The organism is Ignavibacteria bacterium, assembly GCA_013177855.1.
Taxonomy (GTDB): domain Bacteria; phylum Bacteroidota; class Ignavibacteria; order Ch128b; family Ch128b; genus Ch128b.
The window spans coordinates 56,297-147,145 of the sequence record JABLYA010000007.1; the positions used below are offsets into that span (position 1 = coordinate 56,297).

The window sequence follows — 90,849 nt, forward strand, 5'->3', positions numbered from 1 at the left end:
ATTAAATTATGTAGATTTTGATGATATTATAAAATCAGAAATAATAACAAATGAAGAAGAATTTTTAAGATACATCCAAAAAGGATATAGTAATTTTTTTAATTATTATGGTATTGTAGATGATCAATATTGGGACAAAATCATATATATTTTAAGATATGAAAGTGTTGATAATAAAATTCCTATATACAGGTCTATGATGATTCCAAAAACTGTGCAAAGTTTAGAAAAAATGGAAGATTATAAAGGTGTTGGTATTTATTGGTCATATAGTGAAAATGGTGCTATTGCTCATTGTGGTCATTATGGATCAGATATGCAAGAACTTATTTTAAAAGCTTGGGTTGAAGTAAAAAATGTAGAATGGGATATAACTTTTGAAAGAAGTATTTATAGTTTAAGAGATGAACAAGAAGTGTATTTAATTCAAGGTTCAAGTGTAGAATTGTTTGAAATATATTTACCTGGTAAAAAAGGTAATATAATGAAAAATTTTAATCCAAAATACTTCGAAGAAACATATGGTTTTGATAGTGATACAATATATAAGATAAGAAAGTCATATGAGGTTGATGCTAAGGATAAATCAACAATAGTATTTGATCCACCAATTGATATTATAGTATAAATAAAAAATTGATAAAATATATTACAAATATTAAAAAAACCGTTTTAAAAAAATAATATATAATGTAAAAAAAATAATTTATAAACTATGAAAACATTAAAAAATTGGAAACAATTTAATGAAGAAAACATATACGGAGCTGGTTGGACAACTACAACAAGTAATGTATCAAAAAAACCAGAACAAGTTAATCAACCTGTTGAAACACAATCACAACCAAAAATTAAAAAGACTGATGATTTCTACATTACCTATTTCAGAGTACCAGTCGCAATTGAAAAAAACGTAGATGAAAGTATTTTCTATAAAAATGAAGATCCAAAAGAAATAGCCAAAATACTTGATAAAGAAGGTATTGACGGTTGGTGGTTTGTTGAAGATTATGAAAGATGGAAAAAATATGCACAACCACAAGAATTAGGTGAAAAACCAAAAAGAGAAGATTTTGATGACGAAGATGATTACTTAGAAGAATTGGAAGATTGGTATGATGAATATAATAATTGGCAACCTTCAATAGATGCTTATGTTAAAGATAATTTTTATGATTGGGAACAATTTATTAATCAATTTAAAATATATGGTAGTGTTGTAGAAAATACAACTCAACTTGAAAGAATTCAAATTTTTGATGTATTAAAAGATGATTTTAATGATTCTGATATAGTTCAATATTTTGATGAAGCAAAATCTCTTGGTATTGTTAGTATGGAAGTTATTGGTGTAGATTTTGATGATGAAAGCAGATTTACAATCGAGGTAAAATCTACAAAACCATTAACAGACGATGATAAAAATAAAGTTAAAGAATATATTGAAGGTCAATGTTCTGATGGTTGGGGAGAAAGTCTTGAACAACAAGAAATTGAAGGGTATTATGTTCATACCTGGTGGGATCACAAAACAATTAATGCACCAGATTATGAAATATTAGTAGATTAATCAATAAAAAAAAATAAAAAAAAAGTTAGTCAAAACGACTAACTTTTTTTATTTATACTCATCTGATTAAAATATATAAATCAAAAATAAATAAATATATATAATGAAGAAACAAAATACTATTCCAGGAAATTTTTTCATTACAAAAGGTTCAGGTTGTGATGAGTATGAGATTCATGCTGGTGCAATGCACATGGCTATGTGGGATGCAGGTATTGCAGACTACAATTTAATGACTTACACATCTGTTTTACCACCAACAAGCGAATTGGTTAAATTAGATGATATTGAGTTACCACCACCTGGATCAGAATTAAAAACTATTTCTGCTATAGCTACAGGTAGATATTCTGAATTTATATCGGCTGGGTTGGTATTTGCTTGGTTATATACTAATGATAGTATGGAAGAAAAATATATGGGTTTAGTTTGTGAAGTTGCTGGTCACTATAGATTAGAAGATTTAGAACAAAAACTAAGAGATGTGGTACAAAATTTATACGAAAAAACATATAAGACAAAAGGTTATGTATTAGGTGAGCCTGAAATATTTATGGAAGGTCTTAAAATAACTGATACTTACGGTTGTGCTATGGTTTGTCTTTGTTTCGTAGATTTTGATTAAAAGTGCAATATATTAAAAAAGTGCATTTTTAATGCACTTTTTTAATTGTCATTTATTATTTCTTCAATCTTTTCAAATTTATCGACATATTTTTTTAATATATCACTGTGATAAGATTTACTACTTTAAAAAATGTTTAAAAAATAATATATATTATAAAAATAATTTATAAACTATGAAAATATTGAAAAATTGGAAACGATTTAATAAAAATTCTATTAGATGGAAAAAAACACACTGGTAGGCTCACCAAAAATAGTTGAAGGCAATTTTGATTGTTCTGATAATAAATTAACATCATTAGAAGGTGCTCCAGAAATAGTTAAAGGTAATTTTGATTGTTCTTATAATCAATTAACTTCATTAGAAGGTGCACCAAAAAAGGTTAAAGGCAATTTTAATTGTTATTATAATAAATTAACTTCATTAGAAGGTGCTCCAGAAAAGGTTGAAGGTTATTTTAATTGTTTTTCTAATAAATTAACTTCATTAAAAGGTGCACCAAAAATAGTTGAAGGTTATTTTAATTGTTCTGATAATAAATTAATTTCGTTGGAAGGTGCTCCAAAAATGGTTGAAGGTGATTTTAATTGTTCTTTTAATCAATTAACTTCATTGGAAGGTGCACCAGAAATATTTAAAGGTAGTTTTTATTGTTCTTATAATAACTTAATTTCATTAAAAGGTGCACCAAAAAAAGTTGAAGGTAATTTTAATTGTTCTTATAATAAATTAATTTCATTAAAATATGCTCCAGAAATAGTTGAAGGTGATTTTATTTGTTATGATAATAATTTAACAGAAAAAGATATAGAATGGTTAAAACAAAATTCTAAAATAAAGGGAAAAATTATATGGAAATAAAATATGAAAAATTATAACAATTTCATATTAGAAAAAATCATTCGAAAAGAAAACATAGATCCATATACTTTTTGATTTTCATAATTGAAATCTTTAGTTCCGTGTCAAGTAACGATTCAAAAGAATCAGAAAAGATATAAATAAAAAACTTATTATTTAATCTTTTTTCTATTATTCTATTTAATCTGTTTTTGTTTTAATTTTGGTTATCTTTTTCTTTTAGTTCTTCATCAAGTAAATATCTATGATCCTTTGGTAGGATATCAAATCCTATTTGTTTACCTAAAATTATTAATAGTAATGTTAATGGAACAGTAAAAGGAATTCCTTGAATTGCTATAATTGGTAATACTTTTACGAGGTCTACTGATTGTTTTTTAAGAAAAAGTTTTTCATTATCAAAAACATTTTCACTACGAATAAGTTTGACTAATATTTGATAAGCAATCTTTGTTTCTTCTCCTTCTACTTTAACAACATTCCAAACATTTTTAGATAAAGTTTTACCTTTATTCAATAAATGTTTGACTTTCATAAGAGTAGATTCATTAATACCGCTTATATTTTCTTCATCTAACATTTCAATATTTTTTTTTTCATATTATATAAAAAAAATAATATCTATCCTATCAACTTTACTATATATGTTTATATTAAAAATTTTCATATTTGTTTTTTATTATATATTAAAACTAAAATTCTTTTTTAATCTATATAAAGAAATTAAAAATTAATTGATATGAATGAAAGTAAATTTAATTTTAGATTCCTCATACATTCTTTATAAAAATGTATTTATCCTTAAAAAACTACACAGAATCAAGCAAGACCTTGCTGATTTGCTAATGAATGATTTCAACAAACTTACAAAATCTTTTGCATTTGATAACATATATTTTGTTTCTGACTCCAAACAAGGTAATTGGAGAAAACTCATATATAAAGAATATAAAGGTAACAGAAAAAGAGATGATAGTATAGATTGGGATTTTGTATATCAAGTTTTTGAAGAATTTAAAGAAAAAATTCGCAATAAAAAGAATATAAAATCATTAGAACTAGTTGGATTAGAAGGAGATGATTTTATTGGATATATTGTAAGAAAAAGTAATGAGAAAGGTTATTCTAATGTAATACTTGGCTCTGATAGAGACCTTAATCAATTAATTAAATATGATTTAAATAAAAAATTTATAAACATTCAATGGAATTATAAATTTTCTGATGAAAGAATTTATTTACCAGAGAATTATCAATTGGTCATAGAAGAATTATCAAATTCTGTGAATGAAAATATATTTGAATTAGACAATAGTTCTGATTTTGTAAAATACATTGATAATTTAATTAATAAAACCAAAACAAAAACAGTTGTTGCTGAAGAAATAATGTTTTGTAAAATTCTTGAAGGTGATAATGCTGATAATATACCTTCTGTTATACAAATAAAAGATGGTAAGGTAGATGAAAATGGTAGGGGTATAGGTAGAGATGGTGCTGCAACAATTTATAAATTGTACAAAGAAATACATCCAAAACCAATAGATATAGATTCAGATGAATTTGTAGAAAATTTATCAGATATTATTATTTATCACAAAAAGATAAAAGACATTACTGCTAAGGATATAATAAAGAAAAACATTATATTTAATCGTAAATTGGTGATATTAGACCCAAAATATATGCCACAAGTAACATATGAAAATATGAAAAACTTTTTTAATGAAGTTGATAATCGTGTAATTAAATATGAACCTGAAGATTTGGAAGCAAAATTAGAAGAAGATAATTTCTTTGAAGAAAAAATACCAAAACAATTTAATTTAGAATCAGATGGTGAAGTATTTAATCCTGATTCTTTCTGGGAATTATAATTATGAAAGAAAAATCATTAGAAGATAGAAAAGTAAAAGAATATATCATTATATACTACAAAAAACTTCTTGATGCTGCGATAAAAAGAGAAGATTATGAGAGTGCCATTAAATATAAAAAATGGATTGAAAATCTCGAAAAAAGTGGTAAAAAGTGATACACCACTTTTTTATTGTCTGTAATTAATATATAAACTATAAATTGTTAAAAAATAAAAATTAGAAGTAATGAAAGGATTATTTAAGCCTAAGAATTTATACGTATTTAATGAAGACACACTAACTTATGAGAGTATTAAAAAAAAAAGAAAATTTGGATTATTTTTATTTATATTTTTATTCTTTGTCTTTGGTATGATTATCGGACATTTTGTTGAAATGAAATATAAATATTTAAAAAACGACATAGACTATAAGACAAAATATGACCTTATAATAGGTACGACAGAATGGAAAGATTCTGTTTTCACAGAATATGAAAAACAAGCAAATCTTTATTTATCACAAAAAGAATTTAAAAATACACCTATAAAAGGATCTATGCTGGCACTTGCTGCAAGAAACGCATATGATTCAACAAGTATAATAGTACCACTTGAGTTAGCATTAGCACAAGCACAATGGGAATCAGATATGGGTCGTAAAGGTCGTTCACCAATAAACAACCCATTTAATGTTGGTGAATGGGAAACAGGAACAGTATTATTTTTTGAATCTACATTTGAAGGAATACAAGCATATTATTACCTAATGTGTAAAAATTATCTGAAATGTAAATCACTTAAAGAATTATTTAAAAATTTTACAAATTGTTCTGGTAATAGATATGCCACAAGTAATTATGAAAGTATTATTAGTACTGAATATTATAAAATAAAAGGATGGTTGGAATCAAATTATAAAACTGAGAATTAGATTGATGAAAATGATTAAAAAATTTGAAAAATTTTTAAAAGAAAATTACGAAATAATATTTGAGAAAGGTGTATTGATTGCACCTGATTTAACTTACGAAATTTTGCCAGTAAGTGCAACGAAATTATCTTTAGAAAATTTTTTTAAAAATGTATTTTCAGGTAGTTTAACTACTGAAAAACCATTTATTAAAGATAAAGATGGTTATGTTGAAATGGTTGGAATAGGTATCAATAATCCTAATTTAAGAGGTATTGGGTTAGGAGAAAAAATGATTACTTTAATGTTAGAATATTTAAAAAAACAAGGTGTAGTAGGTATAAAATCGATCAATAATAGTAGTTATGCAGATATAAAAGGAAGAACGAAATCGGCAGAAAAAATGTGGGAAAGGTTGCGAAAAAATAAAAAATTTATTGTATCTAAAAAAAAATATGGATTATAAAATCAAACTTGCTAACGGCACCAAATTATAAAACTGATAATTAATATATAGTTTTATGATTACTAAATTCAAACTATATGAATCTATAAATGAATGGTTATCAAAAAAAGGTAAATTCATAGGTAAAGGTGGATTTGGCGAAGTTTTTGAGATCGTAGGACATCCTAATCTAGTGTTAAAAATCACAACAGACCAATCAGAATATGAAACTGCAAGAAGATTGATTGGTAAAAATACCGAATACATAGTTAATTATTATGAAGCTGAACCTTATCAGAAAGGTTCTTTTTTATTAATTATGGATAAAATCAATACAAAATTACCTCAGAATCTAAATAATATATTAGACGAATTGAATATTTATTGTTATGATTATGATGAAAATTTCTATTATAAAACATTATTTGATGCAGAAGAAATAGAATTTGTAATTGAAGATTATACTGAAGAGTATCCTGAAAAAGATGTAAAGTATGTTATTGAACAATTACAAGAGATTGTAAAAGAATGTAAAGAAAATGATATTGATACCAACGATTTTCATTCAAAAAATATAGGTCAAAGGAACGGACACCTCATATTTTTTGATGTTGGTGCACAAAAATTAAATATCAAACAATGATAACTAAATTTAACGAATTTAATGAGGGTCTTTTCTCAAAAAAACATTATGAAGATGATGATATAGGTTTAAAAATGCTTACATATTTAAACAAAAATGATTTTACATTATCAAATACTATCAAATCAGATGGATATTGTTATGAATTGATAAAAAAATTTGACTACAGAACTAAAAATGCCAAAACAACTCATTCTAAAATGAAAATCAATTTGATGTTTGATTATAAATTCTTATATTGCGAACATTTTCGCAATGAATATTTTCGCAATTACTATGGAGACAAATAACCCTTTTAAATTCGGTTCTGTTGTTGATGATGTTTATTTTACAGATAGGAAGAATGAGATTAATGAAATAAAACAAACACTTAATAGTAAAAATCATTTAATTCTGATTAGTCCCAGAAGATTCGGTAAAACCAGTCCATCCTAAAGTCTGTTAAAAATCTTCAAAAAAATTACATATACCTTGATTTGCAATTAACCAACTCTGTTGAAGAGTTTGTATCACAATATCTGAAAAAAATATATACGCTTTTTCCTGCCGAAAATAGGTGGTCAAGGAAATGTTAAAAAGTTCTTAAATTCTGATGGTAAATATGATTATGCTGATGCAAATGGTACTAAAATTTCAGAATATTTATCTAAATTTAGTGGATATAAAATAAATAATCTTATAAAATGAAAAAAGAATTGATAAAAGAAAAAGAAAGTTTGTTACAATGGTTGCAAAAAATAATGGAAAATAATCCAGAGGAAATTGAAAATTATCAAATGAAAGAATATATAGAAAAACAAATTGAAAAAATAGAAAAACAAATTGAAAATAATGACTAATTCCAAAAGTCATTATTTGAGAAAATTTGATCACTCATCTTCATATAAACAAGATGTTCTTCCAAAAGAATGTCTAATTTCTTTTTCTACATATTTTATTTTTTCTTCAAAAGTCATTTAAAATACTTTCTAGTTCTTTTTACCATCTATTCTATATTAAATTTAAAATCTTTATCGTCTTTATTATCAATAATCTTTTTAAGATTTATTCTCTTTCTTTTGTTTATTTCTTCTTTCTTTTTATTTTTCAAGTCTTCTATGCTTTTTGGTTCAATTGATATCAATTTTTCCTGAATACCTGGATTGTCATTTTTTGCTTGTAATTTACTCAATTTTTCTAAGAAATTAGAACCATTAAAATATGTGTCAATATAAAATATCTGTTCATCTTCAGATTTTATTTCACCTGTTATTTCTGGTTTATGTTTTATAAAATCCTCATAATACTTTTTATTAAATTCAAAATTTTTATCGAACTTTTTAAATACTTCCATTGTAAAAAAATTTGTATCAAAATATGGTGAAGATTCTATAAATTCAAATATCGTGTAATCTGTTGGAAATCCATTACTTATCATATGAAATGGCAATTCTAAAAAATCAAAAATATCTTTCATATTTTTTGTAATATCAATAAGTTTATCATTATATTGATATTTTAATCCAAATCTTGTATATCTTAAATTATAAGAACTGAAAGCTAATATATCTATCATAATTGGTAATATATTCCAACAATAATACCAAAAGGTATAATACCAATCATGCTGATTTGTTTTTACAAAATAAATTGTAAAATCATCTATAACACTTGTTATAATACCTTCTTTTTCATTAACTGTATCACAATTAAATATTTTACTTATATCATATGACGTAATATGGTCAGGAATAACTATATACATATGGTTGAAACTCACTTTATCAATATGACAAAATGGTAATTCGTATTGTATTTCCTCTTTTTCTAATGTATCAGATATTGTTTTAAGGAATAAAATAAATTCAGTTTTGTTCAAAGTTTTCATGAATTTTTATATTCATTTATTTAATATATATAGTCGTATGAAAACAAAGTTTAAAAATTTTAGCAAAAAGTTAAATATAGTTCTAATCCAAGGTTCACCAAGATACGTGAATAATTGTCCAGATGAAAATTCAAAAACGTCTAAAATAATTAAATATGTTAAGGATAATATAAAAAATGTTGATTTTACTATAATAGATTTAAAATTGAGTCCTGATAAACATATTATACAGCCTTGTAAAGGATGCGTTTCGACTGCTGGTGGGGCTCATTGCCAATATCCGTGTTCTTGTTACAATGAAGAAAATGATAAAATGTTTTCAGAAAAAATATATGAAAAATTAGAAAAGTGTGATGCTTTCATAGTTTTCACACCAATTCATTGGTCTGCAGCAACTTCACAAGTTAAAGCACTTTTTGATAGATTAGTTTGTATCAACCAAACTTTAACAAGAGAACAAGCTGAAGAAATTTACGATGGTGATATGAAAAATTCAACAAAGACTGCAAAATTTGAAAAGACTGATGTATATTGTGAATTAAAGAAAAATCATTGGGAAGGTAAAATTGCTGCATTTTATGCACATGGTGATGATGGTGCTGATGATTATAAATGTAGAGATTTTCCAGAAGTATTTAAAAAATATTGTTGTGAATTTAAACCAGAACAAATGATGATGCCATATGTTTGGCAATTAAGATATTCTGGTATAGATGTTCCTGATGAATTTGTAGAATCATTTTTTATAAAGGATAAAATTTCATATTCAGAAGAAAATGAAAAATTTGAAGAAGGTAAATATGATTTTATGTATGATAAAGCGATTAAACTTGTTAATAAGGTTATTAAAAAGTTAGAAAAATAATGAAATATTAAAAACGCCCAAACTTTACAATAATCTAGATAATTTTGCTTTCCTTAACTCAGTTTGAACCCATTCTTCAGCACTAGAGTTCTCATATTCAATATATTTTCTTTCATATTCTCTGGCACCTGGCATTAGTTCAGCGCCCAATTCTTGTATAGCTTCATCAAGAACTTCAAAATCAGAAGAATTTTTACTAACAAAATGTTTTATTATATCTTCATTCGTTACATAGAATATACTTTTAATACCTTTGTGTATTATACAATTATTACCACGTTCTCTAATAGTTATTATAGACCAATTGTCGAGAACAACGTACCATCTACATGGTAACATTGGATTATCTAAAAATATTTTTCTAAATTTGTAGAGGACTCGGTAAAATTGAAGATGATGAGTATTTCTACCTCAAACATATAGAAGAAACTGAATCCGAAGAAAAAAAAAACAGAAGATTCTGATTGTAAAGATAATACAGCAGAAAATGACTAAAGAATATCTTATAATTAAGAATCCTACAAAAAAATGGTTGAAAGATACTGCTTTTGGAGATGAATATATCTCCAAGAGTGGTATTATTTTTCGAATTGGTGATAAGACGAAAATATAAATTTAATATGTTGGTGTGAAAAAAAAAAATTAAACAGACTTTTAAACTTAAAAATGAATTAAAAATATAAACTAAAAATAGAATTATGGATACAAAGTATTTTGAAAAACATCGAATTGTGTAATAAAGTTCTTTCTATGACTTTTATCAAAGAAACTGCCAAACAGTACAACATTGAACTGACATACACTGGTGACAAAAAAGATGTTATCAAAGTAAATAAAAATGAATTCTCTAGACTATATCACATTAAAATAATGATAAGATATATTACAGCACCAAATTTTGAAACAATCAGCGAGAATGATATTGTTATCTTTCTCGCTGGTCCTATTCAGGGATCAGAAGATTGGCACAAACAGTGTTATAATTTTCTTAAAAAAGAATACGAAAGACTTAGTACATCATATAAGGAATTACCATGGAAACCTTTATTTCCAAATCTTGTAGTGTGTTCACCAAGAAGACAATCTGGTATAAAAAAGAATGAATTTGAGTACAAAGACCAGGTACTATGGGAAACACATCATTTAAGACTTGCTGGAAAACAAGGCGTTGTTCTTTTCTGGTTTTCAAACGAAAAAGAACAAATTATTGAAAATGGTAAGATAAGACCATATGCAAAAACAAGTAGATTTGAATTTGGAGAATGGAAAACAAGACATGATTTAACAGGTGCGAATGTTGTACTTGGTTTAGATACAGACTGGTCAAAAGAAAAATATTTTTTAACAAGAATAGAACAAGATGGTTCTGACATTCCTGTGTGTTACACTCTTGAAGAAACCGCAAAAGAATCAATTAAACTTTGTTTTAATATTTAATATGAAAGAAAATTATGTAGAACATTTGTAATAACTTTTTAGAATATTCTTTCGATTGTACAAGTGTGATTGAATCTAAAAATCAGCAGAAAAAGAATTAAAAAAATTGTGCAAAACTTTACTGACTAATTTTTTTTATTTTGAACAATTATGTAATTTTGTAAAACTAAAAATTTATTAATTCACTTAAATTTAAAGAAGTATGAAACTATCAAAAGGTATTATTTTTGCACTGGTTGGTGCTGTAATTCTGGTTGTCGGACTCAGTTTGTTTTTCTACAATATGAGTATAGACAACAAAGAAATCTCTCTGCGTGAGAAGTTTAAGGCTCAACAGAAAGTGTGTATGACAGCTCACGATGAAATGTGGAAAATCATCACACAGAAAGCCGAAGTATCAAACGAATACAAGAAAGCGTTTGAAGAAATTATGCAAAAGGCGATGGTGCTCTTATGAAGTGGATTCAGGAACAGAATCCTAATTTTGATGTTAGTCTTTATAAGGATGTTATGAACGCTATTTCAGATGAACGTACTAAATTCAAGAGAGCACAAGATATTTGTACCGATGTAAGTCGTGAATACTCAACTTTTATTAAGAAATCTCCTGCTAACTGGTTTATTGATAATGAAATTCTTGATGCAACTGAATATATAAGGTATTCTAAAAATGAGATTAAAGATATGAATCTTGATCTTACAACCAGTGAAGTTGTTAATATTCTTACATACAAACCAGTAACATCAACACAAACAGAAGAAATATTTGAAAAAGGTGTTGATAACAATGTAAAAATATTCAATACAGAAAAGTAATATAAAAATATAAAACAAATCCAGCCAAGTTATTGACTGGATTTTTTATTTTATAAAATCTTAGTATATTTGTATAAATTTAAAAATATTAAATATGATAATATTTGGTACTATTATAATCGCTTTCGCTTGTGCAGGTATTCTTTTATGGAAATTCCATGAACGTATTGTTTGGTGGGAGATTGCTCTCGTAATTATTATTCCAATTCTTTTATCTTTAGGTGCAAAAGCACTTATTGAAACTTATTCTGTTTATTATACAGAATATTGGGGTGATGAAGTGGTATCTGTAATCGAAGAAGAACCTTATAACTATTGGCACAGCGAAATTTGTTCAAGAGAAGTTGCTTGTGGAACAGACGAAAATGGAAATATTGAATATTGCACAGAATATTACGACTGTTCACATCAAGATGATGTTGGTCCTAATTGGTATGCTAAAACAAGACTTGGTAATTCTATTGTTATATCAGAAGAACAATATGATAAATGGAACAAACAATTTGGTGGTAATCGCATTAAAACTAATACACATGAAAATTACGATCCAAATGATAAATGTGTAAATAGTAGTGGTACAAAGTTTTCTGGTAAAAATGTTGGCAAATATTCATATACGTGGGAAACAAGATGGGATGGTAATTATTTAACATCTGTTCCTTTAACAACAGAACATTCTTACATAAATAAAATAAAAGCTTCAGATTATACAGTATTTAATTATATTAAAATAAGCGAAGATGAAGCAGATTCTTTAAATCTTTATGACTATCCTGATATGATTAATAATTTCAGTTATCCGTCTGTTCTTGGTTATAATAGTAATAAAATAAATAATGAATTTCATAGAATTAATGGGCACCTTGGATATAAAAAACAAGTAAGAATTTGGGTATTAGTTCATAATACAACCGATTCTGAAATTGGATATAAGCAAGAATGTTACTGGGTTGGTGGTAATAAGAATGAACTTGTAATTAATATAGGTGTTCAAGGTAAAGATATTAAGTGGTGTCATGTATTTTCTTGGACTAATATATCTTCATTAAAAAATGATATTAAACAGTTTGTGCTTAATCAGAAAGTATTAAATGATAATACGTTTATGCAAATTGCAGATTATATTCACAATGAAACTGAAAAAAGATTTGAAAGACTTGAATTTTCTCAATTTGATTATCTAAGTATAGAACCACCAACATGGACAATCATCGTGTCATACATAATAACTATTATTGTTTGTATAATTATTGGTGCATTAATCATTAATAATAAATATTAAAACTACAACCTAAAAGTAAAAAAAAATACTCGTTGATTAAGATAAATGTTTTGTCTGATTCATAATATTTAATAAAAAAGTCACTGAATATGTGACTTTTTTGTTATATTATACTAATAATCAATCGAATATCATTTGGTGGAGGTGGAGGGAGTCGAACCCTCGTCCTAATACCAACTCCTATTGATTTCTACAAGCTTAGAATATTTTTATAAATATTCAAATCAAAGTTTTCTTGGATTTTACTTCTTATTTAAACTGAAAACAATAAAGCGTTTAAATTTGAAGTTTTTGTTGATTTTAGCGTTTTACCGCCAAGTAACCTTAAGCTACTTCAACTTCGTTTAGTGAATCAACAACACTTAGAACGAATGTTGGAATTGCGGTATTTAATAAACTTTCGTCATTTAAATTTGTTTATTAATAATTTATTAATCGCTTATTAACAATGCGATACTTGCTTACAATATTAGTTAAAGTACAGTCAAAACCATACACCCCCATTCAAAGAACATTATAGTATATTATATATTTTATTTTTATATTTATTTTTCTAAAATGTTTAATTTTTATTTTACACATTTTTATATTAATTTTATAACTATGATACTAAAAAGTGATAACAACTACATATTTTCTAGTTTAGTAACTAAAACAAATAGAAATTATTTGGTTTATCTAAATAAAAAAAGTAAATTATAAAGAAAGATAATAAATATATAGGGTATTGGATATAATTATATAGAAATTTAAAATATAAACTTATAGATTTTTTATAATATAAAATAAGAAAAATTATTATTATGTTATGTTACAAAAACGAACAGAATTAGAAAAGAAAGAATTAATATTATTACTTTCTTGGTTAAAAGGCGAAGTATTTATTCAAAATAAAAAATTTAATTATGATGAGCTATTACAAAGATGTATGATCGATGATGATGATGATGATATACCGATTAATGTGTCTGACTATTTTGATGATTTGATGCTTGACCTTTATTCATTATATGAAAAACTATCAAAAATAACAAAGGAACAAATAGAAGAAAAAATAGTTAATAACACAATGTTTAAAATTCTTCCAAAAAAATGGATAGAAGAATCTATGAGAAGTTACCAATCTTTTTTACATTTATATGAAGAATTGATGATGTCTTCAAAATTTGAATATCCACAAATCAGAAAAATTCAGAAAAATTTAATGAATGATTTTATTACCAGATATATAGCATCTGAAGAATACGAAAAATGTATTGATTTGAAAGAGAAGATAAAAGAAGTGTAATGAAAAACTACATATGTTTAGTAAAATGTTTAATTTATTAAAAATGATAACCTATTCATGGCAAAATCTACTAAGATGATTAAATGGTTTGAACAACCAGAAGATCATAATTATCCAGCAGCAGAATCTTATTTATCTTTAATTTTTGATAAAAATGAAGTAGATAGGATTATAAGAAAACTAAGAGATGAGAAAATAGTTACATTCAAAGCCAAAGATATTTTTAGAGCTTCAAGATTGTCTTTGCTTGGCATCTCAAACTCTCATGTAGAAAAGACACATGAAAAAATTGAAAAAGGCAAATCTTTATCTCCACTCTTACTTGTAAGAGATACAAAGAAAAGACAAGTAATCATAGCAGACGGATACCATAGGATGTGTGGAGTTTATCATTACGATGAAGACATTGATATACCTTGTAAAATTACTTCAATTTAAATAAAAATGTTAAGTCATAAAAACTTTACATTTTTAATAACATTAGGAGCCAAGCTTATGATAGGTTCTATTAAAATTGAATAAATGGATTTACAAATAATAAAATATCGTATGCCTTCTTTGCGTTTCCTTCCCGAAGCTCAAAACGTACTGTTAGATTATACATGGATTAACGATACAAACTAGAATATATTATGGCTCGCAGTGAAATACTAAGTCCTTTTATTTAAAGGATTCATTTGGTAGATATACCGTATATGATGTAGAGACAAAAACGATGCGAGTTGGTTTAACAGATGAAGAGTTTACTGATGATAGATCAAAATATAAAAAAGTATCAAAAATACCTGTTACTTTCTATGACTGGCGTTTTTGTTATGGTAATGTTGTCGAAATGAAGTATAAATTATTAAAAGATTGGTTGTTGAATAGTGGTATATTGAATAAAATTATCATTAAACATCGTATTTTTGATAGTGATGATAATTATAAAACGGAGTGGGTTACTGAAAAAATGAAACCTGTTATCATAAAAGGTTTAGAAAACGATACACCAGAAAATATAAATGAGTATATTACAAATTACTATACTGGCGATTTTACTTTTGAGGACGCTTTGTGTGAAGTTTTAAGAGATTATCTACCGTGGGATGATGAGTTTAGTTCAGACAATCAATACTTCGTTTATATTGAGTTTCACGAATGTAAAAGACACTATATTGATTGGACTAGGGAAAGAAAATTAAATAGGATTATTTAATAAAAAACCCACTCAAAAGAGGCAGCACACGAATTTACCTATAAATAAAGTTCAAACAAACAATCCAAACAAACACGGTAATGTTGATGCGAAATGGTTAAATGATGAATTTCTTTCTGGTAAAAGAATTGAACTTGAACCTTTCGTTGGTTATGAAAATAAAAGTTGTCATGTTGAATTGGATATAAAATTAAAATAAAAGATTTTACATCTGTTTATTTTAATTGTTTTCTCATAGGACGTACATATAGTGGTGTAACTTCCTTACCCAAATTATCTTGTATACTAAAGTCATTTGATTCTCCATAAACTCCCGTGCTTGTATTTTCTGTTGAAGACCAATGTAATCCATGCAACATAGATACTGCTCCACTACTAAACATAATATGTAGTTCATCTATAGCAGGCAAATACCAATCTGTAAAACCACCACCAGTATATCCAGTACATCTGCTGCAATCCAATAATATGTACCATCATCATGAAATACAATACCACCAGTAGTGCCACCACTAACAGTATAAAAACTTCTAATCTCACCAATATACATAGGATTTGGTTCACCAACTCCTAAACCCATGAATGCTTGATAGTAGTATTTTGTATCTGCTGATAATTATCCATATCAGGTTCTATTGTTGTTTCATCAGAATTATGATTCAACCAAAGAGTATATATGTTTTGATTTTTTAATAAATAATTAGTCAATCTTTCAGCATAATATTCTGCTTTAACACCAGTAATTCCACCCATATGAGGGCATCCTCTAGGATCCGGAATAATGTCAGATAATTTATTTGAGGTAAATAATGTTCGTCAAATGAAGAATATTGTTGAACAAATTTCAATAATAGAGCAAGAACGTGAGATTGATGCAAATACTTTGAAGAAATATTTACCAGATGCTTTTTTAAATAAACTTCCGGCAATTGTCAATCACGATTTTATCGATCAAAAAACCTTTAATACCGAACGTGAGATTTTGTTTCAAATACTTTTTGATATGCGTAAAGATATGGCTGAGTTAAAACAACGAGTTCATAATCTTATGCATGAAAGTTCAGCAGCACCTATTTCTCAGATACATAAAGAAAATATTATTACTAAACCTGATATAAATTTAGCTGATAACATTCAGGATACTTTTATTATAGAAGATGAAACATTTTCTTTACAAGAAAAAGAAAAAGAAATGATAAAAAAGGCGTTGGAAAAATATAACGGAAAAAGAAAATTGGCAGCTCAAGAATTAGGTATAAGTGAACGCACATTGTACCGAAAGATAAAAGAATATGAACTTTAAAATTAATTTATATAATAGTTGGATTTATTTCATCATGCTGAACCTGCATCAACTAAAATTGGTTTTTAAACATAGCGATATTCACGGGTTTGATATTTGATTGTTAATAGAATCAACAAATTTATACAATTTCTTTTGATATGATGCTCTATTATATTCTGGGTGTGTCATTAAATATGTTATATAAGCAAAGAATAATGTTTTTTCTACAATAATATCTTTATTTATAATTCCTCCAACATATCTAAATTCTACATAATTATTTTCTTCAATATGTAAAGTATTGAAAGCATAATGTTTATATCCTTTTTCTTGTAACAAAGTACGTAGTTTATTATTTAAGAAATTTTCTAAATTTGGATCTTTAATATCCAATTTTGTACCATTTGAAATCAAATCATCCTTCAATTCTTTTAAAATAGATTGACAATGACTTATTGGTATTCTGTATTCTATATTTTTAAATGCAAATGGTACTTTTGTGTCAGTAGCAATGTCATTAATATTTAACAATCCTTTAATTTGGTTCCATTTATGTTTACCTTTCATACCTAAATTAATGTGTAGACCAGTTCTTTCTGAAAATATCCAATACTTTTGATTATCAAAATCTTTAAAGAAATCATCCAGCATTTCAATCGCAGCATTAATACCATCGCAATATTTCTTTGGCGAAAACTCAATACCTCTTTTTAATGAAGTATCTAATTCAAATTTTAAATCTTTATTATATTTTTTGTAGAAATTTGGTAAGTATTTTTTAACATTATTGGTCAAATATGTTAAATTATCATTTGAATAAAGATTCCATTCATAAAATATTAAACCTATTATAATTTTTTGATCTGGTTTTTTATATCTGTTTTCATCCAATAACTTGTTTATTTTATCTAATTCTTCATCAATAGCCAAATCATATAATTTATCCAAAATATTATTTATAAAATCTAATTCTCTTTCATAAAATGGTTCTGTTCTGAGTCTACTTAGTAACCTTTGACTAACCAATTTGTGAACTTCTTCAAGATCATCATTATACATTTTCTTAGTATCGGTTGTTTCTAATTCAAATTCAAAGGCAACTGTAAACTGACTTGAAACCTCTGGTGATAAAATCATTAACCTATCTCTTCTGTGATACTCATAAATATAATCACTAAATCTAAAAATCATTTAACTTTTCCATATTTTACCATATATATTATTTTTAGTGGATACTTTTTTTATTTTGATATTTTTTAGTATCTTTGTAATTAAGGAAAATACTATTAAACGAATGAAAAGAACAATAACAGTAGATAATATAAAAATAAAAAATAATGGAAAAGAAATATAGAATAACATTGAATGAAAGGCAAATGTTACTAATATCTAAAGCATTGGAACAATACAGTCGAATGATTTGTGGTCAAATGTCTCATTGGTATATACCATCCATAGAACACGCATTACACAAAGAACATTATAATAAGTATAAAGAAGAAAATCCTGACGATGCAGACAATGCTATGACTCATATGTGTAAAGTAAGGGATAAGGTAGATTATCACCTTGAAGAAATTAAAAAACTTATCTGGACTGAATTGAAAGATAATTCAAGTGCACACTACGGTATAGGTTATGATAAAGAATCAGATTTAGCATATGAGATTTATAAATGTATATTACATCACATAGAAGTTGAAGAAATGAAAAGGTGTAAAGAAACAGGTGAGAAATATAATTATAATGTCCACTCTGGAACACCATTACACATTACTGATGTACCTCATATTAAAGTAGATACAATTGATACAAGAGAAATAAAACTTAAAAGAATTATCAAATAAGAAAAATAATTTGGTTGTTGCTAAGAATTGTGTCCCAATCATTGATATTAATGTATTCAAATACTATACATATCTTGGCGATGTTGTTTTATTCAATTTTCCAAGAAGATATGACAATGATAGTAAGACAATGGATAGAATTGAAGAATGTTTATCTGGTGATATAAAAAGAGAAATATCACATATTATTGGTAATAAAGTATTTCATTCTTTAATGATTAAAGATGGTAAAACTCCAACAAAAGAAAATGATACATTTCATACATACGACAGAATAACTAAAAAGTTAATATATGATACTTTCTCAAAGAGATTTGAGATTATGTTTAGATATACTAATGGTGGTGTATGGTGTTTAATGATTAAAAATAAAAATATGAAAATATTAAATGATTACAACGAAAAATTACAATCAATTTATGATTATTTTGGCTTTGCTGAACTATTAAAAAAATATCCAATAGATTCTAAATTTATATACAAAACAAGATACAGTGGTATTTTATTATTGAAAGTTTATTGTTTAGATGAATCATTTATTTATGTCAAGTCTTTTAATAACGACAATATTAAGAACTACTATTCTTATAACAATTGTAATACTTTAGATAGAGAACAAGAATTGATTTCATTATCTTCTTTCAACAAACCAATTTTATTAACTAATCTATCTATTGCAAAAACAAAGTTAAAACAATTTGAGAAAAAATTTATAAAATAAGGAATATGAAACCTGAAATAAAAACAGAATTAGAAAACTTCCTAAATTGGCTTGAAACCAAAGTGGATTTTATTGCTTGGTCTAAACATAAAGGTGTTGGTTTTGATATTCTACAAGAGTATGAAGTTTTTAGAAAAAAGAATGTCAAACTAAAACATTATGTTAATTGTTATTTTCCAGTTTGTTTTCTGAAACCTCAGAAAAAGAATTAACTGATGAGTTTGAATTACCAAAAGGTTGTTTCATGTATGAATTTTATGACAAAGACGGTGATTTTATTCTGAACAAATCAAATAGATATTATATCGGTGATGTATTAACTTATGAAGATATTGAAAAATTAAATGTAGATGGTACTTATAATATAACTTTATCTAATATGAAGTCAAACAATTATCATAAAGTTATTAAATCAATTTATGGTAATATTTATCCATATGAAGAAGGTTATATAGTTATACCTAGTGCTGTTTATTTTAGAGAACAAAAATTAAAACGTATATTAAATGGAGAATAAAATTCAAGAATTGATATATGAAGAAAACTATTATATTGAACAATTACGTTATGAGGAAGAAAATCAACAAAGATTGAATGACCTTTACACTTACGGAGATGATGGTTTTTGCGATGGTTTTACGAAATATTAACAATAAAAAATAAAATTATGAAAAAAGTTTTTTAATTACGGTTGGGCAATATGGGTAGGTTTTTGGATGTCTATCTTTGATGTAACAATATTTGGGATTGGCGTTGGTGGGTATTTTTTATACCTTTATCTATAATGATTTCAATTAAAGACCACTATAAAGAAAATGAAAAGAATGACAGATAAAAAGTTTTGGAAAATAGTCAAAAAACTTGGTTGGGGTACACTATCAACTGATAGTGATGTTGTCGGTTTAAAATTGGCACATCTCGTAGATAGCATTGATGATATTAAAGAAATGCATGATATATCACGTTTAAAAAGAGAAGAGTTATCAAATGTTATTGACAAGTTTATGGAAAATCCCAGAAATAAAAAATACCGATATTGGGGTGGTGATGATTCATACTGGGATTTCACGGCTCATATAGTTGGTCTTGGTGAAGAAATTTTTATGTCTGTTATAAAAAACCTTCTAATATGAAAATTGTGGAAAACTATGTTGAAAATTTTGAATATTCTTTTACAAAGGCAGAAAAATTTTTAGATACACCAGAAGGACATAAACTTCTAAATAAAAAGAAAAGACTTCCAAAATTAGAAAGGATATTAAAATGAGAAAATTTATAGTTAAATAAAACGAATGGTATAACAACCTAAAAGAACCAAAAGAAGTTTGATGTTTTTGGTTTTTGTGGTATTTACTCTTATAGTTGCACAATATATGAGAATGATTTACAGTAATTACTTAAATTTAGATGAAATTCGAAATGATATTGCAAAATATGAAAAAAGAAGCAATTGAAAAGAATTGTGACATATACATTGTAACCAAAGGTGGTTTATATTCAAAAAAATTTGAAATTTTAAATGTATTTTGTGATGTAGAGAATCTGATTAAATATCTTGATAGAAAAAATTACAAGACAAATAAAAATCAGTATTATTTATTTGATTATTTAGGTTTTTTAAAAGATTTTTGTAAAGATACTAATAAATATAGAACATTTGATAAGAAAAAAGTTTGGAAATTAAATAAAACTCTTGAATTGGGCAACAAAACTGAAGTTTTAGAAATTATGGAATTAAAGAAAAAACCAGAAATACAAGTTTATCTAAGAAAAAAGAAATTTGAAAGGATTTTGAAAAATGAATAGTTATATGACAAAGATTGAATTGTGAAATTATGGTATGCACGATAATAAATGTTATATGAAAATACCAGGTGTAATAAAAATATGGAATATAATGTTTTTGAATATAAATATTACAAATATATAAGAAATAAAAAATTATAACATTAATTAAAAATATGAGACAACCAATAATATTTCATGTTTGTTTAGGATATGGTGCAAGCCAATCGGATATTGATTCTATGTCTTATAATCTAAACGAAAACCACAGACATTTAATTGATGGTTATGAATTTGTATATTATGTTTCTTGTTCATTGGATAAAAATAATAAAAAATCAACTATTGAATGTGTTTATCCTATATACAAAGGTGATGATGAATTGATTAAATTACACAAAGAAAATTTAAAAATGTTAAATCAAATACTTAAGCAAAAGTTAAAAAATAAAGAAAAAAAGGATATCTCTATTTTAAGGAGAATATTAAGAGAATTCAAGTTGGAAAGGTTGAATAAAAATGTTTAAATGTTTATTAAGTTATAAATAAGTTTGGTAGCGCACAATCTTGGTGTTACAAATTTAAAAAAACATATGACGAAAACGTATAAAATATGAAAATAATAGAAATAGTTAATAATTATTATGTAATAACAACTACTGTATTATATAATAATAGAAATTATCGAAGACATTTTTATCCATTTGGTAATCAAGAACCATATTGGATTATTTTTGATGAAAAGATAAATAAATATAAATCAATACCATATAAAGAAGAATTGAGTTTAGAAATAAAATATCAGAAATATTTAAAAAAAGAAGAAAGACTTAAAAAACTAAAAAGATTGTTCAGATTGTGTTTATAATTACCAATCTTGGATTTATTCTCTTTATTCGTAGATAAAATTTTAAACAAACAAACGTTTTCTCATTTTAGAAAACTAATTAGTTAACATGGTCATAGGAAAATTAGTAAGTTTTTAAAGATTTGCAATCGTTAAGTTACTTTACTAATGTAATTTTTTTAGTTAAATTACCATTAGCCGTTGTAACAAGAATAGTATAAATACCTGTCGTTAAGCTTTGTTTATCAACTAAAATAGTAGAATAGTCTTCGCCTTCGTATTGTTTCGAAATAACACATCTGCCAATTTTATCAAATATTTGAACGTTTACTTTTCCTGAAATTGGAGAATTAAATAATAAAGAAATATAATTTTCAGAACTTCCAATTCTTAAAAAGTTTTCGTTTAGCGAATTACATTGAACGGCGATAATTTCCGATGTCGTTGTTTTTCCGTCAAAGTCAACTTGTTTTAATCGATAATAATTAATAGCCTGATTTTTAGCATTTTTATCAACAAAACGATACGATATTATTGTATTAGAATTTCCTGCACCATTTATTTTAGCAATTTCAGTAAATAAAACTGCATCATTACTTCTTTCCAAAATAAAATAATTATTGTTAAGTTCAGTAGCAGTTACCCAGTCAACGATAATATCAGAATTTTGACAACGAGCCGAAAAAGAAATTAAATTAACCGGTAAGGGTGTTGCTGAGCCTTTGTAAAAAATAAATTTACTAAAACCTATTACATCTGTAATTTCAAAATAACTATGCGAAACATCAGAAGTGGTGGAATATACACCATAATTATCCACCGGTGGAGTTGTTGGAGTGGGATATATGTATGGATTTTTAGCAATACTAATAGCTGTAATATCGTCAATCGTTCCAATATATTTATTATCATTATAAATTCTCAAATCGTACGTATATGTATTTATATCTCCTCCAATAGGTTCAATTTCTAAAACAAAATTTGAGTATTGAGCACCAACAAGTGTTGAATATGGATTACCCAATCCATCGTTTAAGTCAGGATATTTCTGAGTGTACCAATAAACATTGAGCGAAGTGGGCAAGTTGCTCCCATGCCATGTAATTTGGCCAAAGTTTACACCTCCAAAATTAAAAGTTGTTGTAGAACCATCAGAAATGGCTCCTGAAAGATTTGCTTCAATAGGTGTAGAGGTTAAGGTAATTTCGTCACAACCAATATCGGTTGTTCCATTAACAAACGATGTACTTCTTGTATCTCCATCAATATCGTTATTTATTGTCAATTGACCTCCTTTACCATTTATAAACCAAGCTTCAGGATTGTTGCTATTAATATGCAAATCTCCATTGGCGATATCAGCAAACAAATTATTAATATTAATCTGAGAATGATTAGTTGTTGCACTATTTTTAGCTACTAAACTAAAATTATCTCCGTTTGAAGTTGTTCTAAAAGAAGACATATTTAGTGAAGATAAATTCCACAATGCTACATTCTGAGTTGCTATATCAGGTGTTATGTAAAAATTATTATCTGATATATTTGACCAATTAGTTTCCGGACTGGTTCCTTGATTTCCAATACAATAATGCACACCTGTTCCCCCATTACGAATATTTGCAAATATATTATTATATAGATTCAATGAAACACTTTGTGTAGTAGAAAAATTATTGCCACGCAAAAGTGCAAATGAGCTTAAAGCCCCTCCGGAAGCTGTACCTGAAATAAGAATAGAATTAAAATATATATTAGCAGTATATGCATTGGTAGAAGATTGTAGCCAAATGCCATTAAATTCAGTATTTGTATTAGCTCCATTGCCTAACGTTATCATATTGTTTCTAATTTCCGCAATGGAAGATGCTGCCGGTGTGTAAATGGATATTCCGCTAACAGTAGGAGGTGCCGTAGGAGTTGTTTTGGTTGAAGCATTTGTTAAATTCCAAATTTTATTTTGATTGATAATTGGATTGCTGAGATTTGTAACAGAGATTCCGGCTATATTGGTTTGAACGGATGTGTTGTTCGTTAATGAAAGATTATATATTTGATTGTTTGTAACGTAGCAACCTCCTATAGATGCTCCGCTGACATATATACCTTGTAATGCCATTGCATCTATACTTGTTTTAGTGCTGACACTGGAAATGTTGGCTATGATATTATTTGCAATATTTCCTGCCCCTGTTCCTGCCTGCCAAATTCCTATAAATGTATTTGCAGTATTTGATGCGGAACAAGTTATTCCTCCAATAATATTATTCCATATACTAACGCTCGATGTTGAACTGTTTTTTATTCCTGAGCTTATTGTATTTCCTGCAAGAGTTATATTTCCTGCACTATTTGGATCCCCAATGTTATTTCCTGTAGTTGTTCCAATATTACACGATCCACTAATTACTTCGATTCCTATAAATGACGAACTTGCATTTGAAAGAGAAAAATTTTGAATTGTATTACCTTGAATTGAGCATGGAGTTCCAACACCTGAACTTAGAGAAATTCCTTTTATTGCAACAGCCCCGGAATTTGTCCATGCTGTACTTCCACAACCAACAGTGCTACCACCTATATAATTATTAAGTATCTGTTGATTTTGACCTGTAGCAATGCTAATTATGGTTTGAGCTGTGTTTCTACTTGCAGTTTGATAAAAATTATTATTACTGATAGTCCAGTTATCACCATTCCCGGTTGAAGTAATAATTATACCACTTGATGTAAAATTAAACAAATTACAGTTTGATATAGTATTTGACTTATTTAATTTTCCTGCTGTTCCACTGGAGTATATCAAATTTCTAGGAACAGAAGTAGCATCTGAACGATCTCTAATAGTACAATTTTGAATGCCATTAAAACTGTTTCCCAAAGAAGTTAAAGCAGTTGATGTACTGAATAAAATTACCCCACTTGTAGATGTGGTGTTCCCCGATTCTATAAGAATATTTTTTAATGTATCGTAAGTTGCTTCATTTATAAAAGTAAATACAGGATTAGAACTATTGGTATTTCTGAATAACAAATATTTTCCGCTTCCATTGTAACTACCATCAAACGTAACTTTGTCAGCTCCGTCTAACCGTATCATTCCATTTGAAACATTTCCTGAAATTGTTTTTGTAGTTCCATCAACTGGTTTAATAGTAATCGTATATCCACTTCCATTAATTTCTGCCCATGGTGTTAATGCAACTGCTCCATTTTCTGCCAGATCAGAGGTAATTAAAAGTGTAACATTTCCTTTTAACCCTCTGGAAGCAACCGTTTTAAAGAATCCAAAATTGGTATTTTCTGTAAGTGATAAAAATGGTTGTCCGCTTCCGCAATAGTATGTACCCGATAAAAATCCAGGGGCAGCGCTACAAAAATATCCTAAAGAAGTAACTGATGATGAGGTTAATGAATTCCCTGTTTGTGAAGCATGTATCGTTCCGTCATAAAACCCATCGATTGTATTAGATTTAGCAATAATCATATTGGTCGTTGGGTTCGATTCATAAATAATTACGATACTATTATTCAATGTCCCGGAAATAACCTGAGCATGCCAGTATCTGTTTGTATTTAATTCATAACCTGCAGGATTTATAATACTTCCTCCGCAATTATTGTCAAAAACCTCAGCTCTGATTAAAACAGTTCCACTGGTTGAAGGATTTTTTAGTTCCAGATAGGTATAGGTTGATTTGCCAATAGGAAACTTGTAAGTATTTGTAACAGTTGTGATTTTTCTTTCAAAAGGTCCGTTGATATAACTTGTAGCTGAACCTCCGGATAAATCAGAAGCTGTGGTTGAAAGCATTGTTAATATATTGGTTGAAGTGGTATTAATAATACCATTTGTTAACGTAAGCTTTAAGCAGGAGAATGGTGAATTAAGAGTTAAACCATTTGCATTGTTTATAGTAAATAATAAATTATTCGTTGCAGATAAACTACCGGAACCAGAAATGATCTGAGGTATTAATCCAACCATGCTGATTGCAGAACTTGCAGTGGAAACATCTATCATGCCATTATTGGTAATATTTCCATTAATATTAAATGAAATACCATTTAATTTCCAAGTTCCGGCAATTAAATTCATATTATTTATTATAATTGGATTTGAGCCAGAAGATCGAGTAAATTTGACAAATCTATTTGTTCCTGCTGGGTTATTAATTTCAATGTTACCTAAAGGAAAGCCATAAGAAGTAGGAATGGTAATAATAAATCCATTAGTAGAACCATTTGAACTACTTAAACCATCTCCTAATCGAATTGTTCCACCTGTCATTATTTTATTTTGCTCACCTGAAGATGGTATATAAAAATCTGAAGAAGTAGTAAAATTTTTTGGATCAACAAATGTGATATAACCTCCCGTAAATATAGCATAAGAAGTTGTATTAAAATTTAAAACATTGCCAGAAGCAAGGTTATTTCCAGCTTGTGGATCTAAACGAAAATCACCGTCTGTTATAGTAAGATGCGCATTAGCAGAAAAATCGGCTCGTCCATAAAACAACAAGGTTCCGCTTGCACCATCAATCTGTAACACTCCATTGTCATTGACAGAAAGTACATTGTTCCCACTGCCATAAGCAAACATACCGGCAGTTATTCTTAATAAACCATCAATTGTTGCATTACCTGCTCCTGTAGTAGTTCCTGCTCCCACACATTGAATAACAGCATTTGGATGATTGAGCCAGATTCCATTTGTTAAACTACAAATGGTTTGGGTTCCAAAATATGGAGAAATTGTAGATGCACTGGAAAGTTTGAAAGTGCCATTTATTATGTTTAACCTTCTATCTGAAGCAGTAGGAGTATCTATCGTTATGACTCTTTGAAAATCGATAACTTTTTCATTAGTGGTTCCCTTATTTACTGTAATTGAATAAAAATCGCAGTTAGGACCTGAGCCTGTTACAGTCCCATCTACAGAGCCTCTAAATTCAACATCGGCAAAAGCATTACCTCCACAATTCATATCAAAATTTCCGTCAACCTTTAGATTTCCTTGCGAATAATATCGTTGTCCAATTATTAATTTGCGAGTTCCACCTGAAGCACTAGTGTTCACATCGAACGTAGCACCAGACTTAACCCATATATCCCCATCACACGATAAGGTAGCATTAGTACTTCCCCCTATAAACTGAAGGTGTCCTGAATTCCCTTCACCAACTGTTAAGTTATTACAAACAGCTGTAGTTATATCAATAGTAACAGTTGCATTATCCCTTATGATTACATCATCGTTTGGCCCAGGAAGCACACCTTCTTCCCATGTTGAAGTTTGACTCCAAAGACCACCGGTACTGGTAGAATGAATAATTCCTGCAGGGAGTGTGGAACATACACCTTCTAAAGCATCGCTTTGTGCTCCTTCGTTTACCGCATAAACTTTCCAAAAATAAGTTCTATCAGGTAAACCGTTGATTGGACCAGAAGTAGTAGAATTTGCAGGTACAATTGAAACAAGTTCATAAGTTAACCCTCCATCATCACTTCTATATATATGATAATGAGTTTCATTTGTAGCGTTATCAGTCCAATTTAGTGTTACACTGGTTTGACTAATACCTGTAAAATATAACCCAGTTGGAGCTGCCGGTGCTACTGGTGGAACAAAACGATATACTCTTCTAGCTCCGTCTGTTGTAGAAGATAATCCGGCAACTTCTCCAGTAGTCGTTATTTTACTTTGACAAATTAAATAAACTGGAAGTGTGGTTCCATATGAATTATCAGAAAATGAAGTTGTTTTATAAAAAACGCCATTATTTGCATTGGAATTTCCGAAACCTATAGCTCCCAAATCACTATTATCCCTTCTTCTTTGCATATTCATATATCCATAAACATATTCAAAAATACCAGTTGTTTCATATAAACGTATTTGAAAAGTTAATTGTCCCAATACAGGCATAGTTGAAGGAAATGTTCCGTAACAATTGAGCCATTCAATAATACAAATTCTGTTAGGTGCCGTACCAATAACTTTATAATGAACTTTACCATTAGAACCTGTAGCCATATCGCAAGAAAATGGTACTAAACGTGGTTCATTTATATTTATTTCAGGTGTTCTGTTTATGGCAGATAGCGATGTGCCCAGACGTAATACGCCATCTTCTGTTACAACAAATTGATCGTAAGGTTGCGACATGAAATAAAAGGTAAAACCAATAGGATTTGTATTTGAAAATATACCTGTATTTAACCCGTCTGTGTTGGGAGCTATTAGTTGCGTTGTTTCGATTGACATATCCGTTAAAGAGCCGTTTGATAAAGACGAAAAACTATAATTACTACTATTTTGTGCTTTTATTGTAGAAAAATAAAAAAGCACTAAACCAGTAATTATAAAAATAAGTTTCATATATAACGTATTTTTATTTATCATTTTTACGTAATAATTTGTTAATGGTTTAAAAAGTTACCTATTTCACTATAAATAACAACTAAATAGTTTTAATCAAAATTGTTTTTTAACGAATAATACTAACTGCACCAACTTCTTCATGCGATTTATCAAAACTATCTCTAAACACTGCTCTCCATGTATAAGTACCGATTGGAACAATTTCGTGGTTTTTAGCACGACCATCCCATTTTTCACTACGTTCATATATCTTGCTATATTGTTTGGTGCTCCATATTATTTCGCCCCAACGATCATATACTTCAAGATAAAAACCATCTTCTTTTATACCATGAGCAACTATATAAAAAAAGTCGTTATTACGGTCACCATCTGGACTAAAAGCTGTTGGTGCATAAAACGTATATTGCTCTAAAATCTTAATAATCGCTTTTGTTGTATCGGTACAACCTTTGTTGCTAATGGACACCAATTGTGTTTCGTAATTACCTTTGCCAGGATAACGATGTTCTGGATTGACTACACTCGACGAATCACCATCGCCAAACATCCATTGATACCACGATGCACCGGTTGACATATTGGTAAAATTAAAAACAGGTTTAATTTCGGTTACTACCTCTGGGCTCCACACATAAGCAGCATTAGGCTTTGGCCATACCGTTATCATATCATTATATACCACCATTGTTTTACATCCATGATTTGAAGTTACAGTAATAGTTACATCAAAGGTTCCTGGTGTGTTATATGTATGAATAGGATTTTTCGACAACGACAAATTTGATTGGTCGCCAAAATTCCAAAGATAGGTTTGACCACTGTCTGGATTTACTTCAATAAAATGAACCATTAAAGGAACACAACCTTGCAATGTGTCGGCTAAAATACTGGCCGGAGGTAACGGCCATACATGAATAAACACATTCGAAGTATCCCACGAACCGCAAGCATCTTCTATGCGTACACTGTACCATCCACTTTGATTTGGATATACGTAAATAGGAGGAGTTACAATATCTCCGTCTTGGTTGTAAATAATATACGGAGGTCCTACACCACCCCAAATAACCGGAGTGAGCATTACTGGATCGCCTGGACATACATGGTCGGTATTGACTAATAAATTAACATGCAGCGGATGAGCTACATATACTGTTGTGCTTAATAAATTGCTGCTGCAACTATTTGCATCTACTACCGAAGCAGTATAGGTTGTCGTTACTTCTGGATAAACGGCAATGGAAGGGTTGGACGATTGACCGTTCCAGAAATATTGATACGATGGCGTACCACCGGTAGCAGTAATACTTAAGTATGCGGGTTGACCTATACAAATGTATTGTGTCGGAGTAACAGAAGCAACAAGCTGGGTAGGTTGATTTACAGTAATACCATCGGTCTTGGTACATCCGCTGGCATCGGTAACCGTAACAGTATAAATGCCGGACGGTATATTTAATAAATCTTCGGTTGGAGCACCGTTGTTCCATTGATAACTATAAGGTAAACGACCACCTGTTACGGTTAAATCTACTGTTCCGTTAGCATCGCTATGGCATAATATATCGGTTTTAGTAAGCGAAGTGCTCAATGGTGTTGGATTGTAAATTTGAACTATAGTTGGTGGTGATGCACATCCATTTGTCGATACAATTAAGCTAATGTTATGAATACCATTGCTGTTCCAGTTTACAATATGTGGTCCGACTCCAGTTCCGGGTATGGCATTCCCACCATCCCACGACCACGTGTAAACGGAATTTCCTTCGGCAAAACCGGTGAAAGTTATCATGGAATTGTTGCCGGCACAAGGAATGGTATCGGCTGTAAATTCACTCGTTGGATATCGTGTTAAGTTAATTAAAACAGTATCGGCATCTATGCAACCCTGATTGTTTTCAGTCCAAATAAGGATATATTGACCGGTTTGGTTAACGGTTAAAGTAGCATTGGGATTATTAACAGGATTAATGATTACATTTTGTGGCGATGACCATATTCCTTGTCCAATAGATGGGGTTGCCGATAAGTTATATGTCAAACCGCATTGAATAACATCTGCACCAGCATTAGCATTTGGTATTGGAATCACAGTAACTTGATATGTAGCAGTATTTGTACAACCATTAGCATCGGTACCAGTAACCTGATAAGTAGTTGTTGCTAATGGCGAAACATTAACACTTGCTAAGTTATTTCCTATATCCCAAACATAACTTGTAGCTCCACCGGCTGTGAGCATTGTACTTTGTCCCTGGCATATACTATTGTTTCCTGAAATAGAAATGGTGGGAGGAGTATAAACAACTACGGAAACAGTAGCAGTAGCAGTACATCCTGTAGCATCCGTTCCGGTAACATGGTAAGCGGTAGTATTTGCAGGACTTACCATTTGCGGATTGCCATTTCCTAATCCATTATCCCATGCATAAGTAACAGCTCCGTTGGCTGTAAGAGTAGAACTTGCTCCCGGACATATAGAACCGGGCGATGCTGAAGCGGTAATGGTAAACTGAGGAGGTTGAGTAATGGTAACAGATGCGGTTATCGAACAGTTATTAGCGTCTTTAATGGTTACAGTATAAGAATTTGCAGCTAAATTAGTAGCAGTAGAACTCGTTTGTGCATTACTCCATTGGTATGTATAAGTTCCAGTACCACCGCTAACATTAACCGTTGCAGAACCATCATTAAAACCATAACAAGAAACATTTGTCTGATTTGTAGATAACTGCATTTGGGGTGGTTGAGTAATGGTAACAGAAGCTGTATTATTACATCCACCAGGTTCAGTTACCGAAACAGTATAAGTGCCTGGTGGTAAATTATTTGCTGTAGCTGTAGTTTGAGGTGGTGTCGTACTCCACGTATAGCTATAGCTACCGCTTCCTGAGGCAGTTACAGTAGCTGAGCCATTTTGACCATAACATAAAGGATTTGTGGAGGAAACACTGATACTAAGACCAGAAACAGTAACATGGTGAGATATTGAATTTTGACAACCACCTGCAGTAATAGTTAAGGTAACATTATAATCTCCGGCCGTTGTGTAAGTATGTATCGGATTTTGCAAAGTAGAACTTTGTCCATCTCCGAAATCCCATGACCATCCCGAAATTGTAGTTCCGGTTACAGAAGATAAATCTGAAAAATTAACCGTAAGACAGTTGGTAGTTGTATTAAATTCCGGATTAAGTTGTACTACTTCTATTGGAAAAAGATAATAAAAACCACAAAGACCAATTGAAGTTGGTGATTGAATATAAACACTAACATTTGAGCCATCGTAGTTTTGTGGATTAATTGTAATAGATGGAGTTGTTTCACCGGTTGACCACTGAAAATTCATACCAGGGTCAATATCAGGAACTGTAAGAGTAGCAGAAGTAACATTATTGCAATAAACATTTGGTGTAGATGTAAATGAAGAAGGACAAATAAAATCAATGTATCCGTAACCAAAATGACCTCCTTGAGCACAATCAGCACTTGTAACTATAAGAGTAATAGTTTGGCCTATATATGGACCTAAATTTAAACCAACGGTTGTCCATGATTTACATTTAACACTTGAATTTGAAGGGCTATCAAAAAAACCAGGTATTGAACCACCTGATACATATTGTTGATAACTACAAGGAATAATTTGTCCATTACCATCATAAATTTTTAATTCAAAATATGGTTGTTCTACCCAAGTATGACCAGGATCTTCAAGAATTACGGCATATTTATATATGAAATTTGTATCTTGTGGATTGACAAAAAAAGTATATATTAATTGTTCGGCTTCATAGTTATAATCATTATTGCCAAGTTTAACCGAAAATGATCCACCATTTGGAGCTAACATTGGAAAGTTACCGTATGGATCATTGCCACTTGCAGCGTTTGTTATGACGTGGCGATTTGCAACAGGTGCAGTTCCAGCCCATGCCGTTTCTGGAGAAGGTGAAGCATCACCGGCTGGATAATTATAATTTGTAGCTGTTTGACATGTCCAATTTGAAAAATTACCATTTTCAAAATCTAGATTGGAACACCCACTTGCTTTAGTACCTTTTAAATAGATATTTTCAGTAACTTTGTTACGGCTTCGCTGTATATATTCTTTCAGCCATTTATCTGCTAATGTATCATTTCTATATCGTTGAATAATAATAGCTTCACCTGCATTATCATCTCGTAGAAATGTCTGAACTACTTTAATTGTTGTATCGTTTACAGATTTTACTTTATGATTATGTGTACATTTTTTCTGATTATGATGATCATGTTGTGCAAATAACAAACTGTTAATCAACATAAAAAATAAAAATAATATTGTTTTCATAACTTTTTTCTTTATTGATGTAATAAAAATTTTTTGGTTGCCTAAATTTAGATGTTTATTTTTAAAATTTAAACAAAATTCGTAAATTCTTTGTGGTCATAAAAACTTAGATTATTTTTTGTTAATAATCCAATTAATTCAAATCATATCCTAAACAAACATGAAACATTATTGGTTGTTTAATATTTTAAATAATGTTACAATTATACTTATTACAAAAATAATGACTATAACAGCACCTATTAATGCAAAACCAGCCCATAAAGGACAAGTAACCCACCACCAACTCCAATCAATTGTATTTGTTAATTTTAACACTAAAAATATAAAGAATAGTAACATTGAGGTACTAATTCCACTTTTTGTTGCACCGTTTTTACTCATTTTTTATCCTTACGATTAAATTTTGAAAAAAAATTAATTAATTTTTATATAACATTTTTCCTAATAAGTTTTAATAATTAAAATACTTTATGAGGTATAATTTCTATTAAATATAAATAACTAGATGCAAACCCTTTAATTTTGTAATTTTTTTTATTAAAATTAGTTTCAAAAAAACCATATTTCGTAATTACAATAAAAATATTTTTTTTTAATCCTGACAAAAAAAATCAATACAAAAATAATATTAGCTATAACGGTTATTTCTTAAATTGAAATATAAAACTTAAAGATAATAAAGTTTATTTGTTGTTATGTATAGGTTTGGTTAATTAAGGTTTAATCGAAGAAGTGAACAAAAATTTTTAAAGAAAAATAAGGACAGGAATTTTAATTTTTTATATTTATATATAAAGAAAAAACAAATATAAGATTTGAAACAATTTATTAAAACTACAATACGGGAATTTTTAACTGAAAGTCAATTGAATAATAATGATAAATTAATCTATGATTTAGTTTCTGATTGGGTCATTTCTTCTTTAGATGATGTGGAAAAGAGACAAATAATAGGAGAGAAACTATCACATTAAAAAGTTAGTTAGACTTAAATATAAAATTAAAGACGAATAGATAAAATTTAAAAAATGATATTAAAAAAAGTTACATTTACAGGTGTTGATGATTGGACAAATACAAATCATATGGTAGATATTTGGAAAAAGAATAAATGGGTTGAGTGGGGTTACCTATATTCTAAAAATCTTAATGGTGTGGAAAAAAGATATCCAAACGTAAAAAAATTAATTCAACACTTTAAAAGTGAAGGTTATTTTATGAACAGATCATTACATTTATGTGGTTCTGTTGTACAAGAAATTTTATCAAATGGTCTTATAAATTATGACATAACATATTTAATGACAGGTATTAACAGAGTTCAATTAAATTTTAATTTGAAACAATCACATATAAACATAATTAAATTTTTTTCTTTTATTAATAGATATCCTAATCCATTTATTTTACAAATTAATGATAATAACAAACCTTTTATTAATGCAATAATTCCTTATGTAAATGAAGATAGATTTCATTTTTTATTTGATATATCTAATGATATTAAAGAAATTCCTAAGCCAATAGAAGGTAGGATTTGTGGTTGGACAGGTGGTTTAAGTCCTGACAATTTGGAACAAAAACTAATTCAATTGGAAGAACAATTACCAAAAGATTTAGGAATTTGGATTGATATTGAAACAGGTGTGAGAACTGATGATTACTTTGACCTTTCAAAAGTAGAAAAATGTTGTGAAATTATTAATAAATTCAATTATATTAAAAGATGATTTAATAAAAAAGAAAATAATTAAAAAAAAATTAAATCTATACAACTTTAATATTAAATTTACGTATAACTTAAATAAGTGAAAATACTTATTATGACAAATATAAATTTACAATATATAAAAACTGTACTTTTAGCAGTGGTTTTAAGTGTATATGCTTTTACGCTGCAAGCTCAAGGTGTTATGTGGACCAAACAATTTAAAGGAACTGGTCAGGCAAATCCGACGGAAGTGATTCAAGATGAAAGTGGAAATTACTATGTTTATGGTAATTTTAATGGTGAGATAAAAATTGACACAGTTGTGGTTAATGCTGTGGCGTTACAAGATGTTTTTGTTGCAAAATTTAATGGTCTTGGTCAATTACAATGGTTTAAAACAATTGCAGGAATTGGTACAGAAAGTGCATATGGAATGAAATTTTCGAGAGATAAAAGTTTTATTTATTTATCAGGAGTTTTTAGTAATACTACATCGTTTTTTAATCAAGATAATTTATTAAATAATGGTGGAAACGATATTTATTTGTGTAAAATAAATTTAAACGGAAATTTAATTTGGACAAAAAATGTAGCTTATGGGTCAACGCATCAAATGGGTGGGTATTTTGATATCGACAATAATGGGAACATCATTATGGTTGGACAATTTACTTCATCCGTTATTTTTTATGATGATTTGTATGATATTACATTGACAGTGGATGATCCATATCAAAAACAAAGTTTTATTGTAAAATTTGATGCAAGTGGCTATCCGCAATGGTCTAAACTTTTTTATGGCACTTCTGATGTTAATTATGTAAGAAATGTGTCATTGATAGGCAATGAATATTTTTTGTCTGGACAAGCAACCGGGACCATTCAATATGATGAAAAACCAATAATTACTATTAATTCAAGTTATAAAAATGGTTTTATAATGAAAACAGATGCCAATGGAAATTTTGTTTGGATAAGAAAAATATTAACTACGAATAACGATTTATATGTCATTAAACATACTTCTGATATAAATGGTGATCAGTATATAGCAGGGAAATTTGCAGCATACCGTATTAAATTCGATTCTACACTTACCGATACATCCAAAAAAATTTATTATAACACATCAAATGGGACATACGATTTGTTTGTGGCTAAATATAGCAGGAGTGGTTCATTGCAATGGGTCAGACTTTATGGTAGTAATAAAGATGAAAATGTAATTAATATTACTCATTCAAACGGTCAAGTAATGTTTACAGGATCGTATGGTTCTAATATTAATTTTGGTACTATATCATTAGATTATAAAGCACAAAGCGACGGATTTTTAGCTATAATGGATTTAAACGGTACTATATTAAATGCACTAAATGTGAAGGGCAAATTAAATGAAATCGGCAATTCTGCATATTTTAGCAATACAGCTAGAAATTATGTTTGGTTAGGTGAATTTTTTTCAGATACAGCTACAATTAGTTCTACAAATATTATCAATGATTTACCTACTAAAAGAGATGGTTTTGTTTTTAGGTATGGATGTTTTGATAGTGTAAGTTTTGCCATTACCAAAGTAACTTGCACCGGTCTTAATAATGGAAGTATAACAGCTAATCCTTCGTTTGGTAGTGAACCTTATACATATTTGTGGAGTAATAATTCAACAAGTCAAACGATATCAAATTTAGCAGCTGGTAATTACACTGTAACAGTTGTTGGTGCAAATAACTGTGAATTGGTTGAAACGGTATCGTTGTCTCAAATACCTTTATTGACAGCTGAAATTATAAATATTCAACATATTGCATGTTTTGGAGGAACCACAGGTTCTGCTACAGCTAATCCAATAAATGGAAATCCGCCTTATACTTATAAATGGTCTAATGGTAAAACGACTCAAACAATTACTAATTTAGCCGCAGGAACATATAATGTTACGATAACCGACCAATGTGGAACAAAAGCAACAGCACAAGTTACTATTACTCAAGCATCAAAAGTTGATGCCTCTGTTACATCTACACCTTCTACATGTAGAGGGGGAAATGATGGTACTGCAACAGCAACTCCAATTGGAGGTATGATTCCTTATACATATAATTGGACTAATGGACAAACAACACAAACTGCTATTAATTTATTAGGAGGTAATACATATAAAGTAACTGTTAAAGATGGTTGTCAAAATTCAGTAGTAAAATCTATTACAATATCTCAACCTTTAGCTTTAAACGGAACTGTAATTACATATGCTTCTTCGCCATGTGTTCCTACCGGTATAGCTATTGCTACAGGTACTAATGGAACTCCACCATATACATATAAATGGAATACTGGAGATACAACAGCATCAATTTCAAATCTATCAGCGAATACTGCATATACCGTTACTATAAAAGATGCTTGTAATGCATCAAAATCAATAAGGAAAACAGTTGGTTCAAAAGTTATTAATATTTCAACTACTGTAACGTGTACTCCAACCGGTAGTTGTCAAGGTTCTATTAAAGCAAATGTTACTGGTGGAGATGCTCCTTATACCTATTTATGGAACAATGGTCAAACATCGCAAACAGCTGTAAATTTATGTAAAGGATATTATAGAGTTACTGTAACAGATGCTAATGGATGTACTAATAGAAAAACCGGAATTTATGTTGGAAATTGTGCAAAATCATTTATGATTGAAGATGATACAAATAGTGATAATGATTATGAAGAATTGACAAACATAATAAACGTTTATCCAAATCCGGCAAACGATGTATTAACAATTCAATTACCAGATGAAGAATTAGACTGTGATTTTGAATTTGAAATGTATGATATGATAGGAAATAAAATCTTTGAAAAGAAGTTGGAAAATGCTTTTGGACAAATAAATTTAGATATTCATCATCTATCAGAAGGGATATACATTGCTAAAATAAAATTTGGTGAAAATGTTTTAAGTCAAAAAATTATAATCAGCAGGTAAATTAATCCAATAACTTTTTATAAATCATTGCTAAACCCTGAATAGTTTCAAACTATTCAGGGTTTCTTTTTTATTAAAAATCCAACCTTGAATATAATTTCGAACTATTCAGGGTTTATTTTTTTTTATTAAAATCCATTTTCAATCATTAATATATAAAAGAAAAATAAGTTAATATTATGGCAAAAAGATGGAAATGGGTTAGATCAATCCTAGTAAATGCTGGTCATTACACTACTGTTAGTTCACTTGCTAATGTTACTATTTTAAGTATTATTGGTGATGAAGAAACAGGTTATTTGTACTGGAGAGATGGCTCAATTAATTATAGAGCACGTATTACTGACACTTCTGCTGAAGTAATCAGCTAATATTTTAACATTTAAGAAATTTAAACCTACTTGGAATAATATATAAAAATAAAATTATTCTAAGTAGGTTTTACATTATGATTACTTTTGATAAACAAATAAAAAATCTTTTTAAAGACTATAAAAAACGTGAAAAAGAATTAGAATTAATTGATAATAATATAAATCAATTAATCATAGATATGAAAGAACGTCATAAAATTTCTTTTATCATATCTGCTTACAAATCAGAGAATTTTATTGAAGAATGTTTAAATTCTATTGAAAAAGTAGAAGGTTTGTATTATTATGAAATATTAATTGGTATTGATAATTGTATAGAAACACTTAATAAAATTAAAGAAAAAAATTACAAAAATCTTAAAATATTTTGGTTTACTAAAAATGTTGGACCTTATGTGGTTAAAAATACACTCGTAAAACAAGCTAAATTTAACACCATTTGTTTTTTTGATTCAGATGATATTATGTTACCAAATTATCTTTATAACCTCATATATTTCACCAAAAACACGTATGTAAATGTAAAATGTACTAATTTTACACATCCAGATAAAACAAAAACTACAATGACATATAATCCTGCAGGAGTTATTATTGTTAATAAGAAAGATTTTATTTCAGTAAACGGTTATGCAGATTGGCGTTGTGGTGCAGACACAGATTTGATCAGAAGATTAGATATGAAAGGCATTCAAAGAATTGATGCAAAAAAAGTGACTTTTCTAAGAAGGATTCACGAAAATAATATTACAAATGATAGTTTATACGGAAATGATTCAATATATAGAAAAGAAAGACATCAAGAATCATTGAGTCGTAAAAAACCAAAATTAAAATCGTATATAACTTCTGATTATGAATTACTTGCTTAATGAAAATTTTGACAACTTACAAGGATGGAAATTATATAAAAGTGCTGTTAGTCCTGATTATAAGAACAGTTCCAATTATTCTTTGAAATTTATTACGAATGGTAGTTACGCTATTACTCCTTTATTGACTACACCACAAAACATACAATTACATTATAAACTTTCTACTCATCAAACTTGGGGCACAGATAAATGGGGCAATCCTTCATTTAATCCAGTTGATCAGTTATTTCTTTATTATTCAAAAGATTTGGTTGTTTGGACAAAAATTAATTGTGGTGGTCCCGATGGTGGAATTTTTCCGTCAAAAGATATACCAGAACACGAAATAAAATACTTTTATAAATCAAATAAAGTTAATATTTCACTATATGAAAACATTTATCTTAAATTAGAAAGAGTTAATAAAAATGGTGGTAAGGTTTCAGAAGATTTTTACATAGATGATATAATCATAGAAAATAAAATCAAATCATTTAAAACCAATGTTGTTATTTCTGCTTATGATGCCGCAGAATTTATAGAAGAATGTTTGGATTCAATTAAGAGTCAAACACACCCAGTAAATAAGATTTTACTAGGTATAGATGGTTGTCCTAAAACATTAGAAAAAGTAAAAAATATTTCTTGGAAGTATGATAATTTGGAAATATACAATGCAGAAAAAAAAAATAAAGGTAAATATGTAACAATAAATTCATTGATAGATTTGGTACCAAATGATGAATACTTTATCACATTTGATGCTGATGACGTAATGAATCCTGATATGGTTTCTAAAATGACAATTGACACACAACCAAAGGTTTGTGATGATGGTGTTATATTTATAAGTAAAGAAATATTTAACAAAGTTGGTGGTTATCAAGATTGGAAATGTGCTGCTGATTCAGATTTATTAAAAAGATTAAGCAATGTTACAAAAATAAACAGAATAGAAAGATTGTATTTTAGGAGAGAACACGAAAAACAATTAACAAAAATGCCAGAAACAAAGCATGGTTCCGAATTAAGAAGAACATATACAAAAATTATGAATGAAAATAAAAACATTAAAATCGAGGCTAAAAAGAACGAAATCAAGAAAATTGAAGAAATGGATGAATTAGATGTTAAGATTTTAGGAATGCTTGAAGATATGGAGAAGAGAGAACTTAAAGATAAAATTGAGAGACTCGAAGAAAGAATAAATATTATAGATAATCGTTTAAAATATATCGAAACAAATAAATCAACTGAAGACAAATTACCATTATCAATAATAATAACAGCATATCAGACAGAAAACTATATAGAAGAATGTTTGGATTCTATTGAAAATCAAACATATTTTAACAATAATAATAATTATGAAATTCTTATAGGTGTTGATAATTGTGCAAAAACTTTGAAAAAACTGGAAGAAATTAAATCAAAATATAGGAATATAAAGATATATATGATGGATTCAAATAAAGGTACATATATCACATCCAATACACTATTAAATTTGGTAAAATATGACAACATATTAAGATTTGATAGTGATGATATTATGGATTTAGATATGATCAAAGAAGTAATGTATTTTGCTAAATATTATGATGTTATAAGAATAAAGTGTGTTGATTTTTTTATAAAAGATAATAAAAAAATTTATACTTTATTCAAAAGATTTGCCGCTGGTGTTATTTTTTATAAAAAACCAATTATAGAATTAGTAGGTGCCTATGAGCCTTGGATATGTGCTGCTGATAGTGATTTAATAGAGAGAATTAATAAAATATCAACATCCTATTTTTTAGACAAAGTATTATTTTACAGAAGAGTTCATCAAAATAGTTTATCTACAAGAGATGAAACAAAGAATAATTCACAAATTAGAAATATGTATCATTCTAAAATGATTGAAAACAAAAATAATAATATTATTAATGTTGAAAGAATAACAAATTCATTTAAAGAAATTATAAAAATAAAACACTTGGTTGTAACAAGATTAGCAATTAAGTGGAGATTTAATGAAACAAATTTATCTTGGGATGATTGGTTAAAGAATAGTATTTACTTGATGAATAGATATTGCAGACCATCATTAAAAAATCAAAGTAATCAAGATTTTACACTATTATCAATAGTAGATAAAAGTGTAACATATTATGGTGATGTACTGGAAAATGAAATTATATTGAAAGTGCCAGAAATTAAAAAAGGAATCGATATTAAAAAAGTAATAATAAATTCAATAAATAAATATATTTATACTCTTAAAGGTTACGATTATGTTATAATAACAAGATTAGATCGAGATGATTGTCTTGCACACGATTTTGTTGATAATATAAGAAATAATTTTTCATATATCGAAGAATATATTGATATTAATTATTCTTATATTTATGATACTAAAACGGATATTTTTTATAAATCTGAAAAATATAAAAAAATGATTTCACCTTTTGTCTCAACTTATGAAAAAATCAATAATGGTAAAATAAATTGTTATCCTTTTTTAGTAGACCATACTAAAGTTGGAAAAATGTTAAATGGTAAAAAATGCGATAAACTACAATGTATTCAAGTAATACATGATTATAATTTAAAAAATAAAGTATATGGTATAATAACCGATATAAATAAAAAAGATTTTGGTATATAGAAATGGAAAATATAAATAAATTGAAAAAATGTGTATTTACAATAATTATCAATGATTATTACAATATTTATGACAATCATTTTAAGACAGAAGATTGGGATTATTTTTGCATAACTGATGACAAACAAATGAAATCATCGTTTTGGGAAATGATTTATGTAGAAAATGAAAGCAAAACAGCTATAGAACATGCAAAAATTTCCAAATTTTACAAAACTAATTATGACATCTTTTTTAAAGATTATGACTTGATATTGTATGTAGATGGACGAATTGCTATAAATTGTGATCTTAATGACTATGCAAAAAATATTGATAATAATGATATTTTTTTCATGAAACACAAAGCAAAGAGTATAAAAGAACATTATAATACTATTCTTAATAATAAATATGAAACTGAAGAAATGATTAATATAATAAAGAATATAAAATAAAAGAATTCTCCAACGAAAAATTTCAAGAATTTCTTTTACACCATCAAAAGAAAAAATTGAAATTGTTTTTGATTCTCCAACTGGTGAGCATAAAAGGTAATTTATTAACAATCATATACAAACTATAATCATATTTTTGCTGGTAATTAGAAATATTATTAAAACTACAATTTGTATTTTTTAAAATCTATCGAACTGTCAAAAACTTCGATAAAGTTTTCAAAATCTGTAATTACGCTTTCTTGATATTTTGCTTGTCTCCAAGCTAATGGATTTTTTGAATCCCATGCGGTTAAGTCGGAACCAAATCCTTTTCCAAAACCTTTCTTTTTAAGTTCTTGTTTATCTTTCTAATTTAACAAATGAGGATTTACTTCATCTTGCCAATGCTTTTTTGGACCGCCTTTATATTCTTTTAAAGGAATAAATTCAACTTTAGCATCTCTTCTCCACCAATAATCATCACGCATTTCTAATTCTTCATCTACTAAAACTTCTACTTTACATTCATCGTCATTCCATATGTCTTTGTTTAAATAAGTTTCAATAGCATTTACAACATCATGAAGTTCTTTATTATCTTTTGGAAATTTCCAAAATGTAATTAATTTATATTTTGGAAAATATCTACCAGCTAAATCTCCTCTACCTGCATGTTTTTCATACTCTACTATTTTTTCAATAGGAACATCTGGATATTGATCATGAAATTCTTTTAAACTTTCTTTATTATTTATATCTGGTATTGGTAGATTATACCATCCTTTTTCTTTTAACCAATCATATAAACAGTCTATATGTGTGTAATTAACACAAAAATCACCATTGTAAAAACCAAATGCAAAACCTTCATTAAAGTGAAAATCTACATAATTACCATCTTTTGTTTGAAAATTTTGAACATAATTTGGATTTTCAAATAATTTAAATGATTTCACATTGTTTAACTTTCTTAATATTTTATTTCCATATAATTTTCCCATTTATTTTACAATTTTGTTTTAACCATTCTATATCTTTTTCAGTTAAATTATTATTATAACAATAAAAATTACCTTCAACCATTTCTGGAGCACCTTTTAATGAAGTTAATTGATTATTATAACAATAAAAACCACCTTCAACTATTTCTGGAGCACCTTTTAATGAAATTAATTTATTATCAGAACAAATAAAATCACCTTCAACTATTTTTGGAGCACCTTCCAATGAAGTTAATTGATTATCAGAACAATCAAAATAACCTTCAACCTTTTCTGGAGCACCTTCCAATGAAGTTAATTTATTATTATCACAATAAAAATCACCTTCAACTATTTCTGGGGCACCTTCTAATGAAGTTAATTGATTATCATAACAATAAAAATCACCTTTAACTATTTCTGGTGCACCTTTTAATGAAGTTAATTGATTATAAGAACAAATAAAATCACCTTCAACCTTTTCTGGAGCACCTTCCAATGAAGTTAATTTATTATTATCACAATAAAAATCACCTTCAACTATTTCTGGGGCACCTTCTAATGAAGTTAATTGATTAAAAGAACAATTAAAATTACCTTCAACCTTTTCTGGTGCACCTTCTAATAAAATTAATTGATTATAAGAACAATCAAAATTGCCTTCAACCATTTCTGGTGCACCTTCTAATGAAGTTAATTGATTATAAGAACAATCAAAATAACCTTCAACTTTTTCTGGGGTACCTTCTAATGAAGTTAATTGATTAAAAGAACAATTAAAATAACCTTCAACCTTTTCTGGGGCACCTTCTAATGAAGTTAATTGATTATAAGAACAATCAAAATCGCCTTCAACTATTTTTGGTGAACCTAATAGTGTGTTTTTTCCCCATTTAATAGAATCATTAAAATATTTTTTATATTCTTTATTATAATTATTTAACAACCAATATTTTATATCTTCATTTTCATTTAAAAATGTTTTTAGATCAACTTTTTTATCGAATTTATCCATGAATTGTTTTGATCTTAAATGAAGTTGGTATTTTTCTTTTGAATCTGTTTTAGAAATGAATATAAGTAATTCTCTTCCAGGTTTATGATATTTTTTATACCATTTAGAGGTTTTTTCTGTGGCTGTACACCATTCAGTTCCTTTACCAAGAATGCATGAATCTTCATATGTTCTAGGAATATATAAATTAAAATTTTTAAACTCCTTTACAAAAATTTTATCTTTTATCTCACTTCTGCTTAAAATTTCTTCACTTTCTTTAAAAGGTTCTATAGTTTTTGCTAATTCACCCAGAGAATCATATAAATTTATATCTCTTTTATTGAGAGGTAATTTATTTCTAACAGATTGTCTATTAAATATATCCAAATAGTCTTTTACTTTATAAAGGTCTTCTAATTTTAATTTATTTGATTTATAAAGGTTTAAAAGCCACTTACAATATTTACCGAAATAAAGATTTCCATCTATCCAAGATGTTGGATCTGATGAAATAATTTCTTTAAATATTTTGTAATCAATGTTTTTATAATATTTATTATAAATTACATCTATGTTTTCTTTTCGAATGATTTTTTCTAAATGAAATTGTTATAATTTTTCATATTGTCTTTTTTGTTAAATTATTATAACAATAAATATTTTTTAATTAAATGTTAATAAATATTTTAATTTTTGTAATAATGCTATAACTTCATCTATTAATGCAGAGATTTCTCGATCATCTTTAAATATATTATCTTGGTAAACTTTAAATATCTCAATACATTGGTCAGCAAAACCATAAGAATCTAACTCTTGAAGATTTCTTAATGGTATATATGTGTCTATATTTATCATAATTCTACCATATTTACCTTGAATAACTTCCATTATATTGTCAGCTATTTCTTTAAATTCTTCATTAAATTCATCAAAAACATTATGATGACCCATTTTTGGTGTTTGCCAATGAAACATTTGAATTTGTGCCAATACGTGCAATATTTTTATTGCAATTTCTGATTTCTCAGTGTCAGCAAAAATTCCAAAGTTTTCATATATTTTAAATTTTGTTATCATAATTTTTTACATATTATTTTTTGTGCAAAAGCATAAGTATCATTATCCTTTTTAGTCAACGATGCGTTTGCAATATCGTTCCAATTTTTAGAAATTTCCATTTCATGATTTAAAGATTCTTTGTAAGAATTTTTTACTTCATTACAAGCTGGTGTTACTACTTTACAATTTTTATAAAAAAGATATTGCCCTATATATTTGTGAAGATTCAAGTTCATTCTTTATTTGTTCATTAAGCATTTTTAATATTTTATCTGATAGTCTTGCTTTGTTCTTTATATCAGAGAATGATTTGAACATTTTAATTCTTTTTATTGTTTTATTTATTTTTTATTGTATGTAAATTGTTCAAATGTTTTAATTTTTTGGTTTTTGCCAATTTGGCATTTTTCACAAACACCAGATTCTAATTCAAAGAAATACCTAAGTTGTCTGCCACATAATGCACATTTCTTTTCGTCTTTAAATAATGAAATATCCTTTTTCTTTTTCATAAATATTTTTTTTTTTATATTACTATATATAAAACTTTTATCTTCATTATTTTTATATTTTTACTTTATTTTTTTTTGGCAATGGACTTACCGATTGAAGTATTTTCCCAATGATAGATACAATTTTTATTGTTCTTAATAAGATGTAGAGAAAGTTTTAAAGACATAAAATATCATTTTGTAATAATTTTAATGATAAAAAATTATCTATAATTTAATTTTTTTTAATTCATATATTTTTTATAATTTTGTAATTAAATTTTAAGAACATTTGGTTGCAATTATTTTTAATAATTATAAACGTATTTATGAAAAATGACAAACTGGGCGATCGTATGAAGATGTACGAAAGCCAAACAACAAAATACAGACTAATTCCTCTTCTACCAGTAATGGCAAGACTTGATGGAAAAGGTTTTTCAAAATTTACAAAAGGTCTAAAAAGACCATATGATGAAAGATTATCAAAACTGATGGTTGAAACAACTAAGTATCTTGTTGCAGAAACAAATGCTAATTGTGGATACACTCAGTCTGATGAAATCACACTTTGTTGGTACAATAATGACATAAAATCTCAATCATATTTTAATGGTAAAGTCTTCAAAATTCTGACCGAATTATCATCAATGTGTTCAGTATTTTTCAATGAAAAACTATCTGAATATCTACCTGAAAAAGTCGGTAAGAGACCTCGTTTCGATTGTAGAGTTTGGAATGTACCAACTCTTGATGAAGCAGTAAACACATTCCTATGGAGAGAATTTGATGCAACTAAGAATTCTATTTCTATGGCTGCACAATCAGTTTACTCACACAATCAACTTGAAGGTAAGAACGGTTCTGAAAAACAGGAAATGCTTTTCCAGAAAGGCATCAAATGGAACGACTATCCTTCATTCTTCAAACGTGGAACTTATGTTCAACGTAAAGTAAGAACTGGAAAACTTACAATCGAAGAACTGGAAAAACTTCCACCAAAGCACAATGCTAGGAAGAATCCAGACCTTGTAATTGAAAGAAAATATGTGGAAACTCTTGACCTTCCACCTCTTTCAAAAGTAGTATACAGTACCAGCACTGATATGCTCAGTGATTTATGGTCTGATTATGTATTGGTTTGATATAACGACACCATTAACAGATGGTCTGTTCTTTTTTATTGGATATATGACAAGTTCATATTTCATTACAAAAATAAAGAGTAACCCAGACAAAAAGAAAGCAGATAAGAATATGATAGTTTATTCACTTTCAGTTTTGTCTGTATGCGTTCTTATATTAGTTTTAATATCAATTCTTTAATAAAAAAAAAAAATAATGAAAGCAACAAAAATTAAAATGTTTGATGGATCTTTTGGAATCATTATTGAAAATGAAAATTTTAAATCATTGATACATCCAAAATATAATTATAGATTTAGAAAGTCTGATGGTCTTTTTGTTCGTTGGGGTGCAACAAAAAAAGATGATGGTGATATGACACTTGGACTTCCTGAAATTTGTGATATGGAAATATCTACAATTTGTAATGGTGTAAAAGGTATTGGTCCGTGTAAATTCTGTTACAAAGGTAATACAGGAAAAGGTAAAAATATGTCTTTTGAGACATTCAAAAAAGTGTTTCATAATCTTCCACCAACTATTACTCAGATTGCTTTTGGTATCGGTGATATTGATAGTAATCCTGATATGTGGAAGATTTTTGATTATGCAAAATCTAATGGTGTAACACCTAACGTAACTATTAATGGTGGTCGTATGACACCAGAATTATTTGACAGACTTGCTTCTACTTGCGGTGCTGTTGCAGTTAGTCTTTATGATAAAGATTTAACCTATAATGCAATTCATGAACTTACTAACAGAGGTATGAAACAAGTCAATATTCATTTTATGATTTCAAACGAAACATATGATAGAGCTATTGAACTTATGAATGATAAAATGTCAGACCCAAGACTTTCAAAACTTAATGCTATTGTTTTTCTTTCCCTTAAACTTAAAGGTAGAGCAATAGGTCATTATACTCAACTTTCACAAGAAAAATTCAAAGAATTGACAGATTATGCACTTAATAATAATATCCCTATGGGATTTGATTCATGTTCAGCGCCCAAGTTTGTAAAATCTATCAAAAATAGAGAAAATGCAACTCAACTTGAAATGTTTGCAGAACCTTGTGAAAGTTCAATTTATAGTTGTTATATATCTTCCGATGCAAAATATTACCCATGCAGTTTTTCTGAAGGTGTTAATGGTTGGGAAGAAGGTATTGATGTATCTGTTGAAAATTTAGATTTTCTTCAGGATGTATGGTATTCAAATAAAGTTAAAGAGTTTTCTGATAGTGTTATTAATTGTAGAAAAAAATGCAAAGCTTGTCCAATTTATGATATTTAATTTTGATTGAACAAATAGATGAGATTAAAAAAAATAAATAAAAATGTATATAATTTCTCCAATAAGATAGACAAAAAAAAATAAATTTTGTAGAAGTAAATGAAAATTAAATTAACAGACTTTAGTAAAAGACATTTTGATAAAAATTTTGGTGGAACTAAAATTCTAAATATGACACCAGAAGAATTTGAAAAATCAATTGATGTATTAAATTATATTGATTTTAAAAATTGTGAAAAAGGAAAAAATATTTCAAATTTAGATAATACTCAAATATTTGTACATGATGGTTATGCATCATTTTGTAAACTTGTTGCTATTACAAATTTTACAGATGCAAAGGTTGGTTCACTTCCTATTACACTTGAAAATTATCAATATTTAAGAAGTGGTTATTCTGCACGTAGAGATAATGAATTACCAGTTTTTTCGAGATGGCTAGAATTACCACTTGGTAAACCTAAAGCAGAATGGTTGATTCTAATTCTTTATTCTTATGAACAACTTCACAAGGAACATTCAGAAAATCCTAATAATGATGGAATACCTTTCTTATTCGATGGAGAATGGGGTATTGTGGCTATTCTTGGTCAAAGTCATCCAAACGAAGAACCAATGAAACCTGAAACTATGATTAGAAATGCTCTTGGTATTTCTGAAGGTGGTTCTGGTGTGCCTCTCGATAGAGAAAAATATTTAAAAAGTGTAGATTTTTGGGATAAAAACGCAACAGTAAAGTAATGAAAGTATTTATTTATACGGACGGTGCTTGTTCTTGCAACCCAGGTGTTGGTGGTTATGGTACGATATTAGTTTGTGGTGATTTAAGAAAAGAATTATCACAAGGATATAAATTAACTACGAATAACAGAATGGAATTACTCGCAGTTATTGCAGGTCTTGAAGCACTCAAAAAAGATAATTTAGAATTGGAAATCATTTCCGACTCTAAATATGTTATCGATTCTGTTAATAAAGGTTGGGTATTCAATTGGGAGAAAAATAATTTTAAAAACCGAAAAAATTCAGACCTATGGAAAAGATTTCTAGTTCTTTATAGAAAACACAAAGTCAAAATGGTTTGGATAAAAGGACATAATTCACATCCTGAAAACGAAAAATGTGATAAATTAGCAGTAAACGCTTATAAACAAATAAATTTATTAAAAGACGAAGGTTATGAAATATATTTAAATGAAAAGTAAAGGAAAATATAGAATTCCTTAAGTGATAGTTACTACAAACAGAATAAAATATTATAATGAAATGATGGTTTTGAGAAAGATTGGAGAAAATGGAATTAAAAATTTAGGAATGAATTGGTAATAACCAATTTAAAAAATATAATTTTTTTATTTAATATTAATTCCATAATTTTGTATTATAAACAGAAAATTGTATGAAATATCAAGAACTAAAGAAATTTGACCTCAATTCAATTAAAAACCAAGAAGAAGCCATTAAATGGAAAGACGCTGTCATGTCTTCAGAAAAAGAAGACATATTAAAATATATTAATTTCCTTCGTTGGCAACAATTTAATCAATCAGATATTAAGTACATGAACAGAATTGTTAAATTTTTGTCATTTGATGAACTTATTGATTTTGAGAGAGAAAATTCAAATATAATCACAGGTGATACAGAAGATTTAATATTGCTTGTTGAAACTCCAAAAGAAGAAAAATTAGCAAATCCAGTATATATTGACGGTAAAGAATATTCTGTTAAGAGTGTTCTTGAAGATGATTTTGAATCAATTATGATAGTTTCTGATAGAGAAGGCAAACTATATAAATTTGGTTTCATTGTTCTTACAAAACTTCAAGGTTTGGAACTATATGCGTATGAACTTTTTGAAGAAAGTCAAGAATACTACAAGCAGATAATTGACGCTAAAGTAGGCACAAAAATCAACATATATTGTGATATTGTTGGTGAAAAACAAATTACTAAGACTTTTAAAAAGTCAGACCTTTTGATTGAAGAAAAGAATTTTATATTGGCTACAAAAACTAATAAAGGTATTATGTCGCCAGTTACAAAAGAAGGTACTTATTCAATTCTCAAAAAAGAAGAAGTAATTTCTGCTGACGGTATTTCAGAAGATAGAATTGCAAATGAAATTTCAAGATTCCAGCAAGAAATCGCTAATAAACTTGGTTTCAAACAAAGTGATATTCATATTGCAACTCAAAGTGCTATAAACACAAATAAACAAAAAGAAAAGACTGCAGAAGACTTTGCAGATGATTTTAAATTTTCAAAGAAATATTTCTTCTCTGTTCAATCTCCTATAGAAAATGAAGAATATAGTGGTGTAAATCCTTTAACACATTCTATTCTTAATTTCCACGGTGAAAATAAAGAGAAAAATGAAGAAGGTGAATATTTCAACGAATATGAATACGTACATGAAGTATATGAACTACTTGACAAAGTATTTGGTATTATAGAAGAAATGGAAGGTGTTTGGGCTATTGAAAATACTAAACTTGACAGAGTTGTAAGAAAACTTATAAGAGCTGGTGCAGATGTTGAATTTATTAACGAAACTGCAAATGATTTCTTAAAGAGATTTATCAATAAGAATGTTGGTAGGATTTTAAATCATGTTATGAATCTTCAGATTGTTAAGAAAATAAAAAGCAAGAAAGACGTTGCTGAATTTGCAAAAGATTCAGGTACAGAACTATATGTTCAAATTGGCCAGTTAATGACTGCTGTTCTTGAAGGTACTCAAAGATTATATGGTGAAAATCATATGGTATTTGGTTCAGACCATAAAATTATTATTTGTAAGTTTGATAAACTTGACCTTCGTGAAGCAAGTGAGTACGCTATTGAAAATGGTTACGATAACTTTTATGTTATTGAAAAAGATAAATTCCAGCAGTATGATGCTTGGTATAAAGAAACACTGAAAAACAAGGTTGATGAAGCAGAAGATACAACTATGCCTACACCTACAACCGTAGATAATTCGAATGTGAGTTCTAATTTTGTTCATCCAGAAGAAGTAAAAGACCAATCTACTGAAAAATTAATAGATGAAGATGATGAAGCAGAATAAAGATAATCATTTTTGCAGTTCAGGAAAATTTAACAGTCTTGAAAAAGCAATTTTAAAATAATATGAAAATTCAAAGTCTATCCATAGTAGTTCCCACGAATAAGTGTGTAAACAACTGTCCTTACTGTGTTTCAAAAACACATGACAATGACTACAAAGATGAATTTCAATGTGGTAAAAATCCCAGATTTGAAAGAGATTACATTGAAAGATTATCATTCGCTAAGGATAATGGTGTAAACATAATTATACTTACTGGTACTGGTGAAGCATTACAGAACAAGAAATTTTTAAATAAATTTGCAACTTGGAATACCTCACTCAAATCACCGTTTTATATTATTGAACTCCAGACTACTGGTGTGATGTTAGATGATGAAACACTTGAATTTCTCAGAGATCAGGTAAGAGTTAAAACTATTTCTTTATCTGTATCTGATTTATTTGATAATGAAAACAACTTGAATATTATTGGAGTTACTGAAAAACTTCGTTTTAATCTTGATGAACTTTGTAAGAAGATTAAAGAATATGATTTTAACCTTAGAATTTCTTTGAATGTACTTAATAATATTGAGAAATTACTGTTTATTGATAATGATACTGATTTTAAATATGATTTCAATAAACTGTTTTTAAGATTAAAAGAACTTGGTGTTGACCAAGTTACATTTAGAAAATTGTGGAAATCAAATAATAACAATAATATTGATAAGTGGATTGAAGAAAACTCTTCGGATACGAACTCATTCTTTACATTTCTGAAAGCATATATCAGAGAAAAAGGAAAATTACTAGGTAGACTAACTTTTGGCGCATTACAATATGAAATGTGTGGTGAGAATGGTATATCAACAGTTATTGATGAAGATTGTATGGCAGATGAAGTAAAAGATACTTTCAAGTATTTAATTTTGAGAGAAAATGGAAAACTTTATACTAAATGGGATTCAAAAGCATCATTAATATTCTAATAATTTAAACATCAAAAGATAATTTCTTATTTGGCTGGCAAATTTGATGTTAAAAGTTGTGAAGTTTACATAAACTCATAAAAAAATTAATTTTCAGACCTTTAAAATAGAGTAAGTACTTCATATGTTTTTACAAACCTGAGAATTTTAAATCTCAGGATTTTTTATTTCGATATTTTTTGCTTAATTTTGTATTCTAAAAATGGATATATGAAATATTTTTTACCTACATATGAACAGTCTAAAGAGATTGTAGCATCTAAGGGTATTATGGTTTTTTACGAAACTGTAAACTATATAGATGGTTACAAAGTTTCTGCATTTAACTACAGATTACCTAAGTATATGGACTTTTTAGTTCCTGTGGAAGGTAAGAATTACGATGCTCGTGAATTCAGAGGTTTAACCTATGTCTTCAACGAAGATGGTACTGTATTCAATAGATACTTGATGTTGAATAAATTCTGGAACGTAGACCAGGTTACTGAAACTTTATTCGATAAAGTAAAAAATAAAAAGATAAAGTCTGTCTACAACAAAGAAGACGGTTCTTTAATATCTTTCATTAGATTACCTAACGGTAAAGTTGTTGCAAAGACTAAAATGGGATTTGACAACGACCAGGCTGTTTCTGCAAACGAATTGCTTGCAAAGAATGAATCTATCTTTAAATTCGTAAACGAATGTTTAGATAACGATTTAGTTACTATGTGGGAATACGTTTCTTTCAAGAACAAGATTGTATTAGACTACAAAGATACTAACTTAATCTTGTTAAGAGTAAGAAACAACAAGACTGGAGAATATGTTGATGTTGAACAGTTTAGAGGTTTAGGTTTTGATGTTGTTAAAACTATGTCAATAGGTTCTGATTTAGAATCTATAATGAAGTGGTTAGAAACTGCGGTTGATATAGAAGGTGTTGTTATCACTTTTGAAGATGACATGATGGTTAAGGCGAAATCAAAATGGTACTGTGCTAGACATCACTTACTTACAGAAGAATCTAACAGAGAAGACTACATAATCGAAATGGTTTTGAAAGAAACTATAGACGATTTAAAGGCTCAGTTAAATCCTGTATCTGATGTTGAAAGAATAGCTTGGATTGAAAATATCGAAGTTATAGTTAGAAACTTTTTAGCTGAAAGAGTTGCAGAAGTTGAAGAATTAGTTTCTAAATATACTGGTGATTTGAAATACTTTGCTATTGCTTACAAGAAAGATAAGAACTTTTCACTTGCTATCAACGTAGTAAGAGGAAAATGTGACGCTTACACTGCTGTTAAAGAATGGTTATTAGTGCAAACTAAACATCTTGAACAAGCAAGATCATTTATAAATGAAAAAGGTTTCAAGAGAAAATAATCTTTTGAAACTTTTTTAATCTCTACACTTGAAAAACTCGGTGTAGAATTTGCAGGCTTCTATCATGCAGATATGCAGAAACTTATATATGCTATTGATAACTATTACAATAAATAATTTTTTTTATTCAAAATTTTGCTATATATTTGTATAAAATATGACAATTTTGGGAATATGGAGGTGATGTTCAAGGAACATTTGGCATTTGCGTAAAAGACATGGAACCGCCTTGTTCAGGTACTCCTCTTGCTGGAACAATTTCAGCTACTCCTAATTCAGTTTCATGTCCAAATACAAGTGTTACTTTAAATTCAACAGGTTATACGATAGGGTGTAACATAACTTATTTATGGCAAAGTTCACTTGATAATTCTACATGGTCAGACATCATTGGAGCCAACACAATACCGTATTCTTTAGTAGTTACATCTCAAAGCTATTATCGTTTGAAAATAGTATGTTTGAATAGCGGTATTGTATAGACATTAGCCGATGTTGTTATTGCACCCATGTTGTAATTCGGACTATTTACGTTAATATAATTGGTAGAGGTCGTACTTAGATTGCCCATTGCCGTTGGTGAAACAGCGTGTCCAATATTTTTAGTAAGAATTTTAATAATTGCATTTTCACCCGGATCCAAACGACCATTGTTGTTGCCGGCAGCATCATCAACTAAAACGGTAGTAGCATTTAAAACAGGTGCATTTAATGGAAGGGTAAAAGTCGTGGTCCATGAAGTGTTTTGATCATCGGTAGCAGTTATTGTAAAAGTAGCTGTTTCTTGGTCGCTTACAACCGTATCAACTGTAAAGGCAAAGGCATTATATTTAGTTGAAGTTGCAGAAGCAACTATAACTCCAAACGATTCTATGCTATCAGTTAAATGAATATGAGGATTATTGCAACTTAGCGTAGCTTCAACCTGATTTGCATCTTGAAGTCCAACATTTGAGAGGGTTACATCCAGATTAACATTTTCGCTGTATTCAACATTCCCATTAGCTGCAACTCCGGTATCATGAATAACATTGCTCTGATAAATAACATAAGGAGTATTATTGGGAACCAACTGAACTGTTCCGACATGAGGCTGGCGATTTTGTTTAGTAATAACGATATCCAATGTACTTGGCGATGAAATACTCGATAAATCGAGTGTAACGCTGGTACCCGAACCGGTATATTTAGCATCAATCCATGTGTTGTTGATAGATAAGCCCACATAAGCATAAGGTTCTGTAGTAACGGTTAAAGTAGGTGTTCCAACCGGTACAGAATTTAGATAAGAGGCCGATAAGGGTGTTGGTATGCCCAAAGAGAAACATTGAAAACTACATTCGTCTCTATGAAAAAATTATGTTTGAAACAAAGTTTGAATATGCTGATATTCGTTCTGTCCAGAAGTTTTTACTGATGGAAAAAATGGAGTCAGAAATCAGAAAAGAAAACTATGAAGTTTGTGCAAAAATTAAAAAACTCATTAATGAAGTGTAATGGAAAATATTTTCAAAGGTAGTGTTTTTAAAAACCTCACAAACAGTAAAGTTAATAATAATAAAATAATTCTTCATCATCTACTTCTTTTGAAACCATTTCCATAAATTCTCTTCTATCAATAAAATCTATTTTTTCATCATCTGGCAAATTATCAAAATATGTTTCAAGTTCATTTTTATTACCACTTATGTTAGTATTAAACCATTCTGATAAGAAATCTTCCCATAAATCATGCGTTCTTAGTAAATTTATCAATTCTGTTGATGTCATATTTTTTACATTTTCTTCATCATAAGAATCTGCACTAAGGTTTTCTTCAATATAGTTTATCATAGCATCTATTCCATTGTCCAGACTATTAGTATATAACAAATCATCATACATTTTTTGTTTTAATGAATCAAAAAATATAAATTCTCTAGAATCATAATTATTTATAAAATGTTCAACGTAATCTATATTATAGTCTATCCAATTTTCTCTCAAATCATTTAAATCAATATCGGGTAAATCTTTATATGTTATTGGATTTTCTTTAAAATATTCAATTACAAATTCATATCCTTCAGTGTGTTTAATTAAATAATCAATAAAATCTTTTGGTTTATCAACATAATAAGAATACACTTTTTCATCTCGGTAGTTCCATACTTCTATATTACCATCTTTTTCTTTTTTTAATGCTAAGTCTTTAGTATCATCTAATTTATTTATAATAAATGTTAAGCCACCATTCGGTCCAAAATATTGTTTAAAATAATATTCACTGTAAGAAACATTAAAAAGTAATTTGTTTATATATACCACTATAAAACAAATAAATAAAATATGAAACATTTACAAACATATGAATTATTTATTGGTGGAAAGAAAGAACCAAGATGGAATTCAAAAGAAGTTTTTGAAAATCGTATAATAGAACTTATAAAAGAAAAGGAAAGAGAAAGATATTTTAGAGTTATGACTGAATTTGTAGGAAAAGAAGTAATGTTTGAACCCAATGGATATTATGAAGCTGTTGATGAAGATGGTAATCCAGTTATTAAATATGATGAATTTTGGATTTCAGATATTGGAGAAATATGTGCATCAAAATATATAGGAGGTGCTATAATGGGGGCATTTTCAAGTAGAAATATGGGAGCAAAAGAAACAAATACATTTTATGTATATGAAATAAATGATGCACCAGACAAAGATATTAGTCATTGGAATATTGGAGATTTTATTTTCTTGGAAGAAGTAAGATTTAGAAAAAATGTAAAAGGAAGATATATAGGAAAAGTTGTTATAAACAAGGAAATAGAAAACATGCTGAGTTGTTGGTATGAATTTTATAATAAAGACCATTGGGATGAGGAAAATGTTTCTGACAAATGCGAAAAATTTAAAAACATAGAAGATATTAATAATTATGTATATAATGAATTAAAAAAATTAAATGTATAAAATAATATAGATACAATGACAGGATTACCAAGAAAAAGTACAGCAAAACAATTCAAGAAGTAATCATAAGATACAACTAATACATATACCTAACCGTAGATATTCGAATGTGAGTATTAAGTAATCACTCGTTTGAGTGGCTTTAATTTAAAATTTTGCTTTATCGTCTGGTTTTTCTTTTTTCTCTAATTTAAGTTGAGATGTTTCATTTGATTTAGTAATACCAAGTAATGTCAATTGTTGTGCTAATAATGAACCAAATATAATAATAATTTCATTTGAAATTACATATTTACCTACGGTATTTAATGCAATAATTGCAGCTGATATTTCTATACCAATAAAAACCAAACAAAATAAAAGAATAATAGCACTTATACTATAACTTATTATTCTTGTTGATGAACTTTTTCCGTTTTTTACTATAACGGAATTTTTCATTAATGATAATAATTTTTTAAACATATCTTTTAATTTTTTTATATTAAAGTTGGTTGTGTTTTTGGATCAAATTGCTGAGTATTATTAGTTTTTGCGCTGTATATAAACCTTTTATCATATTGTGGTTTTATACCAAATGATTTCATTGCTTCATATACATCCTTTAAACATTCACCATATGCACCACCAACCAAAATGACTGTTTTACCTTTTAATGATTTGAATAATTCAGCCATTTTTTCTGGAACATAAAACCAACCGTGATTATTTTTAACTCTAACTACGTAAGAATTAACATCATCAAATTCAAAAATATCACCTTCTTTTGCATTAGGGTGTTTTTGATTTAGTTTTGCAACAGTATCTTCTAATTCATCTGAAAATTTAGTACCAAATTTTTTGATAATAGCAGCTTTTTGATTTGGGAATGTGTAAGATGGTTTGTTAGCATTATTAGAATCCCAAATTTGATAAACTGTGTGAAATTTTTTACAATAATCAATAACAGCATCAACCATACCAGTAGGTATGTAACGACTAAACTCTTTTTGTAAATCACAAACAATAAGAATACCATCATTGCGATTTTCTGATTGTTCTTTTATGAACTCTAAATAATTTTTCATACAAATATATATTAAAAAAATAAAATAGAAAAATATGATATATTTAATTTTATTTAATTTTATGCGTTAGAGAATAAAGATATTATTGAAAATATGAAAATTAAAATTAATAATAAAACACAAGAAGAAATAAATAGTATACAAGAAAAAATGAAAAAATCTTGTTTAGAAAAATATGGTGTTGAATATGCATCATCCATAATTTATGGTTTTAATAATAAAATATCACCAGAAATTATAGGAGATATTAATAATTTATGTATTACAAAGAAATATATCAATAGTGGTAAAGGTATTAAATCATGGTGATAAATTTGATTTGAAAAATTGGAAAGCAATATAATTAAAAAACCTCTCAAATTGAGAGATTTTCTTTTTATCTACTCATAAAGAATTAACCGCTCTGAGTTTCTGCTTTTATCTTTTCAATTGAAGTTTATAAAAAGCCTCTTGATGGATACCATCAAATTGTTGGTCATACAAGAATTAATGAAATCATTAGTGCACATCAACCACTATTAAAATACCGTTATTCTTTTTTTCTTTTATGAATTTTAAATATGTTTTCATATTAATCTTCATATTGATTTGGTTTGAAACCAATTGGTCTATTTTTTACTTCAATATCTCTTCCTTGTAAATCAATAGAATCAAAAATAAACAAAACATCGTCTCTTAGTTTTTTATTAACATTTTTCATCAATAAATCAATCATAGAAATAATTTCATATTTTGAATAACCTTTAATTTTAATAGTTAATTTATATTCATCTGCACCAACATGTCTAAAAGAGATAGAATCTTCACCAACATTGTGTTTTTTAAAAATATCTTTTATAATATTTTTTACAAATACAGGTTTTAATTCAGGATTAACGACAACATTTATTGAAAATGTATAATTTATACTTGGTTCAGAATATCTAAAACCAATAGCCTTTCCAGGACCACCATATTCATTTAAAAATTTATCAAATTCTGTTTTCATATATTTTAATTTTATTTTTATCTACTCATAAAGAACCAACCACTCTGAGTTTCTGATTTTATTTTTTCAATTACTTTATCAACCATAACTTGACCTTGTGTTATCATATCATTTGCGTTATATTGAAAATTACCAGGCATATTAAAGTTAAATCTACCTATAGCTTCACCTAATCTAATCCTTGATAAACCAATCACATAATCTTTAAATAAATGAAAATCAAATAATTCTTCAGGTTCTATTCTTACATAAACGTCAAATACCAAATCAGTATCCACTTTTGTAAGAATATGTAATCTTTTATTAATGTGGTTATATCTAAATTTCAATGATTGCTTATTCATTTTATTTATTTCGTCCGAAAATGCTGATATAACAGAACGATATACTGCTAAATCACCAACTGTTGTGACAAATGATGTCAAAAATGGTTGATTTGTAACACCGAGGTTTATAGATAAATGTGGTGCTTGAATACCCAAATGAAATAATGAAGGATCATCTACTTTTACAATCCTTACAATATTTTCAATTTCTTCAGGTAAAACGAAATATTTATATTTTGTATATACTTCAGTTTTAAAACATTGTAAATCCATGTAATAATATGCCTTAATAACAGAAAATTGATAGTTTTTATAGAACCATTCTAAAGCTTGTTCTTTTATAATACGATAAATTTCAATATCAGGCAATACTTTTGGAAACAATCCTGACATTGTTAAATCAGCTTGTATTATATCAATTAATTGTTCTATAGTTATTGAGTTACCCATTTACGATATTTTTTCTTTTTATATATTAAACTTATATATTAAAATTTAAATAAACCTTTTCTACTATAAGGATCAAATAAAAATTTTGGTAACAATAAGTGAATATTTTTATATTTTAACATTTACATTTTCTTTTTCTTCATTGTTTTTAAAATCTGTAAAAATTATATAATCACCTTTTATATTAACTTTAAAATTTTTAACAATTTGAGTTTTATTCATTTCATTATAAAATGTCATAAATTTATTCTTATCAACAGAACACTCTTTAAAAAACACACTTAATGGAACAGCAACTGTGTCTGAATCAGGATTATCCACCAACTTTGATCTCAACCATTCCATAATTTGGTCAACCACTATATTACCATTATATTTACTTGGTTGATATTCAGAAAATTTTATAATTTTATCCTCCTTAATTTTTTTATATTTTGGATCTTCATCATTTAATATAGATGTTGCCAATTCAATACCATTGTACAACCCCACATTATATGAATCATCACCACTTTTTGATTGAATCTTTTTAATTTTAAATAAATCATTCAATTTTTTATCAAAGTCTATATATTTTTTAATCTTCATTTTAGAAACTTGTTATTTTTGACAAGGTATTATTCAGTTTTATTATCCATGCCTTTTAACCATTTAGTTTTAATATTACTTTTATTATTAAATGAACCAACAGCTTTAAGTTTGTCTTCCATAGATTGTTTCTTGTTATCACCAAAGTAATTGTTGGCTGAAGTAACAATCTTAACATCTTTACCAATTACACCTTCTTCACCTAATTTACCACTTCTAAATACACCACTTTTCATTTGAGCATCTAATAAACAATTAAAAACATAACAATCATCTAATATCGAACCATTAATTATTTTACAAGATTCTATTTTAGAATTATAAACATTAGTAGAAATTATAGTACAATTAATTATATGAGCATTTTTAATCTCACAATTTACAAAGGTACAATTTGAAAATGAACCACCATCAATATTACTATCAATAATATCAACTTTGCTAATATCAAAAATAGTTTTAAAATTAGAATCCACAATTTCAATCTTTTGATTTTCAGTATTATAATTAATTATACAGTTATTTAAATTATAAATATTTGTAATAATATCATATAATTGTTCAAAAAATTGTTCATAGTATGTTCTAAGAATAATCAAATCTGAATTCATATCAACTTGTAAGTTAATAGAAGGGAATTCAGCGATAAAATTATCAAGTTTTGTAAAATTCTTAAATTGATTGATGTTTTTACTTAGATATTCTTTAAGTTCTCTCATATTTTCTTCTGATAATGGTTCATCAATACAATTCCAAGTTAATTCAATGAAATAATCCATCAAGTCTAATATTTCAAATGTTCTTTTTTCATAACCTTCTGAACCAATATATCTAAATTCCAATCTACCATCGTACACATTTAACACATTAATACCGTAATATTTTGTATTTGGTAGTTCTAATGAATTAACTAATAATTCAGCAGCATTATTTGAAAAATCATATGATTTGAAAGGAATTAATCTTTTTACTGATTTAGCATAAAAATTATTTTTTCTTTCAGGAAAATACTTATAAATAAAGTTTTCATCAACTTCAAGTATAAGTTTTAGTTTATTTAATTTGTCTAATATCTTTGGAGATGTTTCTTTATCAAAAGATAAATTAATATGTATAGAACACTTATCATCTGTTCTAAATTGTGAACCTTGTAATATTTTTAATACTTTTAACAAATACACTTTTGCATCTACGTAGTGCATAGGACCAGTTATTAATTCAATACCATCATAACCCATTGATAAGTCTGGTTCAATTTTCCAATGGTCAGGTGTAGGATCAAATGAACTGTGATAAATTCTAAAACCAGAAACTATAACAGGTGCCAATTCTCTATTGAGAAGTTCTAACAATTTATGATACGGTCTATCACAATAAAACTCAAACTCAAAACCAACAATAGCATGTTTAAGTATGTTAAACTTATTTATATATTTATCAGTATATTTATCCACTATGGAAACTATATTTTTCTTTATATATTAAAAATAAAAAACAAAATATATAATTATAGAAAATTTAATATAAACAAAAAATCATAACACGTATATAATAGTATATTCCAGATTTATGAATTTTTTAAAACGAACAATAATAAAAATTAGAATTTATGTCAGAAAAAAACTCAAAGACAGAGTTAGTTTCACGACAGAACATGAGAAAATTTGTTTCGAAATTTTTAGGAAATATTTATATAATCATGATAGTAAATTATTTATGTCTCCAGAAATAACAGACATAAGTAAATTAAATTCATATAAAAGATATATATGTCTTGGTGAATTAGATAATCCAAATGTAGCTATTATTATAACACATTCAAATATAAAAATTATAAATCATACATATGTATATACTATTGATATAAACAAACAACTTTATATCAAAATGATAGAAATGTTTGATAGAAAATTAATCAAAGAAAGAAATATTATGGAGAATGCTATTTACAGGAATATAACAGAAGGTCTTTCAAAATTAGTATAAAAAAGAAAGAGTGGTTTTTAAACCACTCTTTTTTTTTCTTTATTTTTGTCTTTTATTTTTAACATTTGTTTTCGTGCCTTTAAAATAACTTTGTTTATTGAACCTTCAAATGAGTCTAATACATTTTCAGCGAAAAATTATTTTATTTTGTGAAATGTGAATATATATTATATATTTATAATTAATGATTTTTTAATATATAAAATAAAAAATTTTAATGAAATATCTTAAAAAAATTGAATCCTATTTAGAACCAATTAAATCAATTTTAATTACTGGTTTTGAAACTCTTATGTATAATACGCATTTAGTTCAAGACCAAGTAAGGAATAATCTTGATGATTTTATATCAGAGTTAGATACAAAAAAATTTGAAGCCAAGTTTGGAAAGATTACAAAATTTTTGGGTGCTGGTGTTTTTGGTGCTGTATTTCAATTAAATAATGGTAAAATATTAAAAATAACTTTTGATTTTCACGAAGCACCTTTCCTTTATGAGTATTGTAAATTGAAAAGAACACCTGGTTTAGTTAAAATAGATGATGTTTTTAAAATAAAATTTGGTGATACAAATGCCTATATAATCACAAGAGATCCTATTCAAGTAGTTAAAAATAAAGATTATCCAGAAGAAATCAAAAGAGCACAAGACGCTATGTACAAGATAAGTCCTATATGGAGAGGAACACACGAAGGTAATTTCGGAATTCAAAATGGTGAAGTCGTTTTGTATGATGGTTTTTGCAAAAAAGCAAAAGTTGATGAATCAAAAATACCGTTTTTGGATATAACAAAAAATCATTAGAAAAAATTATAGGTGATTATTTTAATCATATGAAAGATAGAAAAAATTAAGTTATGATTATAATTCAAAAATATGCTGGTTTATGGGTGTTAAAAAAAGAAGATGGTGAGTATAACCAAGAAGATAGGGACATGATTGAAAAAATATTAAATGTCATATGGGGATCATTATTAAAAAATAAAATAGAACAATGTTAGTAGATGATATTTTTATAGCAAATTTAGATGGTGAATCAACATTTAAACTTAAAGTTAAAGATAACCCTAGTGTTTGGGGTATTATAGAAAAGGAATATAGTAAAAATTTAAGAAAGGAAGTTTTCGCTATTAAATATTATTGGAATAATGTGTATCAAGATACAAAATATGCAGATGATATGGAGCAAGCCAAAGAAAAATTAAAAAGAATTTTAAAACAAGTACTTGATAAAATTACTAATATGAAATATATTCAAACATACAAAAATTTTAATAACAATGAAATATCTTAAATTATATAAAGCATTTGAAAATCTTTTAGATCAATTTTTAGATGAGATGCACAATAGAATAAAGGTTAGTAAAACCAGAGATGAAAAAATTCTCAATGTTGTTGCTAGTCAGTTTAGATTCTATCTTGAAGAAAAACATCCTGAAAAACTAACCGAATATTTATATAGAATATCTGATGGTGAAGACCCAAGGAAAGTGATATTAGAAATAAGTAAAACTTGGGTTAGAGATGATGAACTCTTTGAAATGATTCACGAAATTTTTCCTAAGTATGAAGTTACTTGTATAAAAGACACAAAAGATGGATATAAATATGATATAACAGTCGGCAATACATATACAATTACTGATAATTTTATAGAAGATGGTGAAGAATATGTTGAGTTAGAATTTAATGATTCTGACGAACCATACTTTACTTTTCCTAAAAGTTGGTTCATATAATTAATATATATTCTTATGAAATATCTAAAATCTATATTAGAGTTCAATAGAAAGGATAGAAATTTATTACTTTCATCTGGAATAAATGAATTATTCACTGTTGCTTTTGAATTTGAGTTAGAATGTGATGATCCAAAATATATTACAAAGGATGAACTTAGTACATATATGAAGGATATCAAGAAAAGACTTATCGATGATTCAAAAAAAAATGGTGTCTATGATGAAAATGTAATAAATTATTTAATTGAACTAATAGATTTAACAGATTTGGAATACACTTTTAATATGTTAGAAAAACCATCTGTAGTAAGAAATATTAATAAAGAATTATTATCCATATTATTTAAATTATTAGATGATTATGAAGATATAGAAATCGAAGAAAGTGATACAAATTTAGATTATGGTATTGAAATGATAGCTAAACATTTACCAAATTTTTATAAAAAATGGAAAGATGAATTGAAATTTAATTTTGATCAAACTTTAAATAGAGGTATAGAATTTTCACCAAAAAAATATGTTATAAGTTTAGATACAGCAATTCAAATGATTAATGATTTTTATGATGATTTTGAAAAACAAAATTATTGGTATCAAGATGATACAACATCAATACATATAAATTTAGGTTTTACAAGACCTGTAAAGTGGAATATTACAAAAGGATTAATAATGTTAGGTGAAATAGACAAAAGGAGTGTTCCTTTTGTATACCAAGGAATTGAAAGTAGAATTGAAACAAATTACACTAGAAGTTTATTAAAAGATATTGATAAATTATTAAAGAAAAAGATACAAAAAAGTGGTATAAGAGATTTGAAAGTGATTGAAAAAGAAATAGAGAAAATGATTGGTAATAGTATAAAAAAATTTGGTGCAAAAGCTTTTTCTGTTAATATTGAAAGAATTAAAAATGATAATTATGTTGAATTTAGACATATTGGAGGTAAAGTAGATAGAAAATTAGTGATAGACAAACTTATGTATTTGTCATATATATCATATTTAATGACAACAAATTATAAGCAACAAGATTATTATAAGAAACTTTATAAATATATTTTTGATTAATTATTTGTAAATTATTATAGCATAGCAAGAATAGATGATTTTGAAAGTTTAGTTTTTTGATTTATCCTACTAACGATTTTTTGAAATAATACCTAATAATAGTTATTATAATTCCAATTTAAGTTTAATATTAACTGATAGGTGTACCACATCTCCTTTCACAACGGCAGATTTGTATTGTTTTTCTTTGGCTTTAGCTTTGGTTTCTGTTTTTCCCTTTTGTTTATTTTTCGGCGAATTTTATTTTTAATAAAAATTAATGGCATTATTTTTGAGAAATTCCATAAAAATATTTTATCATGGAAACGAAAAAAATATTTACGTTAATTTAGACAAAAAAAGAATCTTGTTTTTCGAAATAGGATTAGTCGTAATACTATTTTTAGTACTTGTTGCATTTGAATGGGAAATATTACCAGAAGAAAATAATTTTTTTAGCAATAACGATGTAACCATTATTTACGAAGATATAATTCAAACAACACAAAACGAACCTCAAAAGCCTAAAATAATTCCTCCCCTTCCACAAGTTGACATAATGAAAATAGTTGATAATTCAAAAAAACTAGAAACGGAATATAAAATTGATGACACAGAAGCAAACGATTCTACTAAAATAATTGTCAATCCAATACCTGAAGTCGAAGACACTATGGTTTATGATTCTTGGAAAGTAGAAAAAATGCCAAAATTTGTTGGTGGAGATGAAGCTCTCTACAAATGGATTCAAGACAACATTAAATATCCTAAAGAATTAAAAGAAATTGGAATCGAAGGAATAGTAGGTATTCAATTTGTTGTTGATAAAGATGGGAAAGTAAAAAATATTGAAATTATTAGAAGTTTAGACCCTGATTTAGATAAATATGTTTTAAATAAAATATCCGAAATGCCTAATTGGGAACCAGGATTTAAAGATAGTAAGTATGTTGCTGTCAAATACGCTTTACCAATAAAATTTAAGCTATATTAATTTTCTTAGCTTTTTTGTTTGATGTGTCGTAAATTGAAAATTTAACATCATTATATAAAGATGAAATTTCACCAAAATATTTTTTAATAGTTTTGACATTTCCAGAATCATCATCAGAAAATCCTATTCTTGTTTCACCATCTATTATATTTGCATACTTTTTAACTTTATTAATAAATTCATTCAATGCTTTTAATTTTGATTGTTCTGGTGATGCAGAATCAGAAGTAATTTTATATTTATTTATAAAACTTGGTGATGATATTCCTACAAAATCACAATTGTCTAAATATCCACTAACCAGTGTTTTAAAAGTGTTCTGTCTTAAAATATCAAAATTCTGAACAAACAAATCTTGAAACGCAGTTAAATTAGCACCCATTTCAGTTCTTTCTTCTTTATTCATTGCATTCCATATAATCCATTCAACCGCTTCTCTTATTGTATCTGGTTCATGACCTCTTGCTGTAATAATTGCAAAAATAGAACCTTTCATTAAACACTCAATAAACTTATTCCAACTTGGACCAAATTGTTTATTCTTAATTGCTATCTTTACATCTTCAATAAAAGCATTTCTACCTCTTGGACCATTATCTCTAAAATCACTAAAAGAACCTGGAATTGTTCTCCAATTATCTAATTTTCTTACTTTTGAAAATTCTTCAGTAGAAACATCTACTGGAACCCAGTGTCCATTATCTTTTTTTTCCATGTGTATTTTCGTTGGCATAATTAATATATTATCATCCCAATCAAAAGCATAATATTTTAATATCGGTTTGTTCTTTTCTAATATAAAATTAGTATATCTCTTCATTTTTGAGAATTTAATTTTAATTTATATATTAAAATACTGAAACAAAAAACTTTACTTTCCATCCGTCTTTCAACTGTTCATTTACTTCTTTGTCACGTTCTATGTTTCTTTGAATTTTTTTTAACCAAAAGTTTTGATTGCTTTTAATAATTTTTTAATTTTTTAAATTGATTTATTTACCATAATCTTTTTATTTTATATAAAATTTAACACCATATGAAAAATCTTTAATTTTTCTTTAACCAGGTCTTAGTTTTTTTGTCAAAAACAATCTTATCCAAATATATTAAATCAAATTCATCAATAGAAAAAAAATTATCTAACTTTAGAGATTTATAAACGTTTGGATTTTTTGCAGCTTTTACTAGATCATTTAAATCTATAATATTTTTCAATTTGTTTTGAGCATCATATTTATTTTTTTCTTTTTCTATAAGTTTTGAAAACAATTTATTCCACAAGAATACAGGAAATCCTTTCTTTAACATTTTTGTTGCTTTTAATATACCAGTTGTATCATTATCATAAAAAAATTTTAATTTTAAATCTGCATCACTTTCTGTTAAAAATTTTAATAAATCTTGGTCATTTTTTGCACCAACCATACCAATAGAATTCGGATAGAATATAGAATCTAAGAAACCTTCAAATATTGTTATAGGTTGTTCAAAATCTATATTTAATATATTATAAAAGTGAGATAGTTTGTTGTAAGATATAGCTTCCATTTCATCTATAGGCTCATTTGGATGAATATAATTATATAATTCTTCAAATTCAACAATCTTATAAAACCTCTTGTTTCTATCTTTTTCAAGATTTCTTAACTGAATACCTAATATTTTCTTTTTATCACCTAATGTCATATTCATATTAATCATAACTGGTGTATAATAAACAACTTTATTATCTTTTATAACCCTATAAATACCCTGGTATATTTGTGAAAAATTTTGTATTAACCTTTCATATTTTAAATATTGATAAACATGTGAATTTTTTTGAACAGGTTTAATATCATATAACCAAGAATTTTTATAATTATTAAAATGTTCCATAAATTCTTCAATATCTATCAACTTATTAAGTTCTTCAAGAATATATTCATCAGTTTTCTTATAAGTAGTGTGTTCATCTATATACTTATATAATTTAATACGATTGTCTATGTCAATTGGTTCATTAAAAGTATCACAAAATTTTGTAAATGTCATACTTATATCACAATTAAAACATTTGAATCTTAAATTATCTACATATAGATTACCACGTTTTTTATGGTCAGATTTTGCTGAATCACCACAAATTGGACATGCAAAGTTCAAACGATCAGGTTGTGTGTCGTTTGGAAAAGATTTTATGACTTTCTTAGGATTAGACTTGTGTGTTTTATCTAAGATACATTGAATCTTTGATTTAATATAGCCTAAGTTTAAATCAGAACTTTGCATCAAAAAAAAAAAGAATTGTTTTTTAATTTATATGACTATTTTAATGGTTTGTTTGATTTTGAAATGTTTTTTATTTTAATATTTTGCTGTATCTTTGTAAACAATTAAAAAATTAAAATTATGACAGAAAATTGTATAAGCACTTATATGCTGATGCTCTAATAGCTATTGTGAAATCTCTTCACACACAAGCATCATATGGAATAACAAAAAATAATTATTAATTTTTAATTTACTAATATTTTTTGTATCTTTGAATTATGGATAAAAAATTAAAAATATCATTTGACTTTGACGGAACTCTAACGAATTCTAAAATTTGTGAACTTGCTAAAACTCTTGTTAATAACGGTGCTGATGTATGGATTTTAACATCAAGAATTGACAATACTTTTTTTGAAAATAATACTGTATATCATTATAGCATGAACTCTGATATTAAATATATCGCTGATATTGTTGGCATTCCACATGAAAAAATTATCTATACAAATGGTGATTGGAAGAAATATAGTTGGGCTATTGCTCAGTATTGCCATGATAAATTAGACACAGAAAGATATAATTGGAAGAAATATAGTTACATGGTTGCAGAATATTGTCCCGATAAATTAGACCCTGAGAAATATAATTGGGAAGAACATAGCGATTATGTTGCAAGATATTGTCCTGAAAAACTTGATGCAGAGAAATATAATTGGGAACAATATAGTTGGGAAGTAGAAAAATTTTGTCCAGAAAAATTGGTATTAAAACCTAAAAAATAAATAACTATGAAAAAGCTACCAAAAGAAATAGACAGAACAAAAATCTATTTTAAAGTTACAAATGAAAAAGAAAATCATTATGGATTACAATATCATGATGGATTAGTCGAAGACATAATTCCATTTAACGATAATTCAGAAGATAGTTGTGTTGAAGGTGGTATTTATTTTACCGATTTAGAAAACATATATGAATTCTTTGATTATGGTTGCTATATACGTCCATTAACTATTCCCGGTAACGCTAAGGTTGTATTATTTCTCCAGCTACTTCGGTGGTGGTGGACAGGAAAGTGCCACGCAATCCCTTACTGCTGTTACACTCAAACGTTAGCAACAAGCCTAAAAACCCGAACCTCTACACAGAAGTTCGGGTTTTTTGTTTTAGGTTCTTTTAAAAAATGTAGTAGTGTAATACTTTTGAAAATAGGAGTATGGTGTAATGGTAGCATAATTCTCTCCAAAAGAATTGGTTAGGGTTCAAATCCTTATACTCCTGCTAAGATTACTAACAACAAATTATTAACAATAAAACTACATTGTGACGTGGGTGAGCGGTGCAGCCACCAGTCTGATAAATTGGGTACGTAAAGTACGAGGTGGTTCAACTCCCACCGTCACAACAAAATATAACGGCTCGTAGCTCAGCCTGGTGAGAGCGTCTGACTGATACTCAGAAGGTCGTAAGTTCAAATCCTACCGAGCCGACAAATTAAAAACATTAAAAAATAGAAATTATGACATATACTTTTAAACATAAACATTTTAAATTTAGTCGCATAAGTGGCTCAGGATAATATTACCTATAAATTAAAATTAGGTGTGTAACCCAGAGCCAAGAAAGGTTCTGGGTTTTTTGTTAAGTTCTTTTTTTATTGAAAAAATGAGGGTATAGCTCAATTGGTGGAGCTTCTGACTTTTAATCAGAAGGGTGACGTATGTCCGTTGTGGGTTCGAGTCCCACTACCCTCACTTTAATCATTCGTATTCGTAGTTGGCGAACCAGAATACCACAAGGAGTAGTAGCTCAGTAGGTAGAGCGCTGGACTGAAAATCCAGGTCTTGCGGCAGTTCGATTCTGCCCTTCTCCGCAACAAACATGGTGTCTGTAATCGGTAATTGGTGTCCGACCAGATTGTGACTCTGGAAACCATAAGGTTCATGTGGGTTCGAATCCCATCAGACACCCAATGGTGAGGTAGCAAAGGTGGTCTATGCAGGGGACTGAAAATCCTCAAATGTGGGTTCAACTCCCACCCTCACCACAAAAGGAAAAGATAGATATAATGTGAGTTAGTGATATAATGATGCAATATACTTTTAATTTATAAGTTTTCTGTCTCACTTGAATATGTAATTAAAATCAACAAATTGCGTCTGTATCGTAATTTGGCGAACGGTCCTGATTCCAACCAGACGCACTAAAAATCCTTAAAAGCAACCATAATTATTTTTCATCGTCTATATAAAAAAATAGACATAAATTATGGACGATTTTTTCAAACATATAAAATCAATATTAGAAAATTATGAAATGCCATACGATGAAAATGAATGGCTTAAAATTCAAAAAACTTTGAGGGTGAGAAAACTTAAAAGATTATTGAAGTATACCAGTATTGGTGTTACTTCAATAATCTTTTTTGTTTTTAGTGTAATTTATTTATCAAACAATAATAATAAAAATACACTAAACATCTCAAAAGTAAAACAACCGTTAAAAATAGAAATACCTATTGAAAAAATAGTTATATTGAATGATGAATCATATATTGTTGATATTAATACTACAAAAAAAGAAGAAATTCTACTAGAAGATATACAAGAATATAAACCAATTATAGATGAAACTGAATTTGTACAAAATATCGTAATAGAAGATAAGGATACAATAAATATTATAGAAAATAACATTTTATATAATGATGATATAGTTTCTATTAAAACAGATTCAACATATACAGATTCACTATTAGTTGATACAACAAATATTGGAATTATAAAACCGACATATTACTTACCAACAGCATTTTCACCTAATGGTGATGGTGTTAATGATGAATTTTTTGTTGTTGGTGTTGATTTAACAAATATAAATTTCCAACTATTGATCTATGATAGATGGGGAAATAAAGTTTTTGAAACTATGACACCAGACTATAAATGGACTGGTGATAATTATAAACAAGGCGTTTATATTTGGATTTTTAGATACCAAGATAATGATGGTATTATACATATAGATAAAGGACAAGTTACCTTGATAAAATAATAAAAAATAAATTATTGATATGTCCAGAATTTCAGAAGTATCGGAAATGGACACTTGAATTGACAAAGGAATAATAAAGAATTCATACAAAATTAGTGACTAAAAGGCGATGGAAGTAAATCAAACAACAAAAGCAGTCGTTTATGATAACATTTAAAACGACTGCTTTAAGTAAGAGACATACGTATTTTCTTTTTTTATTATTTTATTACTTCGATACTGCGTTTTATAAAATTGCTAAATGCCTCACCTTTAAGTAGGTTGTGAGAGAGCAATGCAATATCTATTAATTGTTTAACAATTGTATTATTGGCTCCAAATTGTTCAAGTTTTTCTTTTCTTTCTTTTTTTAATTCTTCAAGTTCTTTTTCTTTGGTTTTGAGATAATCTTTTTCGGTAGTAGTTAACTCTTCTTCTTTTTTCTTTTTTTGTTCTTCTTTTAATTTATCAATTTCAGTTTGAAAGGATTCAATTTTTTTATCGAGTTTTTGTAAGTCTTCTGAAAGTTGTTCTTCTTTTTCGCTGACTATTTTTTTAATAATAGAGTGAGAAGTATTTACAACCATTGAGTACATGTCTGGTATTCCGCCATACATACTCTTAGGCGAAAATTGTGACATATCTTTCATTCTTCGCATATACTCGCTGCGAGTAATCACTAACGGCAAATCGTTTTCGTTAAGTGCTTCGTATGAAATTAAAAATTCTTCTTTGTTAGGTAAAGCTCCAAAAAACACATGTCGTAAATCATTTTGATCTGATTCGCTCATTTCTACTTTGCGTTGTTCTTCTTTTTCTATTAGTTTATCAATAGTTTCGGCATCAATTCGTTTGAAAGAAGTTTTTGTTAGTTTTTGTTCCAAATAGTTAATAAAATGTAAATCTAATTGCCCATCAAAAATAAGAACATCGTAACCTTTGTTTTTTGCTTGTTCGATATATGTATATTGTTCTTCTTTGTCGGTAGCATATAAATAAATGGTATTTCCTTTTTTTTTCGGTTTGATTTTCTTTAACCAATTTTTCGTATTCTTCAAATGTAAAATACTTATTATCAACATTTTTAAACAATGCAAATTTTTCGGCACGTTCGTAAAATTTTTCATCGCTAATCATGCCATATTGTATGAATAATTTTAAATCGTCCCATTTTTTTTCAAAGTCTTGACGATCGTTTTTGAATATATCAAAAAGTTTATCAGCTACTTTTTTAGTAATATGTGATGATATTTTTTTTACGTTGCTATCACTTTGTAAGTAACTGCGAAACATTCAACGGTATATCGGGCGAATCGATAACTCCATGAAGCAACATTAAGTAATCGGGGACAATACCTTCTACCTGGTCGGTTACATATACTTGGTTGCAATAAAGTTGAATTTTATTTTTTTGAATATCGAATCTATTTTTAATTCGTGGAAAATACAAGATTCCTGTTAAGTTAAAAGGATAATCAACATTTAAATGTATATTGAATAGTGGTTCTTCGAAAATATCTTGGTATAATTCATAGTAAAATGACTTATAATCTTCGTCTTTTAAATCAGCTGGTTTTTTGTCCAGAGTGGATGTGGATTATTGATAATATTATCTTTGTCGGTTTCAACATATTTATCTTTTTTCCATTCTTTCTTTTTTCCGAAAGCAATTTCTACTGGTAAAAATTTGCAGTATTTATTTAGCAATTCGTTTATTTTGTTTTCTTCTAAAAATTCTTCGTTTTCAATATCTTCAATATGAAGAATAACATCTGTTCCATGTGTTTGGCGTTCGGTTTCTTCCATGGTGTATTCGGGTGAGCCATCGCATATCCATTTTACAGCTTTTGAATTTTCTTTGTATGATTTTGTAATTAATTGGGTGACTTGCTGGGTAACTTGCTCGGTAACTTGGTCAGTAACTTGGTCAGTAACTTGGTCGGTAACTTGCTCGGTAGCTTCTTTTGTTAAATCTTTTTCTTGAAGATGTTTTACAACCTCTTGTCAATGTACTCCGAACTTAAATAATCTTTAATAGTTTTTACGTTTTCTATAGTTTTATGTTTAATTCCATCTATTTTTCTATATCCAAATACAGGTCTACCCGAAATGTAATTTTTAGGAAAAAGTTCAAAATTATCCTTATTAAGATATTTATTTATAATGGGTAAAATTTCATTAACCTCATTTTCAGTTCTCACAGATGGATGTATCATTTCACAAATAAATTTCAAGAAACCATCATCGGGGCAATATAAAAGGTCAAAACGCGGATCTGAATAAGTTCTGTAACAAGAAGAGATCTTTTTGATGAGATAATAGAAAAGAGATGCTAAACTTCTTGTTCAAGAGATGAAGGACATTTATCTCAAAGCCATTAGATTAAATGGTTACAATATCCTTTCCTTAGATGAAAAAGACGGATCGGTTGATTTCTGTCTTTAGCGGTCATGATGTAAAAAAATTCTTTTCAAATGAAATAGGTGGACACCGATTTCAGCGCATTCCGCCTACAGAATCCAAAGGTAGAACACATACTTCTACAGTTTCAGTAACAGTTTTAGATGAAAAACAAGATGTAGTCATTAAGATTGATCCTAATGACGTTGAAGTTATTTATACAAGAGGTACTGGTAACGGTGGTCAACATAAGAATACCACAGACTCTTGTGTAATATTAAGACATATTTCTGGTGTTCAAGTAAGAATTGACGGTAGAAATCAACATCACAATGAATCAGAAGCTTGGAAAGAATTAAAAAGACGATTGACTGAAATAGAAAGAAACAAGAAGAATAGTGAGTATTCTTCAAAAAGAAAGGAACAAATTGGACTTGGTGGAAGAGGTGAAAAGAGAAGAACCTACAATGTTAAAACAGGTTTGGTTAAAGACCATATCACTGGTAAGCAAACAAGTCTTAAAAAGGTTCTAAAAGGTAAAATAGAATTATTACATTAATAAAAAAAAGCCACTCAATTGAGTGGCTTTCTTTTATTCTACTTTTAGAATTTCTTTAAAAACTTTTTTGAATGAGTCTTTTGGCATAGCGCCTTGTGCCATTTGAGGTTGTTCATTCATCGGTACAAATAATAGAGATGGTATGCTTCTGATACCAAAAGTTTGTGAAAGTTCTACTTGTTCTTCTGTATTAATTTTATAAATAACAAGTTTACCATCATATTCTTTTGCCAATTCTTCTAATATTGGTGATACTGTTTTACAAGGACCGCACCATTCCGCATAAAAATCTATTACACAAGGTATAGAACCATTATACTTCCATTCTTTATTATTTTCGTAATTAAATACCTTTTGTTTAAAGGTTTCAGTTGTTAAATGTTCAATCATATTTTATTTATTATTTTTTATTTTACATCTTCAAAATCAGCATCTTGAATGTTATCATCTGATTTTGGTTGTTCTGTGTTAGTTGAATGATTCTGATACAACCTTGTAGAAATTTCATTCCAAGTTTCATTTAATTTGTTCATATTCTCATTAACCAATTCAATATTTTTTGATTGGTATGCGGTTCTCAAAGATTCTACTCTTTCTTTAAGAATAGACTTATCATTTTCTGTAAGTTTATCACCAAATTCTTTCATCTGCTTTTCAGTAGAGAAAATCATAGAATCTGCTTTATTGAGTGTATCAACTTTTTCTTTCTCTTTTCTATCAATTTCAGCATAAGCTTCTGCTTCTTTCTTCATTCTTTCAATTTCTTCTTCTTTTAGATTTGTTGAACCTTCAATTCGAATAGATTTTTCTTTACCAGTTGCTTTATCTTTTGCCTTTACTGACAAAATACCATTTGAATCTATATCAAATTGTACTTCAATTTGAGGAACACCTCTTGGTGCAGGTGGAATACCATCTAAATTAAATTTACCTAATGATTTATTATCTTTTGCAAATTGTCTTTCACCTTGAAGAACATGAATTTCAACAGTAGATTGATTATCAGATGCAGTTGAAAATATTTCTGATTTTGTTGTAGGTATAGTAGTATTAGAATCAATGAGTTTTGTCATAATACCACCCATAGTTTCAATACCTAATGAGAGAGGTGTAACATCAAGTAAAAGAATATCTTTAACATCACCTGAAAGTACACCACCTTGAATTGCTGCACCTAAGCTTACAGATTCATCAGGATTTACACTTTTTGAAGGTTCTTTGCCGAAGATACTTTTTACAATTTCTTGTACGGCTGGTATTCTTGTTGAACCACCAACTAAAATAACTTCAGTAATTTGGTCTACTTTATAACCTGAATCTGCAATTGCTTTGAAACAAGGTTCTTTGAGTCTAGATAAAAGAGGGTCAATTAATTTTTCAAATTCGGATCTACTAATTGTTTTAACAAGGTGTTTAGGTACACCATCAATAGGAATAATATAAGGAAGATTAATTTCTGTTTGTGATGAAGAAGATAATTCGATTTTCGCTTTTTCTGCTGCTTCTTTTAATCTTTGTAATGCCATTGGATCTTTTCTTAAGTCAACATGGCATTCATTATAAAATTCTTCTGCAAGATAATCTATAATCATTTGATCAAAATCATCACCACCAAGATGTGTATCACCATTAGTTGATTTTACTTCAAAAACTCCACCACCTAATTCGAGAATGGAAATATCAAATGTTCCACCACCAAGGTCAAATACAGCAACAATTCTATCTTTATCATCTTTATCAAGACCATAAGCCAAAGCCGCTGCAGTAGGTTCATTAATAATTCTTTGAACTTTTAAACCTGCAATCTCACCAGCCTCTTTTGTTGCTTGTCTTTGTGAGTCATTAAAATAAGCAGGTACAGTAATAACCGCATCTGTAACAGTCTGTCCAAGATAATCTTCAGCAGTTTTCTTCATTTTTTGAAGAATCATAGCTGATATTTCTTGTGGAGTAAAATTTCTTCCATCAATTTTTACTTTTGGTAATCCACCATCATTAACAACCTCATATGAACAGTTTTTTAATTCATTTATTACAGAATTATAATTTTGTCCCATAAATCTTTTAATAGATGATACTGTTCTTTTAGGATTTGTAACAGCCTGTCTTTTAGCAGGATCTCCAATTTTTCTTTCACCATCATCCATAAATGCTACAACTGATGGTGTAGTTCTTTTACCTTCTGAATTAGGAATAACAATAGCGTTACCGCCTTCAATGATAGAAACACAACTATTTGTAGTTCCTAGGTCAATACCAATACATTTTCCCATATTTATTAAAGTTTTTAAATAAGTTATACAATTATAATACCGAAGTTAAATGCTGACAATTTGTCACACCAAACTGTCAATATTCATTTGTATATTTTTTATTTCAAAAAGTTTCAATTTTTTTTTATTTTTAATAATTATTCATATCTTTGCATTATGGAAAAAAATAAATTAAAACATCTTATAGAAATATTGTCCATACCAACATATTTCGGTATGGAAACATTGGTGCAAGAGTATCTTATTAAATATGGTACTGAAAAAGGTTATCTTGTTAATAAAGATACTAAAGGTAATATTTATTTCACAAAAGGTAGTATTAAAGAAAAACAGTACTTCCCTTGTGTATGCGCTCATATTGATTCTGTATTTAACGAACATATTGACCTTATTAAAAATAATAAAAGGAAAGATATACGTATAGGTAGAGGAAAACATAATAAAACTAAACTAATGGCTTTTCATCCAGAGACTGGTAAAAGAACTGGTCTGGCTGGTGATGATTTGGCCGGAGTTTTTCTTTGTTTACAGATGTTAGAACATTTTGATAATCTTAAAGCTGCATTCTTTGTTGAAGAAGAATATGGTTGTAGAGGTTCTAACGAATGTGACAAAACATTTTTTAACAATGTCGGCTATGTTATTCAGTTTGATGGACCAACATCTAACTGGTTTACAGAAACTTTAAGCGGTGTTAAAATGTATAATGATGATTTTCTTACTAAGGTAAAGCCTATTTTAGAAAAGTATAATGTTACTAATTATTCAGATGACCCTTACACCGACATTCTACCATTAAAAGAAAAATTTGATTTTTGTTGTTGTAATCTTCCAACAGGTTACCATAATTGGCATACAAATGAAGAATATGTTAATTTTGAACAAACTGAAAAATGTATTCAGTTAGGTATTGATTTTATTAATAAATTAGGTTATAACAAATACCAATTTGACAAAGCAGAATTTACATCATTCTTTTCAAACTCTTATGAATCATATCTAAAAAAATATGATAAGTATATGGAGCAAAATCCAAAATTTGTTTGTGATATTTGTGGTTCTGAAATGGATGAATATTTTATCTGTACTATTTGTGGACACAATCACTTAACTAAATAATATTTATTAACAGGTTTATTATTTTTAATTTCAACTTTGTATATTTTTAAATATATAATATTAAAGAAATTTTTAAATATATAATATTAAAGAAAAAAATTACAAAAAACTTATATATGACAAAAGAAAAATTACAAGATGATTTATTGTTAGACGACAAAATTTCTGATAAAAAACAAATTGTTGTCTATAACGATGATGTAAATACTTTTGATTGGGTTATCCAAAGTCTTATTGAAGTTTGTAAACATCAACCAGAGCAAGCTACTCAGTGTGCTTATATTGTACATTTCAATGGAAAGTGTGATGTGAAAAACGGTTCATTCGAAGAATTGAAACCTCTTTGCCTTGAATTACTTAATAGAAAGATTTCAGCTAAAATTGAATAATAATGTTAGATCCAACTTGATGCAGGGTGCTCAGAATTGTCTATATAATGCCATTAAACAGATAGGTTATAAAGAAATATAATAACTGCTTCATTTTTTGGCATTATATATTTTTTGAATTATTGAAATTATAAAAATATAGAAAATCAATTGTTTCTTTAGAAGAAGAAACCTTGATATTTTGAAAAATACAAATCATAACGAATGGATTAAAGTCACGATAGACAAAAAAAAATTAAGTAGAATTTTAAATTAATTTTAAATCATAAAATATGAAACTAACTAAAAAATCAGCCAAAAAATTAATAGATGGTTGGGAATATATTCAGAAGTATAATCAAAGAAATGAAAGACAGATTTCAAAAGAAGAATTTATTGAAGCATTCTTTCTAACCTTAAAAGAAGGAAAAGATTTTTGTGTAAAATGCGACCTCTGTAATAAATGCAAATAAATATATACCTCTGTAAGATATAAGAGGTATGTTAGAAAATGATATTTTAGCAAAAATACTTCAGTAATTTAATACCCCAAAATTGAAAATTTTCGTCCAACATCATATCTTCTTCGTCTTTTTGCCAAAAGTAACTATTCTTTAAAACTATACGAATACTGAACAGGTTATAAAATTGAATTAGTAAAAAAATTAATTAATTATAAACCTTTGTAGTATTTATATAATATAAAATAAAAAAAAAATTAAATTCAAATTATATGAATAAGTATTTTGAACTTAGAGAAAATGGACAGGTTTTATTTGGTGTTGTTGAGAACATACCAGAAAAAGTCTCAATAGAAGAAATTAAAAAAAGAATTGAAGCATCAGATGCAACAAAATCAATCGAGATTGTTGATGATGAATTTTCAAACGTTGATATTGTAATGGATTGGATGGTAATTGATTACGAACAATGTTTTGATAAAGAATTTGTATATCTTGCTGAAAAACTTGATATTGCAATAGAGTATGGTATTGAAACTGAAGTTGTTTTTGGTGCTTTGAAATATATAAAAAATAATCCAACAGCAACAATTACTGATGCCATTGATTATTCAATGAAAACTCAGAACAAATAATTATATGAAAACTAAAATAACATATTCAGAAACCAAGTTCAATATGGGGTATGATGTTAAAATGACAACATTCTTATAGTTGTTTTCTTTTATGTTATAGATTGTGGTAAATGTCTTACCAGATCTTGGTTTGTGAGCTAATAAACATCTTTTATCATCAGAACTGAAACACTCATTGAACAACACAGGAAGTAGAAAACTGGACAAGAAAAACATTATTATATGAACAGAATCCTGGTAATGGAGATTATTCATATTTAACCCGTGCTTTTTTTACACAAGCTGATGACATGCAAGCTACAGACGATGCAAATACTGTGTTAGATGTTTGCTCGTGGATTTTAAGCAGAGTAGTATTTAGCGAAGAAGGAGGCCCGTCAACAACTTATACTCCTGCACATCCGACAGGTCAGGAAGCTATTAGTGAATTTAATAATCATTATGGCTTTTGTAGTTTTATGGGGCATGGAGGAGCTGATAATGTTGCAATAGCAACAAAGGGATATAATAATAATGAACAAAATTCTAAATATAAGTTAAACTCATTCGATTGGCATGAAGGAGGAAATTATTACATTAGAACAAATTATGGAACTGATAAAAATTGGGTTTCTGATGAAAAAAATGATGAATTTAAATATACACTAATACACTCTACACCAAAAGGTGGAACAAGATATATGTATTCATCAAGAAATGATAATGGACACTTTGGGGTTTCGAAAGTTATATTCGGGGATAGTGGTATAGGAGATGTCATAATTGATATGAAAGGTGATTATGGTATGACCCAACATTCAATGGCTATTATATTCTCTGATATAGAAGAAGCAAATAATATAAAGAAAGCACTACTAAGTAATAAATTTAATGAATTTTTAAAGACCGTGATGTGGTCCAACTTCCAAATTGATTGGAGATTATTTAGCTATTTGAAAAAAGATTTTTGGAAAGAATTTATATAAAACTATGATAATAATAGAAAGCAATAATAACTTCTTTATTAAATGTGATATTATACATTATTGCTTAACCTACTTTATTGATCCAAATAATACTGGGTTAAGATATAAAATGAACTTTATTATAGTTGGTAAAACTAATTATGATAATGATTTAAGAACTTTAATTTCATCACATAAATTAGATAGAGTTTATATTAAGAATGGAAATGATATAGAGATATTATCAGATCTTTCCATATGTGAAAGTATGACCGACTCAAATACTTGTGGTTGTAATCATTGTTTATACAATATTAGACTTAAATCATCTATAAAGATTAAAAAATTCTTTAAAGAACTAATTAAAGATGATGATGCAATAAGGGTATCAAATAATATAAACTATAAAAATTATGCTATATTTTACAACATAATTGATAATGAAATAGAAAATAAAAAGAGTTTAATAAAACTATGAAAATAAAATCAACAAGTAATTCAATATTTACTATAAATTCTTCTTTAAAAGAAGTTTGTTTCAAGGAGAATATTATTTTGAAAAAGCCAACTAAATGGTTATATCCATTTTATAGATATTCACTTGGTAAGTTTGAAACCGAGAACGATAATAAAATTGACGAAATAACATTAGAATATAGAAAAGAATTTAATGTTATCATTGAAATGGATATAATTAGACATGGATTATTTATTTTAAATAAAGTTGTAGATTCTGCTGATAAAAACGAAACTTACGAAAACTAAAACTTTTTAATAATTATACAATATATTATAAAAAATAAATATACTTTGTATGCCTAAATCAAAAAACAGAAAAGACCATAAGAAAAAATCTCGACAAAGAAGTCTTATTGAAAAGAATAAAAAAGCAAAAGCTCAAAAAGATTTGATGGAGATTTTTAAAAAAGCTCAAATAGAAGCAATGGAGAAAAAATCAGAAGAAAATATCGAAAAACAAAATGTTGTAGGAGTAGAGGAAATTGGTGATATTGGTCAAAGTTTTCAAATTGATGAATAAAAACCACTGAAAAGTGGTTTTTTTAATTATATTGGTAATGAATTGTAAAATGCGTCTCGATCTGTTGGTGTTAAAAAACTGAAATTTTGTGTATAGTTTTCAAATATTACAACAACCATGTAAGTATTTATAAAATCAATTATAACGTCTTTTTTATAATATATAGTTATCTTATCTTTATTGTACATAAGATCATAGCCATTGGTTATGCCTGTTACTGGACTTATACAACCTGTTATACCACTTAAAGCGAAATATGCCATAATAATATTTTAATTTTTAATTATATATTAAATTATAATTCTTCTTTTTTAGTTGTAAATCCTCCAAATATATCTTTTTGAGGTGTTTTTTTCTTCAGAGGCAATTCTTTTCCAGATTCTTTTTTCTTTTCTTCGCCTTCTTCTTCAAATTCATCATACATATCTGGGTAAATATCACCTTGAACATCTACTTCATACTTTATATTAAAATAATCTTTAAAATTTTTTAAATCATCTTTCTGAATTTCATATTCTCTATTAATTTTTAATGCCTTGTCAATAATTCTATCTAATTTATCAACAAAACCATTAAATAACTCCAAAGTAATATTAGTGAATACACCAATAGGTTTCTTTTTTTTAGTATTAAAAGCACCAAGAATACATTTAAATACATATTCGATTTTATTATCACTCTTTATGTAATTTTTAGTTTCCTCATTTGTAATTAAATCTATATTAATCTTAAATTTATCTTCTTTAAAAAATGATGGAATCACAAAATCCCAAGCCAATATATTCTTTTCATTATTTTTCATGTACTCATTAAATAAATTACTGATAAACTCAACATATAATTCATCTTTTGTAATTTTTGATAGTTTATATTTTTCAATATCAATAAGTTGAGAAAATTCTAAAAACCTTAGCAATATAAGAGAGTATGTATCAACATGTTCTGTATTATTTATAAGTTCCATCTTTCTGTATAAAGGATTTAAAATTTCAAAAGAGTATTTTGATTTACCATCAATTTTAATAACTATCTTCTCCAAGTTATCATTAAACTTATTTTGATTCATTAAAAATGAACTCTCAACTCTAGGATTTAATATTTTATAAAAAAAGTATGCGAAATTGTCTTCATCAAAAACATATTTCAAATCATTTTCGTTTGTATTAAGGTATAATTGAATAATTTCTAATTGTTTAGTTGATAATGTTCCTTTAAACACTATTGGTAAAGGTTCAACATCAAACAATTTTGAATATTCTAACAATTCATCATATTCATATATATAATCACTACCTTTTACAATGCAAGTAAGTATTAAATTATTTTTTGGCAATCTGTTATATACTATATTTGCTGGTTGATTATCTGGAAAATATTCAAAACAAAACCACCAATCACGTTTCATTAATTCTGTTATGTAATCTGGTAATGAATGAAAGTATAGATATGCCTGATTATAAAATTTTTGTACTGTTAAGTCTATAAAATTTAAGGGATCGCTCTTTAAACTTTTCGGTTTGATAATAAATTTTTTACCATCCCATCTTACGAAAATCTTACTACCTTGTACATCTTCGTAAATTAAGAGTTCTTTATCCTTTAGAATATTGATAAACTCTTCTGCGTTGTCTAATGTTTTAATTTTTGCAATTTTAGTCATTATGTTTCCTAACTATTTTTTAAATATATATTAAAATTAATATGGCTTATTTCTATTTAATATATAAAAACAAAAATAAATAATTATATGGCAACATTACATAAATTTAACAGACTCTTAGTTATTCATGGTATAGACCCAATAAAAGCCAATATTATTAAAGTTGAGCAAAAGCCAGAATTATCACAAGTAACAGTTCATGTGGAATTTGAAGGTGTTGAATATTTACTTAATGAAACAACAAAGCAAATTATCAACAAAGAAACAAAGCAAATAGAAACAAATAGATGGGAAATTACAAGAAATAATGTAAAAAAACCAAGAGGTTGGCATTTTAGAGATGTTTTTGTAGATTCAGAAGGAAATGTTTATCATAAAGGTATTGAACAACCACAATTAAAAGGCACTTTACCACCATCAGAATAATCAAAACTGAATATTAATATATACAGTTATGAAAAAGTGGGATTATATTAGAACAGTATTGGTCAAAGTAGGTTACACAACAAACGATTCTTTAGAGGATGTAGTTGTACATTACCTAGATTCCAATGCTTATTTGTATTTTACAGATGCAGGCGGCAATAAGTTTAAAGCAAGATGGGATAGTGAAGAACCAATTCTATTAGATTCTGATACAATTGTTATTACAATTGAACCATTAAGTAATATGAGTATTGGCGAAACTCAACAAATTCAAGTAAAAAATGAGGATAATATAAGTGTAGTAGATGAATGTACTTTTAATATACCTTCAGGTTTTGAACATTTATTATCAGTAAGTTCCACAGGATTAATAACAGCACTTAATAGTGGTTCAACTATTTATGTTGAAATCAAACATGAAGATTTTGATTCAATATTAAATCCTGATGCTTCTGGTACAACAACAACATTTGATATTTTATGATAATAACATTTGAATCATTTAATAACAAATCAGATATTCAGATAAATATAGATTTACCTGATGATTTATTAAACTATCTAATTGATACAATGTCATTTATTGTTTTTAAAGGTTCAAAAAGAGATGCTCAAAAGCATAGAAATTATAAATCTTTAAGAATTAAAAGTGTTTCAGGATATTATAATAAGAATAATATACAAAATAAGGAAATTACGAATAATTGTTTAATACAGATTGAAATGACAAACAAAGATAAAATTGAAGCAAAATACATTAATAAAAAATATTTTGACAAAATGATTGAAAATTCAATATATATTGAAATTAATGGTGAACCACAATTTTATTTGGATAAAGAAGAATTTAATATTAATTATTTGATTTATATGATTGCAACCCATTACAAAAAATATATAGAAAACAAAGGATGGAAAATAAAATAAATAACAATTGTGATGGACGTGGTTGCCGTGTTTACATTCGCCCTTTTGACCGCAGGATTGACCCTATTCTTGCGAAAGTGCTTCCAAAAGGATATGATATTCAGAAGATGGTATCTTCTCCTTACTTATTTTTGGATAAAGTGGTGGAGAAAAAAAGATAGGTGGAAAAGAAAATTCCTTAAACCTCTCGGTTTATGTTGCTATTGCTATGGTACTTGGTTGTGTATACCTTTCTATTTTATATTCGTATCAACAAATCCTTTTCTTTTATTATTATTTATAGGTATGAATTACTTATATATTGACTTGCTATTAAAAATATTAAAATAAATTTTAATATATAGTTATATTGGACAGATTTGGAAATAATATACTATTTAGAAAATTATGATAACTAATTTTAATAAATATAACGAAAAACAATCAGAATTGAACTCCTTATCTGATGATATTACTAAAATTGAAACCGATGAAGGTTACGAAAAAGTAAAAGAAGTTGAAATTGTTCAAATTACTGGTGTTATCAGTGAAGAAGAAGCAAAGAAAATTGATGAAAACTTTGTAGTTCATGCAGGTGATTTTAGTGGTAAAGAAATTAAACGAGGTGATACAGTATGGTTAAGTTGTTTAATGAGAAAACCTGGCTCTTCTTTTGCAGCTCAACAACAAGGTGTTTTAAAATGTAGAGTTACAGATATATATTTAGGATTATCAAAATTAAATCAATTAATGAAATAATAAACCATTTGAAAACTTAGGTTCATTAGAACTTGCCACATCCCAATTAAATAATACAAAATTCAAGTCATAAAAGTTTAGTTCTAAATTATACTTTTTATGATTAATTATTTAGTTTATTGAATTTTGTATTTTACCAAAGAAAATATGATGAAAACAAACCTAACTATGAAATTGATTTTGCAATAGACATTTTATATAGTTATATTAAAAAGTATCAAATTTTTAAGAACTAGAATAAACTATCAAAGAATGAAAAGATTATAAAAATATTTTTTTATTCAAATAAAATTCCATATATTTGCATTATGGAAAAAAAAAACAATTAATTTGGTTATATTTATTAAATGTCAAGATACGTGGTACTTATCCTTTGAATCCAAAGTCTATGGAATTAGCCATAAAACTCTGGAATAAAGAAATACTACCTGAAAATTTACCACCTATTAAAGTCCAATGTGATGAAAAAGGTATTTATTGGATAAAAGACGGAAGACATAGATATATTGCTTTAAAAATGTGTGGTTTTACTTATGTAAAAGCTATTGTTTCATATCCTAAAATTAATAAATAATGATTGATATTGTTGTACTTATTGTTTTTATTGTTGTACTTATTGTTTTTGTATTACCTTTTTTATTAATTTATGTTTATAATAAACATGAAAAACAAAAACAAAAACTAATTATTGACATAATGAAAGATGTCATAAATGATTTTAAGAATGCTCCTTATAGTGATAAAATCGATATAGAAAGTAGTAACATTATCTTCAGGTATCTATTTGAAAACGGTAGAATAGTTACACTAAAAACCTCACTAATTATGGTAGACTGTTATTATGGTGTAACAAAAAATTATAAAATTGGTAATATGCAAGCATTTATTTTTATGAATTTTTTCAAAAATCTTGCAAAAAAATCCAGAGAAAGAAAAGGCGGTGCAAAATTCAACAAACAAACTGCTGACAGAACAAAATATACAGAAGAACAAATCAAATATCAAAAAATGTTCTGGAAGCTCAAAGAAAATAATGATTTGAGAATGCAACAGTTAAATAAAATGTCAAAAACAGATCCAAACAGAGCCGCACTTGTAAATGAGATAAATGTTGTTAAACGAAAAATGAAAGCAATGTTTATTAAATCAGGTTTGAAAATTGGAGATACAAAATAAAAAAATTACAAGTAAGCTTAATACCCAGAAAAAATATAATCGGTGAATATTACTTTAAAAATAATCTAATTCCAAAAATCATCTTCTTCTACATTATTTTTAATTTTTTTCTCTTTCTCAATTTTTTCCACTTCTTTTTCAAAATCATTAAAAAAATATTCATTCTCGGTTTCAACCGTTTCAATCGTTTTTGTTGAAGAATCAATATCATTTTGATTGATTTGATTAACATTTTCATCAACATTTTCATCAATTTCTTCTACTACAAGATCATCCGAACTTATTATTTTCAATTCATCATCGTCATCATCTTCCACAACTTTATTCTTACTTTTTACATTAACCTTAGATGAAGAAAATATACTATTCAATACAGAAATACGTTTATTTATAACTGGTAATCCAATTGGTTCTAAGAACCTATTTGCGATAGACAAAAATGTTTTTGAGAATTGTTCATCATAATCAACCTGAACTCCTTCTTTTAAAGTAATTTCTGTTGGATGAAAAGACCTCATATAAGCAAATCTTTCACCAAGACTGTGTTTACAATAATAATATTTAATTTTACCATTTCTTAAAAGATCATATTTAATTTTATATTCACTATTTTTATTAAGTAAATAGTTATGAAATGCTGCAGCTTTAATTGAATAATGTGCACCTTTTACACATTCTACACCATTCTGATCATCAATAACTTTTTGTTCATAATTTGTTAAACTAGTTGTTTGCGAAATATCTTCAATATCAGCCAACATAAATTGTTTTTTAATATCTTTAACAATTTTTAATAAATCTTTAATATTTACATTATTTGGGTTTTTGAAAAGATATTTGATAAATTCCCAAATATTTTCTCTAACAAACGATGGTGTAGATGATCTAACAATATCAATACCTTTTGGATAAAAATGTGACAAATCTTCATAAAATACTCCGTCTTCCCAGACAACATTGTTTATGTACATTTTCTTCTGAAGATGTAAAGCCGATTTGTTAATAGTTTCAAGTTCGAAGTCATGTAAGTTTTTAACATTGTATTTATTAGCATATTCTTCAAGAAATTCTTTAAATAAAAATTTAATAAATAAACCATTAATATGAAGTATAAATTTTAGTTCTTCGCCTTCATAACCAACAGATTTCATAAGTGGTGAAAAAGAAATGTATAATGAATCTGTATCACCGTATATAATGATTGGAACTTCTCTAACACCTCTTGTTTCATCAAATTTCTTTGATGAAGTTATAGGTTCTACAATAAAATTTTTAGGTATTGGTTCTACGTTAGAAAAATCATGGATAAAACATTTATGTACAGTTTCGTATGTTTTATCATCTATTACAAATTTATCAATATCAACATCAACAAAATCATCTGGTGTCATATGATAATCATCTAATATCTTTTGAATACCTTTGCCTTTTTCATCATCTTTTCTCGGAAATTTATCAATTAATTTTCCATCTTTTCGATTAAGATAATAACCATCTTCAAATTTTGTTATATAAACTACACCAAGTAAGTCATGAATTGCTTTATCGTAACCCCACTTATCATAAAAGTAATTTTCGATGCGGTCAAGCATAAAGTTAATAATTTCTCTGGCAAGTGATGTAATCGAGTTTGCAATGTTTGTATTTGATACTGTAAAAGCAGGATGACAAAATGCACCGTAAGTTCCATTAAGCACTAATTTAAGAGCTAATTGCATAGCTTTAGCATAATCATGCTCAGATTTTACCTTATCTATTTTCTTTTTTAATTGTTCTATGCGTTTACGTTTTTCAGCGTCAGACATATTTTTTATATCCATAAATATAGTTTATTTTTCATGAGTTATAGTATATTTTAAATATATTGTTTTTAGCTTTTATATTTTTATATATACAATTATATAACAGAACTTATGGTGCTATTTAAAAATAATTCGATATATGATTAAAGAAAAAGAAATTTTAGTCCTAATAACAAGAAGAAATGTAACATATTATAAAAAACTTAACTATAATGTAGATAAAATAAATACAGAAGTTTTAATAAAAATTGAAGATATTAATAAAAATTCGCATCAAAAAATAACTGCAATATGTGATAAATGTGGTAACGAAACAATATTAAGTATTTATAAATATTATAAAAATAAAGATAGGTGTGGTTATTATGGTTGCAAAAGTTGTTCTAATAAAAAACGAGAAATTGTAAGTTTGGAAAAATACGGTGTATCTAATCCAATGAAAAATAAAGAAATTATTAAAAAACAACAAAATAATAATATTAAAAAATATGGAGTTAAGACAACATTATTAGAGGAAAAAACAAAAGAAAAAATAAAAAAAACTAATTTAAATAAATATGGCGTTGAGGTTCCACTATCTTCTAATATAATAAGAGAAAAATCTAAAAAAACATTATTTGAAAAATATGGTGTTAATAGTTATTCTAAAACAGAAGAATTTAAAAAAATAGGATATAAAATATGGGAAAAATTAACATTAGAAAAACTTCAAAAATATAATATAAAAGATTTTAAACTAAAAGATGATAGAACTATTGATATAAAATGTGATTTACACAAAGAACATTATTATAATATCAATAGTAAAAATTTATATCAAAGAAAAGAAATACAACATAATATATTATGTACAATATGTAATCCTATAGAAACACATATATCTGGTAAAGAATTAGAAATATTAAATTTCATAAAAAACAATTATGATGGTAAAATAATAGAAAATGATAAAACAATTCTAAATGGGAAAGAATTGGATATTTATTTACCAGAATTGAATCTAGCTTTTGAATTTAATGGAATTTATTGGCATTCTGAATTATATAAAGAATATATTTATCATAAAATGAAAAGTGATTTATGTGAAAATAATAATATTCAACTGATACATATATGGGAGGATGAATGGTTTTTCAAAAAAGAAATTGTCAAATCTATTATATTAAATAAATTAAATAAAACTCCAAATAATATTTATGCAAGGAAATGTGAAATTAAAGAAATAAATGATAATAAATTAATTAGAAAATTTCTAATGGAAAATCATATTCAGGGATTTATAGGTTCAAATATAAAAATTGGTTTATTTTATAATAACGAATTAGTTTCTTTAATGACTTTTGGTAATAAAAGGATAAATTTAGGAAGTGGAAATAAAGAAAATAATTATGAAATGTTAAGATTTTGTAATAAAATAAATACCAATATTGTAGGTGGTGCTTCAAAATTATTTAAATATTTTATAACTAAATATAAACCAGAAAGCATTTTAACATATGCTGATAGAAGTTATTTTAATGGCAATTTATATAAACAATTAGGGTTTAATTTTATATCTAAAACAGCACCAGGTTATTCTTATTATGATCAAAAATTAAATAAATATAACAGATTTAATTTTAGAAAAGATATTTTAGTAAAAGAAGGTTATGATAAAAATAAAACAGAAAATGAAATAATGTTAGAAAGAGGATTTTTTAGAGTTTTTAATGCAGGAAATTTAAAATATATTTTTAATATATACCATAAAACAAATTAAAGTTTTATTATTAAGAAATTTAATAATTTTAAAATAAATGAGTTGAAAAACAATGTTAGATGATAATTTTGATAATATTAAAATCGAATAAATATGTATAACATCACAAGAGATATAGAAAATGAAATCATAGATGCAATCAATTCTATTATTGATGAGTATTTACAAGGTAGAACTTCTGGTACACGTCACGCAAGAAGTATTATTTCAAGAAAAGATTATGATTCATATTTCGATGGAGTAAGAAAAACAATATATGATGCTAAAAAAGAATTTCTTAAACCTAACGCCATATCAAAATTAATAGAAGATATTAAATGGGCAGGTTATAGAAACTATACAAAAATAAGTGGTATTGGTGATAGTAAATTAAGTGAACAAAGATATATAAATTTGGTAACAAAATTATTAAACGATATAATTAGAGATAGAATTGCTCTAGAAAAAGATAAACAAGTTATGGAAATAAAGAAATTTGAAAATTATAATTTATTAGAAGAAATAAATAATATGTCTGATGAAGATTGTGAAAAAATGGTAAATGAAAATAAAAAAGCTTTTGAAGCTATTTATTATGATTTACAATATTTGAAAACAAAATTACAACAACATGATGAACAATTTAAACAAATAAAAGATATATTAAAAAGAAATAATTTAAAATAATATGGAAATCAAAAAATTTGAAAATTTTTCACAAAAACTATATGAAATAAAACTTCCAGTAATAAAATTGGATGAAATTATCGATGATGTAACAGTTATAACAAATGACACATTAAAAAGAGTTTTAGCATCTTATTATAAAACATACGATGATTATATTGATGTCACTGACAAAAAGAAACATTTATTTAAAATACACGATATGGTAGGTGATATATTGAATAATAATCGTGTATCATTTGATGTTTGTATTTTTGATAAACAAGATATTGATAGAATAAAAATAAATTTAGTTGATTACGCAATAGGCGAATTTCATAAGGAACTTCCTAACTCATTAAATATATTTGGTATCGATGTAAAACCATCATCATTCATAAATAAAGAAGAATTGAAAGTAGTATTTGAAGAAGCATTTATACTACAAGAAATTATTAATATTATTAGTAATATTCTTGGTTGGAAATTTGAAGGTCAATTCAATGAATTTTATATATGGAGTTCAAGATAATAATTAAATTTATTTTTTATTACTAAGTACTTTAATTCTTCAAAATATGTTTACCAAAATATAATCCAAAAAAAAAAACACTTATTTCTATTTTCATACTATTCCCATATAATTATTCCTTTTATTTTACAATTTTGTTTTAACCATTCTATATCTTTTTCGGTTAATTGATTATCAGAACAATCAAAATAACCTTCAACCTTTTCTGGAGCACCTTCTAATGAAGTTAATTGATTAGAAGAACAATTAAAATTACCTTCAACCTTTTTTGGTGCACCTTCCAATGAAGTTAATTGATTATCAGAACAATTAAAATCACCTTCAATCTTTTCTGGAGCACCTTCCAATGAAATTAATTTATTATTATTACAATAAAAATTACCTTCAACTATTTTTGGTGCACCATCCAACGAAGTTAATTGATTATTAGAACAATTAAAATCACCTTCAACTTTTTCTGGAGCACCTTCCAATGAAGTTAATTGATTATAAGAACAATCAAAATCGCCTTCAACTATTTTTGGTGAGTCTATTAGTGTGTTTTTTCCCCATGTGATAGAATTTTCATTAAAATATTTTCCATATTCTTTATTATAATTATTTAACAACCAATCTTTTATATCTTCATTTTTATTTAAAAATGTTTTTAAATTTACTTCATTGTCAAATTTATCCATGAATTGTTTTGATCTTAAATGAAGTTGGTA

The 90,849-nt window shown here is 27.2% G+C and carries 104 protein-coding genes, 7 tRNA genes, 1 other RNA gene and 1 pseudogene (1 of these 113 running past the window's edge); 80 read left to right on the forward strand and 33 right to left on the reverse strand.

What is annotated here, in order from left to right; all coding sequences use genetic code 11:
- The 4 genes from HPY57_15320 to HPY57_15335 all read left to right on the forward strand — a co-directional run.
- Positions 1–628, forward strand: the 3' portion of a protein-coding gene (locus HPY57_15320; GenBank protein ID NPV13136.1) for a hypothetical protein. It extends 254 nt beyond the left edge of the window; only the last 628 of its 882 coding nucleotides appear in the window; its start codon lies beyond the left edge, outside the window; the stop codon is at positions 626–628.
- Between the two features lie 87 nt (positions 629–715).
- A complete protein-coding gene (locus tag HPY57_15325) occupies positions 716–1,570 on the forward strand; it encodes a hypothetical protein (protein NPV13137.1) in 855 nt (284 codons plus the stop codon).
- Positions 1,571–1,673: 103 nt separating this feature from the next.
- The gene (locus HPY57_15330; GenBank protein NPV13138.1) at positions 1,674–2,195 is read left to right on the forward strand and encodes an arginine decarboxylase; all 522 of its coding nucleotides are present in this window, start codon (positions 1,674–1,676) and stop codon (positions 2,193–2,195) included.
- Between the two features lie 318 nt (positions 2,196–2,513).
- Positions 2,514–3,059 (forward strand): hypothetical protein, encoded by a 546-nt coding sequence (locus tag HPY57_15335; GenBank protein ID NPV13139.1) that lies wholly within the window; start codon positions 2,514–2,516, stop codon positions 3,057–3,059.
- A 196-nt stretch (positions 3,060–3,255) separates the two neighbouring features.
- Here the strand turns inward: HPY57_15335 and HPY57_15340 are convergent, their stop codons facing one another.
- Positions 3,256–3,639, reverse strand: a complete 384-nt coding sequence (locus HPY57_15340) for a hypothetical protein (GenBank protein ID NPV13140.1) — start codon at positions 3,637–3,639, stop codon at positions 3,256–3,258.
- 163 nt (positions 3,640–3,802) lie between these two features.
- On the opposite strand from HPY57_15340, the gene HPY57_15345 reads away from it, so the two are divergent.
- The 7 genes from HPY57_15345 (at position 3,803) to HPY57_15375 (ending at position 7,757) form a co-directional block, all read left to right on the forward strand.
- Complete coding sequence (locus HPY57_15345) at positions 3,803–4,936, forward strand: hypothetical protein (protein NPV13141.1); 1,134 nt, start codon at positions 3,803–3,805, stop codon at positions 4,934–4,936.
- Between the two features lie 2 nt (positions 4,937–4,938).
- Positions 4,939–5,094, forward strand: a complete 156-nt coding sequence (locus HPY57_15350) for a hypothetical protein (protein ID NPV13142.1) — start codon at positions 4,939–4,941, stop codon at positions 5,092–5,094.
- Between the two features lie 70 nt (positions 5,095–5,164).
- On the forward strand, positions 5,165–5,851 hold the full coding sequence (locus HPY57_15355; protein ID NPV13143.1) for a hypothetical protein: 687 nt from the start codon (positions 5,165–5,167) through the stop codon (positions 5,849–5,851).
- A 4-nt stretch (positions 5,852–5,855) separates the two neighbouring features.
- Positions 5,856–6,296, forward strand: a complete 441-nt coding sequence (locus HPY57_15360; GenBank protein ID NPV13144.1) for a GNAT family N-acetyltransferase — start codon at positions 5,856–5,858, stop codon at positions 6,294–6,296.
- A gap of 55 nt (positions 6,297–6,351) precedes the next feature.
- Complete coding sequence (locus tag HPY57_15365; protein ID NPV13145.1) at positions 6,352–6,918, forward strand: hypothetical protein; 567 nt, start codon at positions 6,352–6,354, stop codon at positions 6,916–6,918.
- 276 nt (positions 6,919–7,194) lie between these two features.
- Positions 7,195–7,353 (forward strand): hypothetical protein, encoded by a 159-nt coding sequence (locus tag HPY57_15370; GenBank protein ID NPV13146.1) that lies wholly within the window; start codon positions 7,195–7,197, stop codon positions 7,351–7,353.
- A 248-nt stretch (positions 7,354–7,601) separates the two neighbouring features.
- A complete protein-coding gene (locus HPY57_15375; GenBank protein ID NPV13147.1) occupies positions 7,602–7,757 on the forward strand; it encodes a hypothetical protein in 156 nt (51 codons plus the stop codon).
- 146 nt (positions 7,758–7,903) lie between these two features.
- Here the strand turns inward: HPY57_15375 and HPY57_15380 are convergent, their stop codons facing one another.
- Positions 7,904–8,785, reverse strand: coding sequence for a hypothetical protein (locus HPY57_15380; protein ID NPV13148.1), 882 nt, complete (start codon positions 8,783–8,785; stop codon positions 7,904–7,906).
- 37 nt (positions 8,786–8,822) lie between these two features.
- Between HPY57_15380 and HPY57_15385 the strand changes: the two genes are divergently transcribed.
- The gene (locus tag HPY57_15385) at positions 8,823–9,650 is read left to right on the forward strand and encodes a flavodoxin family protein (protein ID NPV13149.1); all 828 of its coding nucleotides are present in this window, start codon (positions 8,823–8,825) and stop codon (positions 9,648–9,650) included.
- A 24-nt stretch (positions 9,651–9,674) separates the two neighbouring features.
- Here the strand turns inward: HPY57_15385 and HPY57_15390 are convergent, their stop codons facing one another.
- On the reverse strand, positions 9,675–9,989 hold the full coding sequence (locus HPY57_15390) for a hypothetical protein (GenBank protein ID NPV13150.1): 315 nt from the start codon (positions 9,987–9,989) through the stop codon (positions 9,675–9,677).
- Positions 9,990–10,364: 375 nt separating this feature from the next.
- Here HPY57_15390 and HPY57_15395 point away from each other — a divergent pair, with 375 nt between their 5' ends.
- From HPY57_15395 to HPY57_15410, 4 genes are all read left to right on the forward strand, one after another.
- Positions 10,365–11,087: a hypothetical protein gene (locus HPY57_15395; GenBank protein NPV13151.1), complete on the forward strand. Its 723-nt coding sequence runs from the start codon at positions 10,365–10,367 to the stop codon at positions 11,085–11,087.
- A gap of 202 nt (positions 11,088–11,289) precedes the next feature.
- On the forward strand, positions 11,290–11,544 hold the full coding sequence (locus HPY57_15400; protein ID NPV13152.1) for a hypothetical protein: 255 nt from the start codon (positions 11,290–11,292) through the stop codon (positions 11,542–11,544).
- Positions 11,541–11,903 (forward strand): hypothetical protein, encoded by a 363-nt coding sequence (locus HPY57_15405; protein ID NPV13153.1) that lies wholly within the window; start codon positions 11,541–11,543, stop codon positions 11,901–11,903. Before HPY57_15400 ends, HPY57_15405 begins: the two co-directional genes overlap by 4 nt.
- Positions 11,904–11,997: 94 nt before the next feature.
- Positions 11,998–13,185, forward strand: coding sequence for a hypothetical protein (locus HPY57_15410; protein ID NPV13154.1), 1,188 nt, complete (start codon positions 11,998–12,000; stop codon positions 13,183–13,185).
- Positions 13,186–13,321: 136 nt separating this feature from the next.
- On the opposite strand, the gene ssrA is transcribed toward HPY57_15410, so the two are convergent.
- Positions 13,322–13,687: a transfer-messenger RNA gene (ssrA, locus tag HPY57_15415) on the reverse strand.
- A gap of 306 nt (positions 13,688–13,993) precedes the next feature.
- Between ssrA and HPY57_15420 the strand changes: the two genes are divergently transcribed.
- From HPY57_15420 to HPY57_15430, 3 genes are all read left to right on the forward strand, one after another.
- The gene (locus tag HPY57_15420; protein ID NPV13155.1) at positions 13,994–14,473 is read left to right on the forward strand and encodes a hypothetical protein; all 480 of its coding nucleotides are present in this window, start codon (positions 13,994–13,996) and stop codon (positions 14,471–14,473) included.
- A gap of 57 nt (positions 14,474–14,530) precedes the next feature.
- A complete protein-coding gene (locus HPY57_15425; GenBank protein NPV13156.1) occupies positions 14,531–14,911 on the forward strand; it encodes a hypothetical protein in 381 nt (126 codons plus the stop codon).
- 277 nt (positions 14,912–15,188) lie between these two features.
- Positions 15,189–15,671 carry a hypothetical protein gene (locus HPY57_15430; protein ID NPV13157.1) on the forward strand — a complete coding sequence of 161 codons (483 nt, stop codon included), beginning with the start codon at positions 15,189–15,191 and terminating at the stop codon, positions 15,669–15,671.
- A 397-nt stretch (positions 15,672–16,068) separates the two neighbouring features.
- Here HPY57_15430 and HPY57_15435 read toward each other — a convergent pair whose 3' ends face one another.
- Positions 16,069–16,251, reverse strand: a complete 183-nt coding sequence (locus HPY57_15435) for a hypothetical protein (protein ID NPV13158.1) — start codon at positions 16,249–16,251, stop codon at positions 16,069–16,071.
- The gene (locus HPY57_15440; protein NPV13159.1) at positions 16,242–16,424 is read right to left on the reverse strand and encodes a hypothetical protein; all 183 of its coding nucleotides are present in this window, start codon (positions 16,422–16,424) and stop codon (positions 16,242–16,244) included. The genes HPY57_15435 and HPY57_15440 overlap by 10 nt, the downstream gene beginning before the upstream one ends.
- Positions 16,425–16,452: 28 nt before the next feature.
- On the opposite strand from HPY57_15440, the gene HPY57_15445 reads away from it, so the two are divergent.
- Positions 16,453–16,974, forward strand: coding sequence for a hypothetical protein (locus HPY57_15445; GenBank protein NPV13160.1), 522 nt, complete (start codon positions 16,453–16,455; stop codon positions 16,972–16,974).
- Between the two features lie 81 nt (positions 16,975–17,055).
- On the opposite strand, the gene HPY57_15450 is transcribed toward HPY57_15445, so the two are convergent.
- Positions 17,056–18,147: a hypothetical protein gene (locus HPY57_15450; GenBank protein NPV13161.1), complete on the reverse strand. Its 1,092-nt coding sequence runs from the start codon at positions 18,145–18,147 to the stop codon at positions 17,056–17,058.
- A gap of 185 nt (positions 18,148–18,332) precedes the next feature.
- On the opposite strand from HPY57_15450, the gene HPY57_15455 reads away from it, so the two are divergent.
- The 9 genes from HPY57_15455 (at position 18,333) to HPY57_15495 (ending at position 22,177) form a co-directional block, all read left to right on the forward strand.
- Positions 18,333–18,803 (forward strand): hypothetical protein, encoded by a 471-nt coding sequence (locus HPY57_15455; GenBank protein NPV13162.1) that lies wholly within the window; start codon positions 18,333–18,335, stop codon positions 18,801–18,803.
- 10 nt (positions 18,804–18,813) lie between these two features.
- Positions 18,814–19,524 carry a hypothetical protein gene (locus tag HPY57_15460; protein NPV13163.1) on the forward strand — a complete coding sequence of 237 codons (711 nt, stop codon included), beginning with the start codon at positions 18,814–18,816 and terminating at the stop codon, positions 19,522–19,524.
- A 244-nt stretch (positions 19,525–19,768) separates the two neighbouring features.
- Positions 19,769–20,041 (forward strand): hypothetical protein, encoded by a 273-nt coding sequence (locus HPY57_15465; GenBank protein ID NPV13164.1) that lies wholly within the window; start codon positions 19,769–19,771, stop codon positions 20,039–20,041.
- Positions 20,031–20,174, forward strand: coding sequence for a hypothetical protein (locus HPY57_15470; protein NPV13165.1), 144 nt, complete (start codon positions 20,031–20,033; stop codon positions 20,172–20,174). The genes HPY57_15465 and HPY57_15470 overlap by 11 nt, the downstream gene beginning before the upstream one ends.
- 165 nt (positions 20,175–20,339) lie before the next feature.
- Positions 20,340–20,657, forward strand: coding sequence for a hypothetical protein (locus HPY57_15475; protein NPV13166.1), 318 nt, complete (start codon positions 20,340–20,342; stop codon positions 20,655–20,657).
- On the forward strand, positions 20,654–20,791 hold the full coding sequence (locus tag HPY57_15480) for a hypothetical protein (protein NPV13167.1): 138 nt from the start codon (positions 20,654–20,656) through the stop codon (positions 20,789–20,791). The genes HPY57_15475 and HPY57_15480 overlap by 4 nt, the downstream gene beginning before the upstream one ends.
- 167 nt (positions 20,792–20,958) lie before the next feature.
- Positions 20,959–21,330, forward strand: coding sequence for a hypothetical protein (locus HPY57_15485; protein ID NPV13168.1), 372 nt, complete (start codon positions 20,959–20,961; stop codon positions 21,328–21,330).
- Positions 21,331–21,485: 155 nt separating this feature from the next.
- Entirely contained in the window at positions 21,486–21,836 is a 351-nt protein-coding gene (locus HPY57_15490) for a hypothetical protein (protein NPV13169.1), read from the forward strand.
- Between the two features lie 86 nt (positions 21,837–21,922).
- The gene (locus tag HPY57_15495; protein ID NPV13170.1) at positions 21,923–22,177 is read left to right on the forward strand and encodes a hypothetical protein; all 255 of its coding nucleotides are present in this window, start codon (positions 21,923–21,925) and stop codon (positions 22,175–22,177) included.
- A 136-nt stretch (positions 22,178–22,313) separates the two neighbouring features.
- On the opposite strand, the gene HPY57_15500 is transcribed toward HPY57_15495, so the two are convergent.
- The 3 genes from HPY57_15500 to HPY57_15510 form a co-directional block, all read right to left on the reverse strand.
- Positions 22,314–28,565, reverse strand: coding sequence for a T9SS type A sorting domain-containing protein (locus HPY57_15500; protein ID NPV13171.1), 6,252 nt, complete (start codon positions 28,563–28,565; stop codon positions 22,314–22,316).
- An 85-nt stretch (positions 28,566–28,650) separates the two neighbouring features.
- Complete coding sequence (locus HPY57_15505; protein ID NPV13172.1) at positions 28,651–32,880, reverse strand: PKD domain-containing protein; 4,230 nt, start codon at positions 32,878–32,880, stop codon at positions 28,651–28,653.
- A gap of 168 nt (positions 32,881–33,048) precedes the next feature.
- A complete protein-coding gene (locus HPY57_15510; GenBank protein ID NPV13173.1) occupies positions 33,049–33,264 on the reverse strand; it encodes a hypothetical protein in 216 nt (71 codons plus the stop codon).
- A 647-nt stretch (positions 33,265–33,911) separates the two neighbouring features.
- Between HPY57_15510 and HPY57_15515 the strand changes: the two genes are divergently transcribed.
- From HPY57_15515 to HPY57_15540, 6 genes are all read left to right on the forward strand, one after another.
- Positions 33,912–34,613, forward strand: a complete 702-nt coding sequence (locus tag HPY57_15515; GenBank protein ID NPV13174.1) for a hypothetical protein — start codon at positions 33,912–33,914, stop codon at positions 34,611–34,613.
- A gap of 93 nt (positions 34,614–34,706) precedes the next feature.
- On the forward strand, positions 34,707–37,574 hold the full coding sequence (locus tag HPY57_15520) for a T9SS type A sorting domain-containing protein (GenBank protein ID NPV13175.1): 2,868 nt from the start codon (positions 34,707–34,709) through the stop codon (positions 37,572–37,574).
- Positions 37,575–37,753: 179 nt separating this feature from the next.
- A complete protein-coding gene (locus tag HPY57_15525; protein ID NPV13176.1) occupies positions 37,754–37,945 on the forward strand; it encodes a hypothetical protein in 192 nt (63 codons plus the stop codon).
- 77 nt (positions 37,946–38,022) lie between these two features.
- Positions 38,023–38,820 (forward strand): glycosyltransferase family 2 protein, encoded by a 798-nt coding sequence (locus tag HPY57_15530; GenBank protein ID NPV13177.1) that lies wholly within the window; start codon positions 38,023–38,025, stop codon positions 38,818–38,820.
- The gene (locus HPY57_15535; GenBank protein ID NPV13178.1) at positions 38,804–41,458 is read left to right on the forward strand and encodes a glycosyltransferase; all 2,655 of its coding nucleotides are present in this window, start codon (positions 38,804–38,806) and stop codon (positions 41,456–41,458) included. The genes HPY57_15530 and HPY57_15535 overlap by 17 nt, the downstream gene beginning before the upstream one ends.
- 2 nt (positions 41,459–41,460) lie before the next feature.
- Entirely contained in the window at positions 41,461–41,895 is a 435-nt protein-coding gene (locus HPY57_15540) for a hypothetical protein (GenBank protein NPV13179.1), read from the forward strand.
- Between the two features lie 350 nt (positions 41,896–42,245).
- Here the strand turns inward: HPY57_15540 and HPY57_15545 are convergent, their stop codons facing one another.
- The 5 genes from HPY57_15545 to HPY57_15565 form a co-directional block, all read right to left on the reverse strand.
- On the reverse strand, positions 42,246–42,833 hold the full coding sequence (locus HPY57_15545; protein NPV13180.1) for a hypothetical protein: 588 nt from the start codon (positions 42,831–42,833) through the stop codon (positions 42,246–42,248).
- A gap of 22 nt (positions 42,834–42,855) precedes the next feature.
- Positions 42,856–44,241, reverse strand: a complete 1,386-nt coding sequence (locus HPY57_15550) for a hypothetical protein (protein ID NPV13181.1) — start codon at positions 44,239–44,241, stop codon at positions 42,856–42,858.
- 276 nt (positions 44,242–44,517) lie between these two features.
- Positions 44,518–44,934 (reverse strand): hypothetical protein, encoded by a 417-nt coding sequence (locus HPY57_15555; protein NPV13182.1) that lies wholly within the window; start codon positions 44,932–44,934, stop codon positions 44,518–44,520.
- On the reverse strand, positions 44,931–45,152 hold the full coding sequence (locus tag HPY57_15560) for a hypothetical protein (GenBank protein ID NPV13183.1): 222 nt from the start codon (positions 45,150–45,152) through the stop codon (positions 44,931–44,933). Before HPY57_15560 ends, HPY57_15555 begins: the two co-directional genes overlap by 4 nt.
- 105 nt (positions 45,153–45,257) lie before the next feature.
- Positions 45,258–45,428, reverse strand: a complete 171-nt coding sequence (locus HPY57_15565) for a hypothetical protein (protein NPV13184.1) — start codon at positions 45,426–45,428, stop codon at positions 45,258–45,260.
- 308 nt (positions 45,429–45,736) lie between these two features.
- Here HPY57_15565 and HPY57_15570 point away from each other — a divergent pair, with 308 nt between their 5' ends.
- The 9 genes from HPY57_15570 to HPY57_15610 all read left to right on the forward strand — a co-directional run bounded on the left by HPY57_15570 (position 45,737) and on the right by HPY57_15610 (position 53,728).
- Positions 45,737–46,552, forward strand: coding sequence for a hypothetical protein (locus HPY57_15570; GenBank protein NPV13185.1), 816 nt, complete (start codon positions 45,737–45,739; stop codon positions 46,550–46,552).
- A complete protein-coding gene (locus HPY57_15575; GenBank protein NPV13186.1) occupies positions 46,539–46,733 on the forward strand; it encodes a hypothetical protein in 195 nt (64 codons plus the stop codon). The genes HPY57_15570 and HPY57_15575 overlap by 14 nt, the downstream gene beginning before the upstream one ends.
- 15 nt (positions 46,734–46,748) lie before the next feature.
- Positions 46,749–47,831: a radical SAM protein gene (locus HPY57_15580; protein ID NPV13187.1), complete on the forward strand. Its 1,083-nt coding sequence runs from the start codon at positions 46,749–46,751 to the stop codon at positions 47,829–47,831.
- A gap of 99 nt (positions 47,832–47,930) precedes the next feature.
- The gene (locus tag HPY57_15585) at positions 47,931–48,572 is read left to right on the forward strand and encodes a DUF3228 family protein (protein NPV13188.1); all 642 of its coding nucleotides are present in this window, start codon (positions 47,931–47,933) and stop codon (positions 48,570–48,572) included.
- Positions 48,572–49,036 carry a ribonuclease HI gene (gene rnhA, locus HPY57_15590; GenBank protein ID NPV13189.1) on the forward strand — a complete coding sequence of 155 codons (465 nt, stop codon included), beginning with the start codon at positions 48,572–48,574 and terminating at the stop codon, positions 49,034–49,036. Before HPY57_15585 ends, rnhA begins: the two co-directional genes overlap by 1 nt.
- Positions 49,037–49,230: 194 nt before the next feature.
- Positions 49,231–50,904, forward strand: coding sequence for a hypothetical protein (locus HPY57_15595; GenBank protein NPV13190.1), 1,674 nt, complete (start codon positions 49,231–49,233; stop codon positions 50,902–50,904).
- 62 nt (positions 50,905–50,966) lie between these two features.
- Complete coding sequence (locus HPY57_15600) at positions 50,967–51,878, forward strand: radical SAM protein (GenBank protein NPV13191.1); 912 nt, start codon at positions 50,967–50,969, stop codon at positions 51,876–51,878.
- A 210-nt stretch (positions 51,879–52,088) separates the two neighbouring features.
- Positions 52,089–53,246 (forward strand): hypothetical protein, encoded by a 1,158-nt coding sequence (locus tag HPY57_15605; GenBank protein ID NPV13192.1) that lies wholly within the window; start codon positions 52,089–52,091, stop codon positions 53,244–53,246.
- Positions 53,247–53,464: 218 nt separating this feature from the next.
- Positions 53,465–53,728 (forward strand): hypothetical protein, encoded by a 264-nt coding sequence (locus HPY57_15610; GenBank protein NPV13193.1) that lies wholly within the window; start codon positions 53,465–53,467, stop codon positions 53,726–53,728.
- Here the strand turns inward: HPY57_15610 and HPY57_15615 are convergent.
- A complete protein-coding gene (locus HPY57_15615) occupies positions 53,686–54,564 on the reverse strand; it encodes a hypothetical protein (GenBank protein ID NPV13194.1) in 879 nt (292 codons plus the stop codon). The genes HPY57_15610 and HPY57_15615 overlap by 43 nt on opposite strands.
- Before the next feature lie 41 nt (positions 54,565–54,605).
- On the opposite strand from HPY57_15615, the gene HPY57_15620 reads away from it, so the two are divergent.
- On the forward strand, positions 54,606–54,743 hold the full coding sequence (locus HPY57_15620) for a hypothetical protein (GenBank protein NPV13195.1): 138 nt from the start codon (positions 54,606–54,608) through the stop codon (positions 54,741–54,743).
- A gap of 51 nt (positions 54,744–54,794) precedes the next feature.
- Here the strand turns inward: HPY57_15620 and HPY57_15625 are convergent, their stop codons facing one another.
- Entirely contained in the window at positions 54,795–55,553 is a 759-nt protein-coding gene (locus tag HPY57_15625) for a hypothetical protein (GenBank protein ID NPV13196.1), read from the reverse strand.
- A gap of 21 nt (positions 55,554–55,574) precedes the next feature.
- Between HPY57_15625 and HPY57_15630 the strand changes: the two genes are divergently transcribed.
- Positions 55,575–56,195: a hypothetical protein gene (locus tag HPY57_15630; protein ID NPV13197.1), complete on the forward strand. Its 621-nt coding sequence runs from the start codon at positions 55,575–55,577 to the stop codon at positions 56,193–56,195.
- 147 nt (positions 56,196–56,342) lie between these two features.
- Here the strand turns inward: HPY57_15630 and HPY57_15635 are convergent, their stop codons facing one another.
- Both HPY57_15635 and HPY57_15640 read right to left on the reverse strand, forming a co-directional pair.
- The gene (locus tag HPY57_15635) at positions 56,343–56,660 is read right to left on the reverse strand and encodes a hypothetical protein (protein NPV13198.1); all 318 of its coding nucleotides are present in this window, start codon (positions 56,658–56,660) and stop codon (positions 56,343–56,345) included.
- A 14-nt stretch (positions 56,661–56,674) separates the two neighbouring features.
- Positions 56,675–57,262 (reverse strand): hypothetical protein, encoded by a 588-nt coding sequence (locus HPY57_15640; protein ID NPV13199.1) that lies wholly within the window; start codon positions 57,260–57,262, stop codon positions 56,675–56,677.
- Between the two features lie 93 nt (positions 57,263–57,355).
- On the opposite strand from HPY57_15640, the gene HPY57_15645 reads away from it, so the two are divergent.
- Complete coding sequence (locus HPY57_15645) at positions 57,356–57,571, forward strand: hypothetical protein (GenBank protein ID NPV13200.1); 216 nt, start codon at positions 57,356–57,358, stop codon at positions 57,569–57,571.
- A gap of 262 nt (positions 57,572–57,833) precedes the next feature.
- On the opposite strand, the gene HPY57_15650 is transcribed toward HPY57_15645, so the two are convergent.
- The 4 genes from HPY57_15650 to HPY57_15665 all read right to left on the reverse strand — a co-directional run bounded on the left by HPY57_15650 (position 57,834) and on the right by HPY57_15665 (position 61,068).
- Positions 57,834–58,250 carry a hypothetical protein gene (locus HPY57_15650; protein NPV13201.1) on the reverse strand — a complete coding sequence of 139 codons (417 nt, stop codon included), beginning with the start codon at positions 58,248–58,250 and terminating at the stop codon, positions 57,834–57,836.
- A gap of 17 nt (positions 58,251–58,267) precedes the next feature.
- The gene (locus HPY57_15655; protein ID NPV13202.1) at positions 58,268–59,026 is read right to left on the reverse strand and encodes a hypothetical protein; all 759 of its coding nucleotides are present in this window, start codon (positions 59,024–59,026) and stop codon (positions 58,268–58,270) included.
- Positions 59,027–59,134: 108 nt separating this feature from the next.
- The gene (locus tag HPY57_15660; GenBank protein ID NPV13203.1) at positions 59,135–59,614 is read right to left on the reverse strand and encodes a hypothetical protein; all 480 of its coding nucleotides are present in this window, start codon (positions 59,612–59,614) and stop codon (positions 59,135–59,137) included.
- 29 nt (positions 59,615–59,643) lie between these two features.
- The gene (locus HPY57_15665; protein NPV13204.1) at positions 59,644–61,068 is read right to left on the reverse strand and encodes a hypothetical protein; all 1,425 of its coding nucleotides are present in this window, start codon (positions 61,066–61,068) and stop codon (positions 59,644–59,646) included.
- A gap of 115 nt (positions 61,069–61,183) precedes the next feature.
- Here HPY57_15665 and HPY57_15670 point away from each other — a divergent pair, with 115 nt between their 5' ends.
- From HPY57_15670 to HPY57_15695, 6 genes are all read left to right on the forward strand, one after another.
- Complete coding sequence (locus HPY57_15670) at positions 61,184–61,600, forward strand: hypothetical protein (GenBank protein NPV13205.1); 417 nt, start codon at positions 61,184–61,186, stop codon at positions 61,598–61,600.
- 217 nt (positions 61,601–61,817) lie between these two features.
- Positions 61,818–62,405 carry a hypothetical protein gene (locus HPY57_15675; protein ID NPV13206.1) on the forward strand — a complete coding sequence of 196 codons (588 nt, stop codon included), beginning with the start codon at positions 61,818–61,820 and terminating at the stop codon, positions 62,403–62,405.
- A 190-nt stretch (positions 62,406–62,595) separates the two neighbouring features.
- Positions 62,596–62,895: a hypothetical protein gene (locus tag HPY57_15680; GenBank protein NPV13207.1), complete on the forward strand. Its 300-nt coding sequence runs from the start codon at positions 62,596–62,598 to the stop codon at positions 62,893–62,895.
- On the forward strand, positions 62,882–63,340 hold the full coding sequence (locus HPY57_15685; GenBank protein ID NPV13208.1) for a hypothetical protein: 459 nt from the start codon (positions 62,882–62,884) through the stop codon (positions 63,338–63,340). Before HPY57_15680 ends, HPY57_15685 begins: the two co-directional genes overlap by 14 nt.
- A gap of 15 nt (positions 63,341–63,355) precedes the next feature.
- Complete coding sequence (locus HPY57_15690; GenBank protein ID NPV13209.1) at positions 63,356–64,417, forward strand: hypothetical protein; 1,062 nt, start codon at positions 63,356–63,358, stop codon at positions 64,415–64,417.
- A 259-nt stretch (positions 64,418–64,676) separates the two neighbouring features.
- A complete protein-coding gene (locus HPY57_15695; protein ID NPV13210.1) occupies positions 64,677–65,390 on the forward strand; it encodes an energy transducer TonB in 714 nt (237 codons plus the stop codon).
- Here HPY57_15695 and HPY57_15700 read toward each other — a convergent pair.
- Both HPY57_15700 and HPY57_15705 read right to left on the reverse strand, forming a co-directional pair.
- On the reverse strand, positions 65,377–66,210 hold the full coding sequence (locus tag HPY57_15700; GenBank protein ID NPV13211.1) for a hypothetical protein: 834 nt from the start codon (positions 66,208–66,210) through the stop codon (positions 65,377–65,379). The genes HPY57_15695 and HPY57_15700 overlap by 14 nt on opposite strands.
- Positions 66,211–66,437: 227 nt before the next feature.
- Positions 66,438–67,661, reverse strand: coding sequence for a hypothetical protein (locus HPY57_15705; GenBank protein ID NPV13212.1), 1,224 nt, complete (start codon positions 67,659–67,661; stop codon positions 66,438–66,440).
- A gap of 260 nt (positions 67,662–67,921) precedes the next feature.
- On the opposite strand from HPY57_15705, the gene HPY57_15710 reads away from it, so the two are divergent.
- The 9 genes from HPY57_15710 (at position 67,922) to HPY57_15750 (ending at position 70,700) form a co-directional block, all read left to right on the forward strand.
- Positions 67,922–68,428, forward strand: a complete 507-nt coding sequence (locus tag HPY57_15710; GenBank protein ID NPV13213.1) for an HAD family hydrolase — start codon at positions 67,922–67,924, stop codon at positions 68,426–68,428.
- A 428-nt stretch (positions 68,429–68,856) separates the two neighbouring features.
- Positions 68,857–68,927: transfer RNA gene (locus HPY57_15715), tRNA-Trp, on the forward strand.
- Positions 68,928–68,968: 41 nt separating this feature from the next.
- Positions 68,969–69,051, forward strand: a tRNA-Ile gene (locus HPY57_15720).
- A gap of 10 nt (positions 69,052–69,061) precedes the next feature.
- Positions 69,062–69,136 (forward strand) — tRNA-Ile (locus HPY57_15725).
- 177 nt (positions 69,137–69,313) lie between these two features.
- Positions 69,314–69,400 (forward strand) — tRNA-Lys (locus HPY57_15730).
- 44 nt (positions 69,401–69,444) lie between these two features.
- Positions 69,445–69,519: transfer RNA gene (locus tag HPY57_15735), tRNA-Phe, on the forward strand.
- A gap of 11 nt (positions 69,520–69,530) precedes the next feature.
- Positions 69,531–69,616: transfer RNA gene (locus HPY57_15740), tRNA-His, on the forward strand.
- A gap of 4 nt (positions 69,617–69,620) precedes the next feature.
- Positions 69,621–69,693 (forward strand) — tRNA-Phe (locus HPY57_15745).
- Positions 69,694–69,914: 221 nt separating this feature from the next.
- A complete protein-coding gene (locus tag HPY57_15750) occupies positions 69,915–70,700 on the forward strand; it encodes a hypothetical protein (GenBank protein ID NPV13214.1) in 786 nt (261 codons plus the stop codon).
- A gap of 200 nt (positions 70,701–70,900) precedes the next feature.
- Here the strand turns inward: HPY57_15750 and htpG are convergent.
- Positions 70,901–72,485: pseudogene (htpG, locus tag HPY57_15755) on the reverse strand (molecular chaperone HtpG).
- Positions 72,486–72,670: 185 nt separating this feature from the next.
- Positions 72,671–72,991, reverse strand: coding sequence for a hypothetical protein (locus HPY57_15760; GenBank protein ID NPV13215.1), 321 nt, complete (start codon positions 72,989–72,991; stop codon positions 72,671–72,673).
- Positions 72,992–73,089: 98 nt separating this feature from the next.
- On the opposite strand from HPY57_15760, the gene HPY57_15765 reads away from it, so the two are divergent.
- A complete protein-coding gene (locus tag HPY57_15765; GenBank protein ID NPV13216.1) occupies positions 73,090–73,638 on the forward strand; it encodes a PCRF domain-containing protein in 549 nt (182 codons plus the stop codon).
- A 33-nt stretch (positions 73,639–73,671) separates the two neighbouring features.
- Here HPY57_15765 and trxA read toward each other — a convergent pair whose 3' ends face one another.
- Together trxA and dnaK are read right to left on the reverse strand one after the other, a co-directional pair.
- Positions 73,672–74,028 (reverse strand): thioredoxin, encoded by a 357-nt coding sequence (trxA, locus tag HPY57_15770; GenBank protein NPV13217.1) that lies wholly within the window; start codon positions 74,026–74,028, stop codon positions 73,672–73,674.
- Between the two features lie 17 nt (positions 74,029–74,045).
- Entirely contained in the window at positions 74,046–75,911 is a 1,866-nt protein-coding gene (gene dnaK / locus HPY57_15775) for a molecular chaperone DnaK (protein NPV13218.1), read from the reverse strand.
- 228 nt (positions 75,912–76,139) lie between these two features.
- Here dnaK and HPY57_15780 point away from each other — a divergent pair, with 228 nt between their 5' ends.
- From HPY57_15780 to HPY57_15815, 8 genes are all read left to right on the forward strand, one after another.
- Positions 76,140–77,030: a hypothetical protein gene (locus tag HPY57_15780; protein NPV13219.1), complete on the forward strand. Its 891-nt coding sequence runs from the start codon at positions 76,140–76,142 to the stop codon at positions 77,028–77,030.
- A gap of 116 nt (positions 77,031–77,146) precedes the next feature.
- Positions 77,147–77,419 carry an ATP-dependent Clp protease adaptor ClpS gene (locus HPY57_15785; protein NPV13220.1) on the forward strand — a complete coding sequence of 91 codons (273 nt, stop codon included), beginning with the start codon at positions 77,147–77,149 and terminating at the stop codon, positions 77,417–77,419.
- Between the two features lie 272 nt (positions 77,420–77,691).
- Positions 77,692–77,871 (forward strand): hypothetical protein, encoded by a 180-nt coding sequence (locus tag HPY57_15790; protein NPV13221.1) that lies wholly within the window; start codon positions 77,692–77,694, stop codon positions 77,869–77,871.
- 260 nt (positions 77,872–78,131) lie between these two features.
- Positions 78,132–78,494, forward strand: a complete 363-nt coding sequence (locus tag HPY57_15795) for a hypothetical protein (protein NPV13222.1) — start codon at positions 78,132–78,134, stop codon at positions 78,492–78,494.
- A gap of 290 nt (positions 78,495–78,784) precedes the next feature.
- On the forward strand, positions 78,785–79,459 hold the full coding sequence (locus HPY57_15800) for a hypothetical protein (GenBank protein ID NPV13223.1): 675 nt from the start codon (positions 78,785–78,787) through the stop codon (positions 79,457–79,459).
- 109 nt (positions 79,460–79,568) lie between these two features.
- Positions 79,569–79,916: a hypothetical protein gene (locus tag HPY57_15805; protein NPV13224.1), complete on the forward strand. Its 348-nt coding sequence runs from the start codon at positions 79,569–79,571 to the stop codon at positions 79,914–79,916.
- Positions 79,917–79,993: 77 nt separating this feature from the next.
- Complete coding sequence (locus tag HPY57_15810) at positions 79,994–80,203, forward strand: hypothetical protein (GenBank protein NPV13225.1); 210 nt, start codon at positions 79,994–79,996, stop codon at positions 80,201–80,203.
- A gap of 49 nt (positions 80,204–80,252) precedes the next feature.
- Positions 80,253–80,477, forward strand: coding sequence for a hypothetical protein (locus HPY57_15815; protein NPV13226.1), 225 nt, complete (start codon positions 80,253–80,255; stop codon positions 80,475–80,477).
- A gap of 26 nt (positions 80,478–80,503) precedes the next feature.
- On the opposite strand, the gene HPY57_15820 is transcribed toward HPY57_15815, so the two are convergent.
- Entirely contained in the window at positions 80,504–80,740 is a 237-nt protein-coding gene (locus HPY57_15820; protein ID NPV13227.1) for a hypothetical protein, read from the reverse strand.
- Positions 80,741–80,772: 32 nt separating this feature from the next.
- Positions 80,773–82,137 (reverse strand): hypothetical protein, encoded by a 1,365-nt coding sequence (locus HPY57_15825; GenBank protein NPV13228.1) that lies wholly within the window; start codon positions 82,135–82,137, stop codon positions 80,773–80,775.
- 87 nt (positions 82,138–82,224) lie between these two features.
- On the opposite strand from HPY57_15825, the gene HPY57_15830 reads away from it, so the two are divergent.
- The 6 genes from HPY57_15830 (at position 82,225) to HPY57_15855 (ending at position 85,404) form a co-directional block, all read left to right on the forward strand.
- On the forward strand, positions 82,225–82,563 hold the full coding sequence (locus HPY57_15830; GenBank protein NPV13229.1) for a hypothetical protein: 339 nt from the start codon (positions 82,225–82,227) through the stop codon (positions 82,561–82,563).
- Between the two features lie 28 nt (positions 82,564–82,591).
- Entirely contained in the window at positions 82,592–83,047 is a 456-nt protein-coding gene (locus HPY57_15835; GenBank protein ID NPV13230.1) for a hypothetical protein, read from the forward strand.
- Entirely contained in the window at positions 83,044–83,490 is a 447-nt protein-coding gene (locus HPY57_15840; GenBank protein ID NPV13231.1) for a hypothetical protein, read from the forward strand. Before HPY57_15835 ends, HPY57_15840 begins: the two co-directional genes overlap by 4 nt.
- Positions 83,491–83,877: 387 nt before the next feature.
- Positions 83,878–84,228: a hypothetical protein gene (locus HPY57_15845; GenBank protein ID NPV13232.1), complete on the forward strand. Its 351-nt coding sequence runs from the start codon at positions 83,878–83,880 to the stop codon at positions 84,226–84,228.
- 388 nt (positions 84,229–84,616) lie between these two features.
- Positions 84,617–84,802, forward strand: a complete 186-nt coding sequence (locus HPY57_15850; GenBank protein ID NPV13233.1) for a ParB N-terminal domain-containing protein — start codon at positions 84,617–84,619, stop codon at positions 84,800–84,802.
- Entirely contained in the window at positions 84,802–85,404 is a 603-nt protein-coding gene (locus HPY57_15855; protein NPV13234.1) for a hypothetical protein, read from the forward strand. Before HPY57_15850 ends, HPY57_15855 begins: the two co-directional genes overlap by 1 nt.
- A gap of 65 nt (positions 85,405–85,469) precedes the next feature.
- Here the strand turns inward: HPY57_15855 and HPY57_15860 are convergent, their stop codons facing one another.
- On the reverse strand, positions 85,470–87,224 hold the full coding sequence (locus HPY57_15860; protein ID NPV13235.1) for a hypothetical protein: 1,755 nt from the start codon (positions 87,222–87,224) through the stop codon (positions 85,470–85,472).
- A gap of 121 nt (positions 87,225–87,345) precedes the next feature.
- On the opposite strand from HPY57_15860, the gene HPY57_15865 reads away from it, so the two are divergent.
- The 3 genes from HPY57_15865 (at position 87,346) to HPY57_15875 (ending at position 90,142) form a co-directional block, all read left to right on the forward strand.
- Positions 87,346–88,965 (forward strand): hypothetical protein, encoded by a 1,620-nt coding sequence (locus HPY57_15865; GenBank protein NPV13236.1) that lies wholly within the window; start codon positions 87,346–87,348, stop codon positions 88,963–88,965.
- 93 nt (positions 88,966–89,058) lie between these two features.
- The gene (locus HPY57_15870) at positions 89,059–89,631 is read left to right on the forward strand and encodes a hypothetical protein (GenBank protein ID NPV13237.1); all 573 of its coding nucleotides are present in this window, start codon (positions 89,059–89,061) and stop codon (positions 89,629–89,631) included.
- Position 89,632: 1 nt separating this feature from the next.
- The gene (locus HPY57_15875) at positions 89,633–90,142 is read left to right on the forward strand and encodes a hypothetical protein (GenBank protein ID NPV13238.1); all 510 of its coding nucleotides are present in this window, start codon (positions 89,633–89,635) and stop codon (positions 90,140–90,142) included.
- A gap of 98 nt (positions 90,143–90,240) precedes the next feature.
- Here the strand turns inward: HPY57_15875 and HPY57_15880 are convergent, their stop codons facing one another.
- Positions 90,241–90,819, reverse strand: a complete 579-nt coding sequence (locus tag HPY57_15880; GenBank protein ID NPV13239.1) for a hypothetical protein — start codon at positions 90,817–90,819, stop codon at positions 90,241–90,243.
- Between the last annotated feature and the right edge of the window lie 30 nt (positions 90,820–90,849).

Coding starts and splice junctions, on each gene's coding strand:
- HPY57_15500 (NPV13171.1), bottom strand. CDS start 28,565: ATGATAAATAAAAATACGTTATATATGAAACTTATTTTTATAATTACT.
- HPY57_15630 (NPV13197.1), top strand. CDS start 55,575: ATGAAACATTTACAAACATATGAATTATTTATTGGTGGAAAGAAAGAA.
- HPY57_15685 (NPV13208.1), top strand. CDS start 62,882: ATGAAATATCTTAAATTATATAAAGCATTTGAAAATCTTTTAGATCAA.
- HPY57_15850 (NPV13233.1), top strand. CDS start 84,617: ATGGAATTAGCCATAAAACTCTGGAATAAAGAAATACTACCTGAAAAT.
- HPY57_15655 (NPV13202.1), bottom strand. CDS start 59,026: ATGGGTAACTCAATAACTATAGAACAATTAATTGATATAATACAAGCT.
- HPY57_15830 (NPV13229.1), top strand. CDS start 82,225: ATGGCAACATTACATAAATTTAACAGACTCTTAGTTATTCATGGTATA.
- HPY57_15645 (NPV13200.1), top strand. CDS start 57,356: ATGAAAATTAAAATTAATAATAAAACACAAGAAGAAATAAATAGTATA.
- HPY57_15570 (NPV13185.1), top strand. CDS start 45,737: ATGAAAAATGACAAACTGGGCGATCGTATGAAGATGTACGAAAGCCAA.
- HPY57_15520 (NPV13175.1), top strand. CDS start 34,707: ATGACAAATATAAATTTACAATATATAAAAACTGTACTTTTAGCAGTG.
- HPY57_15430 (NPV13157.1), top strand. CDS start 15,189: ATGCGAGTTGGTTTAACAGATGAAGAGTTTACTGATGATAGATCAAAA.
- HPY57_15710 (NPV13213.1), top strand. CDS start 67,922: ATGGATAAAAAATTAAAAATATCATTTGACTTTGACGGAACTCTAACG.
- HPY57_15355 (NPV13143.1), top strand. CDS start 5,165: ATGAAAGGATTATTTAAGCCTAAGAATTTATACGTATTTAATGAAGAC.
- HPY57_15405 (NPV13153.1), top strand. CDS start 11,541: ATGAAGTGGATTCAGGAACAGAATCCTAATTTTGATGTTAGTCTTTAT.
- HPY57_15445 (NPV13160.1), top strand. CDS start 16,453: ATGTCAGATAATTTATTTGAGGTAAATAATGTTCGTCAAATGAAGAAT.
- HPY57_15790 (NPV13221.1), top strand. CDS start 77,692: ATGAAACTAACTAAAAAATCAGCCAAAAAATTAATAGATGGTTGGGAA.
- HPY57_15360 (NPV13144.1), top strand. CDS start 5,856: ATGAAAATGATTAAAAAATTTGAAAAATTTTTAAAAGAAAATTACGAA.
- HPY57_15530 (NPV13177.1), top strand. CDS start 38,023: ATGATTACTTTTGATAAACAAATAAAAAATCTTTTTAAAGACTATAAA.
- HPY57_15565 (NPV13184.1), bottom strand. CDS start 45,428: ATGAAAAAGAAAAAGGATATTTCATTATTTAAAGACGAAAAGAAATGT.
- HPY57_15795 (NPV13222.1), top strand. CDS start 78,132: ATGAATAAGTATTTTGAACTTAGAGAAAATGGACAGGTTTTATTTGGT.
- HPY57_15365 (NPV13145.1), top strand. CDS start 6,352: ATGATTACTAAATTCAAACTATATGAATCTATAAATGAATGGTTATCA.
- HPY57_15400 (NPV13152.1), top strand. CDS start 11,290: ATGAAACTATCAAAAGGTATTATTTTTGCACTGGTTGGTGCTGTAATT.
- HPY57_15370 (NPV13146.1), top strand. CDS start 7,195: ATGGAGACAAATAACCCTTTTAAATTCGGTTCTGTTGTTGATGATGTT.
- HPY57_15380 (NPV13148.1), bottom strand. CDS start 8,785: ATGAAAACTTTGAACAAAACTGAATTTATTTTATTCCTTAAAACAATA.
- HPY57_15385 (NPV13149.1), top strand. CDS start 8,823: ATGAAAACAAAGTTTAAAAATTTTAGCAAAAAGTTAAATATAGTTCTA.
- HPY57_15825 (NPV13228.1), bottom strand. CDS start 82,137: ATGACTAAAATTGCAAAAATTAAAACATTAGACAACGCAGAAGAGTTT.
- HPY57_15860 (NPV13235.1), bottom strand. CDS start 87,224: ATGGATATAAAAAATATGTCTGACGCTGAAAAACGTAAACGCATAGAA.
- HPY57_15845 (NPV13232.1), top strand. CDS start 83,878: ATGATAACTAATTTTAATAAATATAACGAAAAACAATCAGAATTGAAC.
- HPY57_15705 (NPV13212.1), bottom strand. CDS start 67,661: ATGCAAAGTTCTGATTTAAACTTAGGCTATATTAAATCAAAGATTCAA.
- HPY57_15820 (NPV13227.1), bottom strand. CDS start 80,740: ATGGCATATTTCGCTTTAAGTGGTATAACAGGTTGTATAAGTCCAGTA.
- HPY57_15390 (NPV13150.1), bottom strand. CDS start 9,989: ATGTTACCATGTAGATGGTACGTTGTTCTCGACAATTGGTCTATAATA.
- HPY57_15375 (NPV13147.1), top strand. CDS start 7,602: ATGAAAAAAGAATTGATAAAAGAAAAAGAAAGTTTGTTACAATGGTTG.
- HPY57_15815 (NPV13226.1), top strand. CDS start 80,253: ATGCCTAAATCAAAAAACAGAAAAGACCATAAGAAAAAATCTCGACAA.
- HPY57_15855 (NPV13234.1), top strand. CDS start 84,802: ATGATTGATATTGTTGTACTTATTGTTTTTATTGTTGTACTTATTGTT.
- HPY57_15585 (NPV13188.1), top strand. CDS start 47,931: ATGAAAATTAAATTAACAGACTTTAGTAAAAGACATTTTGATAAAAAT.
- HPY57_15660 (NPV13203.1), bottom strand. CDS start 59,614: ATGAAGATTAAAAAATATATAGACTTTGATAAAAAATTGAATGATTTA.
- HPY57_15670 (NPV13205.1), top strand. CDS start 61,184: ATGAATTTTTTAAAACGAACAATAATAAAAATTAGAATTTATGTCAGA.
- rnhA (NPV13189.1), top strand. CDS start 48,572: ATGAAAGTATTTATTTATACGGACGGTGCTTGTTCTTGCAACCCAGGT.
- HPY57_15505 (NPV13172.1), bottom strand. CDS start 32,880: ATGAAAACAATATTATTTTTATTTTTTATGTTGATTAACAGTTTGTTA.
- HPY57_15525 (NPV13176.1), top strand. CDS start 37,754: ATGGCAAAAAGATGGAAATGGGTTAGATCAATCCTAGTAAATGCTGGT.
- HPY57_15480 (NPV13167.1), top strand. CDS start 20,654: ATGAAAATTGTGGAAAACTATGTTGAAAATTTTGAATATTCTTTTACA.
- HPY57_15410 (NPV13154.1), top strand. CDS start 11,998: ATGATAATATTTGGTACTATTATAATCGCTTTCGCTTGTGCAGGTATT.
- HPY57_15800 (NPV13223.1), top strand. CDS start 78,785: ATGCAAGCTACAGACGATGCAAATACTGTGTTAGATGTTTGCTCGTGG.
- HPY57_15515 (NPV13174.1), top strand. CDS start 33,912: ATGATATTAAAAAAAGTTACATTTACAGGTGTTGATGATTGGACAAAT.
- HPY57_15535 (NPV13178.1), top strand. CDS start 38,804: ATGAATTACTTGCTTAATGAAAATTTTGACAACTTACAAGGATGGAAA.
- dnaK (NPV13218.1), bottom strand. CDS start 75,911: ATGGGAAAATGTATTGGTATTGACCTAGGAACTACAAATAGTTGTGTT.
- HPY57_15470 (NPV13165.1), top strand. CDS start 20,031: ATGGAGAATAAAATTCAAGAATTGATATATGAAGAAAACTATTATATT.
- HPY57_15805 (NPV13224.1), top strand. CDS start 79,569: ATGAACTTTATTATAGTTGGTAAAACTAATTATGATAATGATTTAAGA.
- HPY57_15870 (NPV13237.1), top strand. CDS start 89,059: ATGTATAACATCACAAGAGATATAGAAAATGAAATCATAGATGCAATC.
- HPY57_15605 (NPV13192.1), top strand. CDS start 52,089: ATGAAATATTTTTTACCTACATATGAACAGTCTAAAGAGATTGTAGCA.
- HPY57_15865 (NPV13236.1), top strand. CDS start 87,346: ATGATTAAAGAAAAAGAAATTTTAGTCCTAATAACAAGAAGAAATGTA.
- HPY57_15675 (NPV13206.1), top strand. CDS start 61,818: ATGAAATATCTTAAAAAAATTGAATCCTATTTAGAACCAATTAAATCA.
- HPY57_15465 (NPV13164.1), top strand. CDS start 19,769: ATGTATGAATTTTATGACAAAGACGGTGATTTTATTCTGAACAAATCA.
- HPY57_15575 (NPV13186.1), top strand. CDS start 46,539: ATGTATTGGTTTGATATAACGACACCATTAACAGATGGTCTGTTCTTT.
- HPY57_15680 (NPV13207.1), top strand. CDS start 62,596: ATGTTAGTAGATGATATTTTTATAGCAAATTTAGATGGTGAATCAACA.
- HPY57_15835 (NPV13230.1), top strand. CDS start 82,592: ATGAAAAAGTGGGATTATATTAGAACAGTATTGGTCAAAGTAGGTTAC.
- HPY57_15455 (NPV13162.1), top strand. CDS start 18,333: ATGTTACTAATATCTAAAGCATTGGAACAATACAGTCGAATGATTTGT.
- HPY57_15325 (NPV13137.1), top strand. CDS start 716: ATGAAAACATTAAAAAATTGGAAACAATTTAATGAAGAAAACATATAC.
- HPY57_15510 (NPV13173.1), bottom strand. CDS start 33,264: ATGAGTAAAAACGGTGCAACAAAAAGTGGAATTAGTACCTCAATGTTA.
- HPY57_15600 (NPV13191.1), top strand. CDS start 50,967: ATGAAAATTCAAAGTCTATCCATAGTAGTTCCCACGAATAAGTGTGTA.
- HPY57_15350 (NPV13142.1), top strand. CDS start 4,939: ATGAAAGAAAAATCATTAGAAGATAGAAAAGTAAAAGAATATATCATT.
- HPY57_15330 (NPV13138.1), top strand. CDS start 1,674: ATGAAGAAACAAAATACTATTCCAGGAAATTTTTTCATTACAAAAGGT.
- HPY57_15650 (NPV13201.1), bottom strand. CDS start 58,250: ATGAAAACAGAATTTGATAAATTTTTAAATGAATATGGTGGTCCTGGA.
- HPY57_15425 (NPV13156.1), top strand. CDS start 14,531: ATGGCAAAATCTACTAAGATGATTAAATGGTTTGAACAACCAGAAGAT.
- HPY57_15560 (NPV13183.1), bottom strand. CDS start 45,152: ATGAACTTGAATCTTCACAAATATATAGGGCAATATCTTTTTTATAAA.
- HPY57_15485 (NPV13168.1), top strand. CDS start 20,959: ATGAAAAAAGAAGCAATTGAAAAGAATTGTGACATATACATTGTAACC.
- HPY57_15875 (NPV13238.1), top strand. CDS start 89,633: ATGGAAATCAAAAAATTTGAAAATTTTTCACAAAAACTATATGAAATA.
- trxA (NPV13217.1), bottom strand. CDS start 74,028: ATGATTGAACATTTAACAACTGAAACCTTTAAACAAAAGGTATTTAAT.
- HPY57_15435 (NPV13158.1), bottom strand. CDS start 16,251: ATGGGTTTAGGAGTTGGTGAACCAAATCCTATGTATATTGGTGAGATT.
- HPY57_15340 (NPV13140.1), bottom strand. CDS start 3,639: ATGTTAGATGAAGAAAATATAAGCGGTATTAATGAATCTACTCTTATG.
- HPY57_15880 (NPV13239.1), bottom strand. CDS start 90,819: ATGGATAAATTTGACAATGAAGTAAATTTAAAAACATTTTTAAATAAA.
- HPY57_15475 (NPV13166.1), top strand. CDS start 20,340: ATGAAAAGAATGACAGATAAAAAGTTTTGGAAAATAGTCAAAAAACTT.
- HPY57_15640 (NPV13199.1), bottom strand. CDS start 57,262: ATGAAAAATTATTTAGAGTTCATAAAAGAACAATCAGAAAATCGCAAT.
- HPY57_15750 (NPV13214.1), top strand. CDS start 69,915: ATGGACGATTTTTTCAAACATATAAAATCAATATTAGAAAATTATGAA.
- HPY57_15345 (NPV13141.1), top strand. CDS start 3,803: ATGAAAGTAAATTTAATTTTAGATTCCTCATACATTCTTTATAAAAAT.
- HPY57_15595 (NPV13190.1), top strand. CDS start 49,231: ATGAAATATCAAGAACTAAAGAAATTTGACCTCAATTCAATTAAAAAC.
- HPY57_15420 (NPV13155.1), top strand. CDS start 13,994: ATGTTACAAAAACGAACAGAATTAGAAAAGAAAGAATTAATATTATTA.
- HPY57_15610 (NPV13193.1), top strand. CDS start 53,465: ATGGAACCGCCTTGTTCAGGTACTCCTCTTGCTGGAACAATTTCAGCT.
- HPY57_15700 (NPV13211.1), bottom strand. CDS start 66,210: ATGAAGAGATATACTAATTTTATATTAGAAAAGAACAAACCGATATTA.
- HPY57_15580 (NPV13187.1), top strand. CDS start 46,749: ATGAAAGCAACAAAAATTAAAATGTTTGATGGATCTTTTGGAATCATT.
- HPY57_15495 (NPV13170.1), top strand. CDS start 21,923: ATGAAAATAATAGAAATAGTTAATAATTATTATGTAATAACAACTACT.
- HPY57_15540 (NPV13179.1), top strand. CDS start 41,461: ATGGAAAATATAAATAAATTGAAAAAATGTGTATTTACAATAATTATC.
- HPY57_15490 (NPV13169.1), top strand. CDS start 21,486: ATGAGACAACCAATAATATTTCATGTTTGTTTAGGATATGGTGCAAGC.
- HPY57_15620 (NPV13195.1), top strand. CDS start 54,606: ATGTTTGAAACAAAGTTTGAATATGCTGATATTCGTTCTGTCCAGAAG.
- HPY57_15690 (NPV13209.1), top strand. CDS start 63,356: ATGAAATATCTAAAATCTATATTAGAGTTCAATAGAAAGGATAGAAAT.
- HPY57_15785 (NPV13220.1), top strand. CDS start 77,147: ATGACAAAAGAAAAATTACAAGATGATTTATTGTTAGACGACAAAATT.
- HPY57_15840 (NPV13231.1), top strand. CDS start 83,044: ATGATAATAACATTTGAATCATTTAATAACAAATCAGATATTCAGATA.
- HPY57_15450 (NPV13161.1), bottom strand. CDS start 18,147: ATGATTTTTAGATTTAGTGATTATATTTATGAGTATCACAGAAGAGAT.
- HPY57_15695 (NPV13210.1), top strand. CDS start 64,677: ATGGCATTATTTTTGAGAAATTCCATAAAAATATTTTATCATGGAAAC.
- HPY57_15765 (NPV13216.1), top strand. CDS start 73,090: ATGAAAAAGACGGATCGGTTGATTTCTGTCTTTAGCGGTCATGATGTA.
- HPY57_15635 (NPV13198.1), bottom strand. CDS start 56,660: ATGTTTAAAAAATTATTATCATTAATGAAAAATTCCGTTATAGTAAAA.
- HPY57_15555 (NPV13182.1), bottom strand. CDS start 44,934: ATGATAACAAAATTTAAAATATATGAAAACTTTGGAATTTTTGCTGAC.
- HPY57_15440 (NPV13159.1), bottom strand. CDS start 16,424: ATGGGTGGAATTACTGGTGTTAAAGCAGAATATTATGCTGAAAGATTG.